Raw genomic sequence first — 115,343 nt, 5'->3', positions numbered from 1 at the left:
CTCCACGCGGTTTTCTCGATCGCCATTTTGACAATGAGAAGCTGAAGGTAACCATGGCGACCTGGGGCCTGCATCTCGATTTCCCCCCGGACGCTTCCGGCGGCGCGCTCTTTCCCTATCTGGAGACCATGGCTGATCAGGCCTTCGGAATGGTGATCGGTGAAGGTGGCGCCGATACCATCATCAAGGCGATGGTGAGCCTGTTGGAGAGCAAAGGCGGCGAGGTTTTCCTCAATTCTCCCGCCACCTCCTTAGACGTTTTCAGTGGCACTAAGAAAATCGTGACGCTGGCAGACGGACGCAGACTGACGGCAAAGCGCGCCATCATCTCCAACATTCACCCCAAGCTTCTCTTCGACGGTATCGTGAAGAACAGCCAGCTGCCTCCGAAATTTGCCGAAGGCATCAAGTCCTACCGCTCCGGGCCAGGCGCAATGATGATCCATCTGACGCTGGACCGCTTGCCGGATTGGATAGCCTCTCCGGACCTGAAATCCTATGCCTATATCCACATCGCGCCCACTCTCTCGATGATGACGAAAGTCTATGACGAAGCGATCTCCGGTCTCCTGCCTCAAGAGCCGGCGCTTGTCGTCGGTCAGCCAACAGCGCTTGATCCAACCCGTGCACCCGATGGCAAGCATGTCCTCTGGGTGCAGGTGCGTGTGCTGCCGGCCGAGATTAAGGGCGATGCTGCAGGCGAGATCGCTGCTAAAGACTGGGCGTCGGTAAAAGACGCCTATGCCGAGCGTGTCATCTCGATCATAGAGAATTACGCACCGGGTTTCCGTTCAAAAATCCGCGGGAAGTCTGTCTGGTCGCCACTCGATCTGCAGGCGGAAAATCCCAATCTCATCGGTGGTGATAGCCTGTCCGGGTCGCATCATCTCGACCAGAACTTCCTGTTTCGCCCCGTTGCAGGCTATTCGCGTTACAAGACCCCCGTAGACGGCCTCTACATGTGCGGCGCCGCGACCTGGCCGGGTGCGGGAACGGGTGCCGGCTCTGGCTTTATGCTGGCGAAGATGCTTGCCGGATAACTAATGACGCCGGCTGAAGCAGCGGTTCAAGTCCGCAAAACGCTCAACACTGGCGCCAATTTGCTGGACGAAAAGCTTATTGCGGGCATCCCGGTTGACACGGGATGCTGATCCTCGTCAATTCTTGAGGAGGCCACCCGCTGACCGAACGGCGTCTGGTGTGTCAACATCGATGAGCGCGGCATGAGCAAGATCGACCAACCGTGTCTCCACTCCCGCATCCTGTAAAATCACCTTTGCCCCCTCATCGCCTTCCAGCTGCTTCAATCTTTCGAAGAGAGTAGCCGGGATCACTACCGGGTGCCCGGCTTTGCCTTTGCTTGCTCCGCGGACGACTTGACGACCGTCCAACGCACGGAAGGTGGCTATGAGCTGATCAATATGCTGTTCGGTGATCCTCGGCATATCGGCAAGCATGATGAGTGCGCCCGCGCAGCCGTTCAAACTTTCATGTCTGAAACCGCAGCCAAGCGATGTTCCCATGCCGGATGAGAAACGGTCATTGAACACGACCGACAGAGGAAGGTCGTCAATCGCGCGTTCGATTTCGGTCGATCGGTGTCCCGTCACGACAAGTACGGACGACAGCCCCGAGCGAAGCATTGACTCGGCGGACCTGCGAACCAGCGGCACCCCATCGAACTCCGCCAGAAGCTTGTGATGGCCGCTCGTTATCCTGCTCGACTGACCCGCCGCGAGGAGTACTCCAGCAATCCTCATCACGCGTGAACTCTCCGATCCAATAATACCATCGCGAGGGCACCGGTCCCTGTCCCCCACGATAGAGATGCATGGTTTCGGCTCCTCACGAAGGGAAAACTTCCAATCTTGCGGCAGCTACATCCGCCAACACAGAGAGTGCCAGCGACGCTGCATCGCGTGTCGGGCCGAAGAGACCGATCGGCGCGCGGATACGATCAATGTTCTCTGAGGAAACGCCTGCTCCGCGCAACAACTCAGTGCGCCGTCTATGCGTGCGGGTGCTGCCGAGCGCACCGATGTAGAAGGCAGGAGACGTCAAGGCGCGGTCCAGGACAGCCGCCTCTAGATCAAGATCGTGATGAAGAAGCACCACAGCCGTGAATCTGTCGATTTCAATCGCGTTGGGGTCCTTTGAAGAGGACAGCAGCTGCACTTGGTAGCCGGAGGCGTGTGCCAGACGCGAAACTGCATCGGCTTCCGCCGTCTGACCGGAAATCACCACACATGTCTGAGGACGATAGACCGATACAAATGTCCCTTCGTACCAGCCGGAACGGGGTGGAACAGTTTTACTGTGTGTCAGCGCCTGTGATTTTGGGTCTTGGGTTAAGGCGACGGTTTGACGGTCCGCAAGTTGATCGAGAACTATCTCTAGTGCTTCCGTTGCGCGAAGCACGTGGATCGCGATCGTTACGCCGCCCCCACACGGAAGAACAATGTCAAAAAACGGCGAGCCTTCGCCGTACTTTACAACGCGGTCGCGCCCCTCCTCCATGGCTTTCAAGGCTTCGGCCGCAACCGCAGCCTCAATGCAGCCACCAGACAGGTATCCGCAATAATGCCCGTCAGATGAAACGGCGAGATGCGCACCAAGGGAGCGTGCTGCTCCGCCTCGGATTTCAACCAGCGTCGCGAGAGCGGCTCCACCGCCACCCAGGGCGTTCAAAGCAAAGCGAAGTATCTCCGCTGGATCGTCGGAGTTGTTCACCCTTACGGGCACTGGCAGTGCAGTGGAAACTGAATTGCTCACGTCATTCCCTCAAAATGGACCGGTGGCCAAAAGGCCACCGGTGTTCGATCATGCAAGTTCAGGCAACTTGTCGATGAGCTTGTCCAAGGTGACCGGGTAATTGCGAACTCGGATCCCTGTCGCGTTATAGACAGCGTTGGCGATAGCCGCGGAGACCCCGCAAAGACCGAGTTCGCCAATACCCTTTGCTTTCATCGGCGATGAATACGGGTCGGTTTCATCCATGAAGATCACCTCCTGATGCGGAATGTCGGCATGGACCGGCACCTCGTAACCGGCGAGATCGTGATTGACGAAGAAACCGTGCCGCGTGTCGACCGCAAGCTCCTCGGAAAGAGCGCCGCCAGCACCCATCGTCATCGCGCCTATCACCTGGCTGCGTGCGGTGATGGGGTTCAAGATTCGCCCGGCGGCACAGACCGCCAACATGCGCCGAATCCGCGTCTCGCCAGTTGCAACATCAACGCCGACCTCGACGAAGTGGCCGCCGAATGTAGACTGTTGATGTGTCTTTGTCAGGTCGCCCCACTCCATCAAGTCTTCACCGACAAGCCCACCTTCGCCAGCGGCTTCTGCAAGCGCGACGGTGCGATTACCTGAACGCACCTTACCGTCCTCAAAGACGACATCAGACGAGTTGAATCCAAGCTTGCTGGCGACAGCGTCGCGGAGTTTGACGCAGGCAGCATAAACACCAGACGTAGCGGAATTCGCACCGAACTGTCCACCTGAGCCGGCCGAGATAGGGAAATTCGAATCCCCCAATCGGACGACTACATCGTCTATCGAAACACCCATCATCTCCGCCGCAGTTTGAGCGATGATCGTGTAGCTGCCAGTGCCGATATCGGTCATATCGGTCTCGACGGTTACCACGCCATCGCTGCCGAGTTTCACCTTTGCACCGGACGGCATGACGAGATTGTTGCGGAAGGCTGCGGCAACGCCCATCCCAACCATCCAGTTGCCTTCCCGGCGCTCTGCAGGACCGGTGCGCTTGTCCCACCCGAACGTCTCCGCGCCACGCCTCAGACACCCGATAAGGTCGCGGTAAGAGAAGGGTCGGTCAGGATTCTCCGGATCGACTTGGGTGTCGTTCTTGATCCGAAACTCTATCGGATCCATCCCCAGCTTTTCTGCCATCTCATCGACCGCGATCTCCAACGCCATCAGGCCGGGGGCCTCGCCGGGCGCCCGCATAGCATTGCCTTCTGGTAGGTCGAGCGTTGCCAGCTTCATCGCGGTCATCCGGTTTGCCCCACCATAGAGCAACCGCGTTTGCATGACTGCCACTTCCGGCTGGCCATCAGGCAGATCGCCGGACCAACTTTCATGCGCGATCGCGGTAATCTTGCCGTCTCGTTCAGTGCCGATCCGGATACGCTGAATGGTGGCGGGCCGATGGGTGGTGTTGTTCGGCATCATCGGTCGAGGAAGCGTGACCTTTACCGGACGCCCCACGGACTTTGCCGCAATGGCTGCGAGGACGGCATCCGCTCTGAGGAAGAGCTTTCCGCCAAAACCACCACCAATATAGGGCGAAACGACGCGAACGTTCTCCTTGTCGACGCCAAGCGTCGTCGCAAGGTCGCCACGCCACCAGTCGATCATCTGGCTCGAGGTCCATACCGTGACCTTATCTCCTTCCCACGCACCGATCGAAGCATGGGGCTCCATCATCGCATGAGACTGGTCAGGAGTTGTATATTCGGCATCCAGCGTCACGGGCGCGTCTGCAAAAGCAGCGTCGAAGTCACCAGCCGCGCTTTCCGGCTCTGTCTTCGGATCGGGGGTCTCGGCATTACCCATTTCTTCCCGCAGATCGAAGCGGCCCTTCGCGGGCGCGTAATCGACGCGAACGAGCGACGCAGCCGCGCGCGCCTGCTCGAATGTCTCGGCCACAACGATCGCGATCGCCTGGTGATAGTGCTGGATCTCGCTTCCGCCGAAAAGTTTCGCGGTGTTGTACTCGCCTTTCTCGAGCTCCCCGACGTCGAGCGTGGTGATGACATCCAGAACACCCGGTGCGCTTTTCGCAAATGATGTGTCGATGGAGGTCACATGTCCTTTGGCGATCGCTGAACCAACCGGATATCCATAGGCATAAGCAACACCTGGTTCATGCCACTCATAGGCATAGGTCGCTTGGCCCGTCGTCTTCAACTGGCCGTCGATACGGTGGATCGGCTTACCGACGACTTTCAATTGATCGATCGGGTTTGTGGTCGCTGGCTTTTCAAACTTCATCGCTTAAACCCTCGCCTCTTCAAGAACTGTGCCGATTGTTCTTTCGACGAGGTCAATTTTGAATGCATTCTCACTCGTCGGACGTGCGCCCTCCATCAGTGCCGCGGACATGGCCCGCGCACCATTTGGCAGTTCACTTTCAGCCTCTTCAACGCGCCATGGCTTGTGAGCCACACCGCCAACAGCAACTTTTCCAGAGCCATCGGGCTTAATGACAGCCGCGACCGATACGAGCGCGAAAGCGTAGGACGCGCGGTCGCGCACCTTGCGATAGATTTGCTTGCCGCCCTCAGGCTTCGGCAGGACAACGCCGGTGATGAGTTCGCCCGGGCGAAGTTCCGTTTCGATGTGCGGGGTGTCGCCGGGCAGTCGATAGAACTCTCCAAGCGGTATCGAGCGCTCCGTTCCATCCGCTGCAACCGTCTCGACCTTTGCGTCCAGAGCTCGCAGCGCAACAGACATGTCGCTCGGATGCGTGGCGATGCAGGCATCGCTAACCCCGATCACGCCAAGCTGGCGGGTGTATCCTCCAATGGCGGAACAGCCACTGCCCGGCTGTCGCTTGTTGCACGCCTGGTTCGGATCGTAGAAGTAGGGACAGCGCGTGCGCTGCAGAAGATTGCCTGCCGTCGTCGCCTTGTTTCTTAGCTGACCAGAGGCACCGGCTACAAGCGCGCGTGACAGGAGTGGATAGTCACGACGCACCGTTTCATCCGCAGCAAGATCCGTGTTTCTGACGAGAGCACCGATTCTCAAGCCACCATCGGATGTTGCCTCTACTTGGTCGAGGCCGAGTCCATTGACGTCGATAAGGTGGGATGGCCGCTCGATTTCAAGCTTCATCAAGTCCAGGAGATTGGTGCCACCGGCAATAAATTTTGCGCCGTCATGCTGAGCAGCAGCCTCCGCTGCGCTTTTGATCGACGTGGCTCGCTCGTAGGAAAACTCTCTCATGCGCTTACTCCCGCAACATCTTCAATGGCCTCGAGAATGTTGGAGTACGCGCCGCACCGACAGAGATTTCCGCTCATGCGCTCGCGTACTTCCGAGGGAGAGAGCGCGGCAGGCTTTGTCAGATCACCTGTTACATGGCTAGGAATATTCGCCTTTATTTCTTCCAGAACGGCGACGGCGGAACAGATCTGTCCCGGCGTGCAGTAGCCACACTGGAAACCATCGTGCTTGATGAACGCCGCCTGCATGGGGTGCAGATTGTCCGGCTCACCCAGACCTTCGATGGTGGTGATTTCATCATCCTCATGCATGACCGCAAGCGTCAAACAGGCGTTGATGCGACGACCATTGACCATGACAGTGCATGCACCGCACTGGCCATGGTCGCATCCCTTTTTGGTTCCGGTGAGATGCAGATGCTCCCGTAGAGCGTCAAGGAGGGTGGTACGGTTGTCGAGTGTCAAGCTTTCCGCTTTACCGTTGACCTCGAACGATACTTCAGTTGTGATGTGCAAGGCTCTATCCTTCATGTCTGCGGCACAACAAGGTTGCGCCTCCCACCGCAATCGGTGCAGCCAACGGGACAAGCCATTGTCGACGTTAAAGTTCCAAATTGAAGAACGTTTTCCTACAGACCTCTTCTTCGGAGCGCATGTCCTAAGATATTTTCTGCAATAAAGGGCAAGAACGTTTTGAAGTCCGCTCCGTCATGAAAAGGCAACAGCGCGGAAAATCAGACACATACTGACGTTTGGTAAACGTGTTTGGACCGTTTTGTCCCAACACGTACCAAACTCTTCGCGCCTCGATCAAGCGCGAGCGTCACTTGCCCTGTTGCGCCTTACCAAGTCCTAGCAGGTGGTAAAAGGCAATTGCTCCGATTGTCGCCGTCCCGATACCATCAAGTGTAAAGCCACCGATGTTGAGTTTGAAATTGCCGGCGCCCAGGACCAGGGCAATACCGACGGTGATCAGGTTTCGCGGTTCGGAGAAATCCACCTTGTTTTCCACCCAGATGCGGCCCGCCGTCGCGGCAATAAGACCGAAGACAACCACGGAAAGACCGCCGATGACAGGCCCAGGGATTGTCTGGATGAGTGCACCGAACTTCGGCGAAAAGCCGAGGATGATGGCGACAAATGCAGCGAAGACAAAAACGAGCGTCGAGAAAATACGCGTGATCGCCATGACGCCCATGTTTTCGGCATAGGTCGTCATACCGGTTCCACCGAAGGCGCCGGAGAAGATGGTTGCAATCCCGTCACCGATAAAGGCGCGACCGAGATAGGGGTCGAGATCGCGCCCGGTCATGGCGCCGATTGCCTTTATATGTCCGAGGTTCTCGGCCACCAGGATAACGACAACCGGCGCAATAAGGGCGATGGCCGAGGCGGAGAAGACCGGTATTGTGAATGTTGGCATGCCAAACCAGGAGGCCGCTTGAACGCCGGAGAAGTCAACCGCCTTGCCAAGGCCAAGCCCATTTGCGAGCATAAGGTATACGAGATAGGCAAACGCACCACCGAGCAGAATAGGCAAACGCCTAGCCATACCGGGAGCGTAGACAGCGATCGCACCGACGGATGTGACAGTCAGGATCGCAATCCAACGCGAAATCTGGTCGCCGTCCGGGTTACCGGGGCTCGTACCTGATGCACTTGCGATCGCAATTGGCGCAAGGACCAGACCGATTGCAGCGACGATCGCGCCGGTCAATACCGGCGGCATCAGTTTTTCGATCCAGTTGTGACCGGCAATCATGACGATGACGCCGATCAGAGCATAAAGTACCCCAGCGGCAATGATACCGCCCAGAGCGAGCGCGATATTAGGGCTCGCGGCGCCCGCGGCCGCACCCGTTGCGACCAGAACCGGGCCAATGAAGGCGAAGGACGAACCGAGATAGCTCGGCACACGACCACCGACGGCTATGAAGAAGATCAGCGTCGAAATGCCCGAAAACAAGATCGAGACGTTGGGATCGAAGCCCATGATCAGGGGCGCGAGAACCGTGGAGCCAAACATGGCCACGACATGCTGCAGGCCAAGAACCGCCGTTTGTCCGGCGGGCAACCGCTCATCCGGCATGATCCGCCCTTCGGTCTTCAGCCGCCAGCGCGGAAAGTAACCACCCGTATCGCTCATCAATGCCCCCCGACACTCGCGGCTATCCGTCGACACACGTCAGTGAAAGCCATAGCCGCAAAAAGTTCGTCTTTTGGTGAATTACACCCACCGACTGGTACCGAATCGTCGGCAGCGTATCTGCTCTTGGGGTAGCGCGATTAACGTCGCCTGTCATTGAAGATGCATCACTTCCCACCGTTCTCTTCGGTGGTAACGGTGACCATAAGTGCGATAAGCGCGAGGACGGTGCTTATGATGGGCGCTTCCCTTTCACCGTCCCCGTCCAAAAGTGTTTAGTCCCCGGCCGCTCCTGCAATGAGGAGCCGTTTAGAACTCATCCCAGCCGGCTTCTGCCGCTTTCCCGTGGCCGCCGACAGCCACTGCTACCTTCGTCACCATTCTGCGAGCAGGGGAAACCACCGGCCGATCATTTGGTGTGGCGAGAGCGACCTGCTTTTGGCTTTTGGAGGCGGAACGATTTCCAAGTTGGAAGCCCTCGATGAGACCACGTAGGCGAGCAGTTTCTTGCGCAAGCGTCGCGCCCGCGGCATTCGTCTCCTCCACCATCGCGGCGTTCTGCTGCGTTACCTGATCCATCTGATTGACGGCGGAATTGACTTCAGAAAGTCCGACGGCCTGCTCTTTTGCGGAGCTTGCGATCGCTTCCATGTGCTGGTTCACCGACGTGATGTTCTCGTGGATTGTTCGCAAGGACTCTCCTGTCTCGCTGACAAGCTTGACGCCGGTGCTCACCTCTTCGCTGGAATTTCGGATCAGGCCCTTGATCTCCTTGGCAGCCTGGGCAGACCGTTGTGCAAGCTCACGGACTTCCTGTGCAACCACCGCAAATCCCTTGCCAGCTTCACCTGCGCGGGCTGCCTCGACGCCGGCATTCAGTGCCAGAAGGTTCGTCTGAAATGCGATTTCATCAATCACACCGATGATGTTCGATATCTGGTTGGAGGAACTTTCGATGCGCGACATGGCAGCCACCGCATCCGCAACCACGTGGCCGGAGCGCGTGGCATTGTCACTGGCCGTGATCGCAGCCTGTCTCGCGTCATCTGCACGCCGTGAAGCGTTGTTCACATTGACTGTAATTTCGTCCAGTGCCGCAGCCGTCTCTTCGAGTGACGCGGCCTGCTGCTCCGTACGACGGGAGAGGTCTTCTGCGCTTTGGCTAATTTCGCGCGTGCCCATGTCGATCTGGTCTGTTGAATGGGCGACGGCGCTCAAGGTATTGCGCATCTGGCTGAGCGCGTCGTTCATCGTGCGCCGCAATTCCTCGAAGTCTGGCGCGAAGGGTTCATCAATGCTGAAGGAAAGGTCGCCTTGTGCCAGTTTCGTCAGCGCTGCACCAATGGTGTTGACGGCGTGCACGCGCTGCGTGACATCGGTCGCGAATTTGACCACCTTGACCACCTTGCCCTTGGCATCAAGAATCGGATTATAGGCGGCATTGATCACGACCAGCTTGCCGTTCTTGCCGTAGCGCATAAATTCCGCGGATTGAACCTCGCCTCGACGCAGCGCCGCCCAGAATTCCGAATATTCGGGGGACTGAGCATAGGTCGGCTCCACCAACATTTTATGGTTACGACCCTTGATCTCGTCCAATCGGTAACCGAGTGCGTTCAGAAAGTTCCCATTGGCGGTCACGATTTCGCCGTCGGTGGAAAACTCGATAATCGCCTGGGAACGACTGACGGCCTCCATTTGCGCCGTGTAGTCCATGTTTTGGAGCCGCTCTTTGGCATTTGCCCATTCGACAGCAAAGCCAGTGATCTTTCCGTTCGCGCGCAATGGCGTCACGATCAGATCGAAGGCACGATGTCCAACCCAGATCGTCGCCCGATGCTGGCCTTGAAGCTGAGCCAGCATGTTGCGCTGGTGGGAGGGATTCTTGTGAAAAATGTCGATATTGCTGCCGATGAGCTTTTCGAAATCAAACCGCGGCAATTCTTTTTTCAGGTCGGTCTCAGCTTCTTTCAGAAGCTCCTGCACAGCCTTGTTCATGTAGCGAATGTTGAGACCGGCATCGGCGATCATGATGTTCGCCGTGATATGATCCAAGGAATTGGTCTGCATATGGGTGGTGTTGGAGTAACCGAACATGCTGTCATGCCTTCTAGCGGTTGTCAGAGCAAGGCGTAAAGCCGCCTATGCTCTGGTGTTATTACTTGTCTGAAAATTCGGGGTATGCGTGCGCAGGTGCTAGCCCGTGGTCTTCCCAAGACGGCACGCGCTGTCGATGACAGTATAAGACCCTGTCTCTCAAACGTTTTGCGATTGGTTGCTCAGTTTGCTTCCGACTTTATTCGGAGCACGTTCTTCAAGCCGTCAACGTGCCACGCTGAGGAGGCCCGGTTTTACTGGCAGAGGCAGCGCATAGGCGGAAGGTTGCCAATCGGTCTTGCCCCCGCGAGAACGTGAGCGGAATGCCCATCAAGAAGAGATGAAGCACCTGACGGATCGACAAGCTCGTAAGGGCATCATGGAACTGTAACCAGTGGGGTTTCGCTTGATGGCAGTCTGGCCGACGTGCACCATTCGAAAAATCGGCGACCAACAACAATGACGAGCCAAGGGCGAGCACGCCCGCAAGGCTTAGAGCCAGAAATAGCTCATCGATATGGTAGCCGTCATTTGCCCTGATAAGGGTGTCGAGCGCCTCACCGCCGAAGACGACGGCGCATCCAGAAATCGTCAACATGACGATCACCCGGAGAACAGACATTACATGGCATCGAACATGAACAGACCGCATGACACCCCCCGACACGGCTCGGCTTCATGCCGCTGCAGGCTCCTAGATTTAGGCCCCTTGAATGCGACGAGGTAACCGGCCTTGATCCATCGCAGCCCTGTGAAGCGCGATCCGGGCGATGAGCAAGAAGAGCACGGAGTTGCAGCTAAAGCAGATGGTTACCTCTCGGGGCGGGCGTAACTCCAGCCCCTTCATACGATTCCAAATTTAGGGGTGAAAGGTGAAAAAAACGTTAAATTGAATATCTGCCCCACATCATTTGCTCGCTAATAGAGCAATAGATACGCAATTTAGACTATCGTGTGAATTTTTAGGCAATCTTTACGCGAATAAATAGTAATTCCACAAGTAAAGGATGGGAAATAAGTGATATTACTCTATGAGACCACGTCGGATCGCCTCAGCGATCGCATGACTGCGGTTCTTGGCGCTAAGTTTACGGGTTGCCGCCTTGATGTAACTATTCACCGTATCCGTCGTGAAGAGACATACTTTAGCAATCTCTTCACTGGTCTTGCCGCGACTTGCCCATCTTAGGCAATCAAGCTCACCGTCCGTCAGCTTCATCTCCTGAGCCGCAAACCTCTCCATGATCGGCCTTGTGATAATACTATGAAGCGTCCCGACAATTTCCTGTAAGAACTCAATTTCCTCGGTGGTGAATGGGGTCGCGCGGGAGAAGGTCACGGCTCCAAACACCTTTGTGCCTCGCCTCATCGGAAAGAGGGTGCGGTTAAACACACCAAAGCTTTGCGCAAGATAGAGGACGCGTGGCGGCGGCGGATTTTCCGCATAGATCTCTTCTTCGATGACAACACGCGCCGCCGTTGAAGAAGCCTTGACGAATGGGTCTATGGCCAGCAACCCGTCACCATAATATGCGTCCAAATATGCAGGAGGCACGTCCGTATCGATGGAATGACCGGTTCCAAATCGATAGCCATCAAGATCCAAACCGGACACTGCAAAGAAATCGAAGGGCACGGCTTGTCGGAGCCGCTCAACAAATGGGTGGTAGGGCAAATGCCGACGCACCGGGAGAGAGCTCAGGTCAACGGCCTCGTCGAACGACAATGTCAGGGCAAGCGTTCGAGAAAAGGGCATAAGGTGCTCCGGCTTTGATCCCAAATTTCGAGACCAAAATCAATTAGACGTAAATCGACCACCTCACTCTACAAGTGATCAGGCCGACTATGCACAGCAGTGGGTGCCGCCTCAACCGATAAATGACGGCACGATTTCAATACGATACTCATGACGACACCGATGCGAGCTCTTGCACTGCTTTATACAACCAGTGCGGTGGGAACCAGGGCATCTTCCAATCGCAGTGGCGATCGGCGTGTCGCTGACAGGGTGGGTCACAGCGTGATTGCTCCGCTTGAACTTCCTGCAGCCATCGATGCAATCATGAGAGCACCAGCGTTTACATTTTTGCTTAAAATGGTCACGTCGATCCCCTCAAAGCCCTTGCACTCTGAAAGATCGCTACGGTCCTCAGGACTGCTTCAAAGAGCCAACCCGCTTGCCCTGTCAAAAACATGAACCCGTTCGTGATTGATATTGGCCGCAAACATCGAATTCGTTCTGACCAGTTGTTCGCCATCAACCACCGCCGTCACCTGATGTCCGGCAAGATCGAAAACCACATGGGTCTGTGCACCCGTCGGTTCGACCAGCAATGTCTTGCCGGAGACCATGACGTCGCCTTCGCCGCCCATGGCAAAGTGCTCGGGGCGCAGCCCGATCGTCACCGATTGCCCGCGCTTGACGTTACGATCGCTTGCAATGCGAATGGCCGTGCCGTCATCCAGTCGCGCTGCTGGCGCGCCGTCCTCACCATCGACGATGCATTCGATCAGGTTCATAGCAGGGGAGCCAATGAAGGCGGCGACAAAGAGATTGGCGGGCTTCTTGTAAAGCTCGAGCGGCGTTCCCTGCTGCTCAATGCGCCCCTGATTGAGGACGACGACGCGGTCTGCGAGCGTCATGGCTTCGATCTGATCATGCGTCACATAGATCGACGTCGTGCCGACCTTCTGGTGCAGCGTCTTGATTTCGCTGCGCATCTGCACGCGCAGCTTCGCGTCAAGGTTGGACAACGGTTCGTCGAAAAGAAAGACCGCCGGGTTGCGCACGACAGCGCGCCCCATCGCCACGCGCTGGCGCTGACCACCGGAAAGCTGCGAGGGTTTGCGATCCAGAAGGTTGGCAAGGTCCAGCATCCGCGCGGCCTCGGTGACGCGCTCCTCGATCACCGCTTTGGGCTGACCGGCAATCTTCAGATTGAAACCCATATTTTCGGCGACCGTCATATGCGGATAAAGTGCATAGGACTGAAACACCATGGCGATGTTGCGCTCCCTCGGCGTCATCTCGTTGACGATCTTGCCGCCAATCAGGACGTCGCCATCGGTAACTTCCTCAAGCCCGGCAATCATGCGCAACAGCGTGGACTTGCCGCATCCGGAAGGACCAACGAGCGCAATGAATTCGCCATCGGATATCTCCAGCGAAATGCCGTGAATGACGCCAAGCGAGCCGTAGGATTTGCGAATATCTTTCAGTTCTACAGATGCCATTGTCTTCTCCCCTCAGGACTTGACGGCGCCGGCCGTCAGGCCCGCGATGATGTGTTTTTGCGCTAAGAAGAACACGATGATGGTCGGCAGGATCGTCATGGTGATGAAGGCCAGCACCAGCTGCCACTCGGTACCGAACTCGCCGCGATAGACCATGATGCCGAGCGGCCATGGGTATTTGGATTCGGAATTGAGCATGATGAGCGGCAGGATGTAGCTGTTCCAGCTGCCGACGAAGGAGACGATCCCGACTGTTGCGATGATCGGCCGCGAAAGCGGCATGGAGATATGCCAGAAAAATTTCAGGTAGCCGCAGCCATCGACGAAGGCTGCCTGGAAAAGTTCGTCCGGCAAGTTCTTGAAATAGTTGCGGAAGAGCAGGATGCTCATTCCGAGGCCAAAGGCCACCTGCGGCAGTACCACGCCCCAATAGGTGTCTAGCAGCCCCAGATCGCGGATGCGAATGAACAGCGGAAGAATTGCGGTCGCAGCCGGAAACATCAGTCCCAACAGGAAATAATTGAGCAGAAAGTTGGACCCGAAAAACTTGACATGCGCGAAGGTGAAGGCCGCCATCGCCGAGACGACGAGCGTCAGGAAGACGGTGAGAACGGCGATGACAAGCGAGTTGAAAATCTGCAGCCAGTAGCGTTTTCCAAACAGGATATCGCCATAGTTTGCCCACTGCCACTCGGCTGGCAAACCGAAAGGATTGACGCGCAGATCGCCGAGCGTCTTGAAGCCTCCAAGCGCCGTCGTTAGCAGCGGTATCAGTACTATGGCGGCAATCAGGGTCAGCGACACATAGAGGTAGATCCTCGTCTGCACGCTGACGCGAACGGATGTGGATGTGTCAGTCATGGCGCATGAAAATCCTTTTGTAACCGAAGGCTAGCGTGACGCAGATGATGAACAGCACCACCCCGACAGCGCTTCCAAGCCCGACTTGCATGCGCATGACGCCGTATGTGTAAAGGAACGTCACCATGGTCTGGGTGGAATTGGAGGGACCACCGCCCGTCAGCGGCATGATCATGTCGAAGAGCTGCAACGACCCGATCACGGCAAAGAAGATCGAAAGCCGGACCGTCGAGCCGAGCATCGGCAGCGTGACGTAGCGAAACTTCTGCCAGCCTGAGGCCCCATCGATTTCGGCCGCCTCCAGCACGTTCTTGTCCACAGACTGCAGGCCGGCGATGAACAGCATCATGTGGAAGCCGAAATACTTCCAGACGATGACGGCAAGCACGGCATAGATCGCAACATCCTTATCCGCCAGCACATAGGGGTTGGCAAACCCGAAGAAGTTCGAAATGGCGGCAAAGAGACCGTAGTCGCCGTCATAGACAAAGCGCCAGATAAGACCGGCTGCGACATCTGCCAGAACATAGGGCAGGAAGAAGACGAGACGAAACGCCACAACACCTGGAATGCGATGGGCCAACATCGTCGCAAGCCAGATTGCCAGCGGGATCTGTATGCAGATCGAAATGACGATGATGAGCGCATTGTTGATCAGCGCCTGCGAGAACGCAGCATTGCCAAACAGAACCTGAAAATTCTTGAGCCCGATAAACTCGCTCGGCGTGCCGTAGCCGTTCCAACGGTAGAGGCTGTACCAGGCCGCCTCCCCCATCGGCAGGATCACGAAGAGGGTGAACAACAACAGCGCCGGTGGCAGGAAAATCAGCAAAGTCAGCGCGCGGTCATGTGCAACGGAGCTCTGCTTCCGCTTCGACTTTACGACCGGGCTTGCCAGCGCGGGCGTAGCGTTCATGGAAATATTGGTCATCTTATCCGCTTTCGTATTCACGCAATGGCGATGGGCGCCGCACCAGGCGGCACCCACCGTTCAGGCGGGATCAGCGAAGCTCGAAAGCATCCTGGATCTGCTGCGCGCCTTCTTCAGGCGTCATTTGACCGGAGACGATTTCGACGGAGATGTCGTTGACGACGCGGCCAACAGCGGCACCGAGCGTCTGGTCGAAGAAGTTTTGATGCCACGTGGACGCCGCAAGTTGCTTGGCGGAATCGGCCATCAGCGGATCTTTCACCGCTTCACTCGCACCGACTGCGACGGGTAAGATCATGCCGGCTGCCGCGAGCTTCTTCTCGTTGTCGGCATTGGTGAGGAAGGTGGCGAAATCGATTGCTTCCTTCGAAGCATTCTTCGTCACCGCCCATCCATTCAGACCGCCAAGCGTGTCAGTGGCTTTGCCCGCACCGCCCTCGACCATCGGAAAAGCGAAGCGACCGAGATTGTCGGAGGAAAGACCCTTGCCGTCACCTGCATTCTTGCGCTGGTTGGCTTCGGTATTGTCGAAACCAAGGATCATCGCCGCCTTGCCGTCGCCAAAAACACCGAGCGCCTGCGGCCAGGTGGCCCCGAGATAGCCTGGCTGGAACGGTTCGAGTTTTCCGAATTCTGCAAGCTGCTCGCCAGCCTTGATGATCGTCGGGTCCATGAAGCCTTCGCCCTCGCCCTTGCTTGCGGCATCGAAGACCGCCTGGCCTCCATTGCGCATGACGAGATAGCTCCAGTAGAAATGGATCGGCCACTTCTCCCCGCCACCACCGGCAATCGGAACAATCCCGGCGTCCTTGATCTTCTTTACCGCGGCGCCAAGATCGTCCCATGTCTTGATGTCTTCCGCCTTGACGCCGGCCTTGGAAAACAGCTGCTTGTTGTAGAAGAAGCTGACGAGGCTGACGCGGTAAGGCACAGCCCACACTTTGCCGTCGAAGGACAAGCCATCAATGGCAGCCGGGTTATAGGCGTTTCGAATCTTGCCACCATCAGCATCGAAGATTTCGGTCAGATCCTTCAGAGTGCCTGTCTTGGACTGCTCCTCAAGCACGCCGCCGCCCCAGCTGTAAAAGAAGTCAGGAACGTCATTCGACTGCAAAAGGGTGGGAAGCTTGGCCTTGAAGGCTTCGTTTTCCAGAAACTGCAGCTGAATGTCGACATCGGGGTGTTTCGTCTCGTAATCCTTGGCAATCTCTTCCCAAACGGCCACGGATTTCGGATCGAGTTCGACGTGCATCCACTTGACGACAGTTGTGGCAGAAGCGCTTGCTGCGCCGAGCATGAATGTAATAGCTGTGGTGGAGGCAAGCGTGATCAGCTTGCCGCCCAGGCTTGCGCCCGCGTGCATAAACGTCATGATGATGATCCTCCCGGGGACTTCCTCACATTTATTCCCCAATCCGAATTAATTCATATAAGAATCCACTAACTGTCAAGGCGAAACTACTATTTTCCGCAACGCAGCTTGACATGGCGACGCATATTCGGGCTATTTAATCCGTGATCCGATATTAATCGGACATCCTGAATTGCTCTGCTCAAGCTCGTTGCGACTGGACCCATGAAGACTGCCGACCCCGAACTGATGCGTGCAATCAATCGCTTGAACGTCCTCGACACGATCCGTCGTCACGGCCCAATTTCGCGTGTGGAGATCAGTGAAAGGACGCAGCTTTCCACCACCACAGTTTCCGCGATAACGGCATCGTTACTGGATGATGGCCTCATTCTGTCGCGCCACTTGGGCGATATACGAACAGAGGGCGCGCGCGGCCGTCCCCGCGTAATGCTGGAACTCAATCCGGATGCTGCCAGGGTGGTTGGGGCCAAAATCGCGGCCAACCGTATGGTCTTCGTCGTCACCGATTTCTGCGGCAACGTCCTGTCGTCCCTCTCGCTGCCAATTCGGATCGATCGCCAGCCGATCGGTGTGATTGCAGATCTGATCGAAGACGGTGTGCGTCGATGCGTCGTCGATGCAGGGCTTTCACTCGAAGATGTCGACAGGGTCTGCCTCGGTCTACCGGGAGTGATTGAACACCGCACCGGCAAGATCCGCTCCAGCCCAGTGCTACGCGAAGTCAACATCGATTTTGCCGGCGAGATGACGGCCCGCTTTGGAACGCCCACCATTATTGAAAGCGATGCGCATGCCGTGACGCTTGGCCACCACTGGTTCGGCAAGGCGCGCGATCTTGAGGACATGGTGCTGATCTCGCTGGAGCAGACACTTGGCTTAGGCGTGTTGCATAGAAACGACCTCTTCCGCGGCGCCGGTGGTCTCAGCCATAATCTCGGTGATCTCGTGCTTGTCGCGAGCCCCGAAGGCACCGTTCGGCTGGCGAGCCAGGCCGGCGAAAATGCAATCCTTGCGTCACGGCCCGCTGACGGACGTTTCGCCGAGGCGATCCGGCTTGGCCGAGGCATTCAACATGCCCAAGCGCTGGTGCTGGCGCAGGACAATGATCTCATCGCCGCTGCCCAACGGGCGGGTGCCGCAATAGGTCTGACGCTTGCCAATATCGTGACCCTGTTTGCTCCGCCGCGCGTCATCTTCGTTGGCTCCAGCCTCGATCTCGGCGCCCCGTTCATCGATAGCATCAGGAGCGCCTACGAAATTTCCGTGCCGCCATCCCTACAAGGCGTGGCGGAACTGGTCTTCGACAACTCCAGCGACGAGCTCTGGGCACAGGGTGCTGCGGCTGTCGCGCTCTACGAACTTTACGAATCGCCTTGGAACACCACAGGCCCAGCTCTCTGAGGAGTGAGCGGGCGCAAGCATGATGGGAGAGTAGAATATGCAAAAGGTCGGCATCGGCATCATTGGATGCGGCAATATCTCGGGCGCTTACTTGAAGGCGATGGCATCCTTCCCGATCCTCGACATCAAGGGTGTCGCGGATATGAACGCGGAGATGGCCAAAGCAAAGGCCGAGGAATTTAACGTCGCCGCGCGAAGCGTCGACGATTTGCTGGGGGATCCGGAGATCGAGATCATCGTCAACCTGACGATCCCCAAGGCGCATGTCGAGGTGGGCTTGAGGGCACTGGATGCCGGCAAGCACACCTATTCGGAGAAACCGCTTGGCATTAACTTTGCCGAGGGCAAACGGCTTGCTGAAGCGGCGAAAGCGAAGAAGCTGCGCATCGGTGCGGCACCGGACACGTTCCTGGGCGGCGGTCATCAAACCGCGCGGACCCTCATCGATCAAGGCGTTCTTGGCACGCCAGTCGGCGGAACGGCGACATTCATGTGCCCGGGACACGAACGCTGGCACCCTAACCCCGCCTTCTACTACGAAGTCGGCGGCGGACCGATGCTGGACATGGGACCCTATTACATTACCGACCTCGTCAACCTCTTTGGACCCGTCGCCAAGGTGGCAGGCTTTGCCTTTTCGCCACGTACCGAGCGCCTGATCACCAGCGAGCCCCGCAACGGCGAGAAGATCCCGGTCCATGTGGCGACCCATGTCGCAGGCGCGCTTGCATTCCAGAACGGCGCGATTGTTCAGGTCGGAATGAGTTTTGACGTGGCTGGACACAGGCATGTCCCGCTCGAACTCTATGGCACGGACGGGACCCTGCTGGTACCCGATCCCAACCACTTTGGTGGCGAGGTCCAGCTTCTGGAAAAAGGGGGCGAGTTCGAAATCCAGGAACTGTCGTCGCCCTACGCGGATGGCAACTACCGATCGATCGGCGTCGCGGACATGGCCCATGCTATCCGCTCTAATCGCCAGCACCGAGCCAATGGCGATCTGGCGCTGCACGTTCTTGAAGTTATGGAAGCGTTTCAAACCGCATCGGACACGGGCACAACTGTGTCCATCACCACCGTCGTCGACCGCCCGGCCCCGCTGGCCGAGTCACTCGTAGATGACCGGATCGGTCAATAATTCTGAGGAGGAATAAAATGCGTGAAGCACTGATAGTATGGGGCGGCTGGAGCGGCCACGAGCCAGAGGAATGCTCGGTCATCATCAAGGACCTGCTCGAAGAGGAAGGTTTCAAGGTCTATGTCGAACATAGCACCGAAGCCTTCGCCGACCCTTCGGTCCATGATCTCAGCCTCGTCGTACCGATCGTCACCATGTCCAAGATCGAAAAGGAAGAGATCAAGAATCTCGCGACCGCAGTCGAGAACGGTGTCGGCATCGCCGGATATCACGGCGGCGCCGGCGACAGCTTTCGCGAGTGCGTCGAGTACCAGTTCATGATCGGCGGACAATGGGTTGCCCACCCCGGCAACATCATCGACTACACCGTCAACATCACCAAGCCGGAAGACCCGATCATGGCCGGGATCACCGATTTCCCCTACACGTCCGAGCAGTACTACATGCATGTCGACCCTTCAAACGAGGTTCTCGCGACGACAACCTTTACCGGCGATCACGCCTGGTGGATCGACGGAGTCGTCATGCCGGTCGCCTGGAAGCGCAACTACGGGAAAGGCCGCGTCTTCTATTCATCACTCGGTCACCAGGCTAAGGAATTTGCCGTTCCGCAGATGCGGGAGATTTTCCGCCGCGGCGCCAACTGGGCCGCGCGCTGAAGGCGTTAGAATCCTAACCTGATGCAAAGCCGCGTGTATCTGCACGCGGCTTTGCATAATGGCTACCGAAATGGGATTCAACTGACAGCGACCGGCCCAACAGCTTGTTTGGCTGTGAGCGTTTCAACCAAATGGTCTGCCAGTCGCATACTGAGTGCGACTGCGGGCATGGTCGGGTTTGCGTGCCCGCCCGTGGGGAAAACGCAACTTCCCGCAACGAAAAGATTGCTGACGCCGTGAACTTTGCAGTCACGATCGACAACGCCCTCTTCGGGCGAAGCGCTCATCCGCGTCAAGCCGATCTGGTGAAAGCCGTCATAGGCCTGATCACGGAGTGCTTGCAGGCGGGCGGATGCCGGGTGCAGGTAATCGAGCCTTCCCATGCCTCTTTCTTTCAGCCACCGATCGAGAACAGCATGCGACCTTTCTATCGATATGAGGTCCTCATTACGCACGCGATAATCGATAGCAACCGCTGCCACTTGATCCTGCTGCGTCGACGGCGATGGCATGACGGTGCTGGACATGTCGGGAGCCTGTTCGGCATGGTAGCGCAGCAAATAGCGTCGAGCGGGGTTGACGATCGGCACTCTCCGATCGCGGCGCCGCAGCAATTGGCCGATGGTGCGGCGAATATCCTTCAAGACCGACGCAGAGGGGACGAGATTGCGAAGATGATCCCGGTATCGACGACCTCTTCGAAGCCGCGAGCCAGCAGCTTTACCATTGGCAAAAAAACGGTAGAGACCCGTCAGTTGAAGGGCGAGAAACACCGCGGAAAGTCCAGCCGAATGGTGGAGGGCATTCGAGATGGAGATCGTGTCGAGCCAGAAGACGCAATTGAGTAAGCCGAGGCGCTTTTGCGCATCACCTGAAAGCTGGAAACGGCGCCGAAAAATGCCTCCCCCTTTGGTCGCTTGAAATGACAGCGCATCGACGCCGACGTCGTCTTCTAGTTCCACAATGGCAATGTAACCCGTCAGATGTCCTTGGTAGTAGCGCCCAAGTGCAGGGGAAAGAACCCCGGGATGCGCCGTGGGCAATTGGTGGAGCAATCGCACGTTCCCGATGCCGCCGGCGGCAAGCACCAGCCTTTGAGCGGGAATTCGCAAAGTCCCCGCCTTGCCTTGAAGGTGCAGATGAGTGACGGCGTGGTCAGAATTGAGCTCGATCGAGCTGAGAACCGTGTCTGGGAGAAAATGGATCAGCTTGGACTGATCGATACGGTCGCGGTACTGCAGGCCGAGGTTGGACTGAGAACTCCACCACTCTATGGCGTCGAGGTGAACCTCATCGGAATCGCCGTTTATTTGCTCATCACCTAAATCGATGTCGGCGACATTCAAAAACTTTAGCGCGTCTCCGTAGTAGCGACTTACCTCCTTATGGGAGATCGGCCATCCGGAGTTTGGAACATGTGGGCGCCGAAGAAAATCGATGTCGTCAAAGGCGACACATCGCCCTCCCCATAGCGATGATGTACCGCCCAGCCCACTCGCCGTTGCAGACATCAATGGAGCATGATGTTGATTTGCGAGACTGACGTGGCGTCCTGCATCGCCGTTCTCACCCGCTTCTACCAGGAGAACGCAGACACCCTGCTCCTCCAACCTGCACGCAAGAGCAAGGCCAACCGGACCAGCCCCGACGACGCAGACCTGAAACGGTATCGATGTCGCGTTGAGCGCGTCGTGAATCATGGCTTCTCATTTCTGCAAACCATGAACACTAAAAGGCGATCCTGCAGTCGTTACAACGACCAGATCTTGTCCTTCACTTTATATTCGGGAACTGCCTAAAAACGGGTGACCGATCCGTCGCCTGAGGTTGATGGAACCGGCAAGCAAACGCCCAAATCCGTCTCAACGCAAAGTCCCTCCCAAACCTGTTAAGCGCGCCGCCTATAAAAAAGTCCTGGTAAAAAAACGCACCTTCCAGCTGCACCGCAAAGGAGTACCAAGGCGGCAGGATCCACGGGGAAGCATCTGATAAAGGAGAGAAATTTGACAAAACTGATGAGATTTTTTGTTTGTCTGGCGTTCACCATGGTCCTCGCCCCAGCTGCTTGGGCGCAATCTGGAGAAGAGGATCACGGTGCTGCGGTGGAGAAAATGAATGCCTATGTCGGCTTCATGAACCGCGCCATCCGTGCGTCGGACTCACTTTCCCGATACGAAAGCTGGGTAAACATGAAGAAGGGTCCGACCGGTAAGGAACGCATCATTTACGGGCTTTACGCACCTTATGACGTTCGCACCGAAATTGCCAAAGCGGAAGAGGCAATAGGCGCAGAGCCAAAGATGCCTGATCTCGACGCAGCCATGACGCGGTTCATCGCCGTCTATAAGGAGCTTGCGCCGGTTCTGGAAAAGGCCAGCAAGTATTACGACCGCTCAGACTACAAGAGCGACAAGATGCAGGGTGGCAAGGAATTTCACACTCAGATCATCAAGTTTGCGGATGAATTTTCAACGGCAAGAACCGAGGCAGACACGCTTCTGGCCAAGGAGAAGCGTCTAATCGACTTGCAGGAACTGGCAGCGCTGGAGAAGGCCGAGGGCAAGAAATCACGCTGGCAGGTGCGTAACATCATGATCAAGGCGCAGGCCGTCATGGAGACATTGCCGAGCGGCGATGAGACAAAAGTCGACCTCGGCGCTTATGATACTTCGCTCAAGGACTATGCCGAGGCGGTGAAGGTGTTCGATGACTACGCGACTGAACATCCCGGCTCGTTCCACGTCTTCGAATCCAGCCCAGGAACGCTTCTCAGCAAGCTGCGGGACTTTCAGGAAAAACTGCAGAAGGCCAAGGGCGATGCTCGTAAAGCCGCCAACGATCTGGAGTGGATCTATAACGACTACAATATGATGGTTTCAACATCTCAGAGCGCAACGACGTTTTCAAATGATTGATCTATCCTATTGTGCAAATAGGATTTTCGGCGCGGCGGCCTTAGAACGCCGCGCGTCATCTTAGACGCATCAGAACCGTACGACGTCCTTTTTGCCCACACAGCGTATAATTCAAGATCAGTCCAGATTTCGGGTCCGATGAGGCGTGGCTGCCAAGATCAGAGGAAGCTGCATCCACCGGAGGGCTCGAGCCTATTGATCTGTATTCACGCGGTCACCGTTGCTGTCAAAGACGTGGAGCCTGGCTTCCGGCAGACCAACGCTGATCGAAGCCCCGGGCTGCAACAGTGCACGGTCGGACGAAAACAGCTTGAAGGGAAGCCCGTGTACCGTGAGGTGCAGGATAATACCGAGGCCTGTCGGCTCGACAAGCTCCACCTTGGCATCGACACCACCCGTCTCTGGTGAGACAACGACGTGCTCGGGACGGATACCGAGGGTCATGGCCTCGCCATCTCTAAGCGGAATCGTTCGGCCCAGGGGAAGCTGGCTACCGTCTGGCAAGGACATTGCGCTTCCATAGGGCTTTTGAACACAGCGGCCTTCAAGAAAGTTCATTCCTGGCGAACCGATAAACCCGGCGACAAAGAGATTGGCCGGACGATCGTAAAGATCGAGCGGCGCACCGATCTGCTGCACATAGCCGGCATTCATGGCGACGATGCGCGAGGCGAGCGTCATCGCCTCGATCTGGTCATGGGTGACGTAGACGGAGGTAGCACGTAGATCGGCATGCATCCGCTTGATTTCGGCGCGCATCTGCTCACGCAGACGCGCGTCGAGGTTGGACAAGGGTTCGTCAAAAAGGAAGGCTTTGGGTTGGCGCACAATGGCGCGCCCCATGGCAACGCGTTGACGCTGGCCGCCGGACAGCGCCTTCGGGCGCCTTGCAAGATAGGGATCGAGACCGAGCTTACTCGATGCTGACGAAACGGCCGCAGCAATCGCCTCCTTGGGGCTGCGGCGAAGCCGCAGGCTGTAGCTCATATTGTCGGCGACGCTCATATGCGGGTAGAGCGCATAGGACTGAAACACCATGGCAATGTCACGGTCCTTGGGCTTGAGATTGTTGACGAGTTGCCCATCGATGGAGAGCGTGCCCGAGGTGATTTCCTCCAGACCGGCGATCATACGCAGCAGGGTGGATTTGCCGCAACCGGAGGGGCCGACGAGAACGACGAACTCGCCATCGGCAATGGAAAGATCGACACCATGCAGGACAGGATGATCCCCATAGGACTTGGCGACGCGGTTCAGCTCGATGGAAGCCATGGATTTATCCTTTCACTGCACCGGCCGTCAGGCCCTGTACGAGGTATCTTTGGATCAGCAGGAAGAAGAGGCATGCGGGAATGAGCGCCAGGACGCCCGCTGCCATCATCTGCCCGAAATCGACGGAGAATTTCGACACGAATGTCAGGAGGCCGACCGGGAACGTCGCGCTCTGATTTCCAGAGATCAGCATCAGCGCAAAGAGAAGCTCGCTCCAGGCCGCGGTGAAGACGAAGCCAAGCGTCGCGGCAATTCCCGGAAGCGTCAGAGGCAGGATGATCTGGCGGAAGGCGGTAAAGCGGCTTGCGCCGTCGATCATGGCGGCCTCCTCCAGATCCTTCGGAACGCCGTCGAAGAAAGACTGCATGAGGAACGTCGCGAAAGGCACGTTGAACGCGGTGTAGACGATGACGAGGCCGGTCAGGCTGTTGGTCAGGCCGAGCGGCGACAGCATCTTGAAGATCGGTGCCACCAGCATGACCAGCGGGAACATCTGGGTGATGAGCATCAGGGCGATGATCCAGTATTTCCCGCGGAACTGGAAGCGTGAAAGCGCATAGCCGGAGAGTGACGACAGCACCGTAACGGCAAAAGCCGTTGATCCCGCCACGATGACGCTGTTCTTGAAGAACGTCGGAAAAGCGCTGTTTTCAATGACGAAGCGATAGTGGTCGAAGGTTGCGCGCGACGGCCATAGCCGCACACCCTCGCTATAGAGCAAGTCGTTCGGCGTCACCGAAACCTTGAGCAGCCAGAACAAGGGAAAGAGCGCGAATGCGATGTAGACGAGGATCGCCAGGCGATGCGCGACTGTCAGAAAAATTCGGCCGGTCACGGATCAATCCTTCTCGATGAGGCGCTGGCGCATGATGACGATCAGCATGGAATAAGCGAGCAGAAGCACGAGCAGAACCAGCGCGATCGCCGAGGCATAGCCAAAGTCCAGCCGCTTGAAGGCCTGGGTGAAAATATAGCTTGCAACGATTTGCGTGCGGTCAGCCGGACCACCATTCGTCATGACGATGATGAGATCGGCGAAGTTGGCAATCCAGACGGTACGCAGTAGAACGGTGATGGCGATCGTCGGCGCCAGGAACGGCAGGGTGATTGAGGTGAAGCGCTGAAGCGGGCTCGCTCCATCGATAGAGGCCGCCTCGTAAAGATCGCGCGGAATGGCCTGCAAGGCGGCCAATAGAGTGATGGCGAAGAAGGGTATGCCCCACCAGACATTGGCAATGATCGGTCCCCACATGGCAAGATGCGGATCGGCCAGAATGTTGTTCGGTGCCGAGAGCATGCCAAGCGATGTCATCCAGTATGGCAGCGGCCCGATCACCGGGTTGAACAACCAAGCCCAGTTGAGGCCGGCCAGAAAGGTTGGAACAGCCCATGGAAGAAAGACCAAGGCCTGGGCGATACCGCGACCGGCAAAGGGCTTGTCGAGCAGCAGGGCAAGCACAAGGCCGAAGAAGAATTGCAGGAACACCGACGCGCCCGTCCACCACAGCGTGTTCTTGAGAGCGCGGTAGAAGGCGGCATCCTGAGACAGTGTCTTGAAATGCTCGAGGCCGATGAAGCCCCCGGAAAACGGATTGAGCAACTGGACGTCGCGGAATGCGTAGGAAAGCCCGAGCACCAGCGGCACCATCATGACGGTGACGATGAGAACGAGGACGGGCGCGCTATAAAGCCATGGCTCAGCCGAGGTGGCCAGCCTTCGCAACATAGGTTTGCGCGACATCGCAGGTGCGGCGCTTGAAAATGACGACATCAATTGCTCCTCAGCGTAACGAAGTGTGGGCCGGAGGCCACGCGCTGATCTCAACTTCACGGCACGTCGCACAAAGGTGTTCGAGAACTTTGCGGTAACGACATGCGACAAAACAACGGCTTAAAGCGCGCTGATCAACAAGCTCGCTAAGCGCTTCAAAGCTCGTGGCAGCAGGAAGGTGGCGCATCTGGAAAGATACGCCACCGATTTCCATCACTTGGACTGAAGGAACTTCTGCTGCGCCTTCGTCATGTAGTCCGCCCACTGCTTGGCCAGGTCTTCGGGTGTGATGTCACCCAGAAGAGCTTCCTGGGACGTCTTGATCACGAGCGAATCCTTGAAGAACGCAAACTCCTGAAGGTAGGTCGGCATGGTTGTCGGCACGGCATTCTTGTCGGCCAGTTCCTCGAACCATCCCTTGAACTGCTCGCTTGCATAGAAGGGGTCCTTCTCGGCGGAGGTGTGAACTGGAAGAGCACCGGTCTTCTTGTTCCACTCGATATTGCCTTCAGGTCCTTCCAGCGTTTCGATCAACTTCCATGAGAGATCCTTGTCCTTCGAAGACGCCATCATCGACCAGCCGGCGAAGCCGATTGTCGGGAAGGTCTTTCCATCCGGTCCCTTCGGCATGGTCATGACGCCGAAATCTTCGCTTTTCATGCGCTGGGCGATGGCGATCAAAGCGTCCGGATCCTGATCGAGGAAGGCGCACGTGCCGGAATAGAAGCCAGCGACGATTTCGTTGAAGCTCCAGTTGACGCTGTCCTTCGGCGCGTAGCCGTTCTTGTAGAGATCAACGACGTAGGTGAGGCCCTTGACCCAGCCGGGGCTGTCGAATGTCGACTTGCCGTCCTTGGTGAAGAACTCATTGGAGCCGGCCATGGATGCGCCGAACATCACCCAGCCGTTCAGACCTCCGGCGCCGCCACGAAGGCAATAGCCATACTTGCCGGGAATGGCGGAAATCTTCTTCGACGCGTCGGCGAATTCGTCCAGCGTCTTTGGCAGTTCTTTCACGCCGGCCTGCTCAAGCAGCTTTTTGTTGTAGAACATCGCGCGCAGGTAGAAGCCGTAGGGCAGCATGTAGGCGGTGTTCTTCACATCGCGGCCAAGCTCCAATGCGCGCGGCGTCAGATCCGACGTGTACTGCCACTTTGCCAGATAGGGCTCCAGGCTCTCGAGCATGCCGTTATTGGCATAAAGCGACAGCCAGGTGTCAGGCATTTCCATTACGTCTGGAACATCGCCAGCCGATACCATGGTGGCAAACTTCTGGAAGGCCTCGTTCCACGGAAGCGATATGATTTCCACCTTCGTACCGGGATTGGCGGCCTCGAATTTGCCGACGAGGCTTTTTAGCGTCTCGGTACGCTCGGGGCTGGTGATGACCTCCACCAGTTTCAGGGTCGTGTCGGCAAGTGCCGTCCCGGTCATCATGGCGGTAAAGAATGCTGCTGCTACCAGTTTTTTCATGTCGTTCTCCCTTTTTGTTGTCGTCACAATGCGTCAGGCTGCGGCAGATGCCGCTCTGATGGCTGGTTCAAGATCATTCCAGAGAGCTTCAGTACCCTCCAGGCCCACATGCAGGCGCACGGAGCGCGGGCTGATGCCGAATGTGTGGGCGGAATTCGGTTGCGCCTTCTGCTCAAGCACCACCTCCCCTGGGACGATGAGGCTTTCATGTCCTCCCCAGGAAACGCCTAGTTTGAAAAGCTGAAGCTGGTCGGCGAAGGCCCGTACATCCACACCTTCTCGGAAGATGAAGGAGAAAAGACCGGACGTGCCGTTCAGCCCAGGCGGAAGACGGTTTGCAAGTCCCGGATGGCAAACAGCCTCCACGACGTCTAGCGCCTGCAAACGCGATGCGATCGCAAGCGCCGATTCCTGATGCGCCTTCATGCGGATGGGAAGCGTGCGCAGCCCGCGGATCAACAGCCATGCGTCGAAGGGCGACATCTTGCCGCCAAGATAGGGGTAAGCTTCTGCGCGGATACGGTCGATCATCGCCTTGGAACCGGCAACGACGCCCGAAACAACGTCGCTGTGACCACCGAGATATTTCGAAGCCGAATGCACCACCATATCGACGCCAAGCGCCAGGGGCGTCTGGAAAATCGGGCTGGCCCAGGAATTGTCGATGACTGAAATTGCACCGTGTCGCTTGGCAATGGCCGCCAAAGCACCGACATCATGCGCCTCCATCACCCAGCTTGTCGGGCTCTCCATGTAAAACAGCTTGGCGCCGGGCATCGCCTTCTCAACTCCGGCCTCATCGCGACCGTCGACATAGGTCACCTCAATCTTCATCCGCTTCATCAGGGTACCAAACAGACGGAAGGCATCTGGGTAGACGTGGCGCACCGCGACGATACGATCGCCGGGAGAAACGAAGGACAGTACGGTGGACGAAATCGCTGCCATGCCACTGGCAAAACCGAGTGCGTCTTCAGCACCTTCGAGCTTCGCCAGCATCTCTTCAAACATGCGAACGGTTGGGTTTAGCCCGCGTGTGTAAACAGGACGGCTCTTTTCGCCACGATAGGTCGCGACCATTTCGTCATAGCTTGAGAAGGTGAAGAGCGATGTCTGCACCAGCGGTGGTACCACGGCTTCGAAAGCGTGCGTTTCGTCATGCGCGACAATGAGCGATGCTGCATCAAAAAAATCAGAGCCTTGGCTCATTTGGACATGTCCTTGATATCTTCCTCGACGATCGCGAGGATTTTCAATGTTTCCTGCCGCGCCGCCGACGTGTCGCCGGCCACAATCGCGTTGAACAGGGTGCGGTGAAATGGAAAGGAGCGAGAGGCGAAATCGGGCCTGTCGAACGGCTTGGACCAGAAGCGCTCGAAGCCTTCGCGCATCTGCTCGAGCAATTGCTTGAACAGCGAATTGTGAGTGGCGTCGTAAATCGAAAGGTGAAAGGCAAGGTCCGCTTTGCCGGACGTACCCTCAGCCAGATGAACGCGCTCCATCTCTTCCAGCCGAAGACGCATCGTTTTGATATCGTCCTCGGTGCGGCGGCGAGCCGCCGCCATCGACGCCTCAACCTCGATCCCACGGCGCACTTCCAGCGTCATCAAAAGCGCGTCTCGCAAGCTCTGCGCCTCAATGGAAATCGGCATATGGACGGTCGCGGTGGAAATCGGCTTCAAGAGATAATTGCCGCTGCCCTTTCGGGAATCGATAATGCCAAGCGCCTGAAACTTTCGGATGACCTCACGAATGGTGGAACGCCCCACACCAAGAGCTGACATCAACTCACGCTCGGCAGGTAGTCGGCTCCCCGGTTTCAGATCAGCCCGTTCAACAAACTCGACAAGCGCGCCTTCGACCTGCCGTGCCCGGTCTATGACCGGTAGTGGCGTTATCGCATGCTTTTCGAGTGTCTGATCCATTTAGCCCCGCAACGTCAGCACTCATAAATTGGTCTGACATCTTACCGATTAACATAATCTTCATTTTTCGGAGGCGTCAAGCCAGACGTGCTGCAGATTTCCTATCAGAGTGGATTCTTTTTCGTTGCTTTGACCGCCTCTTACAATTTCGGGAGGGCCATTCTCAAAGCTGCAGAGTTCTGCGACCGCTGTCGTTGTGGGCGCCCAAATCGTCTGCAAGAAGCGTCTGCCCAGACGCGCGGTCGCCGCTTATCTAACTCGCAAGCTACGCTGCTTCTCATCAGCTTCGGAGATTTGGAACGTCAAACACGGGGGGTAAGCCGCAGCCGTTCGGTACCCGGCGGTGCGTCGAGTTTTTAGGGTGTCTGCTAAGTTTTGAATGTTGCAGATATTCATCCCGAGGAAGTTGCTGCCTCCGTTCACGATGAATGAGCGTCACACCCAACGCCGTGAGGAAGGAATGGCGGTGTCGAGCACTTTCTCAACTAGCTCGGCAGCGACACCTGGTAACTCATCGTCAAGATACGCCACCTTATGGTCCGCTTCTGGCAGCAACCACCATCTCACTCAGAAATTTGACCTATCACGAGCTTAGTTTCTGGAAGCTTGAAAGTAATCAATTCCGGCTTGAGCACATTCAACATCCTGCGCCGGCGTACCCGAACTCAGGCCAATTCCTCCGACGACCTCGCCATCAACGATCACTGGCAAGCCACCGCCGACAACCATAAGGCGCCCACCGATCGCAGAGTTGATGCCGTAGGCGGGATTACCTGGCAGGCTTGCCGTGCCGTAACTCTCGGTCGTTCGCTTTGCGCCCGCAGCCGTGTACGCTTTGTCTTGCGCAATGATGGTGCTGGTTATCTTACCTCCATCCATCCGTTCAAACGCGATCAACTGACCGGATTCATCGACAACAGCGATACACATTGGCACGCCAATTTCCGTCGCTTTGGCTCGCGCGCCTGCAATCAAGCTACGCGCATCCTCTATATCCAAGCGCTTGATGACCAACACTTGCTGTATCCTCCCTGTTTTTATGAACTCAAGCAAAGCACCACATTCGAAAGATCAACTGCGCGCAATAGCCTGTTACTCGACGTAATGATTACGATTAAACGAGATCGCCCCGATCTTCGGGGCGATCTCGTTTGGGCATCAAAGCGCAAGTTCACGGCGGAGCGTTTCCAGACGCTCCATCGCAATGACTCCCTCGGCGATCGTTGGCGCAGGAGTACTTGCTCCAGCGAGGGCGGGGACCACATCTGCAAGCAGAGAATGGTACCCTTTGGGATCCTCATTGGCCGCTGCCGTAAAATTCGGTTTCCATGTCAGCGTGTCGCAATCATCGTTCAGTGTTGCGCCGAGATCATCGATCTTGAATGGCGGGTTACGATGCCATTTGATGTCGATGACGTCGTCCACTTCGATCCGCTGGTGATCGCCCATGAGCTCGATGCGCTCGACCGGCGTGCCGCGCGATTGGATGGTGCCCATCGCAACATTCCCGATGGCCCCGCATTCGAATTCGAAGCCGACGTGGAAGAGTACGCGCCCCGGCGTCTTCTCGACTTTACGGGCAGTAATCGAGCGGACGGGCGAAACCAGGAAGGACACGAGATCCATGTAATGAACGCAATGGTGGAGAAAGAAGCCGGTATAATCGACGTTACCTACGAAATATCCTGGTGCAGTCATATAATAACCGGTCAATCCCAGGACATCGCCGAAACGACCGGACTTGACGATATTGGCCGCCATGCGATTACCGATTGAGTAACGTTTCATAAAGCCCAGAAGGAGCGGTTTCTTGGCCTTTTCCGACGCGGCCAGAAGTTCACGAGCACCTGCCGCACTACCCGACGGCGGCTTTTCCATGAAAACAGGCAGGCCCCGCTCAAGAGCCATCTTTCCGAAGGCCAAGTGCTGGTCAGGGCCAACCGCCATTCCAACCGCATCGAGGCCCGGCGTCTTCAACAGATCCCCAACGTCACTGACAAGATTGGTCACTCCGAACTGACGTCCAGCATCTCTCAGTCGCGCGCCATCTATATCGCAAAGCGCGACGAGTTCGACGTCATGGCGAACAAGCTGCGGAAGCAGCATCTGAGTTGCGTGAATGCCGCAACCGATCCAACCGATTTTCATAGTCATCGACGATATTCCGTAAGCAGGAGGTGAGATTTCATGAATGCACTCGATGCCGACAGGCGATCGCTCTCGTCTTCGTGGGGCGCCCGCCACTGGGCGAAAGGAACACCGAAACGGTCATCGGTACGACGAAAAGGTTCGAGCGAGACCGGCCCCTTGTAGCCAACTTCATGGAGGGCGCGGCAGACTTCGACCCAGTCCGTCAAGCCAGTGCCGGGGAAGCCACGATGGTTCTCGTTCGCCTGAAAATGGACAAGGCGATCCCCTGCGAGCCGGATGGCCTCTGAAAGAGAACTTTCTTCCATGTGCATGTGGAAGGTGTCGAGCATGAGCTTCACAGCCGGATGATCAACGGCATCGAGCAGTTCCATCGCCTGCTGCGTCGTACAAAGGACGTCGCTCTCGAAACGGTTGAGGGGCTCGACCGCCAGAACAATGCCAGCATTCTGCGCGTAATCTCCCGCTTCCTTCAGCCCTTTGACACACCGGTCTTTTCGAGCAAGGCGCTCAGACTCTTCCACGGGCTGCGGTGGACGACCCGCAAATACGAGAGGGTTTCCCGTCAGGGGCCCCCCGACGACCGTCGCGCCAAGACCGGCGGCGCAATCCACCGTGTATTTCAGGTAATCTATGCCTGCGCGGTGGGCGTCGGCGTCTGCAGAGGACAAGTTCCTCTGCAGATTCACACGTGCGGCGAGAACGACGCCCAGCCCGGCATCATCGAGAGCGCTTTTGGTGGCCTTGATGTCGAGTTCGCCGAGCTCTGGAACAAGAAGTTCAACAAAGTCATAGCCATGCTCGCGCATCTTTAAGAATAATGGGAAGTGCTCGGCCGTGAACGGGCGGGCATATTGCATTGAAATCAGCCCGATAGGGTTCATGTTTGCGTCCTTTTTACTGCGTAGATATTGAGTTTCTTGCGAGGGTTTGGGGTCAACATCAGCCCTTCACGGCGCCCTGAGTCAGACCGCCCACCAATCGACGCTGAACGAGCAGGAAGAGGATAGTTGCAGGCATGGCACCGACCACAGCACCTGCAGCAAGCAATCCCCATTCGATCTGATACTCGCCAATCAACGTCTGGATCGCGACCGTCACAGGACGGACATTTCTGCCCCCCAGCGTCAACGCGTAGAGATATTCATTCCAGGCGGTGATGAAAATGTAGATCCCGGTCGAGATAATTCCCGGCATCGTCAGTGGCAGCACGACCTTTCGGAGAGCCGTTAATCGCGAACAGCCATCAGTCATTGCCGCTTCATCTAGACTTTTCGGAATTGCAGCGATGTAGCTTGTCAGCATCCAAACGGCGAATGGAATAGCGACTGTTGCGTTGGCAAGAATGAGCCCGATATGAGTGTCGAGAATTCCAATCCGGCGCATCAGAATGAAGAGCGGCAGGATTAGCAGTACCATCGGGAACATGTTGATCAGCAAGAACTGCATCATCAGGAGTTTCCGTCCAGGGAAGCGGAAACGCGAGAACGCATAGGCAGCAGTAACCGAGACAATCAAGCCGATCACCACCGTACCGCCAGCAATGATAAGGCTGTCCAGCATGTTTTTCAAAAACGAAGTCTGCTCGATCAATCGGACATAGTTGTCAATCCGCCAACCCGTGGGCGAGAGGGAGACGCCAGTGGCGGAGAGGGTGGCAGTCGGCGTGAGTGACGTCAGTATCATCCACACGAACGGTGCCATGGCGAACAGGACGATCGCGAGAACAGGCAAATCTGTTGTGACGATCCGGCGAAGCGTGTTTTTCTGCGTCATCTTTCAACCTCGCGCATGGTACGGGCGAGGTAGAGAACCACGAACGCTCCGAGAAGGATGGTGAATGTAACGGCGATCGAGGTGCCGTATCCGAAGTCGAGGTTCTGGCGCGCTTTTATGAACGCATAGAGCGGCAGCGTATAAGTCGCATAGCCGGGTCCACCTCCTGTCATCACGAAGATGACGTCCATCGAATTGGCGACCCAGATCACGCGCAGTAGTCCTGCGGTCGCAAGAACTGGTGCAATGCCCGGCAACGTTATGTGAAGGAACTGCCTCCAGGATGACGCCCCGTCGATGGACGCAGCCTCGTACTGGCTCTTCGGAATGCCCTGCAGCCCTGCCAAAATCATCACCGCGAAGAAGGGGAAGCCTTGCCATGTCAACGTCGCTATGATCGCATAGATCGCAACCTTTGGATCGGCGAGCCATGGCACTGCCGCTTGCACGACCGACAGATAGATAAGGATGTCGTTCAGCACACCTGTATTGGGATCATAAATCCAACGCCACATCAGAGCGATCACCACGCTGGGCAGAGCCCAGGGAATAATGATCAGCGCTCGCGCTAGACCACGCCAGGGAAACTCCCTGTTCAACAGCAAAGCCGTGAGAAGGCCGAGCCCCATCTGAAGTGGCACGGTCAGGCCGATCCATAACAGGGTGTTCCAGAGTGCGGCCCAGAAGACGGGATCGTTGAAGAGCTTCACATAGTTTCCGAAACCGACGAACTTGCTGGCGTTCGGTTTAAAAAGGATGAGATCGTAGAAACTCGTCCACACCGCCTGCACCATCGGCATGAAGACAATGACCAGCGTCACGACAAATGCAGGCGCAAGCAGGACATATGGAAGAAGCCGTTCCGAGCGCCAGTCGAAAGTTGCGCGGCGCCTAGGGGAAGATGTTGCTGACAAAGACATACTGCGTCCGTTTCAAGCCTTGAGGAAAGCCCCGACGCAAACGTCGGGGCACACAGATGGCAAGTGTTACTGAGTAAACAGCGTTTGAAGCTGCTCCATCATCTGCTGCGAATCGATCTGCCCTGTGAGCGCCTGCTGCATATTCGTCTGCCAAGCGCTGTTGACGAATTCGGAGACAGCCGACGTTTGCGGCAGCACTTTAGCGAAAGGAAGGGATTGGATCGTCGCGTCGACGAAACGGCGTTCATGAAGCTTCCAATTCGCCGAACCGCTCTTGGTGACCGTCATTTGGCCGGTTGCACCATTGAAAGCGACGTTATTCTCACCCTCGGCGAGAAACGAAATCCACTTCCATGCAGCGTCCTTCACCGATGAATTCGAGAAGATCGCGAGGGACTCGTCTCCGTAGGATGTCCACTGACCGTTACCACACTTTGGTACCGGCACTGCTGAAACCTTGTCACCAAGCGCCGCGACCAGATCCTTGGAGGAGCCAATGTGATGGATCGTCATCGCCGTCTTGCCGGATTTAAACGCAGCAATGATTTCCTGAAACCCGTCATTCGGGGCGGACGGTGGTATCACCTTGTCCTTCTGGAACAGGTCGATTACCCACTGATTGGCAGCGATGGCTTCTGGCTTAACAAGACCGTCAGGCTTCAGTTCTGCTCCTTGAGAAAATACAAACGCGCCCCACTGATCCCAGCCTCCTTTGCCGCCCCGTAGGCCAAACCCATAGGTGTCGGGCGCCTTTGTCAGTTTGATAGCGGCATTCCTGAACTCCTCGCAGGTCTTGGGCGGCTGCAGGCCTGCGGCTTGGAAGAGATCCGCGCGATAATACAGATAGAGAACGACATATTGGACCGGCAGGTAATATTGAGTACCGTCAGGCCCCTTGTTCAGTTCGAGTACGTTATCGAGTAGATCGGCCTTCCCTTTCCAGGCGTCAATCATAGTGCCGAGCGGCTCGAGCGCACCCATTTCAACGAGGCGTGGTTGAGCGAAAAGCTTCACCATCGCAGCGTCCGGTGCATTACCTCCCACGAGTGAGGTGTAGAGGTTGTCGTAATAGCTGTTCCACGGAACGTTCTCGGCTTGAATTGTGATGCCCGGATTAGCTGCTTCGAATTTCTTTACCAAGTCAGCCATCGGGTTGGCTGGATTATCGAAGTGGTACCAAAACCGGACCGTTTCTGCTTTTGCCTGGGACAGCGCGGCCGACGCCGCCAGTGCGACGCTGAGCGCCATTGTTTTCAGAAATTTCATGCTTTCCTCCTCCAGATTGATTTGTTTTCAGCGGCCAGCCTGCCGCCTCGCTGCATTCCCCGCTGCTGCCAACGCCTCCCGCGCGGCAGACAGTTCGGATGTATTTTGTAAGAAGCCGTGCATCACGCCTGGGATAACGGACAACTCGTCGCTGCGACCGAGCGCCTTGAGACGTTGACTCAGCAGAAGCGTGTCCGACAGCAGAGGATCGACCTCAGCCGCCATCAAATACAGCGGCGGCATTGCCGCCAGTTGCTCTTCAGTTGCGACAAGCGGACATGCCAAAGGGTCACCTTCGATGTTCTGCCCCCCGGCATAGAAGTCCCAATAACGCTGCATCTTACCGCGCGTCAGTCCAGGCCCTTCGCTGAATTGGACGTAGGATGGCGTGTCGAAAGACCATGCATAGTTTCCGTAAAAGAGCAGTCCGCCGTCCGGCAGGGGTCGTCCAGCCGCCTCTTCATGCAACATGGCTGCCAATGCAAGATTGGCACCGGCGGAGTCGCCAGCCACCAGCAACGGGCCACGCGTGACACCCGAGGCGGCCGTTGCGCTAAAGACGTGCCGGAGTGCCGACACCACGTCCTTTAGACCTGCGGGGAACGGACATTCGGGCGCCAGCCGGTAGTCCGGCAACACGACTGGCATTCCGCTTTCAATCGCAAGGGTTCGCGCACAACGCTCGTGCGTTTCCGGAGAGCAGAACGCAAAGCCTCCGCCATGTATAAACAGGATCGCGCCGTGCCCAGCACCTTTCGGCACTAGGATTTTCAAGCGACAGCGGTCAGAACCAAGCTCGAGATCCGCATCGATCCAGACTTCCGAAACACTATGCATCGGCGGCAAATTGAGATTGCAACGCGCGCTCGCGAACGCCGACTGAGCCCTCCCCTGTTCGGGCGTCAACGTCGTTGGATCTGGCAACTGACCAAGTTCGGCCAGCGTCCTTGCCATCAGAGCAACGCTCTCTGCCGACAATGCACCAGAGACTGTGTGAGCGGCGCTCACTGAACGCTCTCCGGAAATACCTCAGGACCGAAATCGACAATCGTAGCAATGTGATGATGCATCGAGGCGGTCGCCCTCCGCCCATCACCGCTTTCGATGGACTCGATGATGCTGCGGTGGCGCAGCGCTGTCGCCTTCAAATCCCGTGACATCGGACTACGCGAAATCTTGAAACGATGATTATGAACCAGGCAGCGATGAAGAATTGGATCAAGGGCCGGCAGATCGGCATCTTCGAAAATGCGACGATGAAAATCCCGGTCGATGGCTGCAAGCTCGAGTTCGTCGGCAGCGTCGGCCGCAGCCAACATTTTGCTCAACAAGTCCTCTAGGTCTTTGATCAGAGTCCGGCTCGGCGCACGCATCATCCGCGCAATACCACTCCCCTCGATCTGCTGCCGTAGCCTAAACATTTCGATCGCTTCGTCCGCGGTGCATTCGGAAACCTGAGTTCCTCGGCGGCCCTTTCGAAGCACAAGACCCTCTTCCTGCAACTGCAATAGAGCTTCGCGCACAGTGCCTTGGCTACATTGGAAGTGGGTCGCAAGATCCAGCTCGGTCAGACCCGTTCCCGGTTCCAGCACGCCGAGCATGATGTCGCGCTTTAGCGAAGCAAACGCTGCGCTGGATTTCAGGGATTTCGTGGCGGTTTGCCGGGGTGGAAAATATGTCATCCAAATGTGCCTGAGCTGTTGCGTCTCGATGAACTTATCATTATCGATATTGACATCGATAATGATCGTCAAGCACGAAGTTGCTACCTGGGAGGAAAACGTGGCCGAAATTGCGCTGAGGGGAATCCAGAAGTCTTATGGCAGTCTAAAAGTCATCCACGACATCGATATTGACATCGAGAGCAGCGAATTTCTTGTCTTGGTTGGCCCGTCCGGATGCGGAAAATCCACTCTTCTTCGAATGATTGCCGGACTGGAGGAGATTTCCGGCGGGGAGTTGCACATTGAAGGACGCACAGTGAATCTGCTCCCGCCTGCAGAACGCAATATTGCAATGGTTTTCCAGGACTACGCGCTTTATCCCCATATGAGCGTGAGAGACAACATGTCTTTCGGCCTGAAGATGCGTGGCAGTAAAGATGAGGAAATCCAGAGCCGCGTTTCCCACGCGGCTGACATCCTCAAGATCACGGAATATCTTGACCGTAGACCAGCTCAGCTTTCCGGTGGCCAACGTCAACGCGTCGCCATGGGTCGAGCAATAGTGCGTGAACCTGCCGCATTTCTCTTCGACGAGCCTTTGTCCAATCTCGACGCCGCCCTCCGTGTCGAGATGCGGCTTGAGATTGCTAAGCTCCATCATCGCATGAGGGCGACCACCATTTACGTTACCCACGATCAGGTGGAGGCGATGACATTGGCGGACCGCATCGTTGTGATGAACGCCGGCGTCATCGAACAAATCGGCAGGCCTCTAGATTTGTATCATAGACCAGCAAGCCTATTCGTCGCACGCTTCATCGGTAGCCCAACTATGAACACCCTTCCCGCAAGCCTTACTCATGGCCGACTCACGTTACTCAAAAAGTCGATCCACCTTGATGAGACGTTTGGTTACGGCGGGCTTGACAGTCAAGTCGTGGTCGGCATTCGGCCGGAAGATCTTATACAGTGTTCTGAGGAAGACGCCTGGGTGACAGGAGAGTTGCTTGTTGCAGAGCGCTTGGGCAGTCAGACGTATGGCTATGTGGAGATCGGTCACTCAAAGATGCTCTGCGCGGAGTTTCCTCGAACGAGCGACTTGAACGTTGGTGAGACGTTACATTTTCGAGCGCAAACCGAAAGCCTCCATCTTTTCGATCCGACGACGGGCCGGAGAATTACACCGGTGTGAAAGCGCCAACCAACGAAACCACATGCGGAGCTTACGTCGTAGTCAAAGCTTTCCACAATTGCTCGCATTTTAGCGATCCGATTACCGGCGTTGAAGGGTCCGATGTCGCGTGGACGTCCCAACTAGGGACAGTCAGTAGGCAGAAATCGATCCAAAGGCGCAGGCGCTTTCACCGGCGGTTCAGCAGACTACCGACCTGCAGCAGCAGACGACCTGCCGTCTTTTAGCGATGGCGGTTGAGATAGAGAAGCTGACCGAAATCCTACTTGGAGCGGAAGCGAAAACCTCCCTTAAGGCTCGGTGCAGTCTGCCTGACACCGAGCCATCGGCCTAGATGGGATTCTCGAAGACCCTGAAAGGTTCGGAGGACGTGCTTCGCGGCGCGGGCATCTTTCCCCGTGGTCAAGGCCCTGGTCGCTGCAGAGGCCAAGAAATCCTCGAGAGGATGGAGATCGACGCCCGTATCGATACAAAAGACGTCACTCTCATCAAAAAGCGCTTGGCGTCCGCGAAATTGACGCTGGCCGAAGTGTTGACTGCAGCGAACAAGAGAGCCGTCGCAGCGGCCAGCGGACGTTGTTGCTGCCCCACTCTTCGATCCGGCTTGCATGTTCTCCCATGAGCCAGACGTGGCGGACGACAACAAACCGCAGAGCAGCTTCGAAATCATCTGAAGTGACTGGTCTAATCAACCGATAGCCGTCCAAAAACGATGTCCAAGCTCGTGTTGTTTCCCTACCGAAAGAAACCTGCGCCCATAGAAAGACAGCTAGGTCGTAAGCCAAATACCCTGGACCACCGTCATCGAAATCAAAGAAAACAGCTTCTCCAGCTTCAGTGATTTTCGAATTGAAGCCGTGACAGTCTCCATGGCAATAGGTCCACGAGAGATTAGCGGAGAGCTTAATCGCAGCGCCGGTCCGTTCGGCGATCTGTTCAAGTTCGTCAAGCACAGAGGGGTCTTCTATGACGCCGCTGCTACGAATGCGCGCAAGCGGTCGATACAACAGATGTTCTAAGTCGAGCTTGTACAGCGGCGCGTTCGGAATGTATGTCTCAGCCGCGTTGTGCAGAAGAGCGAGGGTTCTTCCATTTGCATGAGCATCGCCGACGTCGCCTGCGTGAGGTTCCCGCCCATCTACAGCCTGAAAAAGCACGCCTTCTCGTCGCCCCTCCGGCGCATGGACTTGTAGGAAGAGTTCGCACCCGATGGTTGGGATTGGCGTTGCGACCGGCACGCCAAGCTTGGAGACGTGGATCAGAAAATCCGTTTCACTCTTTACATCTGCTGGCCCTCGTACGCGGTGGTGGGACAGCCGAAACACATAACGCTCACCGCTAGTCGAGCTGACTAAGTACACATCGTTCAGGCCGCGCTGGAGCAAGCGACAAGATGCTAAGCCCGCCAAGGCGTAGTTGCTTTCAATCAAGCCCTTAATGGCTTTAGCGCTCACCATCGAATAGATCGGATCAAAGTCAGTCATCTAGGTGGCGCCGTCAGATTGTAAAACCTATTGCTTTCATGACCTGTTCCAATTGCCCAAGTCCGTTGCTCAGCGGCGTCCATAATCAAATCACACGCTGGGTCCTTTGTTGCCCAGTTTGCGCCCTTATCTTCGGGATGCCTTGCCGCCATCTCCTCTGATCGGGGCTGGAAATGGATTTTCATTTGGAAAATGCGACCATGCAAGGAGTGCCTCCCCAGTTCCGTCCAACGGGCGAACGCATGCCAGCATCCTCCATATATCCGTACGCAGATAGTGCCTCTAATGCACTCTCCCCAGCGGACATGGCATAATTATCTATCATGCCGTCAGGTCGTTTCTCGAGATATTGATCTACCATACGAGCAAGCGCCGCCAGCGCTACTTCCTCTCTGTTGTCCACCCTCTAGCTTTCCACTCACTCAAATCGGCAAATCAAACACAATCGGTAGCATGATTGGAACTCCCTATCAGTGAAACGGCCTGTGAAATTCTCACGACTGCAAATTTTACGGTTGGGAGATATGAGGTGCGCCGGTGCAGTCATACGCCTGCGAGCCGGGCCTGATTTGAAGATCGGAACAGTCGATTACACGCGTGTCGTAAACGCACAGACGTTTCCGGGACTATGTGAGTTGCTCGGGAACGAAACCGCCCGTCTGGCGTCTCCATAGGCTAGCAAACAGCCCCTCGCCCTCGATCAACTCCTCTGGTTTGCCTTCTTCCACAATACGTCCCTGGTCGAGCACAACGATCCGGTCCATCCGCGCAATCGTAGAGAGGCGATGTGCGATGGCAATGACCGTTTTACCCTCCATGGCGAGGTTCAGCTTTTCCTGAATCGCGGCCTCGGATTCACTATCGAGCGCTGATGTCGCTTCGTCCAACACCAAAATCGGCGCATCCTTCAGAAGCACACGGGCAATGGCCACACGCTGGCGCTGGCCTCCCGACAGCTTGATGCCGCGATCGCCGACGAAGGCCTCGTACCCCCTCCGGCCCTCGCCGTCGGTAAGATCGGCGATGAAACCATCCGCACTTGCCATCTTCGCCACTCTCTCGATCTCCTCCTGCGTCGCATCCGGCCGGCCATACCGGATGTTGTCGCCGATAGAGCGGTGGAGCAGAGCGACATCCTGGGCTATGACGCCGATCACACCCCGAAGGCTCGTCTGCGTGACGGCGCGGATATCCTGCCCGTCCACAAGGATTGCGCCGTCCCTCACATCGTAGAAGCGCAGGAGAAGGCTTGCGAGTGTCGTCTTGCCCGCCCCCGAAAGTCCAACGAGGCCTACCTTCTCGCCGGGCCTGACCGTAAGTGACAACGAGTTTATCACCGATTTACCGGACTTGTAGGCGAAGCTGACATTCTCGAACCGTATCTCGCCTGCTTCCACCTGGAGATCGGTGGCATCCGACTGATCTGTGATGGTCGGCGGCGTCGTCATGACGGGCATGGCGTCCTTGATGGTGCCGATCGCCTGGAAGACCTGCTGGCCCACTTGCAGAAAGGTGAAGATTTGTGCCGACAGGCGCTGGAGAATGTAGACCGCGCCGACGAATTCGCCAACTGTAAGAAAGCCCTTGAGGAGACCAGAAAAACCGATCGTCAGCATGCTCACCCAGAGCAGCGTGTTGAGAATGACCACCGTCGCTTCCGAGGTGCGGTATATGCGTTGTTCTCTCTGCTGTGTCTTCACAGTCTTCAGAATGGCACGGCGGATCGCGCCGGCCTCGCTATCTTCAGCGGCGAACTGCTTGATCATCTGCATATTGGTGTAGAGGTCGGTAATAGCACCTGCCAGCAGGCTCCGCTGCTTGGCAGTCCGACGAGCGCTTTCGGCAAAGATGGGGACGATCCTCACCGCGTATGCGATATTGAGAGCTATCCAGATGACAACCGGCAGCGCGAGTTGCCATGACAGCGAACTGAGGAGGATCACAGAGCCAACCATCTGCAGCATGAAACGAGGGATGGTCTGGAATGCAGCTATGATCTGCTGTTGGACCGCGGATGCCACCTGCTGCAGTCGTGAAGCGACCTGACCGGCAAAAAGGTCGTGGAAGAACGCGAGATCCTGACGCTCAACCGCCTTGTGGCCCTGCCATTGGATAGCGGCAGGCATGCCGATGCCAAGCGTATGCGACTGGAGCGTGTTGAGCAGAAACGACGCGATCGGCATTGCCGGAAATATCAGGAAAGCAAGAAAGGCGAGAAGTGGCCACTCGCTCTGGAGGAATGCACTTGCACCATGTTGACTAACACCATCAACGACGACCGTAAGTCCCCAGACGATTGACAGATTGATGGCCTCCATGGCCATGGCTGAAAGCGCCAGGCCGATCAATACCGCACGGAACATGGATATGAAATGCAAGAGGACCGCCACTGGTCCGCTGGACGGCAGCGGCCGATAAGGAATCTCCAGTGGCTGGATCAGCTTTTCAAATGGGCGGTAGATTGCATCTGAAATTGACATGGTCGCTCGAACTCTGGTTGGAACGGAGGGCGAGGATTCAACTTCTAGAACAAAACATCTTAAGGCAGCGATCTCAACCGGAAATCAAGCCAGGGAGGACGAATAGGGCTGCTTCGCGCCATTAGCGGTCATTGAAGCTGATGCTCTTGAAGTCGGCGGTCTTGCCGTCCCAGGTGCCGGACGTAAAGGCGGTTACCGAATGCCCTGTGGGCGGACCTTCATCCAGGCGACCCGCCGTTAAGCCGAGCTTGTCGAACAGTATGATCCCAGCAGAAATCGCAGCTCCCCCATTTAGCTGCTCCAATGCGCGGAGTACCTTTAATCCGTTCGTTTCGAAAATAGATATTCCTCGAAACATAACTACCCCAATGTCGTAGAAGGCTTCGATCTCGCGAACGCGATTTCCTAGATAACGCACGATTGGCGCTTTGGTACCGCGATGTTCACTAAACGTATCAGACCGAAGGCCTCGTCTCGACCGGTCTGGTGCTCCGATATGTGTGGCGACATTCTCTGGAGTCATGCCGAATTTTATGGGCCCAATTCCCGAGAAAGAGTCGATAAGCCATGTCATATCAGTCTTCTCCATAATCAATTGAGAAATTAGAGGATTCGCAAAGTTGAGCAACCTCACTGACCGCTTCGGGCCAAAAACGACCGTTGAAATGTGGGCCGGACGGGCGCTTGATCCACTAGATCGGCCACTGATCTAAGGCAAAGATGTTCGCCTACAACGTTGAGAACTTGAACGGTAAAGTTAGAGGGGCTCTGCTTTCCAGCGCTGCACACAGCAAGACGGGGGTGATTGTTCTAGGCGGCTCCAGTGGGAGAGTTGACATCCCCAGGGCTGGATTATTTGCACAAGCCGGGGCACATGCGTTGGCGCTGCAATGGTTCGGAGGAGCCGGTCAGTCGCCAGGAATTTGCGAAATCCCGCTTGAGACTTTCATTGATGCGGCGGACCTTCTGGTGTCGAGGGGATGTGACCGTATCATTGTTGTCGGAACGTCAAAGGGCGCTGAAGCGGCCCTACTCGCATCAACCATTGATCAGCGCATCAAAGCCGTGGTTGCGATTAGTCCAACGTCGGTGGTTTGGGGCAACATCGGTGAGGGTGTTCACGGTATAGCCTGGCCCGAACGATCATCTTGGTCGTTAAAAGGTACTCCAGTAGACTTCATTCCGTCCGACCTGAGTTGGCAGAAAAACTACAGAGATGGCCTGATCTCCTATCGTTCATTTTTCGAGAAATGTCTCGCCAACGACGTCCAAACAAACAAGCGCCCAAGAATTCCAGTCGAACTGTCCGTCGCAGAGCTGATCCTTGTGGCGGGTGGCGACGATGCGCTCTGGCCATCCGACGATTTCGCTCGTGAGATCGTTCAATCGCGACAGGCGCACGGAAAGTCGGCGACACTCATTTTCGATCTAGATGCTGGTCACCGGATACTATTCCCCGGTGAGTCGACTCGACGATCCAGCCTACATTCACACGGCGGGACTGACGAAGCCGATGCGGAACTCGGGGTGAGAGCGTGGCAGATAATGGAAAAACTGTTGTAAGCTAATCGGCGTAGATGACCACGTCGGTCCAGAAGCGGTCGTTTGCAGTGGCGAAAATTGACCGCGAACTCTGTGGGCGACCGCGTAATTACCTGCGATCGCGTAAGGCAATCGCCAAGGGCAATCGCGTAGACGAAAATGCAGGCAAAGCGCCGCCGACAACACCGATTGCCATGCCCAGTAGACCTGCTGTCAGCATGACATGGCCATCCATTGTAAGCCGGAACGACAAGCTCGTATTGTTGGCGCCGATGGTACTGGCTTGCCAGCCGTTGAACACTAGCCAGGATGCGATCAGACCGATGGTGACTCCCATTGCCGCAAGCGCAACAGCCTCAACCCATGTGGCTATGAAAGCAGACAGGCGGCTGAAGCCGAGGGCACGCACAGTTGCGATTTCGACCGTCCGGTCAGACACCGAACTCATCATCGTATTGAGCGCCCCGGCCGTTGCGCCGAGCGCCATCAGCAGAGCCAGCGGCCATCCGAACAACCGAATGAGATTAGCCGTTCCGGCTGATTGCGCGGCGTAGAGATCGGCTTCGGTCACGACATTCAAAGGCGTATCGGAGATGGTTGCGAGAGCGGCTCTCAGTGTACCGATCGCATCAATCCCCTCAAGCCGCAAGCGAAGGCCCTGCACTTCGCCCTGCCGGTCGAAGGCCGCGCGAACCGCGTCGAGGTCACCCCATATTTCGGATTCGAACGCACTGCCACCGGAGGAGAATTGACCGACCACCGTCCAGTTGACGGAGCCAAGCCGCACCGATTGCCCGATCGCAAGCGCTGGAAACTCGGCGGCGATCTGCTTTCCGACGACGATCTCGCGCGCACCCAGTCCCGCAAAGCGCCCTGATGTCAATGTGATCCCATCCCTCAAGGCGGGGCCGGTCGGGTCCATGCCCCGCAGCGCCAGCATCTTTGTCTGGCCAGTCTTGTCGTCGGTCTTTTCGACGGGCACGACGATTTCCCGTGACACAATGAGGTTACCCGCTGAATCCCGTTCAGCGCCTATGTCGCCCCGCATGGCCTCAATGATGCGGATGACGCCGGCCGGCACATCGGAGCCGGCCTCCTGGTTCGTGCCGCCTCCAAGGATCACCGCCACGGTTGGTGAACCGGCGCTTTTCAACGCCGTCTCGAAGCCGGCGGCCATTGAGAGAAAGCCAGCCAGCACGCAGACGACGAGCGCAACGGAAAAGGCCATGGATGCTGCGATCGCTGAGCGACGCGGCAGGCTCAGAAGATTTGCTCTGGTCATGACGAGCACTTGCTTGAATTGCGATGACATCTTCTTATCTCGCTCTGAAGGCAGCCGTGATCGGCGTGCGCATGGCGTTTATGGCGGGTATCAGACCGGTGACGAGCCCAAGTGCGGCGACGAGTAAGGCAGCCTTGGCCAGCACCGTCGTCGAGAAGACAAGGCCGAGCGCCGGTCCGGTCATCACAGTGGCAAGCTTTGCCATGACGAGGCCGAGCGTGCCGCCGAGTGCAAACAGAAATAGTGTCTCGCCGAGGACAAGAATGAGAATGCGCTTGCGTGAGAAGCCCAGGGTTTTAAGGACACCGATTTCGAAGGTACGTTCGCGCACCGCAAACATCATTGTATTGATGACGATCATCAGCAAGGTCACGAAGGCCGCGCCAACGACCAGATTGATGATCAGCCCGACATCGGCATATTGGCGCAGGAAGCCTTCCAGAAACTGCTTTTCCGATTGTGTGCGGGTCGGTGCCGCCGAGTTGGCGAAGAGGGCATCGATACGTGCTGCTAGCGCGCCGGCGGAGGTGCCCGGCAGCGGCCGCACGATGAAGGCATCGACGGTATCGGTGCCGCGCGCACGCGCTGTATTGATGTAATCGTAATGCACCAGCATGAAATAGGTGTCGGTGCTGGCGGTCTCGCCTTCGAAAATCCCGGCGATGTCGAAACGCCAATCGCGGCTTCCGTCTTTGCGCGCGGTCTGGAAAGATGTGACCGTAATGCGCTGACCAACCGACCATCCCTGTGCCTGTGCGAGCGCACGGCCCACCAACACCCTGTCGCGCGCTGCTCCAAGAGCCGAAACCAGTTCCGGCGTCAGGCCAAGTTCCTTGCCGTTCACCTTGGCGATCAATGCCGGATTGATGGCGCTTACAGCCACCACGTTTTTTTCGACAGTCACGAAGCCGCGCATGCGCGTCATGTAAGCGACAGAAGCAACCCCGGGTTCGGAGGCGATGCGCGTCATGGCAGCCATCGGCAAGGCTTGCGTTCGCCCTGCCGCGCTCATGACACCCAAGAGATCATCACTGGCACCGGTCGTTCCCTGTGTGCCATTCAGGAAGCTTGCGGTCAGCCCGTAGATGAGGAAGGCGACTGTCACGCAAAAGATCAACAAAAGCGTTCGCAATGGCTTGCGCCACGCATTACGTCTGGCAAGGCAAAAGAAGCTCATCAAGCGGCCTCCCTCTCTTCGACGAACCGTCCCTTGTCGAGATGCAAGGTCCGGCGCGCATGACGTGCGGCCTGCGGGTCGTGGGTCACCATCACGATAGTCTTTCCCAGTTCCCGATTGAGAAAACGCAGTATCGCAAGAACGTCGTCTGCTGACTTGCGGTCGAGATCACCAGTCGGCTCGTCGCATAGCAGTAGATCGGGATCGGCCGCGATGGCGCGGGCAATGCCGACCCGTTGTTGCTGGCCGCCGGACATCAGGCCCGGATACTGTCGCTCACGCCCCGCAAGGCCGACGAGATCGAGAACCTTGCCGACGCAGATGCGACGCTCTTTTGCCGAGACAGGCTTGAGCAGGAGCGGCAGTTCGACATTCTCCGCAGCAGTTAGCATCGGTAGAAGGTTGTAGAACTGGAAGACGATGCCCATGTTGTGCGCGCGCCATGCCGAACGGGCGCTTTCGCCCATCAGGTCCAGTCTGGCGGCGCCAATAGCAATCTCGCCCGCGTCTGGGCTTTCGACGCCCGCCAGCATATTGAGCAGCGTCGATTTGCCCGATCCCGACGGTCCCATGACGGCGACGAAATCGCCTCGCGGAATATCCAGATCGAGATTGTCAAAGATCGAGATTGCCTCCCCGCCGATACGGTATCCTTTTCTGACATTGCGAAAACGAATGTAGGTAGCTTCGGCTGGCCAATCGTTCATGGCTGGGTTTCTCCGACGTAAGGTTGAGATTGTGCTTGGGGATCTGGGACAAAGAGACGGATCCGTGCGGCCATGTTGGGCCTGATGCCGGTAGGTGGACTGAGGAGTGAGAACCGGATCCCGATCGTGCCCTTTTCGGCGGACGCGACCGGCGCGATCTGCCGCATCTCCACGGCGAACGGTTGATCGGGAAAGCCGTCCAGGACAGCCTCACCGTGCAAGCCAGGTCGAAGTAGGGAGATATTGCTTTCGGCAACATCGGCGTCGATAACAATGCTGTTCAGATCCGTAAGTGTCAGAAGGCTCTGGCTTTCCCGGACGCTGTCTGCACGCGCAAGGACCGTGTCGCCCACATGGGCGTTTAGTTTCGTCACCGTTCCGGCAAAGGGCGCGCGCACTGTGAGTGAATCCACTTGCTCTTGTGCAATACGGATTGCCAGTTCAGCCCTGATGATATCGTGGCGACCCTGCTCGACGAGGTTTGCAGCGCTCTTCCAGGCTGCTTCCGCATCATCAAAATCCTTTCTGGACGTCGCACTCCGCTGATAGAGCGTCTCTACGCGATGAAAAGCCGCCGTCGTCTGTGTAAGCCTTATTTCCGTCGCGGCCAGAGCCAGATCGGCAGAGACCTTGGCCGCCTTTCCCTGTTCAAGAGCAAGCATTGCGCTCGGATCCTTCAGGATTATGAGCGGCTGGCCCAATTGGACCCGGTCCCCGAGGTCGATAACAATGTCGGTGATCTCGCCCTGATATTTAGCGTAAACAGAGGTCGATTGCGGTGCGACCACATAGCCAGAGCCGGTAATCTCGCGTGCGGCTGATGGCGACGGATCTGCACCGGCAGGCGGTTTATCACCCTCAATCGCATTTTCTTGGAGTGAGATGGAGTTGACCGTTGTGGCAGGTTCAAGCGCTCCGAAAAGAGCGGTCTTGATGTCGATCGCAGAGTTCAGGAAGATGAGGGTGACGACCGCAGGAACCATTGCGGCAGTCAGGACGCCTGCGACCCAAAGGTTCGCTTTGCGGCGTGGTTTCGGCGGATCGGTCATTGTCTCCAGGGACAGAGACTTGAGCGTTTCGGAGAGCTTTCGGTCGTGTTCGTTGAGCGTGTTCATGCCGCAAACAATGCTGGCTCCTTGGGCGCCGCTCGACCTCGAACACGTTTCAGACCGTCCTGAATCACGATTTCGGACGTGATGAAGGCGAACTTAGCCAGGATTTGCGCGGCGTGATCGCCATTGGACAGGCGTCATGTCGGTAACCCTGCGGAACTCTCGATTAAAATTGGATTTGGTCTGGAAGCCCACATCGAACATGATTTCGGTCACCGATTTTTCTGTTTCGGCCAAAAGCTGGCAAGCTGCCGCGATCCGGAACTCGTTGACATATTGCGAGACGTTCTTGCCGGTTGCCCGATTGATTGCACTCGATATTTGCCGTGCAGGGATAATGGCTTTGCGTGCCAGCCTATCAAGGTTGAGGTCAGGGTCTCGATACGAATGTTTCGTTTCCATAAGCGATTGGATCGCAGCAAGCGTCTCCTTGTCGCTCGGCTCGTCAGCGGCAGGAGCCTCGATTTCGACCTCCGAGGAATTCCGCCCCTGGACCGCGACAGCAGCCGCAATCGACAGAACGACCAGCGCAATGAGGTTGCCGATCGCCACCATGCCGGCCGCATGGCTTCCGTGCGTCCAGGAGAAATCGAGGAATACGAGCAAGTCGAGCGCCGCCGACATCAGCAAGGCCAGAGCGGCAAAGACGAGAGCCCGATAGACAGGAAGCGCACTTTCGAAAGGTGTCTTCCTCAATGCATCGGGTCCTCGGCGCATGAGATTGAGGATCGCTCCTGCGTATCCGATAAAGATTGCCGGCAGAACCACATCGATGGCATTTCGCCATCCCGCCACCGTCAACAAGGTGACGATGCCAACCGCCGGAAGGGCGTGCACGACAGTCGACCAATCAAAGGCGCGATCGTCTTTATGGACGAGTCGCACGACACCACAATAGACAAGAGGGGGAACAAAAGCGGCGCCCACGGGCGCTACATACATCACTTCGACAATATCGTACCCCCACCGTAGACCCGACAGAAATGCCTGGAAGGCGCTCAGCAGGATAAGTGCAAGGAACGGGATGTTTCGCGAACCACCGTCATTGTCTGCCCTGACCAAGCCGACGAACAGGATCACGAGGAGTATGGCGACAAAAAACGATAGCGGAAGGAAGGGCATGCGAGCCAAACGTTGAGTGTGGAAGCGAAGAGCTTTTCTTTTGCACTTTGTTGAGCCTTTGGCGACCTGAAACGCGTTTTAGGTCGCATTTCGCACCTGACTCTCAATTGAAGTGACGCAAGTTTCCCGGACTTTCGCGACGTCGCAGAATAGGCAGTTTGGCGGCGGCCGCAATGTTAAGGTGATGGCGGATAGCAGAAGTTTGATGTTGTCATAAGCAACGCAGGACAGGCGCTGTTCGGATAATGCCGGTCTCTGAAGTGATCGCTGGCGGCCCATTTTGCGCTGTTATGCCATTGCACCTGAATGATCATAACATTGAAGGCCAGCAAGCGTCACAGCCACATTGTCGCTTCCGTTTTAGGCTGCCCTTAACCTTGGCGCAGGTCTCTATCTTGTGGGACTACCTTGATTACGGTAACTTCAGGTTGTCGTTTTTGATTGACGATGTCATCAGTGAAAGACAGAGAACTCATGCAATTTCGCGGAATGAGAGCAATTTATCCAAGTGAGGATCTAGAAATCATCTTATTTCGCGGTTTCAGATGTGTATCTTACTTCTGATGACCCATGATTAAGCGATTCGCGGGATTAGTCCGCACCTAAATATACTACTTATACGCTTCTATGATCAGATGAACTGATCTAATTATCCGGTACGGATCAACAGCAAGGATAGCTGCAAAGTGAAGCATGAGCGGCCAAGCCGCGGTAAACTTCATTCAATGCAGGTTCCTACTCATGCTGTCTATTGCTGTTCCATTTGATTTTAAACGATTACGCATCCGCAGTTTTTCTCAGGTCAAAGCCCATAGTGTCGATGGTTTCACGGCAACCATACACGTCTTGCGGGTTACCGGCGCAGCCTCAATACTGACGGGCATCCTTTCGGTGCTGCCTGCAACGGCCCAATCACCATCAGAAGATTTTTTTCGTCGCCGGGAGCAGCAACAGCAGTTCCAGCGTATTGAGGAGCTGAAGCAGTCGACACCGAGCGGCAACAGCGGGCAAAGCCGTGCAGCGGGCGCAGAGCCAAACGCTGGGGGTGCATGCTTCAATATCTCTGCGGTGAAGATCGAAGGAGCGATGAAACTCTCCGCATTTTCGCTTCAACAGATCACGCGTGGCTATGAACACCGGTGCATTGGCGTTGGAGATATCACGGCACTCCTGAAAGCCGTCACTGACCTTTATCTCGACAAGGGGTTCGTCACGTCGCGGGCCTACGTTCCCCCGCAAGACATCGCCGGAACACGGCTGCTCCGCCTCGTCGTCGTCGAAGGCACGATCTCGGACATCTACATCAACGGCAAGAGGACTGAGGGAAGCGCGTCTCTCGCCACGGCCTTTCCGGGTGTAAAGGGAGACGTCGCCAACATTCGCGACATCGAGCAGGGATTGGAGCAGATCAACCGCCTGCACTCCAACGACGCCAAGACGTCGATGCTGCCAGGCAATGACGATGGCACATCCATTCTCAACGTCGAGAACAAGCCTGGGAGGCGGTGGAATGTCAGCCTGTCCAACAGCAACTTGGGCCAGGAGACAACTGGCTATTCGCAAACCAACGTCACGCTCGGCTTCGATGACGTAGTGGGCCTCAACGACCTCTGGGGCTTCTCTTACGGACGAACGGGTCCGGACTATCCGTGGGGTGGCGATGGTCTCGGACACAGTAGCAGCTATTCCGTAAATGCGAGCGTTCCCTACGGCTATTGGACCTACTCGGCGAATGGCTCCTGGTACACATATGACAGTTCGATCCCTGGCAACTTCGGGGCAATCAACACGTCCGGCGACTCCGGACAGATCGGCTTCAACGTCGATCGTGTGGTCCTTCGCGACAAGGATTCGATCACGACGCTGAGGGGTGGCTTCAGCTACAAGCAGACCAATAACTTTCTGTTGGGCAGTCGCATCGAGGTCGGAAGTCGCCGATACACGATCGGCACTTTAGGCCTGTCCCGATCACAAAGGGCGCTTGGCGGCGTCATCGCTCTCGATTTTGCCGTCGATCAAGGCCTGGATGTCTTCGGCGCAGTGGATGCGGGAGCGCCCGCAGCCGGCACGGCCGATCCCCGCTTCACGCGCTTCACCACCACCAGCAGCATAAGCAGGCCCTTTGAAGCGGCCGGTCACCAATTCGAGGTTACTACGCTGCTGAATGCCCAATACTCGCCGGACAACATGTTCGGAGGCGAGCAGATGGGGCTTGGTGGCTCCAGCAATGTCCGAGGCCTACGCGAAGGCGTCATCTTCGGCAACAATGGCTTCTTCAACCGCAATGAACTGGTCTGGCGAACGACGCCTTGGGAAGGCACAAGCGCAGCGCCGATACTGGGAGAACTGCGCCCCTATGTCGGTCTGGATTACGGCCACGTCTTTTCGCAGCAGCGCTTTGATATCTCCGCCGGCGATCTCGCGAGTTGGACTGTAGGCGCCAGGCTTGTTGGTGGAACCCTCAGCGCCGACGTCGGCTACTCGCAGGTATTTTCAAGCAGCGTCAGCAACGGGCGCGGACATCTCTTTTTCGCCAGCGTGACAGCACGCTGGTAACACTCAGAGGCCAATTTCATGAACATATCTCTTTTCCAAACCGCCAGATTGATATCGGTTTCAGTGGTGATCGCAGCAGCCGTCGTCATTTCAGGTTGCGGTGGCCGCGCCGCTCATCCTGTCGCTTCGACCAATCCCACCGACAGCGCATTCGATTGCGCGGGCATCAAGCGCGAGTTCGAGGCCAATGAACGGCAGATACTCGCGACGGTGAAAGAACGCGCCGACGCACAGGGCAAGAACGTGATCCTCGGCGCCACCGGCGTTCTCCTTTTCTTCCCGGCCCTGTTCTTCATGGATCCGAAATCGCCTGAGAAGTTGGAGATCGATGCTCTGCGAAACCGCAATCAGGTCCTGGCAGAGATCGCCAAAACCAAGCGCTGCCCAGTGCCACAGTCTAAGCTGACCGAAGTCTACAAGAAGCTCGACAGCAAGCCATCCCGTTCCGAGACAGGCAGAAACGACCGTTAATCCATCCACCTCCTGAGTAAGAGGCGAATAGTAATGCGACCACAGTTCATGCGTATGGCGCAACAAGTAGCTGAAAGAAATCTCCGCGGTAGCCGAGTGCTCATCAGGAAAGCAGTTGCTACCCTTCTGAGCTCGGTTCTGGTTCTTCAACCTGTTCTCCTGCACGCGCAGAGCATCACGCCGGAAGCTGGTGGGTCACCATCCTATCGTCCTAACATAGGGGCTGCGCCAAACGGCGTACCGCTCATCGATATCGTTGGCCCGAACAGCCAAGGTCTGTCGCACAACAAATACGGCAACTTCAACGTCGGAACGCCCGGCGTTATCCTGAACAACTTCGACGGCGAGGTAGGCACGTCAAAGCTCGGAGGTGCTACTCCCGGCAACCCCAATCTGACGGGCAAGGGTTCGGCGACCGTCATCCTTAACGAAGTGACATCCCAGAATCGCACCGCGTTGAACGGACCGACGGAAGTCTTTGGTGGTCGGGCCGATGTTATAATCGCCAATCCCAACGGGATTACCTGCGATGGCTGCGGTTTCATCAACACCCCTCGCGCGACACTGACGACCGGTGCGCCTGATATTGGAGCCGATGGCAGCCTCAACGGCTTCCGCGTCAGCAATGGAGACGTCACCTTTGGACGCAACGGGGCGAACTTCGCCTCGGGCGATGGCTCTGTCGATCTGTTCGACGTGGTGTCACGCACGATCCAGATCGACGGCACGGTATACGGCCACGAACTTCGCCTGACCGCAGGTCAGAGCAAATTCGACTACGCTACCGGCGAAGCGACTGCGCTTGATCCTAATGCCGGAGGTCCGGAATTTGCGATCGACGGTTCGGCCCTCGGCGCCATGCAGGCCGGCCGGATCAAGATGGTTGTCACAGACAAGGGCGCTGGCGTGCGCATGCGCGGCGACATGGCTGCGAACACCGGCGAACTGACCCTTTCGGCTGACGGGAAGATTTCGATCGGCAAGGCCTCCGGCAAGGGCGTCAACGTATCGTCAGGCCAAAAGGTGTCTGTCGCTCGGGTCACCTCCGGCAAGGCAGCTTCGCTGAAGGGAAAGAAGGGCGTAGCGGTTGATACGATAGATGCAGACGAAGGCATTCTTATCGATGGTGGCATCGGTTTTGTCGATGCGACTGGCATGTTGTCCTCCGGCTCTGATATCGAGATTCGCGCTGACGGAACGCTCCAGATCCAAAAAGCGGCCGCCTCCGGACCGATGACGTTTCTGTCGCGTGCCGGGGCCATCAGCGTCTCGGACACGATCACCTCTGGTGCGGCGCTTTCATTGAGTGCATCGTCAGGCTCCGTCAGCGGCACCAACCTTCTCTCCAAAGGCGACATCGCCCTCCTTTCCGGCCTTGACCTCGGCTTCTCTGGCCTCGTTCGCTCCGAAGGTAACGTTCAAGCGACGGCTGGCACTAGCATCCAGTATAACGGACTGGAAGCAAACGGAAACGTAGCGCTATCAACGCTCGCAGGTGTCATCAGCCTGGACAAGCGAACCGCTGCTGGCGGCGATCTTCGAATCCAGCAGAAGAACATCGATCTTTCAGCAAACCGAGCCGATCTTGCCGCCTCGGGTACGCTCTTCCTCGGGGCCGACACCATCAACCTCGCCAATAGTACCATGACATTTGGCGGGTTTGATCTGGCATCGACTTACGCAACCGACTTGACAGGCACCCAGCTTAACGCAGTCGTCTCGGGTGGCTCAGGTACTGGAAACGTTTCTGTATCGGCCAACAGCGTCGTGATGAATTCAGCGACCAAACTGCTGGCGGCAAACGATCTGACACTGACCGTCCCGGAAATCCAGAACAGCGGGCAACTGGCAGCGGGTGGCGGTATCAGGATCAATGCGAGCGGCAACCTGACGAACAGAGCTACGGGTTTAATTTACGCTGGTGACGATGCGGCACTGTATATTGGCGGTGTTCTCGCGAATGAAGAAGGGGCGATCATCTCGCGAGGCGACCTTACAATCGCTGGCGACAGTAACGGCACTCGCACTACCAAGGTCATCAACCGCTCCGGCTTGATATCGGCAGAGAATGACTTTGCGATTCTTACTTCAAATCTCATCAATGAGAGGGCCACTGCTCCTACCTATAGCACGATCAGAATATCGAGTGCGGTGGATTCTGCCTACAATACGTATTCTGTCGGAGCCTACGGAGGATCCGGACCCTTTATACAGCACAACCAAACGAAGTATGGTATCGGCTTCGCGTCGCCACACGTCTATCGCGAGGTCTCGGAGGACCGTCTCACTTCAGCGGGAAGCGCCGAGTCGCTTATAAAGGCTGGAGGTAATCTTGCGATCGATACGATCGATTTGAGCAACTCCTACAGCAGTATCGAGGCAGGTACAGGGATAAAACTGACCGGCCTTGGCACGATGACAAATGCGGGTGTGCAGTTACAGCGAACTTCAACAGTCACTTGCAACGACGGCGGAGGATGCGGTCACTATACACCGATCTACTACCGCTGGGAAGAAACGCGCCCGCGTGGAGGGGACAGTAGCGACGTTAAGACCGTCGGTCACAGCTTTGCTACAAATCCATTCGGAATTCGCGACCCATCCAAAGACATCGGGCCTGGCCGTACAATACAGAGCGCCGAATCTATAGGCGGTGTCCCTGCTACAATCCGTTCGGGCGGCGCACTCGATATTGAGGGATTTGCGACCGTCAACAATTCCGCTATGGCGGGCTCTATAGCCGACCATATCGTCGTTGGCGTGTTTACTCCGTCGACAGATCCCACTTCGGTGCTGAACAACCTAACCGCGGCGGGCGCCCTCTTCACACTCGGTACAATTCCAACACCGCAGTCAGGCGGGTTTGGCGGAACCATACCTGAACAGAGTTTCCTCTATGAGACACGCGCCGCCTTCGTCGACGTCTCGAAATTCTATGGCTCCAGCTACTTCCTCAACCGTATAGGCTATCAGCCGGATCGCAAAGTTACCTTCCTTGGCGATGCCTACTTCGAGAACCAGTACATCGAGCAGCAGCACAGGCTGGCGACTGGCTCCGGCTTCACAGGCCGTGACTCCGTCTCCGAAATCAAACAGCTTCTCGACAATGGCGCCTCTTATCTCAGCAATCGCCCCCGCACCTTCGGCGAGCCGTTGACGGCAGAAGAGATCGCTCAGTTGACGCAGCCGATCGTGATCTACGTCCGGCAGACGGTAAACGGCGCGGAGGTTCTGGCTCCCGTCCTTTATCTTGCCTCGAACGCTGACCGGCAGTCTACCGCAGCAGGCGCCTCGATCGCTGGCAATCAAGTTTCGGTAGACGCCGGGCTGTTCGCCAACTCCGGAATGGTCGCATCGAACCAGAACCTCGCAGTCGCCGCTTCATCCGTCTCATCGGTCAGCGGCACATTTGCGTCCGGCGGCAACATGTCGATCAGAGGCACGGACTCCGTCCTGCTTGCCAACGCCAAGGTGAACGCCAGCGGCAACCTTGGCCTCACGTCGAATGGCGACATCAACATCTCCGCGGCCGAACGCACGACGACGACAGTGTTCGGCGGTAAGCGCAGCAGCACGACGGTGGTGAGAAAAACCAGCCTCGGATCCGAGGTCTCGGCTGGCGGCTCGGTGATGGCGCAGGCGGGTGGAAACTTGAATGTTCTCGGCAGCGACATCAATGCGGGCGGAACAGTTGGTTTGAAGGCGGCGGGTGACATCACCATCGCCGAGGCTCAAAACTTGACGACCATCGATTCCGTATCGAGGAAGAAAGGTGGCCTGTTCGGGGGGAAGAAGGAGAGCAAGAGCCATTCTGAAACCTCCACCACCGTTAGCTCATCTATCATGGGCGACAAGGGTATCTCAATTGAATCCGGCTCTGATACCTCCATTTCCGCATCAAACCTTGTCGCCGGCACAGACAAGGAGAAGGCCGACATCAACGTCAAAGCAGGTGGCGACATCGTCGTTGCCTCGGGCAAGGACACGGCTTACTATAACGAGAGCTCTTCGAGCAAGGGCCTCTTCTCGAAGAAGAGTTCCAGCCAGCAGCGTTACGATGAAGACACCGCTGCATCGCAGCTCATTGCCTCCGGCAACATCAATCTAAAGGCGGATGGCAACGCCGTTATCTCTGGATCCGATGTCAGCGCCGGGGAGAAGGTCAGCATCGAGGGCGATAGCGTTGCGTTGCTCGGTTCGCAGGAGCAGCACGCGTCTGCGAGCAGCAGGAAGAAGTCGGGCCTATTCGGCGGCTCGGGTGGCGGGTTCTTCTCGCTCTGGGGCAAGAACGAAAAGGAACAAAGTCAGGCGTCCGAACTCAACAGTGGGACCTGGGTGTCAGGCGGAACCGATGTAACACTCAAAGCTAGGAACACCGACGTCAACGTGATCGGCTCTTCGATTATGACGGGTCGCGACTTGACGCTCGAAGCTGCACGCGATGTCAATGTGACGCGGGGTGCTGAAAGCAGCGCATCGTTTGAAAAAGAACGGCGCTCCGGGTTTGGTATCCAGGTGAAGTCCGGTAGCGGCAGCGCGACTGTTGGAATTGGATACGGCAAATCTTTAGATCAGACCCAGCAATCGTCCGAAACCAACGCTCAGTCCGTCCTGCTCGCCGGGCGGGATCTGACCATATCGTCTGGCAGAGACGCCAACCTGCAGGCTGCTCACGTTTCGGGTGACCGAGACGTGTCCATCATTGCCCAGCGCGACGTCAATTTGCTGTCGGCGCAGGACAAGTCGAACTATGAGCATCTCCACGAAGAGCTCTTCGCCGGTATCAGTGTTTCTGTTTCAACATCGATAGTAAATGCAGCGACAAGCGTGCGCGGCGCAGCTCAGAAACTCACCACCATCAATGACGGGTACTCAGCCGCCAACGCTGCTTTCGCTTCGCTTAAAGCGTACGACGCGCTCAATAACATTGCCAAAGGCGGCAATCTCGCTTCGGCGTCGCTAACGGTCGGATTCAGCTACGAGAAACAAAAGGAAGCTCTGAGTACCTCCGTCCCCGTTCCGACTGAAGTACGCGCTGGCCAATCGATCATGATCGCGGCTTCCGAAAACTTGACGGGTCATGCCGCCCAGATATCGGCCGGCTACGACGCAAACGGAAACGTTGCGCTATCCAGTGACGAGAAGGCAGGCGACATTACGCTGAAGGCTGGCAAGAACATTGTGCTCGAGAGTGCTCAAGCAAATAACAGCTCCTTCAGCAGCACCACCTCGGTCGGGGCCAGTTTCGGTCTTTCCGCCGGCGTAGGAATCCAGGGCGTTACCGCGGGACTGACAGGAGGAGCGAACATATCCGCGGGTAGGTCCAACGCCAACGGAACGAGCCAGTTTAACAGTCATGTAAACGGAACGGGCGACATAACACTCACGTCGGGCGAGGATACCCGCCTCGCAGGTGCTGTAGTCTCGGGCGATACCGTTACCGCAAGGGTCGGTGGCGATCTCACGATTGCCTCCGTTCCAGACACTGGAGAAAGTGCAAACAGTTCCGCTTCCGCGGGCTTCAGTCTTGGCGGTGGCCAGCTTCTGTCTGGCATACAGATTGGTGGCGGAAAAGGATCGGGTAAAACCAACTGGATTGGAGAGCAGTCTGGCCTCGTCGCGAGCGGGAAGATGGACGTGACAGTCGGGGACAACACCGATCTGGTCGCTGGAAAGATCATTTCTGAGAGCGGTGAGCTAACTCTAAATACCAGCACTCTCACTCACGACGACTTTGAAGGCAGTAAGAAGTTTGAAGGCTTCAACATCGACCTCGGGGTTGATCTGTCGGGTGCCAGAGACGCCAAGGGCAACTCCACTGCTAACCACACATTGGAAGGCTCCTATAAACTCGACGACACCCGCCAAACGGTACGCGCGACCGTAGGACTAGGAGACGTTGTGGTCCGCGATCAGGAGGAGCAGGCGTCACTTGAGCAGGACGGCAATTCTACCCGAGCGCTGAACGACCTCAACCGTGATCCTGGCAAGGCCTACGAAATCACGAAAGATAAGCATGTCGATCTCGATGTCTATCTGTCGACCAATAGTCTGAAGGCCGCGCTTGAGGCGGGCAAGACCATCACTGAAGCGTTGGGTGATGCTTTGGATCGCATGGTTCTGGACGGAAGACGGACACCCGGACAGGCAGCGCTCTCAAAAGAAATATTCCCCTTTCTAGATGATCCTAAGGTTCAGGCGCAACTCGAGGCGTGCGGCCGGCAAGGAGCTGCTGATTTCAGCATATTCGACTGGCTAGTGACGCCCGCACACGCTCAATCTGTCTGTGCAGTGACGCTTCCAAGCGGTGAGGTGAAATACTTCACGGCAACACAAGCCTTGGACTGCCTCACGGATTATCGGCAGATGACTGGCATAGTGCGCGCCATCATAGGTTCCACTGGAGCAGCAGTTGCAGGTTTGGCTGGTGTCTTCCTGCTGGCTTCAACAACCCGTACCGGTGAAGAGATTAATCAAAAGCTCACAGGGAGAGACGGAACTACAGTTCTCGTTACAGGTAACGGCGATCAGCCAGGGCGGCAGATACTAGTCACCTATCCCGACGGGATGAAAGCAAGCCTCACTGTCGAAGTCTATGACGACGGCGGCGCTGTTTTCCTAATCGGTGGTAAGATTGGCAATCAGACCATGACGCCAAGCATGCTTAGTGATATGCGGAAGATGCTTTTAAGTGCGGGCATGCCGAACGTTGTTTTAAGTAAAAGCGAAGAGCCACCATCTCAACCGGCGCAACTTCCCGGTGATTTGCTGGGGAGTAACGGCAAACCAGCCGGAAAGCGGATTAACACGGATCTCCCCGGAATCAACCCGACGCCGGATGAATTGTTCGACAAGCTAACTGGGGGAAAGAGTAAGACCTTGCCCGATGGCACGAAAGTCGGGGATAACGGCGTTCGAATCCGTTTTCCGAAAGGAACGGGGCCACGAATTGATATTCCGGAAAACGGTAGTAAGCCACATGAGACTATTCACTTTCCGAGCAGGTCTTAGCTATGACAGCCACCATCCTTTCAGGCGATTTTATATCGTCGATGTATCTAGATGTTCTATTTCAGGATAAATACCAGACGGTAGATATTGAACACGGCTCGTCACAGTTTTTGAGGATTTCCTCGAGTGAGGAGATTATCGAAGGTGGCGAAGTCTACGACTTGCAATTTTTGCCGTTAGACGCAGTCGATTGTTCGTTTGAGGAGAAATTGCAGATTAATTCAAGGGTAAAAGGATCTTACGTTTTTCATAGAATAGAGTGGTACTCTCCAATTGAGCCAATGAAAGATATTATAGGAAATAGTCCCCGCATTCTGAATTTGAGTAAAATTACGAATATTCCTCCCGATGTTAACGAATACAAAATCACAACATGCGGCTATCTTCTAGAATTTCAGGATAATAACCTTCTCGTCTTTACGTCGGATTACCCTGGGTGCATAGAAATTACGATGGACGGCCAATTCATTTCTCAATTTTGCAGCGATTACACAAAGACGACATTAACAGCTTAACTCGATGGAGTTGCATATGAGAACCGCTGCGACACTCAGCATCGCCACGAATCGATGCCTACCAGAATGCCGACGAAAGTAACGAGTCTACGTTTTCAGATAGCGCTGTCTATCGCCGCGCTCACATCGTTTTTTAGTTCGCGGCCATCGAATTTGGGGGCCTATGGGGTGTTCGGTCCAGTGCCTTTTGAAGCGCGATGGACTTCTCGCAGACACTCTCGATGCTCGTCACGTGGTTGAGGACGAGAAGCGCGAGAGGAGGAATGAACTTCGCCGGGAGGACGTTGCCAACGCCTATTTTAAAGCTTGCCAGCAAGGCGAACATGATGAGTCCGAAATATACTCATCGACAAGGAAAGGCGTAAGCGCGGCCGCTATAGATTTCAGCCACGTGGATTTATCCCCAAAGGCATTCTTAGAGTGCATTCGCAGTGCATGTGTTTTTGCGAGTTCAAACCGAAAAACAGCGGGCGTGTAGGTGACGTGGATTGGTGATGAAGATGCGCGTTAACCGCTTACTCCTTCAACTCTATCCAGACCGGTGCGTGGTCGCTGCTGTGATCCCACGCTCGAACGTGCTTGTCGACATCAGCTGCGATAAGGTCGCAAGCGGCTTCCGGACTGAGAAGGAAATGGTCGATCCTGAGCCCGGCATTTCGGCCAAAAGCGTTTCTGAAATAGTCCCAGAATGTGTAGATCTGCTCATCGGGATGAAGATGCCTCAAAGCATCCGTCCACCCCTGCTCAACAAGCGTTTTGAAGGCGTTTCGCGCTTCGATGCGGAAGAGTGCGTCGTCTTTCCACCGCTCCGGTTTGTAAACGTCGAGTTCTGTCGGCATGACATTGTAATCGCCGATAAGGATCGATGATACGTTCAGTTCGAGAAGCTCGGCTGCGTAGGCGCGCAACCGTTTAAGCCATCTGAGTTTGTAGTTGAATTTCGGTCCTGGATAGGGGTTGCCGTTCGGGGCATAAAGACAGCCGATGAGTATTCCATCGACAATTGCTTCGATGTAGCGGCTCTGGTCGTCTTTGCTGTCGCCTGGCAGTGCCTGTCTGGTGAGATGAGGTTGCTGCGCCTTAGCCAGGATCGCCACACCATTCCAGGATTTCTGCCCGAGCCAGACAGCGCCGTAGCCAGCCGCTTCTATTGCTTTGATAGGAAACTTGTTCTGCGGGGCTTTCAGTTCCTGAAGACAAACAATGTCGGGCGACGCTTCATCCAGCCACCGGATGAGGTTTGGCAGCCGCCCGTTTACGCCGTTGACATTGTAGGTCGCAATTTTCAAGCGTTTACCCCGTGGATGACGCACGGATGCGGAACGGCGCATCCGATCTAAACTGTTCGCAGGCTGATCGTGAGGCGCTGCGGACTTGAACGAGCCGACGGCGAAAGACCAAGCGTAAGAAGCTCGGTCTTGTCATCTCAAATTTAGCGATCAGCGGCCGAACTGAGCGCGCGGTGTGGGGCTATTTCTGAACGTCCGGCGTCTCAGGCGCGATCGGTATCGCCGTTCTGGAACGTGCGGCGACCGTCACCTTTTGGCGGATCGAATTCTTCCACCGGAGACGGTACCGGTTCAACCGGATCATGTTCGATACCCTCCGCAGCAGGCCAGTCATTGGATGGTTCGTGTACCTGCTCTTCATCGACGGTTCCGGTCGATGTCGGCGGCGAGACACCCCCGCCATGATCAGCCGACCATGTTTGCGGTGTCGCCTTTTTGTCGTCATTGGATGTGTTGGTCATGGCTGATCTCCCAAGTTGCCAAAGCTAACACAGTGGGACGGTTGTTGTTCCAGAGCAGGAAAAATGCGCTGCCCGTCACTTTCCGCTGCTGGATGCCACCACGACAGACATCAATTCTCGGCCACGAGGTGGCCTTTAGACACTTCACGAAAACGAGCAGGCATCACCTTGTACTCGACCGGGCGTATGGGACTTTTCAGTTCCTCGACAACAGCTGCGCTTTTTACGCGTCTGCGTTCCGGGTCTGGCACCGGCACGGCAGACATAAGCCGCTTGGTGTAAGGATGCTGCGGGTTCCCGAAGACAGCAGCGCGAGGGCCGATCTCGACAATCTCCCCCAGATACATGACGGCGACGCGGTGGCTGACACGTTCCACCACGGCCATGTCGTGGGAGATGAACAGGAAGGCGAGGCCAAGGCTTTGCTGAAGGTCGAGCATCAGATTGATCACCTGCGCCTTGATCGACACATCCAGTGCCGAGACGCTTTCGTCGGCAACGATGACCTTTGGCTGGAGCGCCAGTGCACGCGCGATACAGACACGCTGTCTCTGCCCGCCGGAAAACTCGTGCGGGTATCGACCCGCCATATCGGGTGTCAGGCCCACTTTCGTCAGCATGTCGGCCACGACATCTTTCGCCTCTTTGGCACTTCCCATTTTGTGCTCGAGAAACGGCTCGGCGATGGCCGCGCCAACTGTCATGCGCGGATTGAGCGAGGCAAATGGATCCTGGAAGATCATCTGCACGGATTTGCGCATCTCGCGCATATCCTGCTTGCTCAGTGCCAGCACATCGCGGCCCTCAACGATAACGGAGCCGCTATCGGGTTCGATGAGCCGCATGATGGCGCGGCCTGTCGTCGACTTTCCACATCCGGACTCGCCGACAAGGGAGAGCGTCTCCCCAGCCTGGAGATCGAAGGACACGTCTTCCACGGCATGCACGCGGCCGGTGAGCGTGCCAAAGAGGCCGGAATGAATATCGAAGCGCTTGGTGAGATTGCGAACTTCCAGCACCGGCCGGCCTTCGACGACCGTGTCCTTCACTTCAACAGGCACATCGGACTGACCTGTCGTGACATCCACCACCGGAAAGCGCAAAGGTCTCTGGTGGTTTTGCATCGAGCCAAGCACTGGGACAGCGGACAAGAGCGCGCGGGTATAGGGATGTTGGCCACGATGGAAAATGTCGGCGGTCGGGCCCGTTTCCACCTGCTCGCCCCGATACATGACGACCGTCCGGTCGGCGATCTCGGCGACGACCCCCATGTCGTGGGTGATGAAGAGGACGGACGTTCCTTCCTCTTCCTGCAGCATTTTGATCAGGTCGAGGATCTGTCCCTGAATGGTCACGTCGAGTGCCGTGGTCGGCTCATCGGCGATCAGCAATGAAGGCTTGGTTGCAAGCGCCATCGCAATCATGACGCGTTGGCGCATGCCGCCGGAAAATCGGTGCGGATACTCATCGAAACGAGAGGCGGCGGAAGGAATGCGCACCTTCTCCAGAATGCGGATGGTTTCCGCCCGCGCATCAGCCCTGCTTATCGGCAAGTGTGAAAGCAGTGCCTCGGAGATCTGATCGCCGATGGTGAGCAAGGGGTTCAGGCTCGTCATCGGCTCCTGAAAGATCATCGCGACATCATTGCCGCGCACCTTGCGCATCTCGTGCTCCGGAAGCGCAAGAAGATCACGCCCTCCCAGCATGACCTTGCCTTCGATCTTGCTCATATCAGGTTGGAGCAAGCGCATGATGGAGAGCGAGGTGACCGACTTGCCGGAGCCGCTTTCGCCGACAATCGCGACCGTTTCGCCAGGCATGACCGTAAAGGAGATATCGCGAACCACCGGCTTCCAGGCACCATCGACAAGGAAGGATGTTCTGAGATTTTCAACGGCAAGAACCGGGCCGGTGGCCGGTGCAGTCGCGGTCTTGTTCAGGGCGTTGGACATCATCATCGTCGATCCTCGTCAATTCGTTGGAGTGGCAGGCTATGCGGCCGCTCCGGGCCGCACGCTTGCTCAGTCGGGCCAGCGCAACGCACCATCGAAACGATGGCGGCTCAGATCTTCGAACGGCGTCGCGATGACTTCGTTCGAGGCACGCGCCTTATCCAGTTCTTCCGCCAGCCGCGCCGCGACGATGCGCTCCTGACCGGGGTGAAGATTGCAGGGATCGAGGTAGAAGTAGTGGTGCTCTACCTCATGGTCGCGCACGATGATCGGTGTCGGGCCGCTGCGAAGGCGTGCGGCAAGATCCCAGGCAGTGATGTGAGCCTCCTGGGGAGAGACAATCACCCGCATACGATCCAATGGGTTGTTCGTCGGGTCTGGCTCGATCAATGCGGTGATGCCGGGCCGATCGGAAAGCGTCTCCTTCCACAGGTTCAGATAACCCGTCTCGCGCTCGCGTATCCCCACATGGTCACGCTTTTCCCAAGCTTCCAAGGCCGCCATCACACCGAAGATGCTCTCTTTGCCCACCTTCATGCCGCGACCAATTCCCATGTTCTGGAGAAAGGCATTGCGCACGAGTTCCTTCTTGCCGGCCACGATGCCGGAGGTAGGGCCGCCCAGAAACTTGTGGCCGGAATAAAGCGCGATATCGGCCCCCTGTTCCAGGAAAAGTCGCAGGTCGTATTCGGATGCAGCATCAACGATAACCGGCACGCCCCTGGCATGCGCGATCTCGACAAATTCCTTGAGATTGAGGAGACCATAATCGACAACGTGGTGGGAAACGACATAGACAGCCGCTGCAGTTCTGTCGGTAATCGCGTTTTCCATGTGATAGCGATGGGTGGACGTTGCCTGGCCAATCATCACCACCTTGCCGCCCGCAAGCCGGATCGACTGATCGACAGGCGCGCCATAGCTGACCATATGCCCCATTTGCACCAGAACCTCGTTTTTCGGGGTCGAGGTCTCCGGCAGTTTTTCGATCGCCAGAAGGTCGGGGCCAGTGATGGTGGCGGCCACCGCGAGGCTAATACCAGCGGAGCAGGAGGCAGTAACAAAGCCGGCTTCACCGCCCGTCAGCCGAGCAATGACTGCACTTGCCTTGCGCTGCAGATCATTGATCTCCACGAATTGCGGGAGGATCGCCGCCATAGCCTCGATCGCTTCGGGAACCACGATGGACGCGCCAAGGCTCGTCATCGTGCCGGAAACGTTGATGACTGGCCGAAGGCCCATCTTCGTGCGGATATCGTCTGACATTCTCATCTCTCCAGTTTGCCAGCCTGTCTGGCGCATGATTTCTGTTGCCCCGCGTCAGGCTATGCCATAATAACGCAATAGGTTCTTTGATGTGCGGGAGCGTGAATTGGATATGACGTCTTCATCTGGTGATGCCCTCGAGCTTTCGTCTTCCGAGGAAGGCGGCAAGGCGCGGCGCTCGCGCGTCAGCGGCATCGACCGCGCCATTCAGATCATTGACCATCTGTACGAAACGGGGGCGCCGGCCGGTGCCTACGCCATTGCTAAGGCGGTGAAGGCACCGCTCTCGACGATTTATGCGATCATTGACGACCTTGTGGAAAAGAACATGCTGGCCCGTAACGACGATGGCAGCATCTGGCTTGGTGCGCGCCTCTATCATTACGGCCTCGCCTATGCTCGCTCGCTGGATTTCATGAGCGTCGCGATGCATGAAATGCATGATCTTTGCCGCGCGGCCGGTGAAACGGTGCAGGTTTGCGGACGCGACGACGAGCATATGCTGGTCCTCGCCATGGCCGATGGCCCCAGCCATTTTCAGGTTGCCTCGCGGGTTGGTACCCGCGTACCCCTGAACTGGACCGCGTCTGGACGCCTTCTTGTGGGCCATATGCCGGAAGAGCAGCGCATCGATTTGTTCAAGCGCGGAGCCCGCATCTCGCCGACGGGCCGCGCAACCATTGATGCCAAGAGCCTTTCGGACGCTGCGCGCAAGGCTTTCGAAGAACGTCTGTCGATCCAGGCGGGTGAATCCGACTACTCGGTAGCCTGCATCGCCTCGCCCATTGTCGACAACCGCGGAGACTGCGTTGCGACGATTTCCATCGTCCTTCCCGAGCAGAAAGTCATGGCCGACAAGACCGGCTACACAGACCGCGTGAAAGCGTCGGCCGCAAGGATCGAACAGCTGATGGGATGGCGCAACCACTAATCGTCTCCTTGCCGGTTAATCCTGCAATGCAATGATCGCTTCGATTTCGACGGTGATGTTTCCCGGAAGCGAGCCGAAGCCGACAGCCGAGCGGGCATGCCGACCAGCCTCGCCGAAGACGTCGTTGAACAGGTCCGAGCAGCCGTTGATCACCTGCGGGTGGTCCTTGAAGTCCGGTGAGGCATTGACCATCCCCAGCAGCTTCACGACCCGCTTGACGCGGGAAAGATCGCCGAGCGCCTCATTCATCACCGCCAGAAGATTGACGCCAGTCAGCCTTGCATCCTCATAGGCCTGCTCGACCGAGACATCCACGCCCACCTTGCCGGTGTGCATGAAACCATTCGCCTCGCGCGGCCCCTGCCCCGAAAGATACAACATGTTGCCTTCGACGACGTGGGTGACGAAATTGGCGATGGGCGGTGGCGCCGGTGGGAGATCTATGCCGAGTGCGGCAAGCCGATCGCGCGGCGTCTCTGCTTTCGCTTCGATCTTGATCGGGGACTGTGTCACGCAAACTCCTGTCATCTTTTCATTCATTCCAGCGGCGACCCGCCATCTTATCGGTACGAGTAGCCGTGGCTGTGGCGCACAAGCTTGCGAGCGCGTGGTATGTAACGGCTCGCGGTAATGGCTTCCCCGCCGATGACGGCATAGCGCGGCTCAAAGAGCTGCTTCAGCACCGAGACGTCGCCATTGGAGTCGGTTGCCTCCAGATCGGAATCGACCAGATCGAAAATGGTGAAATCGGCGCGCGCTCCGACGGACAGCCGGTTTAGCATGTCGAGCTTGATGACCTCTGCCGGCGCATGCGTCACAGCATTCACCACCTTGTCGAAAGGCATTCCGACCGACAGAAGCTTCGACATGGTCGTTGCGAGATCCCAAACCGGGAAGTTCATCGAATGGCCGTGGAGGTCAGTCGAGATGGAATGGGGCAGAAGTCCACGTGCAATCGCCGCCTCTGCCACCTTAAAGGAGAAGGACGCGCCGCCATGGCCGATATCAAGCCGGACCCCTTCGGATGCGCAGCGTTCGGCGAGGTTGAACAAATCCTCGTCTTCCATGATCGACGAACCGGATTTGCCGTTAAAGCAATGAGTGACGACGTCGCCGGGGCCTAGGATTTCCAGCACTTCATCATAAAGTGCCGGTGGCTCGCCGACATGAACCATCATCGGAACTTTGAGGATCTTGGCGATCTTCTTGCCGAGCTTGACCGGTGTCACACCCCAGGATCCGGTGATGACATGGCTGGCACGAACCTTGATGCCGACAATATGCTCGCTGTTTTCCGCGTAGCATTCGAGGATGCGGTCGAGATCGATGTCTCTGATGTCGCGCAGTTCCGCAACGCGGTTGCAGGCGACGAGACCGATCGAACCGAGATTGAGGAAGGCCTTGATCCGCTCTCGGGACGGCTCGATGATATACTCGCGGAAGCCATGAAAGTTCGCTTCACCCGCAGATCCTGCATCGACAAGCGTCGTGACACCGCGCTCGGCACCGCATTCGGACGGACGGATCGAGATGTCTGTGCCGCCGTGCCAGATATGGACGTGCAGATCCACCCAGCCCGGCGAGATCCAGGCACCTTTACCATCGATCACCGTTGCCTCACCGGGCGCAAGCGCTTGTCCGATGGCGGCAATGTTGCCGTCGCTGTTCACCAGAATGTCGGTGACGGCATCTTTTCCGCTTCCGCCGAAAGCCATGGGCTTGACGTTCTTGATGAGCAGCGGCTTTGCCTGTTGGCCGGTCATATTACAAATCCCTTCGCAGTCTTGGATCGAGCATGTCCCGCAACCCGTCGCCGACCATTTGCAGCGAGAGAACGGAAAGAATGATGGCGAAGCCGGGGAAATAGGTCATCCAGTCGGCTTGCCCGATATATTGGCGGCCTGCGGCAATCATCGTGCCCCAGGTCGGTATTTCAGGGCTGACACCTAGCCCAAGGAAAGAGAGGCCCGCTTCCGCCAGCATGGCACTGGCAAACAGGAAGGAGGCCTGCACCAGGATCGGCGACAACAGGTTGCGCAGCACATGGCGTGTCATGATGTGGAAGGTCGATATCCCAAGCGCCTGGGCCGCCTCGACATAGGGAAGCTCCCTGATGACAAGGGTCGAGGCGCGCACGATGCGGGCGAGGCGCGGCGAATAGACGATGGAAAGCGCGACGATCACGGTGGTGAGCGATGGTCCAAGGGCTGCAACGAGCGCAATTGCGAGAAGAATATCCGGGAACGCCATCATCGCATCGATGAGGCGTGCAATCGGTGTGTCCAACCGCTTGAAGAAACCGGCCAGCAGACCAAGCGTCACACCAATGATCGCGGACAAAGAAACAACGGACGCGCCCACAAGCAGCGACAATCGGCCTGCGTAAATGGTGCGCGAAAAGACGTCGCGGCCAAATTCATCCGTGCCGAACCAGAAGGTTTCGCTGGGCGGCTTGAGGCGATTGACGATGGACAGCTTGGATGGCGAGTAAGGTGCAATCCAGGGCGCGAGCGCGGCCAGAAGTACGAAGATGACAAGCACGATCAGGCCAAAGGCCACCGTCTTTCGTTTCAGAAACCGTTTGAAAAACTTCATTCCTTCACTGCTAGAAGGGGTCGGTGTAGTGGTAGCAATATCCGTCATCGGTTCCCGCCCCCTCTAGTAGCGCACGCGCGGATCGATCAGCAGGTAGAGCATGTCGATCGCGAAATTGATGAGGACGTAGAGCGCTGCAATGACGAGAAGCGCACCTTGAATGACCGGATAGTCTCGTCGCAGAACCGCGGAAACCACGAGACTGCCGACGCCTGGAAGCCCGAAGACCGTCTCGGTGACGACAGCGCCTGAAATGAGTACCGCAGCCGTCAACCCGAGAACGGTGAGGATGGGAATGAGCGCGTTCTTCAACGCGTGTTTCATCACCACCCGCCGTTCGACCACACCCTTCGCCCGAGCGGTGCGAATATAATCGTCACCAAGCACATCGAGCATTGATGCGCGGGTGAAGCGGAGGATCAATGCCGACGACACCAATCCAAGTGCGAAAGCCGGAAGAGTGAGGTGATACATTCGATCGAGGAAGCTTGAACCAGGCCCCCCATAGCCCGACACCGGGAAAAGATTGAGCCGCACCGCAAAGAACTGCATGAGGATAAGGCCAAGCCAGAAGCTCGGAATGCTGGCCGCAAGCATCGCAACGGTCGTTGCAGCCTGGTCCACGAAAGATCCGCGGCGATAAGCGGCGTAAATGCCAATGGGCAAGGCGATGACACTGGCAATCAGCAACGAAAACAGTGTGAGAAAGAAGGTCGGTTCAGCGCGATCAAGCAGCGCCGTCGTGACGGGCATATTCAGGAAGATCGACTGCCCAAGATCACCTTTCAGCATCTGGCCGATGTAGTAGAAATATTGCACGGCCAGCGACTGATCGAGCCCCAAACGCGTTCTCAAATCAGCAATGTCTTGCGCTGATGCATCCGGGCCGAGCATGACGGCTGCCGGGTCACCCGGGGTAACGCGCACGATGATGAAGACGATCGTGACGACGAGAAACATCACGACGATCATGCCTGCGAGGCGCTGGAGAATATATCGTATCATGTGCTTGGCGTTCCCTTGCCGCAGGGTAAAGGAGTCTGCTTGGGTATGCGTTGCTGGACTGAGTATCAGGGTCGCGCCAACTCTCTCTGCGTCCCGTTGGACATGAGATGAACAATGGCGCGACGACGCTCGCTCGATGGACTACTTCTTGATGGAAGCGTTCCAGAAGTATGGCCAAGGTGCCGCCTGGATACCCTCGATCTTCTTCGACTTGGCAGCGACCGCATTGAAGTCACCGATCTTCATGTAGGGGATCTCCTCATACATGGCCTTTTGAACATCAGCCCAGAGAGCGATACGCTTTTCAGGATCGGATTCGGCCGAAAATGCTTCAACCGTCTGCTTACGCAGCGGCGTATCCCACCAGCCTGGCGATGTCGGCGCGAGAGAGCCGATCAGAGCTGGCTCTGGCAGGAATGGGCTGTGGGTAATGTAGATGTCCCATAGCGCCTTGTCTGCGCGGCGTTGGGTCAGCGTTGCCCAGTCCACTACCTGCATGTCCACCTTGAAGCCTGCAAGCTTCAGGTACTCGGCAGCGACCTGCGCCATCTTGTAATGAAACTCATACTGCCGGCTTGTGAGGATGCGGATGGGCTTTTCGCCGTCATAGCCTGCGGCCTCAGCGGCTTTTGCAGCGCCTTCCGGATCGGCAATATTGTAATTGCCCTCGACACCTGCATTTGTGTTCCAGATAAAGTTCTTCGGATAGATATCACCGTCAAGCGCATAAAAATCCGTGCTGCCAAAGGCGGCTGCCAGCATGTCTTCCATGCTGAGCGCCTGGCGGATTGCCTTGCGCATCGCGACATCCTTGGCAAGCCCCTCCGCCGTATTGAAGACGAAGACCGGGTAGCCGAACGGCTTCAGGACAACCGGCTCTGTCGCGGAAGAGGACTTGATCTTGTCGAAGGATTCGACCGGGATCGAGTCGATGTAATCATATTGACCGGAAACCGCCGCCTCGACGCGGGTGTTGGCGTCAGGCACGGGGACGAAGCGGATCTCGTCGAGATACTGATGCCGCGCGCCACCATACCCATTGCCGTCGCCTTCACGGGACTTATATCCATCGAAGCGGACGAGCTGGATATATTGGTCGGCCTTGCGCTCCTTCAGCATATACGGGCCGGTACCGATGAACTCTTTCATCGGCTCTTCCTGCTTTTCCTTCGGAAGAATGATCGCCGCGGAGTTGTTGAAGGCAAGAAGCGAAACGAGCGGCGCATAAGGCTGCTTCAGCGTGATCGTGACGGTCAACGGGTCGGTGGCTTCGATCTTGTCGATAAAGGAGGCGGCCTGCTTGCCGCGCGATGCAACTTTGATCCAGCGATCGAGGGAAGCAACGACATCATCCGACGCCATGTCGGAACCGTCGTGGAACTTGATGCCGGCGCGCAGCTTGATCGTGTAGGTTTTTCCGTCTGCGCTGATCTCCGGAAGACTTTCCGCCAAAAGCGGTGTCGTCTTCCACTCCTTGTCGAAGGTGTAGAGCGTCTCGAAGATGTGCTGCGTGACGATGCCGACGAGATCCGCGGTTGATGCCATTGGATCGAGCGTTGGCGGCTCACCGATGGTTGCGACATTGATCACACCGCCACGATCCTGCGCGAAGAGAACCGACGGGCTGACGATCAGTGCCGTGGCGAGAAGGAATGCGAGCTTCAGTTTCATATCATACTCCCAGCTTTATTGTTCCGTTATTATGTTATATAAGCTTTTATAAGAGAATATCGGAAAGGGAGTTGCTGTCAATCACGTTCTTGATGGTGAGTTAGGACGTTCCGAAACGCGGGCGGTTCAGCGTCAAATTCCACTCGAGGGGAGTGGCACGCTGGGCTGAAGTTGGATGGGGTGAGACAACGGGTCATAGAGTTTGACGGGGTCGGATTTCTCGCTGGTGCGCGAATGCGATCTTTAATGATCGGCAACCTCGCCAAAGGACAGCGGGATTCCGCCACTGTCGAGATGGTGTCGATCAGAGATTTAAGCAGCTATGTCACATGTGGCGGGCGCTTTTAGACTTTTACCGTCGAGTTCAGCTGGCCTGGAGCGCCTGATAAACTCCGGCTAGCCTGGTCGAGGCCTCATCCGAGAGACGCCTATTTATCGCGCTTCAGTTGATATCGGTCGTCATCTGTGACGAACCCGTCGACTGTTGGAATCAGCGAGTAAGCGTAGTCTTCGCCACCGATGAACACGAGCTTGATCTCATCGATCTGCCATCCGTCCATTTTTTTCTTTGTGACATTGGCAGCGCAGTCGCCACTGATCTGCAGGCTCTTGGTGTCGTCACCCCTGGTGGAAGCGGTATCCAGCAAAGACAGGTGGCAGAGCGCTTTTCCCTTCTTGTCGGTCAAAACCCATTTACCGATAGCGTCCTTCTCCGTTGCGGCACGGTCCATCTTTCCAGGCTCAGGAACGAAATAAATACGGGGCGACCGCTCGATGTCCGTTACCCATGGACCAACCTCCCGTTCGCCAAAACCGATGATCTCTTTTCTGGTCGCGTCGCGCAGGACGATCCCTGGGCCGGCGAAATCCCAGGCAGCGATCTGATCATGCCAGGGTGCGCCGCACGTCTTTCCTTCCGCCACGGCCCGCCCGCCGATCGTCTTGTCTTTCTTCAGCGTGATGTGACAGCCAAGGCTCCCATCCTCCGACACGATCAGCCAGTCACCCACCGTCGCGTCCACAATGTCCTCACTGACCTCCTGAGCCCGACCGACACCGCTCAATGCCAGCATGATAGCAAAGCTTGTCAGCACGCTCCGAACTACTCGCATCATCCACCCCCCAGATACGATCTCGTCCCTATTGGGCTCCGCTTCCGGTTTTTTATCAAGACCTATTTGTGGGGTGGCGTCGGGCTGCCATTCGCCCGCAACGACGGCTGGCGGTGATAACGTCCTGATTTGCTTCGTCACGATGATGAATTGTATGTTCCCGTGTTGACCATATCCGCCATCGCCACCACTTCAGTATCTATGGCGAAAAAGAAATCCAACACCGTGCCGCTTCTGAAGGAGTCCTGGACGCTGCCGCCCGCGGCAACGCTCGGCTCGTCCGTCCGCGCCAAGGGCATCTTGATGGAGTTGCGTGCCAAATTGCCCTTTACCGTCCGCAGGGATCTGGATATCGCAGGCATGGTTTTGACCCTCGCGGTTTCAGAAGACGACGAGGACGAATTCAAGGCGGCACGCGCCAAGGTCTCCAAATTGCTGGAAACCATGGAAAGCCTGCCGGTGCTGCCGCGCGAGATCGAGGATATCCTGACCATCTCCACCACCGAGCGCCGACGCTGGCTTGAAGATGGTCGCCTGCCGAGCGGCGGCATCAGGACGGTAAGACTGCGTGGCCGGGCGAAACGGATCACCTTCCACGTCTTCGAGCCGAAGGTCGTCGAGGAGCTTCTCAACAATGGCGCCATCGACGAATGGCGAGAACATGATCTCGCCGCGAAGGCAGAGAACAGACGGCGCGCGGCGCATCAAGCCAAGCTGACACGTTCGCTGAAAAAGGCAAAGTCGGCGCGTCCGCCTGAGCGCAGTTCGGCCGAACTCTCCGGTTGGGAAGAGTTCGACCGCGATGGCCTTCTTCGATAGCGCGGAGCTACGCTGTGGCGCGGGCGCCGAGCGGGCCTTGATGGACGACAATCCGAGCGTGGTATGGCACGCGCTGGTAAAGATCGATCACGTCCTGATTGACCAAGCGAACGCAGCCCGAAGAGGTTGCCTTGCCGATCGACTGCCACTCCGGCGAACCATGGAGACGGTAGAGCGTGTCCTTGCCGTCCTTGAAGATATAGAGCGCGCGGGCACCAAGCGGGTTCTTGATCCCCGGATCCATGCCGCCATTCTCGACGGAGAAGCGTGCCAGTTTTGGTTGACGAGCAACCATTTCAGCCGGAACCTTCCAGCGCGGCCAAGGCTGGCGCCAATGAACGATCCCCTCACCTTCCCAGGCAAAGCCGTCGCGTCCGAGGCCAACGCCGTAGCGCATCGCCGTTCCGCCAGGCTCGACCACATAGAGGAAGCGGTTTGGCGTATCGACGACCACCGTGCCGGGCTTCTCGCCTGTCGGGTCTAGCACGCGCTGACGGTAGTATTTCGGATCGATCTGCTGGTAGGGAATTGCAGGGAGGCTGTGTCCGCCATCCTCCAACGCCGCGTAGCGCTGCTGCAACTCCGCCTCATCCGGCGGCACGATAGGCCGCCGAGCGGCTTGCGGCACCACTGCGGGTGTGGAGTTTGTCTGGCAGCCCGCAAGCGCTGCCGTTGCCGAAAGCGTTCCGAAGATAAAGCTGCGACGAGATACGCGCTGAAGAAGTGTCATGTGGGAAAATCCATAGAAATTGCGCCTCCTTCTTGCCCATCGAAAAACGCATGGCAAGCCGGAGAAGATCACATCCATGGCATCGAACTAATATACACTGAGGGCTGCGCCAAAAGTGTCACGGTCATCGCGAATGCGCGTTGATGACCTCAAGAAAGGCGTCGCCAAAACGCTCCAGCTTGGAAGGCCCGACGCCGGAAATATCCAGCATCTCGTCTTCGTCGGATGGCCGTTCGGTCGCAAACGCAACCAGTGTCGTGTCGGGAAAAACGACATAGGGTGGCACGCCGAGATCCTTGGATATGTCCATGCGGACAGCGCGTAGCGCCTGAAAGAGCTCGAGATCGGCGCCTTCCAATCCAGACTTTGCATTTGCTGAACTTGCCGAGGACGATCGGGATGCCTTGCCCGTCGTCGGCCGATCCTTGCGAAAACGTACCTCGCGTTCCTTTTTGAAGACGGCGCGCGAATCCGGCTCCAGCTTGAGAGCTCCATAGGCGCCATGATCGACGCTGATCAGTCCCGCGGCAAGAAGCTGGCGATAGACCGATTGCCAGGTTTTGGCCGGCAGGTCCTTGCCAGCTCCGAAAACCGGCATATCGACGTGGCCGAAGCGGGTTGTCTTGTCGTTCTCGTTGCCGAGCAGAACATCGACGAGGTGGCCGGTACCGAAGCGCTCTCCCGTTCGGTAGATCGCCGCCATCGCCTTGATCGCGGCATCCGTCCCATCCCAGGTTTCCACGGGTTTCAGGCAGGTATCGCAGTTGCCGCAATTTCCACCATGGGCTTCGCCGAAGTGCTTGAGGATCGCCTGCCTGCGGCAGCCGGCCGTTTCGCAGATGCCAAGCAGCGCATTGAGCTTGGCGCGCTCGACACGCTTGATCTCCGGGCTTGAATTCCCCTCATCGATCATGCGACCGCGCTGGATGACGTCAGCCATGCCATAGGCCATCCAGACGTCGGACGGCAGCCCATCGCGTCCCGCACGCCCGGTTTCCTGATAATAGGCCTCAACCGATCCTGGCAAATCCAGATGGGCGACGTAGCGCACATTCGGCTTGTCGATGCCCATGCCGAAGGCGACCGTCGCCACGAGGCAAAGTTCTTCCTCCTTCAGGAACGCGTCCTGATGGCGGTCGCGCATCTCCCGCTCCATGCCGGCATGATAGCCAAGTGCCCTGATGCCCTGCGTGTTCAGCCACTCCGCCGTCTCGTCCACCTTGGCGCGGGAAAGGCAATAGACGATGCCGCTCGATCCTTTGTGACGCGACAGGAAGCGGAGCAATTGCTGCTTCGGTTGATCCCGCTCGACAATTTCATAGCCGATATTGGGCCGGTCGAAGGAGGTGGTGAAAACACCAGCAGACTGAAGTTGCAGCCGTTCAATGATGTCGTCACGGGTATGAGGATCGGCAGTCGCCGTCAGCGCCATGCGCGGAACGCCGGGATACTCTTCTGCCAGACGGCCAAGTTCGCGATATTCAGGCCTGAAATCATGGCCCCACTGCGAAACACAATGTGCTTCGTCAATCGCAAACAGCGCGATTTTCGTGCGCCCCACGAGATCCTTGAAGCCTGGCGTGACGATGCGCTCAGGTGTCACATAGAGTAGATCGAGCTCACCGCTATGGACCGCGTTGCGCACATCCATGAACTCTTCGCGCGACAGCGACGAGTTGAGCGCCGCGGCGCGAACCCCGAGTTGCTTCAGCGCTTCCACCTGATCGCGCATCAGCGCGATCAACGGCGAGACCACAATTCCAAGCCCATTCCTGCAAAGCGCTGGAACCTGGAAACACAGCGATTTGCCCGCGCCGGTTGGAAACAGCACAACGGCATCGCCACCCGCCATCACATGGTCGACAACCTCTTCCTGTCGGCCTCTAAAGGAGGCGTAGCCATAGACGCGTTTCAACAGCGAAAGCGGCGTTTCGCTTCCGCTCTCGGCAAAAAGACTTTTGGTAGGACTGTGGGACTGCGGCATGGAATCGCTCGTTAGGCTAAAGGCACTCTATGCCATAGAGCGCCGACAAGCGCGAGCTTTGTACGAAATCGGATAGCGAGTTCGCGCAATTGCGGGCAGACCAAGCGATTGTCGATGCAGCCCAGCGCACCCAGACAGCTTCCATGACGGAGTTGTTGTTGAGGAACCTTAGTTCACGGGACGGCGTTTCTCGTTTTTGCTTAGGAGCGCAACTTTGACAGCCCAGCCCATCCGCTATTCCGCCGATCTGGAAACCATGAGAGACAAGGAGCCGGAAACCATCTCAGGCCTCATCGAACAGTTCGATACCATCCTCGAAACCACGGCCAAGAATTACGGGCACGCGGTTCGCTCCGTCCACGCGAAAGCGCATGGCATCATCGAAGCGGAGATGGTGGTAAAACCCGGTCTGCCGCCGGAACTGGCACAGGGCCTCTTCGCCACGCCCGGCACTCACAAGGCCTTCATGCGCCTCTCCACAAATGCAGGCGATATCCTTCCCGATGCCGTGTCGCTCCCTCGGGGAATGGCGTTGAAGGTGCTGGATGTCCAAGGGCAGCGCTTGCCCGACGCGGAAGGTTCGACGCAGGACTTCGTCATGGTCAACGGTCCAGTCTTCCAGGCACCGAATGCGGAGAAATTTCTCTCCAGCCTCAAGCTGCTTGCCAAGACGACCGACAAGATGGAAGGCACCAAGGTGGTGATGTCGAGCGTGCTTCAGACCGTCAATAAGGGTCTTGAAGCGGTGGGGGTCTCTAGTCCCGCCATCCAGTCGCTCGGTGGCGCACCCGATGTCGATCCGCTGGGCGAAACCTACTTTAGCGTGACGCCTTTCCGCTATGGCGACTATGTCGCCAAGTTCCGGCTGAAACCCGTTTCGCCCGATCTGACGAAACGCACCGGAACAGAGATCGACGTCAGTGTGCGAGAAGACGCCATTCGCGAAACGGTCCAGGCAGAAATGCAGGAAACCCATGGTGTTTGGGAGTTTCAGGTCCAGCTCTGTCGCGATCTCGAAAAACAGCCAATCGAAGACCCTACGGTCGAGTGGAAAGAAGACGATGCACCATTCGTCACCGTCGCGACCATCACGGCACATCCACAGGATAGCTGGAGTGATGAGAAGGTGCAGAAGGTGGACGAAGAGATGCGGTTCAGCATCTGGACAGGTCTTACCGATCACCAGCCGCTCGGCAATATCAACCGTGCGCGGAAGGACACCTACCGCCACTCAGCCGAGTTCCGGGCGAAATTTAACGGCTGTCCGTTCCATGAGCCTGCCGCATAAGCGCGCCCAATGATTGCTGAAGGCGCTCCGCTCCCGCGGGGCGCTTGCCCCTTTTTTGAATGGAAGACATCATGACCGACACCATCCCGAACCCTGAATCTGAAGGTCCCTCTGGCGGTTGGGGATCGGTAAAATCGATTGCGCGAATTCTGGGTGACGACAAACCCTCGCCCATGGTGCTCGAGGAATTGGCACGGCAAAACAAGCCCGGGGGCGTGATGTGCGTCTCCTGTGCCTGGCCAAAACCGGCCAACTATCATCCCTTCGAATTCTGCGAGAACGGCGCGAAGGCAACAATCTCCGACCTGACCAGCGCGCGATGCACGCCGGGTTTCTGGTCCGATCACACGGTCCAATCACTTCGCGGCTGGAAAGACTACGATCTCGAACAGACGGGTCGGCTGACGCATCCACTTCGTTATGACGAAGCCAGCGATCGCTACGTCGAAGTCTCGTGGGATCAGGCTTTCGACGATATCGGCCAAACCCTGAAGTCCCTTCCACGCGAGAGTGTCGTCTTTTATTCCTCCGGACATGCGGGCCTGGAGGCTTCCTATCTCTACGCGTTGCTTGCCAGAACCTACGGCAACAATAACCTGCCCCAAAGCTCGAACATGTGTCATGAGACGACGTCAGTTGGCCTGCAGAAGGTAATCGGCTCGCCTGTCGGCACCGTCGTCTGGGAAGACCTCGAGAAAGCCGATGCTTTCTTCTTCTTCGGCCAAAACCCCGGGTCGAACAGCCCCCGCTTTCTTCATCCTCTGCAGGAGGCGAAAAAGCGCGGCGCAAAGATTGTCACCTTCAATCCCGTGGTCGAGCAAGGGCTCGTCTCCTTCGTCAATCCCCAAAGCCCGGTCGACATGCTGACGGGACGTGAAACGCAGATCTCGGATGAATATCTTCAGGTGAAGGCCGGAGGTGACATCGCCGCCATCCTCGGCCTCTGCAAGGTGGTCGTCGAAGCGGATGATGCGGCCGTCAGCACGGGGGCAGCGAGGGTCCTCGATATTGCATTTATCGAAGAGCACACGATCGGCCTGGAAAGTTTCATCGATCTCGTGCGCAGCACCGACTGGTCGGTCATCGAGAAAGAAAGCGGCCTGAGCGAAACGGCAATCCGCCGCGCGGGCGAACTCTACATCCAGGCGGAACGCGTCATCGGTGTCTATGGCATGGGCCTGACCCAGCATTCGCAAGGGGCGCTCAACGTTTCAATGGTGGTGAACCTGCTGCTGCTGCGCGGCAATATCGGTCGCGAGGGAGCCGGATGCTGTCCTGTACGCGGTCACTCCAATGTGCAGGGCCAGCGCACCGTGGGCATTGCTGAAAAGGCAAAGCTGATCCCGATGGACAAGCTGAAGGCCCTCTTCGACTTCGATCCGCCGACGAAAGATGGGGTGACCATTGTCGACGCCGTCAAAGGCATGATGTCGGGCCAGATCAAAGCGACGATCTCGCTTGGCGGCAACCTTGTGCGCGCTGTTCCAGATCAGAAGGCCATGGAAGAGGCATGGGCGAGCCAGGATCTCACAGTCGTCGTTTCCACCAAGCTGAACCGAAGCCATCTCTTTCCGGGAAAGAAAGCTTACATTCTGCCCTGCCTCTCGCGACTGGAACGAGACGAGCAGGCATCCGGTCCGCAATCGGTGACGACCGAAGATAGCTTCTCGCATATCTCGGGCTCCGTCGGTAAACGCACGCCAGCATCGAAGCATCTGAAAAGCGAACTGGCGATTGTGACGAGCATCGCCAAGGCGGCTGTCGCGTCCAACCCGAAACTAAAATGGGACGAATGGACCGCCGACTACAGCCTCGTCCGAGACCTCATCGAGGCCACGTATCCAGATCAGTTCAGGGCTTACAACGATCGTATGTTCGAACCGAGCGGCTTTTATCGTGGCAATTCGGCCCATAACCGGGTCTGGAAGACGGAGGAAAAGAAAGCGGTCTTCACCACGCCGAAGCAGCTCAATGCTCTTTCGTTCGATGATGCGGAAGGCCGCTTCCGCCTGATCACCATGCGCTCCAACGACCAGTTCAACACGACGATCTACGGCTATTCGGACCGCTTCCGCGGCATCGAAGGAACGCGCGACGTGCTGTTGATGTGCCGTGAGGACATCCACTCGGCTGGTCTTTCGGAAGGCCAGGAGGTTAAGCTCGTCAGCGACTTCAACGACGGCGTGCGACGTGAACTCGCTGGACTGAAGGTCAGGGAACACAATCTCCCGCGGGGAACGATCGGCGCCTATTACCCGGAAGCCAACGTTCTCATTGCCATCGACCATCACGACGAACTGTCGAAAACGCCAGCTTCGAAGGCCGTACCCGTTCGCATCGAGGCTTGAGACCTGTGAAGTGCACTGGGTCTTAATAAGCCGCGAAATCGAAGATATGGCGTTGGCCGGCCCGGGCTTTATGATGTCCGGCCAGCGAACTGTGGGGTTTTGCCATAGGAGAGGCAAGGCTCTGACATGAACAGGCGTTCGGCAAGAAAATCGACGAGAACGCGCACCTTCGGCGACAAATGCCGACTGGATGGCCAGAGCAGGTTGAACTGACCGGGCGCGTCGAGATGATCGAGAAGCAGGGGAACGAGATCGCCGGAACGGAACGGACCCTCCGCCAGAAAATCCGGCATGCAGCCGATCCCCAAATCGCGCATCACTGCGCCACGCAATGCTTCCATATTGTTGCAGGTCAGCACGTAGCGAAGCCTCGGTTCCGGTTCACCTTCTGGCCGGCGCAGCGGCCACGGCTGTATCTTGCCGCTATTGGGGTAGCGGAAGCCGATGCTGGCATGATCGGCAAGATCACGCGGACAGCCAGGTGTGCCGTGGCGGGCAAGATAGGCAGGCGTCGCCGCCAGCAACAGGCGGAAAGGCCGGAGTGCGCGCACCATCAACCGGCTGTCCGGCAACTGGCCGCTGCGAATAGCGACATCCACCCCTTCCTCGATCAAGTCAACGATGCGGTCATTGAAATCGAGATCGAGCGTGATGTCGGGATAGAGGGCCATGAAGTCGGGGATCACCGGCAACAGCAGATGATAGGCGATGATCGGGCAGGACATACGGATGACGCCGCGCGGCGCTTCGCGGGTGCGCATCAGGCTTTCATGCGCATCGTCGAGGTCGTCGAGAATATGCCGACATCGTTCGTGAAAGGTCCGTCCCTCCTCCGTCAGCCGAAGACTGCGGGTGGTCCTTTGGAAAAGCCGTACCTGGAGTTGAGCTTCCAGCTTACTCACAGCCTTCCCGACGGCTGAGGGCGACAGGCCCAGTACCCGACCGGCTGCGGCAAAGCTGCCAAGATCGGCAGTTCGAACAAAGGCCGAGAGGCCCGCGAGACGGTCCATCAAACACTCCTATTCAAGACTTTTATTCCTGATTGATCGGATATGATTGGAGCTTATCGCACATTCGAGCGCAAGTATATTGGTTGGCGACGGTTTCACCCGTGATCAATGACGCCTGTTTTTCAGGAGGATAGTTTATGCAACCCCGTATCTCTGCGCGCCCCCACACGCATCCCTACCTTGCTTTGCTTGCCGTCTGCCTGGCAGCCGCAGCCATGCCACTCACTTTCACCGGCACGGCAGTCGCGCTTCCATCGATCGCGCAAGCGCTTGATGCCTCGCCCGTGGCAACCGCGTGGGCCACCAATGCCTTCATGCTGACCTTCGGTTCAACCCTGATGGTGGCAGGCGCACTGGCCGATAGTCTCGGCCGCCGCCGCGTCTTCTTGTTGGGTGCGGCAAGCTTCGCGCTCTTCTCGCTGGCGCTCACCGTGGTGCCTGATATCTTGCTCTTCGATCTGCTTCGCGGTGGCCAGGGTCTTGCGGCCGCGGCCGCCTATGCCGGCGGCGCCGCAGCACTTGCACAGGAATTCAATGGAGCAAGCCGCATGCGGGCCTTCAGCGTCCTCGGTACAAGCTTCGGCGTCGGTCTTTCCCTTGGTCCGGTGGTTTCGGGTGCGATGATTGAAAGCTTCGGCTGGCGCAGTATCTTCCTCGCTGTGGTGCTCCTCACCTCGCTTTCCTTCCTGATCGGTTACAGGGTCCTGAAAGAGAGCCGCGACCCCGCTGCGGGAAGATTGGACTGGCGGGGTGCGCTTGGCTTCACCACCATGCTCACCCTGTTTACCTACGGCATGCTGCTGGTTCCCGAACGCGGCTGGAGCGACGGCCTGGTCGTCGGCGCCTTGATTGGCTCTGCGGTCTGCCTCGTCCTGTTCATCCAGATCGAAAGAACGGTAGCGCGGCCAATGCTCGATCTCTCGCTCTTCCGCTATCGCCGTTTCGTCGGTGTCCAACTGCTCGCGGCAGCGCCTGCCTATGGTTTTGTGGTTCTTTTGGTTCTGCTGCCGCTGCGCTTCGTCGGCATCGAAGGAATGGGAGCCATTGCGGGCGGTGGATTGATGATCGCTCTCTCCGCGCCGCTTCTGATACTGCCGATCGTCGCTGGTTGGCTAACACGCTGGCTGCGTCCCGCCACTTTATGCGGCACCGGACTGATCTTGACAGCCTGCGGCCTGGGCTGGCTTTCCACCTTGCCATCCGGCACCCCGGCGGCTCTGCTCCTATTGCCGATGTTGATGATCGGCACGGGGATCAGCCTGCCATGGGGTTTGATGGACGGTCTTGCCGTTGACGTGGTTCCCAGCGAGCGTGCGGGTATGGCGATGGGCATCTTCTCCACCGTCCGGGTTGCCGGGGAAGGAGTGGCCCTTGCCGTCATCGGCGCCATTCTCTCGTTGTTGATCGCCGGACGCCTCAGTGCTGCAGGTCTCCAAGGTTCGGCACAAACGGCAGGCCAAAACCTTGCCATCGGCAATCTCGAAGGCGCGCTTGCCGCACTGCCCGGCTCCACGGTCAGCCAACTCCAGTCGCTTTATAGCCAGGCTTTCTCGTCCGTGCTGATCCTGTTGTCGGCCATCACCACCATCACTGCCATCGTCGTTTTTCTGTCCCTGAACCAGGCGAAAGACGAGGCAGTCGCGGCAAAGGCGTTATAGTACCTCTACCGGACAACGCCCCACGGCCAATGACGGCGCGCAACTTCGCACTTGCGCGCCTTCTTCTATCTTGGGAGAACACCATCGACACCCCGTTAGAGGGCACCACAGGTCGAGTACATCATGGCAATATCCCATCATCAGTTCCCTGCGCCGGAAAATCCCTGGGACAACGGCCCAGCCATTCGTAAGGAACGCATGACCATTCTCGGCAGCCTGGACACGAAAAGCTTTCTGCCCTGGATCGACCGCCATGCCGCCAAGCTCGGCCTGAAGCAGCGCATCTCCCATGCCGACCAGGCACGCATCGAACTGCTCCTCGCAGGGCCTATAGAGCTGATCGACGCTATGGAAATGGGCTGCTCCTTGGGACCCATTACCGTCTGGGTGGAGGATATTCAGCGCGCTGAAGCTGTAGACGATACCGTCTAAACAGCCGGTGATGGAAAAGCAGAGATAGGCATCAAAAAGAGTGTTTGCGTAAATATCAGCCACAGTTGCAAGTGCGAAAATTTTATGCAAACGTGCCCAACATGTCGCGCGGCTTTGCCCGCTGACGCCTTCTCTGTGCAGGGGCCAAGCCTCTCAAATCACTCGGAACTTTGAAATGCCTCAGAATATTGCCCCCGCCTGGATACCGGTCGCGTTGTCGACGGATTTGCCGGTGGCATCGGTCATTCCCGCTCGTCTTACATCTGCATCCCTCGCGATTTGGCGCGCTCAAAGCGGCGCTGTCTCTGCGGTCGCCGACCGCTGTCCACATCGCGGCATGCGGCTCTCGCACGGTTTCGTTCGTGGCGAAGCCTTGTCTTGTATCTATCACGGCTGGCGTTACGGAAAATCCGGCAACTGTCTTGCCATTCCGGCCCATCCCAGCCTGACGCCGCCTGAGGCAATCCGCGTCGCGACCTATCGGGCTGGCGAGCGGGACGGCGTGATTTGGGTATCGGCAGAAGAGGTCGCGGCCGACATGCCGTCGAATGAGGGCTTCGTCGGGCTGCGCAGTATCACGCTGTCAGCGACAGCCGAAACGCTTGCCGCCTGTATCGGCGCCGACCTTATAGAGGACGCCATCGATTGGGCGATCGACGGAATGAAGGCACGCCTGCTGACTGCGCCTTCGGGAGAGGATGGCGCGCTGCTTGCTCATCTATTGGTCGACAGCAGCGCGACGAAAGTACAGAAAATTGCCGCATCGACCGCATTGGAAACACTGCGCCGTCAGGCCGAGGCCGCTGCCAACCGGGGAGAAGCCGCATGAGCCGCGACGCGATGATCGACCAATGGTATCCTGTCGGCTTGATCAGCCGGCTCTTGTCCGACGGGCAAGAGACGCTGCTGATGGGCGAAACGATCCGTGTCTCCCGCAACGGCGAAGGTAAGGCCGAGGTCGCGACGGCCGATGGCCGCGCTCTTCCCGTAACAGAACGATATGGTCACGTCTGGTCTTCTCTAGGCGTGCCTGAAAAACCGCTTTTCGATATTCCGGAAGCCGAACAGCCCGGCCGTCGTCTGGTCGATGTCGGTGTCGTCCGCGTTCGCTGCTCGCCGCTGCGCGCCGTCGAGAACTTTCTCGACATTGCCCATTTCCCCTTTGTCCACACTGACATTCTTGGCTCCGAACCCCATACGGAAGTGGAAAACTACAAAGTCGAAATCCGCGAGGACGCGGACGAGGTTTGGGCAACGCAGGTGCAATTCTATCAGCCGCAGGCAGCAAAGTCGGCCAGCGGTGGCATCACGACGGAATATATGTACCGCGTGCCCGCGCCCACCTGCTCCGTGCTCTACAAGACCTGCCCACCGAAGCCTGGCGAATGGGACGTGATCACGCTTTTCGTCCAGCCGCTGACGGAAGAACTCTGTGATGTGTGGCCGTGGATGGCGCTTTACGACGATGAGACGCCAATGACCGATCTCATTCACTTCCAGCAGATGATCTTCCTGCAGGATCGCTCGATCCTCGAAAACCAGATCCCGCGCCGCCTGCCGCTCGATCCCGGCATGGAAATTCCCACCCGCGCGGACCTCACCTCCGTCGCTTACCGCCGCTGGCTGAAGCGCCACGACTTCACCTATGGCGCACAGCTGGTAGCCCAATGATCCTTTACGACTACATCCTCTCGCCAAGCTGTTACAAAGCGCGCCTCATGGCAGCACTCACCGGCCTCAAACTGACGCTGCGCGCCGTCGATTTTCATCCGGGCGCGGAACATCGCGGCCCGGAATTGCTGGCGCTGAACCCGGCAGGCTCGATCCCGATCCTGGTGGATGGCGATCTGGTTCTGACCGAATCCTCTGCGATCCTCGTCTATATCGCGGGCAACGCTGCCCCCGCATGGCTTGGTACCGGCGAGCCTTCCACAGCCGCCCGTATCCAACAATGGCTCGCCTTCTCAGCCCGGCTGACGGCCAGCCTTGGTGGGGCGCGCTTGCATGAGATGCTGCATCGTCCGGGCGATATCGACACCTTGCGCGCCTCGGGCGTGATTGCGCTTCGGGAACTGGAAGCCGCCCTCTTCGAGCAAAGGCTGAAAGGAGAGGCTTTACTCGTCGGCAACACGGCAACCGTCGCCGACATCGCCTGCTTCCCCTATGTGGCGCTCGCACCCGATGGCGGGGTATCGCTCGATTCCTACCCCTCCATCCGCCTGTGGATGCGTGCCATCCGATCGCTGGAAGGCTTTATCGAGATGCCAGGCATCCACCGTCTGCATGAGCTGAAGCCGGACCCGCATGAGACGCCAGCGTTGACCGAAACGGCAGAGGCGTAAAGCGTATGGCCGGACATCTTTTAAAAAACTGTGCTGCTGTGATCGTCAATGACGGCACCGGCATGTCCGTACGCCGCAATGTCGATCTCCTGACGGACGGTCCCGCAATCAAGGCCATCGGCGAGAATCTTGCGAGCGGACCGATCCCAGAGGGCACGGAAATCACCGATGCCAGCGGCTGGTTCGTTTATCCGGGGCTCGTCAACACGCATCACCATTTCTTCCAGTGCTTCGTGCGCAACCGCGCCGATCTCGACTGGACGAAGCTTTCGGTCATCGAGTGGCTCGATCGCATCTATCCGATCTTCTCGCGGCTGACAGAGGACTGCTTTTATCACTCCTCCGTCACCGCCATGGCCGAGATGATCAAGCACGGCTGCACCACTGCCTTCGATCATCAGTATAATTTTCCTCGTCATGCCGGTAAGAGGCTGATCGACCGGCAATTCGAGGCCGCCGATTTGTTTGGCATGCGCTTCCACGCCGGTCGCGGCGGCAACTCGCTGCCCAAGTCGGAAGGGTCGACCATACCCGACGAGATGCGCGAGACGACGGACGAATTCATCGCCGACTGCGCCCGGTTGATCGAGACCTATCATGAGGCCTCGCCCTTCAGCATGCGCCAGGTGGTGGTCGCACCCTGCCAGCCCGTCAACAGCTATCGCGAGACCTTCGTGGAGTCTGTTCGTCTTGCGCGTGACAAGGGCGTCCGGCTCCATACCCATGTCGGTGAGGGTGAGAGCGACGTGATCCTTGCCCGCCACGGGCTGCGCACTGTCGATTATCTACACGAGATGGGTTTTGCCGGACCGGACACCTTCTACGCCCATTGCTGGGAACTGACCCACGACGAGTTGCGCACCATGGCGGCGTCGGGAACGGGCGTGGCCCATTGCCCCGAGCCGGTCTATCTCGTCGGCGCGGAAGTGACTGACATCCCGGCCATGAGCGCCTTCGGCGTGCCGGTGGGTCTCGGTTGCGATGGCGCTGCCTCCAACGATAATTCCAACCTCATGCACTGCATCCATTCCGCCTATATGCTGCAATGCCTGGCGGCCTCGACACGCGCTCATCCTGTGCCAGCACCAGCAGACTTCCTCGGCTATGCGACCACAGGCGGGGCGCAGCTTCTCGGCCGCACCGACATCGGTCGGCTTGCACCGGGCATGGCCGCCGATCTTTTTGCCATCGATACCCGCCGCATGGATTATGTCGGCACCCGACATGATCCCTTGAGCCTGATCGCCAAGGTCGGCATCGGCGCGCCGACGGATATGACCATGATCGATGGCCGTGTGGTGTGGGCAAAGGGCGAATTTAGCGGTCTGGATGAAGGAAAACTTTTTGCCGACGCAGAAGCGGCGCTTGCCACCATTAATTTCTGAAACAACACAACCGACAAGGGGAACCATCATGATCAACGCACTCAATCGCCGCACGCTGCTGAAGGGCGTCGCACTCACAGGTCTTGCCAGCGCCGTTGGCGCGCGTGCCACACTTGCAGCGGATAAGCCGCTCGGCATCGCACTTGTCGTGCCCTCGCCCATTGGCGACGTGGGCTGGGGCCATGCGCTCGCCGCCGGTCTTGAGCCGGTCAAAGCGGCCTATGGCGACAAGGTGAAAGTCACCATTCTGGAAAACATTCCCGAAGGTCCCGATGCCGACCGTATCATGACCAAGACCGTTGCCGATGGAAACAAGTTCCTGATTGCCGGCTCCTTCGGCTATCAGAACGGTGCGCTGCAGATCGCCCGTCGCAACAAGGACGTCAGCGTGTTGCACGCGTCGGGCTTTCAGGTCGCACCGAACTTCTCGCCCTTCGCCGCCAAGTATTTCCAAGGCACCTATCTGATGGGCATGGCGGCTGCCGCGCTGACGAAATCCGGCAAGCTCGGCTCGGTCTCGGCCTTTGCCATCCCCGAACTCATCACCTCCATCAATGCGTTTACGCTGGGTGCCCAGGCCGTCAAACCAGATATCGAAGTTTCCGTTGTCTGGGTGAACTCCTGGTTCGATCCAGCAAAGGAACAGGAAGCCGCCAAGGCGCTGATGTCGCAAGGTTGCGATGTGATCTTCTCCAACGCGCAGGACACACCATCCGTCATCTCCGCCTGCGAGGAAGCCGGCGTCTACGCCTTCAACCTCAATTCCTCGATGAAGAGCTACGCGCAGAAGACCTATCTCGGTTGCGTTGCGACCGACTGGTCCCCCTACTTTCTGGCGCAGGTTAAGGCGCACATGGACGGCACGTTCAAGGGCGCGAATGCCTTCCTCGGCATGTCGGCCAAAGTGGTCAAGGTCGTGGACTGGAACCCCAGCGTTCCGGCCGACACCATGACGAAAATCAACGAGACCGAAGCGAAGATTGCCGATGGCAGCTTCTCGCCCTTTACCGGCCCCATCACCAAGGCGGATGGCTCGGAAGGCGTCGCAGCCGGCAAGACGCTGACGGATAAGGAGATCATGGCCATGGATTGGCACGTCAAGGGCGTCACCACGCCTCTGCCGAAGTGATCGCTCATGGCTGAGACGACCCTGCCCGCATCGGCAGACAGTGAACGGGCAAAGGCACCCCTGCTTTCGCTGCGTGGCCTGTCGAAAAGCTACGGCCAGATCCGCGCCAATCAGGCGATCGATCTGGACGTGGCGGACCATTCGATCCACGCCATTCTCGGCGAAAACGGCGCGGGCAAATCCACGCTGATGAAGCTGATCTATGGTGTGGAAACGCCGGATGAGGGCACTGTGACATGGCGAGGCGAGCCGATCCGGCTTGCTTCGCCCGCCGAGGCCCGCCGCCAGGGCATCGGCATGGTCTTTCAGCATTTCTCCCTCTTTGAGACGCTGACGGTGGTCGAGAACATCTCGCTCGTCGTGCCAGGAAAGAAGAGCGATCTCGTCGAGCGGGTGCGCTCATTGGGACGCGACTTCGGCCTGGAGGTCGATCCGCTGGCCCATGTGCATGCGCTCTCGGTCGGCGAGCGACAGCGGGTCGAGATCATCCGCTGCCTGATGACCGACCCCAAGCTCATCATCCTCGACGAACCGACCTCGGTGCTGCCGCCGCAATCGGTCGAGAAGCTTTTCGAGACGTTGAAGCGCCTGCGAGATCGCGGCGTCTCCATCCTCTTCATTTCCCACAAGCTTGAAGAAATTCGGGCGATCTGCGACCGCGCCACCATCTTGCGCGGCGGAAAAGTGACCGGCCACGTGGATCCGCGTGAGCACGATGCCCATGATCTTGCCCGTATGATGATCGGGCGCGACATGCCGGAGATCAAGGCTCCGACGGTCGTGGCGACCGGCGAAAAGCGCCTCGAACTGATCGGCCTCGACTACGAGCCGGACGATCCCTTTGCTGTGCCGCTAAAGCGCGTCACGCTGGAGGTGAAGGCAGGAGAAATTCTCGGGCTTGCCGGCATTTCTGGGAACGGACAAGCGGAACTCTCGTCTATCATTTCGGGCGAAACGCGTCTTGGCCGTGAAGCGAAGGACCGCATCTTCATGATGGGCGAGGATGTCGGTGGCCTCGATGCCGCTGCCCGTCGCAGGCTCGGCTTTGCCTTCGTGCCGGAAGACCGCCTCGGCCGTGGTGCGGTGCCAGAGCTTTCGCTCACCTTGAACGGTCTCCTGACCGCCCATCCGCTCGGCCTGCTGAAGCACGGTCTGATCGACCACACCGGTGCCAAGACGTTCGCCGAGACCTGCATTCGCGATTTCGATGTGCGGACACCTGGACCAGACGCAGAGGCCGGCGCGCTTTCAGGCGGCAATCTGCAGAAATTTATCGTGGGCCGGGAGATCATGCTGGGGCCGAAGCTCCTTTTCGTCGCTCAGCCGACGTGGGGCGTGGATATCGGCGCCGCCATGGCGATCCGGCAAAGACTGATCGCGTTGCGCAATGCCGGCATGGCGATCCTCGTTATCTCCGAGGAAATCGAAGAGCTCTTCGAAATCTGCGACCGCATTCAGGTGCTGAATGCCGGTACGCTCAGCCCGTCCCTCGTGACGTCCGAAACGCGTATCGAAGATGTCGGCCGCTTTATGATTGGCGCCGACGCTGCCACTCCTTCCGAAAACCCCGCTGCTGGAAAGCTGTCCGCATGAGCGCCTTCCCTCATTTCGTTCGGCGCGAACGTGCCTCGCTGAAGGCGACCATACTGGCGCCGCTTGCGGCGCTCGCGATTGCCACGCTCATCAATCTCGCGCTTTACGCCGTCATGGGTAAAAGCCCTGGTGCCGTGTTCCATGCCATGCTGCTGGAGCCGTTCCTCTCCTGGGCAGCCTTCTCCGAAGTGCTTTTGAAAATGGGACCGCTGCTCGTGATCGCGCAGGGGCTTGCCATCGGCTTTCGCGCCAAGGTATTCAATATCGGCGCCGAAGGACAGTTCATTCTCGGCGCAATCTTCGCCTCCGCAATCCCAATCTATTACCCGGAAGCAACCGGCGGCTGGATCTGGCCAGCCATGCTTCTCTGCGGCGCCATCGGCGGCGCGCTCTGGGCCGCGGTTACCGCTTTCTGGCGGGTGCGGCTCAACGCCAACGAAATTCTCGTGTCCTTGATGCTGAGCCTGGTTGCCGCACAGGTACTCAACTATCTGCTGCTTGGCCCCTGGAAGGATCCAAACGGCTTCAACTTCCCGCAATCGGTGATGTTTCAATACGACGCCATGGTCCCGACCCTGATCGAGGGCACGCGCGTCAACTGGTCGTTTCCGCTCACCATCCTCTTTTCGCTGGCCGCTTATGTCTTCATGCAGAAGAGCTTTCTGGGCTACAAGCTGCAGGTCGGCGGCCTTGCCCCGCGCGCGGCCGACTATGCAGGCTTCAGTCAGGGCCGCGCCATCTGGCTCTCGCTCCTGATTGGCGGCTTTGCAGCGGGTCTTGCGGGAGCGGCAGAAGTGGCGGGCCCGATCGGCCAGTTGCAACGCTCGATTTCCACCGGCTACGGCTATGCGGCCATCATCGTCGCCTATCTCGGCGGACTGCATCCGATCGGCATCATCCTGTCGTCGCTCGTCATGGCGGTGATCTATATTGGCGGTGACAACGCCATGGTCTCCGCCGAACTGCCTATTGCCGCAGTGCGCGTCTTTCAGGGAAGCCTGCTCGTCACCTATCTCATCGCGGTCGCCTTCGTCCGCTACCGCCTCGAATGGCCGAAAACTGCAGATCGGAAACCGGCATGAACGCGGTCGATTTTATCCTCTCCGGCATGCTGGCGGCGGCGACGCCCTTTCTGCTGGCGGCGCTGGGCGAACTCGTTGTCGAACGCGCAGGCGTCCTCAATTTGGGTGTCGAGGGGTTGATGGCACTTGGCGCCGTCATCGCCTTTATCGTCGTCTATCACGGCGGCGGTCACATGCTGGCTTTCATGGCGGCGGGCTTTGCCAGCGTGGTGCTATCCCTCATCTTCGCACTGGTTGCGCTTGGCTTCCGCGCCAACCAGGTCGCAACCGGCCTTGCCATCGGCATTCTGGGCCAGGGCCTCTCGGCGCTCTTTGGCAAGACCTATGAAAGCCTGACGGTCAGGGGACTGCCGAAACTTGCCATTCCCGGCCTCTCCGATCTTCCCGTCATTGGCGGCCTTTTCGTTCAGGATGTCGTCGTCTGGCTGTCGCTTCTCCTGACACTTGCCATCTGGGCGGGATTTGCCTTCAGCAAGACAGGACTGGTGATCCGCGCGGTTGGGGAAAATCCGAAAGCGGCACATGCGATCGGCTATTCGATCATTGGCGTGCGTGTCGCGGCGATCGCTTTCGGCGGTCTTCTGGCAGGCTTCGCCGGCGCCTATGCCTCTGTGGTCTATACGCCGCTTTGGGCGGATGGCATGATTGCCGGACGTGGCTGGATCGCGATCGCGCTCGTTGTCTTCGGCACATGGCTGACGGGACGCATCTTCCTCGGAGCATGCCTGTTCGGCGCAGTGTCGCTGATGAGCCTTGCGGCACAGGCAACCGGTGTGGAACTGCCGTCGCAGTTCCTCTCCAGCCTGCCCTATCTCGTCACCATCATCGTGCTCGGCATCATTTCCGCCAACAAGCGGTTGTTGAAGCTGAACGGTGTTGCCTCGCTTGGGGAGCCTTTCGAGCGATAGTCTGAGCGCCCAGCTCAGACACTGCCTTTGGCAAGATCGCGCAGACCTCTCGGCAGGTTGTTCATGCATTGCGTGCCGTTCGGCGTGACCAGAAACTGATCCTCGATCATCAGCGCTCCAAAGTTTTGGCCGTAAAAGGGCGCTTCCAATGCGACAACCATATCCGCCTCGATGATCTCCGGATTGCCTGAGGAAAAGAAAGGCCATTCTTCAATACCCACACCGCCACCGACGGAGTGCCCGAAGTGTCCGCGATAATATTCGCCGAAGCCATCGCGCCGCATTGAGCGGAGCATGGCGTCATGCACCGCGCCGAAAGTGTTGCCGGGGGTGATCTCATCCAGCCCCGTGTGAAATGCGGTCTCAAGCGCCTTGAAGATATCCTGCGCCAAAGGCAATGCCGGACCATAGGTTACGGTGCGCGCGCCATCGGACGAATATCCATCAACGAGGGTGCCGACATCGGCCTTGATCAACGCGCCCGGCGTCACCTTCGCAGCGCCATTCGACAGGTCCGGTCCGACAGAGAAGTAATCCCAATGTCCACTCAGCGAGAAGCCACCTGAGGCCGCCGCTTCCTGCGCGCCCGCTTTCCATGCCGCAGAGAGGCTTGCCACCGAAGCTCCAAGCGAGACGGCTTCCATCATGCGCGTGAGACCAGCCTCCGCCGCAATGGCCGCGCGCCGGAGTCGTTCGATTTCACGGGGCGTCTTTATGGCGCGTAGGCGCCTCAAAACCAGGGAGCCATCGACCCAGCGGATTGAGGGAATAGACGTTTTCAAAGCCTCGAAATCGGCAGCGGGCATGAATTCGAGATCGACCCCGATCCTCGCATCGCGGAGACCCTTCTCCTGCAACAGATCGGCCAAGAGATGGAAGCATGCAGACCGATCGAAGGTTTCCGGTCTCGGCCCCCCAACGCCTGAACCTCGATACGCGCCATCGATGCCGGAAATCGTGTCTACGCCCGACAGATCGACCCCATCGATCCAGATGCGATGTGTGCGGACGTCAATGTCTGGAGCCTGCTGCAGTACCACTGGTGCCGCATGATCGCTGACGATCGCCGCAAGCGAATGCTGTGCATCACTTGGAACCAGCGCGATCGCAGCACCTGCCCTGCCCCACATGGTGGCGACACCCGCGGGCGCCCCGATCGCATATTGAAACGCTTCCGGCTGGAAGAGGACCAGCGCATCAAGGCCAGCTTCGCGCATCAACCGCTCCGCCCGTTTCCTGTCCAAATCGCTCAACGCTGCCTCCACGAAAATTCAATTCGGTTTAGCCAAGGCCAGTGGATGGCGCCAGTTGGATTTACGATTGCTCGGCTTATGCCGGGTCGAAAATGATGGGCTGTGGACGAACGAAGGTTCTTCGCCCGGCCTTCCAACCCGCAATCGCAGGTGCCGACGAGCGGACGGCATGACGAGGATCGTCAGCGTCCAGAATGACGATATCGGCGGGCTCCCCAATCCGTAATTGATGATCGATGCCCATGATGGAAGCCGCGCGCGTGCTTACCATGGCGAAGACCTGATCGACATCATCATCCCGCGAAAGCTGCATCACATTGGCATAGAGGTTGGCCATCCGCCCAAGCGAGGCATCGCCGAAAGGCGTGAATGGGTTGAGCACATTATTGGTGGCTACCGCGGTGCGGACGCCATCTGCCGAAAGGAGATGAGCCGGGGTGATACCACGCGGAATATTTGTCGTTTGCCCCCGCCCCATGAGAAAAAGATCCGTCGCCGGCAGGACGACCAGCGCGATGCCGGCCTCGGCAATTTGTCGAGCTATATGTGACCGATCCTCAGGAGCAAGAGCGGAGAGATTAGTGACATGCCCGATCGTGACGCGGCCTCCATAGGCGTTGGCCTTGGTTGCGGCAATCACCGCCGGAAGATCCGTCTTGGCGGGGTTGAGGCTGAAATCCAGATGGAAATCGACATCGACGTCGTGCTTCCTTGCGAGATCGAAGATGCGTCGCACATGCTCTTCCGGGCGGGGATCGGTGTAGGGGCATCCGCCAACGAGGTCCGCGCCGGTACGAAGTGCTTCATCGAGCATGGCTTCCGTCTCCGGCTCCTGCGTCAATCCTTCCTGCGCGAAAGCGCAAATGTGGATATCGATGGCGTAGGCATAATGTTCGCGTACCCGCTTGATCGCCTCGAATGACCGCATGCCCGCACGTGGGTCGATCTCGACAAAAGTTCGCATGCGGTTCGTGCCATGCATGATGGCTTGGCGCACGACGGAGCTTGCCCGCTCGAATACATCCTCCTCCGTGAAACGAGACTTAGCTTCCGCCGTTTCCCGCACGGCCTCCTCCAAAGTGCCTTCACAGATCGTGCAGCGCTCCAGAATGCAGGCCTTGTCCAGATGGACGTGACTATCGGCGAAGCCTGCAAAAGCAAATCGGCCGCCGAAATCCTCCTCCTCGACGGCGTCGCAACGAATGCCATGGCGCATGTCGACGATCAGCCCGTCGCGAATGGCGATATCGATGACGCCGGGCTGGTTGGCCGTCTGAACGTTTCGCAGAAGGAAATCGGCCCGCATGTCTTGATTATACTCCGACTGCGCAACCGTCGCTGCGCGGATCATGCGCACCATCGATCCACCCATCCTCACCGATCTTGATGACCCCTGCCTGACCGGCAAGCGCACTGAGTTCTGGAATGGCGACGACACCATGGCCGTAGCTTGAAAGCGTATCGATCACGTCGGAGCCGACGGATTGCTCGATCTTGAGATTGTCCCGGCTGTCTGAAAAGGTGCGCCCAAGAAGAAAGCGCGGCGCCGACAATGCCGAAAGCGGATCAAGGCCGTGGTCAATCAATCGGCTGAGGAGCAATGTCAGCGTTTGCGGCTGACCATCGGCACCTTGCGTGCCGTAGAGGAACGCCGGTTTGCCATGGCGCAACGCGATACCGGGATTGAGCGTGTAAAAAGGCCGCTTGCCCGGCGCGATCACATTGGGGCTCTTGGGGTCTGTGCTGAATGCCGCGCCGCGGTTCTGCCAGAGGATGCCGGTATCCTCCAGCAGCACGCCGCTGCCCCAATCGTAATAGGTGCTTTGAAGCACGCTGGCAGAACGGCCTTGCGCATCCGTCGCCGCAAGAAAGACCGTGTCGCCGGTGCGGAAGGGTGCAGGCCAAGGCAGGGCGACATTGCGATCGATCTTCCGGGCCTTGGTGGCGAGAAAATCCTGCCCAAGCCAGGCGGCGCAATCCTGCTCGATAAACGCCGGATCGGCGATACCGCCCCGCTCCAAAAAGGCTTGTTTGATGGCTTCTGCGCAGAGATGATAGAACTGCGACGTATCCGGAGCGATGTCCTGCATTGCGAAGTTCGACAGGATGCCCATGATCGATAGGGTCGTGACGCCCTGGCTGGGCGGCGGTGGGGCCAGAAGCTCGACATCGCGATAGGCGAGCGACAGGGGCGCGGCCAGTGTCGCGAATGTCTTTTCCAGATCGCGCTTTCTGATCGGGCTTCCGGCGGCCTCAAGCCCGCTCGCAATCCGGTCAGCCACGTCGCCCTCGTAAAATGTCCTGTAGCCATGAAGGGCGATCTCTTCCAGAACAGCGGCCAATTGCCGCTGATACTGGACACCTTCCTTCACGAAGAACCGGGAAACGCCCGGCCATCCATCGATTTCGTCTTTGCGAAACGCATGCCAATGCGCCTGCGACTGGCTGACGGGAAAGCCGCCCGCCGCAAATTCTATGGCATCTCCGAGCAGGCTGGCAAAGCTCTCGCTGCCACCCCAATGGGTACGAGAATAGTCAAGCGCCTTACCCCAACTGTCGACCAATGCCGCGGTCGTCAAGGTGGAGAGCGGCCCACGAGTGGGGATAACATCGAGCTTCGGCAGCGCCTCAGCCGCTTGCCCGATACCCATGATCGCGTCGCGTCGCCCTTCGCTATCGGCCACGATCCAGATGGCATCTCCGCCCAGTCCGCAAAAATGCGGATACAGAACCGTCAGTGCCGCCCCTGCCGCAATCACGGCCTCAATCGCCGTGCCGCCCCGCCGCAACACCTTGGCACCCGCTTCGCTTGCAGCGCGATGTGGCGTCGTGACCATGCCATGACGCGACCTCGCGGCATGCGTGCTCTGCGGCAAAAGAGTGTTCTCGTTCGTCGCCATTCCGTACGGCCCTTACTCGCAGGCCGAAATGTAACGGCTAAGGATCTCGCTGATATCCGGGCCGTCATCCTCGTCATCCGCCTTGGCGCGATCTTCGACCGCATGCAGATGATGGTCCATGATGTCGGTCGCAGCTTTCACGTCGAGGTTTTTCAGCGCCTCGATCAGTTGAATGTGCTCGTCGATACCGCATTCGGCCGAGTGCGGCCTGCCGAAACGCGCAAGGATGAGAGAAGACCGTGAGACGACCTGGATGATGAATTCGATCAAGAGCTTCGAGCCGGTGAGCTCCGCCAGCAGAATGTGAAACTCGCCGGCCAATCGGATGGACCGCGGCGAGGATGCCCGCAAGGCTCGCTCTTCTTCACGCACATGGCTGACCAAGGCATCGATGCCGTCCTTCGGCATCCGCTTGCAGAGCCTGTCGATCACCTCTCGCTCCAGGCACCGTCGAAGCGCAAAGACTTCCACCGCCTCCTCCAGCGTCGGCATGGCGACGGCAGCGCCGCGGTTCGGTTTGATCTCGACAAGCCCATCCGAAGACAGCCGGACAAGCGCGTTGCGCGCGCTCGTGCGGCTGACGCCGAAGGTATCGCCAATCGAATCTTCCGGCAGCTTGGTGCCTGGCTTCAACGCCTGCTCGAGAATGGCGCGACGGAGCGAGGCGTAGATCGCGTCGCTTCTGGTCAGATTGGTGGACATCGCTGCGAGATCCTGTTCGTATACATTTTAGAGGCATATTGCACAGAATTTGTATTTTCACCAGTCGATTTTATTGCATACAATTTTTGACTTGATATTGCATACGAAGTTTCCTAGGCTCCCTCAAAGGCCGCACAGAACGGCCTCTCGACATGCTTGATGTCGCCAAATTTGGCCGTACTTGAGAAAATCGTATGCAATAATAAGCGTAATTTTGCGCGGATTGCATTCAATAAAAGGGGATCATAATGATAAGCAAACGCATACTATTCGGGACTGGATTAGCGCTTCTTTCGCTCACCATGCCCGCCATGGCCAACACGCTGAAATGGGGCGCTTCGCGAGACATCAGCTCCCTCGACCCATACTCCTATGGAGACAGTTTCGCGCTCGGCGTGCTCAATCACGCCTATGAAGGCTTGATGCGCTACAACCGCGATCTTAAGCTGGAACCGGCGCTTTCCACCTCATACGAAATCATCTCGCCCACCACATGGCGTTTCAAGCTTCGTGAGGGCGTCAAATTCCACAACGGCGCCGAGTTCACCGCTGACGATGTCCAGGCTTCGCTTTTGCGCGCCACCGACCCGAAGTCGCCACTTCGCGGCAACATTCCGGCCTACAAAGGGTCGCGCGTCATTGATCCACACACCATCGAGATCGATGTCACGGCCAACTACCCGCTGCTCCTGAACGACCTGACAACCATCTACATCTTCAACGCCAAATGGCTGAAGGACAACAAGGCGGAAGCGCCGACGGATGTCGGCTCCGGCACCGAAGGTTACGCGACCTACAATGAAAACGGCACAGGCCCATTCAAGGTCGAAAGCCGGCAGCCCGACGCCAAGACGGTCTTCGTGAAGTATGATGGCTGGTGGGACAAGCCTGAGCACAATATCGACCGGATCGAATTGACGCCGATTGCCTCCAGCGCAACCCGTGTCGCAGCACTGCTCTCGGGCGATATCGATTTTACCGATCAGGCGCCGGTCCAGGATCTGCCACGCTTGGAAGCAGCCGCATCGCAGGTGAAGCTTCTGGAAGGAACCGATCTTCGCACCGTGATGATCGGCTTCAGCCAGCGCGACACTCTGCTGTCCGGCGCGCCGAACCCGATGAAGGATCTGCGCGTCCGCCAGGCCATGCAGCTTGCGATCGATCTGGACCTCATCCAAAAACGCGTCATGCGCGGCAAGTCGCGCAATGCCGGCACATTGGTCGCGCCGCAGATCCCCGGCTATGACGCGGCACTCGACACGCCGGTCAAGGCCGATCCAGAAAAGGCCAAGTCCCTTCTCAAGGAAGCCGGTGCAGAAGGCTTCGAATTCGATTTCAACTGCTCCGACACGCTGGTGAATGAAGAGCAGGTCTGTCAGGCGGTTGCCTCCATGTGGTCACGCGTCGGCCTCAAGCCGAAGCTCGACCAGGGGCCTCGCGCCGTGCAGACACCGAAGCGCTCGTCCGGCAAGGTCGATGTCTACACGCTCGGTTGGGCAACACTGCCGATGCTCGATGCCTACAGCCTCACCTCTCAGGTTCTCCACACCAAGGAAGGTTCATTCGGCATATTCAACTGGGGTGGATGGTCGGACAAGGAGTTCGACAAAGTGACGGAAGCCTCGGCTGTTGAACTGGACCGGACGAAGCGCCTGGCCCTTTCGGCCGACGCTCTGAAGATTGCCAAGGACCATGCGTTGATGATCCCGTTGCACCAGCAGCCACTGGCCTGGGCAACCAGCGCGAAAGTCAAGGATTTCCCGCTCTTCTCGGACAATCTTCCCCGCCTCTGGCTGGTGAAAATGTAATAGCGGACGGCCCTCGCCGCGCAAAGCCGTCGCGGGGGCCAGCTTTCTTTCTTCCGACAAAGGACAGGGTGTCATGCTCGCCTTCCTCATCAAGCGGATCGGCAATGCCGTTCTCGTGATGCTCACGGTTGCTTTCTTCGCCTTCCTCATCTTCCGTTTCCTTGGCGATCCGGTGGAGATCATGGTCAATGAAAGCGCCACCCAGGTCGAACGCGACGAGCTGCGCGCCAGGCTCGGTCTCAATGACGGATTTCTCGTTCAATATGTCCGCTTCGTCACCAACGCAGCGCAGGGCGAATTCGGCCTGTCCTGGCGCAACCAGCAATCCGTGCTGACGCTGATCGCAGAGCGTTTCCCGGCGACGTTCGAACTGGTGCTCATCGCCACCTTCCTGTCGCTTGCCATCGGCATACCGCTTGGCGTCTTTACCGCCATCGGTCGCGGGCGCTGGTGGGCCGAAGCATTGCAGTTCTCATCGATCGTCGGCGTTTCCCTGCCAAGCTTTCTGGTGGGCATCCTGCTGATCCTCACCTTTTCCGTTACGCTTGGCTGGTTGCCGGGTTATGGTCGCGGCGATGTGGTGCGCATCGGCTGGTGGTCCACCGGGCTCCTGACCCCCTCGGGGCGGGCGGCCATCGTCTTGCCGGCGCTATCGCTGTCGCTCTTCCAGATCACATTGGTGATGCGTCTGGTGCGTGCCGAAATGCTGGAAACGCTGCGGACCGATTTCATCAAGTTCGCCCGGGCCCGCGGCGTCAAAAGACGCGCACTCTGGTTTCGCCATGCGTTGAAGAACTGTCTGATGCCCGTGGTCACGCTGACGGCCATGCAGGTCGGCAATCTCATTGCCTTTGCGCTCGTCACCGAAACTGTCTTTCAATGGCCGGGAATGGGCATGCTCTTCATGCAGGCCGTGACCTTCGTCGATATCCCCGTCATGGCGGCCTATCTCTGCATCGTATCCTTCATTTTCGTCACGCTGAACACGTTCGTGGACATCGCCTACGCGGTCATCGATCCACGTCTGCGTGCAGCATGACCGGGAGACCATCATGACCGCCATCGAACAGACCGCCACCGTTTCCCGTCCATCTCGCCTGTCGAGAGCTCTCCAATCCGATCTGTGGTGGAGCTTCAAGCGACATCCTTCTGCGATTGCTGCAGCCATCCTGCTTCTGATCCTCATCTGCACGGCGTTCTTCTCTCCGCTGATCACGGTACAGAACCCCTATGATCTCGCGTCGCTCGATCTGCTGAATGCAGAGATCCCACCGATCTGGATGCCGGAGGGACAATGGCCCTTCATTCTGGGCACCGACGTGCAGGGCCGTGATGTGCTCTCGGCCATTCTCTATGGCTCGCGTGCCTCGATCATCATCGGCGCAAGCTCGGTTCTCGTGTCGCTCGTCATCGGCACGATGCTTGGCCTCGTCGCCGGCTATCACGGCAAATGGGCCGACGGTCTGCTGATGCGCACGGGCGATGTTCTCCTTTCCATGCCGACGATGCTGATCGCCATCCTCGTCTCCGCGCTCGCCAGACAGGCGCTCCCGCCGTCGCTGCGGGAAGCTGGCGCCTCCGGCGTCATCGTACTTGCGATCTCGCTATCGGCTTGGGTCCAATATGCCCGTACCGTGCGCGCGCAAACCATGGTGGAGCGCAACAAGGAATATGTTCAGGCCGCCCGGCTGATCCGCCTGTCGAAATGGAAGATCATGCTGAAGCATATTCTTCCCAACACCACGACGCCGCTGCTCGTCACGGCAACATTGAACTTCGGCCTCGGCATCCTCATCGAGGCGACGCTCTCCTTCCTCGGTGTCGGCATGCCGCCCGAGCAACCGTCGCTCGGCACGCTGATCCGTATCGGCAACCAGTATCTCTTCTCTGGGCTCTGGTGGATCGTGCTCTTTCCTGGACTGCAGCTCTGTCTGCTCGTTGTTTCGATCAACGTGCTCGGCGACTGGCTGCGCGACGCCCTTAATCCCAAACTGCGCTGAAACCGTGCGGAGACATTTCACATGAGCGATCTTCTGATTACCAACGCAAGGCCGATGGGCGGCGACACCGCCGATATCCTGATCCGCGACGGTCGTATTGCCGAGATCGGTAAGGGTCTGGAAGCAGCGGGCCTGCCTGTCGAGGATGCCGGCGGACGCATCGCCATTCCGGGCCTCGTCGATGCCCATACTCATCTCGACAAATCTTTGCTGGGCTACCCCTGGTACGTCAACGAAGTCGGTCCGCGTCTGATCGACAAGATCGACAATGAGCGCAAGGTCAAGCGCGACTATGGGTTGGACGCCCATGTCCAGTCCATGCGCCAGGCGCTGCAATCGGCCGGCTACGGCACGACCCTCATCCGCAGCCATGTGGATATCGACACGGACCAAGGACTGATCGCCCTGGAAGGCGTAATGGAGACCCGCCGCCAGCTGGCCGGCATTGTCGAAATCGAGATCGTCGCCTTCCCGCAATCGGGACTGATGCGCCGCCCCGGCACCGCGGAATTGATCGATGCCGGCATGGCGATGGGGGCTGATCTCGTCGGCGGTCTCGACCCCTGCGGCATGGATCGCGATCCGAAGGCTCATCTCGATACGATCTTCGCCATTGCCGAGAAATACGCCAAGGGCATCGATATCCATCTGCATGAAAGCGGAGAACTCGGTGCTTTCTCGATGGAACTGATCTTCGAGCGGATCCGTGCGCTCGGCATGCAAGGCAAGGTCGCCGTCAGCCACGCCTTCTGCCTTGGCGATCCGGATTGGAACATGACGCAAGGGTTGATCGACACCTGCGCGGAACTCGACGTGCCGATCCTGACGACAGCCCCGCCCTCGCGCGAAGTCCCGTCTCTGCGCCGCCTGCGCTCCGCCGGAGTGCGCTTTGGTGCAGGTGTCGATGGCTTCCGCGATACCTGGGGTCCTTATGGCAATGGCGACATGCTTGAGCGGTCCATGTTGCTCGGCATGAAGAATAACCTGCGCCGCGATGATGAGCTCCTCTGGGCGCTCGATGTCTGCACCACTGGCGGTGCTCAAGCCATGGATCGTGCAGAACATTCGCTGACGATTGGCGGTCGTGGGGATGTCGTCATCGTCGAAGGCGAGACCGTCGGCGAAGCGATCGTCACGCATCAACCTCGCAAGCTTGTGGTGACCGCTGGCAATGTTGTCGCGCGAGATGGCAAGAGCTTGAAGGAGCGTCCATGAACACGCCGTCATCCTGGTCGATGCTTCCCCTTAGCAAGAGGCCGTCAGGGCGCTGGGCGCTCAAAGCGCGGTTCGTCGTTGCCGATCTGCCGGAAGGACGACGCCTTATTCCGGATGGCGAAATCGTCATCGAGAACGACACAATTCTCTGGGTTGGGCGCGATTTCGAGGGCGACGTTTCGGCGCGCTACCACATGGGCGACGCCCTTATCGGTCCTGGCTTTGTCGATCTCGACGCGCTCTCCGATCTCGATACGACCGTTCTTGCCATGGACAACCAGCCCGGCTGGAAGAAGGGCCGCGTCTGGGCCGCGGACTACGCACCCCGCGCCTATGAAATGTATAGCCAGGCCGAACTTGCCTTCCAGAAGCGCTACGCCTTTGCGCAGCTTCTCTTGAACGGCATTACCTCGGCACTTCCGATCGCCTCACTGTTTTACCGTGCCTGGGGCGAGACGGTCGCAGAGTTCGAAGCAGCAGCAGATGCAGCCGAAGACCTCGGCGTCCGCGTGTGGCTCGGTCCCGCCTATCGCAGCGGTGGGGTCATCCTTGATGAAAACGGCGCCATGAAACCTGTCTTCCATGAAGAGCGGGGATTGGCCGATTTGGCTGAAGCAGCGTCTTTTGCCAAACGCATTCACGGCAGAGCCAATGGCCTTATTTCCGGCATGTTCGCGCCGGACCGCGTGGAAACCTGTACTGAAACGCTGCTCCGCCAGACCTTCGCCCATGCCGATGATATGGATATGCTTGTTCGCCTGCATATGGCGCAGGGCGAGATGGAATTGCAGACCATGCGCCGCCTGCATGGTGTCACGGCACCGGAATGGCTGGACCGCCTTGGCCTTCTTTCGCCTCGCCTGATCGCGCCGCATGCGACTGTCGCGACGGAAGACGATCTCGCACGATATGCCGCCCATGGCGTGACCGTTGCTCACTGTCCACTCGTTTCGGCTCGCCACGGCTCAGCGCTCAAATCCTTCTCCCGCTTGAAGGCGATGGGGATCCGCATCGGCATGGGCACCGATACCGCCCCTCCCGATATGGTTCTCAACATGTCGGTCGGTCTGATGATGAACCGGCTTGCCGAGGGCCGCGGGGATGCCGGTTCCGCCGCCGATTTCTACGATGCCGCCACCATTGCCGGCGCCGATGCGCTGAAACGCTCTGATCTCGGCCGCATCTTTCCGGGGGCGAAGGCAGACATCGCCGTCTTCGACATGGCCGACAGCATGATCGCGCCACGGATCGACCCGATCCAGACCCTTGTCTACGGCGCTACCGGTCGTGTCACCCGTGCAACCATCGTCGATGGCCGGATTTCGATGCGAGACGGCGCGGTTGCGGGTATCGACATCGCCGCCGCACGAGAGCAGGCACAGCGCCAATTCGATGGTCTAGTCGCCAAATATCCGGAACGAACCTTCCAACACCCCCCAGTCGAAGACATTTTCCCGCCGAGCTATCCGCTCTCGCATCATATCAGCGAGGTCTCGCGATGATCACCCCCAACCAGACATCAGCCGCAATCCCGGCCCTGGAGGTCAAAGGACTGTCCGTCGAATTCCCGACACGCAAGGGCATCCTCACCGCACTGTCCGATGTGTCGCTCACTGTCGAGCGTGGCGAAATCCTGGGCGTCGTCGGTGAATCCGGCGCTGGCAAGTCGATGACCGGCATGGCGGTGCTGGGCCTGCTTGAACCGCCGGGCCGGGTTGCGGCGGGCGAGATTCGTATCGGCGGAACGCGTACCGACACTCTCAGCGAGCTTGAGATGAGTATGGTACGCGGACGCATGGTCGGCGCCATATTTCAAGACCCTCTCACATCGCTCAACCCGCTCTTTTCGGTTGGGCAGCAATTGACCGAGACGATCCGCCTGCACTCCGATCGCAGCCGCGCAGAAGCACGCGCCCACGCGATCGACCTGTTGAAACAGGTTGGTATTCCGGGCGCAGACGAGCGTATCGACCATTATCCGCATCAGTTTTCCGGCGGCATGCGCCAGCGCGTCGTCATAGCGCTCGCACTGGCTGGCGATCCGCAATTGATCATTGCCGACGAGCCGACGACAGCGCTCGACGTGTCCATTCAGGCACAGATCACCACCTTGCTGCGCAAGCTTTGCCGCGAGAAAGGCGCCGGCGTCATGCTCGTCACCCACGACATGGGCGTGATCGCCGAAACAGCCGACCGCGTGGCTGTCATGTATGCCGGGCGGGTGATCGAGGTTGGCCCGGTGGACGAGGTGCTGCGCAACCCCAAGCACCCTTATACACGTGGCTTGATGGGCTCCATCCCGGCCCTTGGCGCCCGCGTCGAGCGATTGACACAGATCGATGGTGCCATGCCAAGGCTCAATGCCATTCCACAAGGCTGCGCCTTCAATCCGCGCTGCCCGGATGTCGGCTCCCGCTGCCGAGAGGTCAAACCGGCGCTGGTACGCAATGATCACGGCAGCGTCGCCTGCCTCATTCACGATGGAGGCGTCGCATGAGAAGCCCTGACAACGCGCTCGAAGTGGATCAATTGACGCGCGTCTTCGACGTTTCCGCGCCATGGCTAAACCGCGTCATCGACCGCAAGCCGAAGCGCTATCTTCGCGCCGTGCAGGATGTGACATTCACGGTGCAGAAGGGAAAATGCCTCGCGCTCGTCGGCGAATCCGGTTGCGGCAAGTCAACAGTCGCACGGCTGGTGACGGGACTTTACGATCCCAGCGAAGGTGCCATCGTCTTTGCACCAGCCGATAAGGGCGCGAACCGCGGCAAGCCACTCGAAGCCCAGATGATCTTTCAGGATCCGCATGCCAGCCTCAACCCACGCTGGCGCGTCGGCAATATCATTGCCGAGCCGATCGAGGTGTTCGGATTGCGAGATGGCAGACAAGCGATCGACGCACGCGTGGCCGACCTGTTGCGCACCGTCGGTCTGTCGCCGGACGACGCCAATCGTTTCCCGCATGAATTTTCCGGCGGCCAAAGACAGCGCATATCGATTGCACGAGCGCTGGCCAGCGAGCCCGAATTTCTCGTCTGCGACGAGCCGACCTCGGCACTCGATGTCTCCGTCCAGGCGCAGATCCTCAATCTCATGCGCGGGTTACAGGATGAGCTTGGCCTGACCTATCTCTTCATCAGCCACAATCTCGCAGTCGTCCGCCACATGGCCGACCGCATCGCGGTGATGTATCTCGGCCGTATCGTGGAGGAGGCAGAGACCGAGGCGCTCTTCGCCAATCCGCAACACCCATACACACGGCTTCTGCTGCAAACGATCCCCGATGTCGCGGCGCCTGACCGGGACCGCGCATTGATGGGCGGAGAACCACCAAGCCCGCTCGACCCGCCGAAGGGGTGCGCTTTCCATCCGCGCTGTCCCATCGCAACAGAACTCTGCAGCAAGGTGGCCCCCGAGGTTCGCAACCGGGATGGCGGCGGCAAGATCGCCTGCCATCTCGCGCCGCTATAACCAACAACGTGATGCGTCCGCACAAGCGCTGACGCCCGACGAAAAAAATACGGAAAGGAAACCCCGATGACCATAACCGTTTTCGCGAACGCCAAGCTGGCGGATGGATCGCTGCGAGACATTCATGTGGAAAAGGGCCGGATCATAGCCATTGAGACGGCAGGAGAAGCGGCGCCTTCGGCGACCGCCATTGACCTTTCCGGCGATCTCCTGCTTCCAGGCTTCGTCGAGGGCCATATCCATCTCGACACCAGCTTTTATGGCGGCAAGTGGGTGCCACATCGCCCCTGCACCAACGGCTTTGATGTGCACGAGCGCGTCGCCTTCCAGGCCGAGAACATGGCGAAAGCCGAGCCGATGGCGGAACGCGCGCGCAATCAACTCGATCTTTGCATTTCCAAAGGCACGACCCAGATGCGCAGCCACGTCATGGTCGATGGCTCGGTTGGGCTAAGGTCTTTGGAAACCATCCTCGCTGTGCGCGAGGAATATCAGGACATGATCGACATCCAGCTTGTCGCCTTTCCCCAAAGCGGCATCCTGAAAAGTCCAGGCACGCCTCAGCTTCTTGATGAGGCGATCGGTCTAGGCGCAGACCTCGTGGGTGGTCTCGATCCCGCAAGCTTCGACCGCGACGTCAATGGCCATCTCGACGTCGTGTTTGGCGTGGCCGAAAAGCACGGTGTCGATATCGACATCCATCTTCATGACGCAGGTTCGATGGGTGCTTTCACCATCGAGGAAATTTGCGACCGCACCGTCGCACTCGGCATGCAAGGACATGTCGCCGTCAGTCATGCCTATGGTCTCGGCGACCTCGCACCCGACGCGGCGAAGAAGATCGCGGCTAGGATCGCACGAAGCGGCGTCTCGATCATGACCAATGCCCCCGGCAACCACAATTTCCCACCGGTCGCCCTGCTGCGCCGCGAGGGCGTCACCGTTTTCAGCGGCAGCGACAATATCCGCGATTCCTGGTGGCCCTATGGTGATGGCGATATGCTGCACCGGGCCGAGATCATTGGCTACAGATCAGGCTTCTACACCGACGATGAACTGGCAGCCGCATTCGACATCGTGACAGCAGCAGGTGCGAAAGCCTTGCGGCTTGAGGGATATGGCATCGAAGTGGGCGCGAAGGCGGACTTCGTTTCTCTGGCGGCGGACCATGTACCGGAGGCCGTGATTGCCTTCCCAACGCGGCACAAGGTCTTCAAGCAAGGGCGTCTGGTTTCCGAGAACGGTCGCGTGAAGCGCTGATCGTTGATCTCGCATTTCAACAATCGTGGCTGGGACGACCTGACAACTCGCCCTCGCCACGCTTGGGTGCTTTCACCGTCGTGAAAAGCGGGGACGCCAGCAGATAAAGTCCGGCACCCACCTGCCATGTGGTGCCGATCCAGCTCGCCTTGGTCGAAAAGAACAAGGCAGTGGTCAGAACAGGTCCGACGATACCGGCGAGGCTCATCAGGCTCGCCAGTACACCTTGCAACTGGCCCTGTTGCTCATCGCTCACCCGGCTTGTTGCAAGCGACTGGAGCGCTGGCATCGCGACACCGCCGAGTGCGAAGAGCGGCGCGACGGCATAACCCATCCAGCTTTGAGTGGCGAAGGCCATCAGCGTATAGGCGAGCATGTCGAAGGCGACGCCGATCATCAACGTGCCAAGATCGCCGAAGCGGCGCGACAACGGCCCAACGAGAAAGGCTTGAGCGAGCGCGCCACTGACACCGAAGACCGACAATGACAGCCCGAGATGAACGGAATCCCAACCGAACCGCTCGGCCCCGTAGAGAACCCAGATCGTCCCGGGTATTGCCGCGACCAGGCCAAAGACCACGAAGACTGTGACAAGCGGCAGCAGGTCTTTGAAAGTCCACAGCCAGAGCAGAGGTCGCAACGGGTTGAGTTCTTTCAGCTCGAACTTGTCTTGGCTCGTCGACCGGCTTTCCGGCAATGCGAAAAGCGCAACAAGAAGATTGAGACCATTGAACAGCGCCGCCGCCAGGAAAGGCGAGCGAAGCCACCAGGCACCCATGACACCGCCGATCACCGGGCCGATGATGAAGCCCGTGCTCATCACCGCGCCGATTGTGCCAAACCGCTGCGCACGCTGAGCGGCTGGCGTGATATCGGTGATGTAGGCGCTCGCGACGGCCATATTGGCGCTGGTTATTCCCGCAACCGCTCTTCCCACAACAAGCACCCAGCCCAGCGGCGAAAGGCCCATGACAAGATAATCGATGAGTGTGCCCGCAAGAGAGAGCAGCAAAACGGGACGCCGCCCGAACCGATCGCTGAGCGCGCCGAGAACGGGTGAAAAGACGAATTGCATGATCGCAAACACAGACAGCATGAGCCCGTATAGGAAGCCGAAATCGTCTCCGCCCGTCACCTCGCGCAACAGATCCGGCAGGATCGGAAAGATCAGACCGGCGCCAATCGCGTCGAGCGCGACGGTGGAGAGAATGAGGATGAGGGCCTTGTTCATGGAGAGATATCCTCATAGACTTTATCAACGATAAATTTATCAGTGATAAGCTCCCTTATCGCTGATAAGTCAAGAGGTGTTTTCCATGGCGATAGGACGCGAGCGCATCATCGATGAGGCCTTGCTGCTGTTGAATGAAGTGGGGATAGACAAGCTATCCACCCGGAAGCTTGCAGAACGGCTTGGCGTTCAGCAGCCGGCGCTCTACTGGCATTTCCGCAACAAGTCTCAGCTGCTGGATGCGATCAATTCAGAAATGCTGCTGCGCTATCACGACGACCGCGTGCCAAAACCTGGACAGGACTGGGTATCGTTCACGCTTTCCAACGCCCGCAGCGTCCGCAAGGCGCTGCTCAGCATGCGTGATGGCGCGCGATTGACCGCAGGCACGCGGCCATCGGTCACCGATTTTGCCGATACGGAAAAGGTGTTGCAGCTCTATGTCGATGCGGGCTTTTCAACCAAGGAGGCGTTTGGCATCGCCATCTGCGTGACGCGCTATGTGGTGGGGTATGTTCTTGAAGAACAGGGCGAGCAAGAGCGAGACCGGATCGATCAAAACGGCACCAAAGTCGACTTCGACGCAGAACTTGCTCCCCTCCCTCTGTTGACCGAAGCCCTGGAAACCTTTCGGCAGGTTGGAACAGTCAACACGGAAGACGTCTTCGAGAGCGGTCTTGGATATCTCGTTTCGGGCCTGCAAGACGCATTGCGGCGAAAGCAGTCGAATTAGCCGCTGCTCTCATCCACCAGCGATGCCTCGCTCAAACATGACGACACGGCCGCGTCGTATCCGAGCGGCCGTGTGTTTTTGAGCTATGGTTCGAACCTCAAATATCAAGGCTTGTGAGGACCGCCCTCCGGTCCACGGGGACCACCTTCCGGGCCGCGCGGCGGCTTGCCGGCCGGGCCAAGCGGGTTGGTCTTTCCATCTTCATGAACGATGTAGCTACCGTGAAGGAAGCCGTCATCGAAGCGGCCCTGAACGGTAACGACTTCGTCCTTGTTGACGAGGTTGCCGCCCCTGCCTTCCCGTCCCGTTTCTACGAGAGCACGGCCACTTTCATCCTGAATGATGAACTTGTTGCCAAAGATCTCAACCACCTTGCCCTTGATGCTGGTCAGGCTGTCATCTGGCATGGCGGAAATGGCGACGGGGACTATCGGCGCAAGCTCTGCCTTGGGCTGCGTCAGCTTCATGGCGCCGGCACCACCGGCAACGCCGACGGCCAGAATGGCAATGGCACCGACCGCGAAGGCCGCCACAGACCGCTTCTTCGGATGCGGGTGGACGTGGTTGACGTCGTCGTGGTGCTTGGTTTCGGTTTCAGGTGTAATAGACATGTCTGGTCTCCTTTGTGAATGGAATGACGCCTTTCTATCAAAGCACCACCACCGCCAGCCTGAACCATCCCGTTCAGCTTGAGTTAAGCGTCCACCACCATAAGAAAGCCCGATCCCACGGAGTAGAATTCCCTCATGCGTGTCCTTCTTGTCGAAGACGATACCGACCTTGCAGGCCGGATTGCAGGCAGTCTCAGAGACGAAAACTTCGTTGTCGATGTCGCACGCAATGGTGAAGACGGTCAGCATGCAGGCCTGACGGAAGCCTTCGATGTCGCGGTTCTTGATCTCGGCCTCCCCAAGATCGATGGCGTTTCGGTGCTCGCCTCCTGGCGAGATGCAGGCAAGACGTTCCCTGTACTTGTACTGACGGCAAGAGACGGCTGGCCAGACAAGGTGGCGAGCTTCAAAGCGGGAGCCGATGACTTTCTCACCAAACCTTTCAAGGTCGAGGAACTGGTCTTGCGGCTGCGCGCTCTGGTTCGGCGCGCCAACAACCATGCCAGCGCGACTGTGACCTGTGGATCGATTACCTTCAACGCCCAGCTTGGAACATTCGAGAAGGACGGCGTTCCCTTGAAGCTCACGGCTCTGGAGTGGCGTGTGCTCTCCTGCCTGATCTTGCGCAAGGAGATCATCGTGGACCGGAGCGAGTTGATGGAGCGCGTCTATGATGGCGACGCCGAAGTGGATTCCAACTCCATCGAAGTCATCGTCGCAAGGCTGCGCCGGAAGATCGGCGCCGAATATATCGAAACCGTGCGTGGCAGGGGTTACATGATGACGGCCGCATCATGAGATGGCCGCGCCTTTCCCGTCCCGCCTCGATTGCCGGACGCCTGACGGCGTTCTCCGCCGCCTTCGTGGCGGGTGCTATTCTCGTCGCGTCCGTTATTCTCTGGTTCATCGTTGCCGGGGTCGTCCGCGAGCAGATTGATCAGCGACTGGATACCCAGATAGAAGGTGTGCGCAGCAGCTTGACCGTCAGTGAAAACGGCCAGTTGACGATGTCTTCTCAACTGGACGGACCGCCCTTTGATCGACCGAATTCCGGATGGTACTGGCAGGTCAGATCAGAGACATCGACGCTCTCATCCCGTTCTCTGGAGCGTCGCGCCCTCAAACCCGGCGGTCGCCAGGCGGACTGGCGCGATCTTGCGTCGGCACGACCGCGGCCAGGTGAGATGGAAGACGGCAATGGACGCGGGCTTTACACGCGTACCCTGTCGACACGCATCGACGGCCAGTTGGTGCAGATCACGGCGTCTGCGCCTGAGGCCGCGTTGACCGATCCGGCGTTCCGGTCCCTCATGTGGCTCGTGCCGGCCATGGCGCTGCTCGGTGTAACTCTCCTCATCGGAACGTATTTACAGGTGCGGTTCGGCCTCAAGCCGCTCAAGCGCCTGACGACCGATATCGCAGAGGTATCAGCCGGCAATCGCTCAACTCTGCCCAATGGAGAAGTCGAAGAGTTGAAACCCGTCGCGACGGAGATCAACCGCCTGATCGCATTGAACGAAAGGCGACTTGAGGAGGCGCGGATCCATTTTGCCAATATGGCCCACGGGCTGAAAACACCCGTCGCCAGCCTGACGCTTGGATTGAACGACGACAACGACGCGAGTGGCGGCTTGAGAGATCTTGTCCTGCGTATCGATCGTCGAATCCGGCATCATCTTGCCGACGCGCGAAAGTCCACGGCCGGGCAGCCTTCCGATCGGCACGTCTTGCTTCGCCCCCGTCTCGACGACCTCATCCTCGTTCTCTCGAACATTTATCGCGACAAGGCTTTGTCGGTTCGTTGCGAAGTCGAGGACCGCGCCGGCATTCGCTGCGATCCGGAGGACGTGGACGAAATTCTTGGCAACCTGCTGGACAATGCGTTCAAATGGGCTTCTACCGCCGTAACAGTCACTTCCACGCGGACAGGCGGCCTTGTCGCAATCACGATTACCGACGACGGCCCTGGCATTGCCGAAGACAGGATCAACGTGGCTTTCCAGCCGGGTATGCGGCTGGATGAGAGTGTGCAGGGCAGTGGCTTCGGTTTGGGGATATCGAAGGAAATTGTCGAACTCTATGGCGGTACCGTTACGCTCCAGAACAGCAAAAACGGTTTTCATGCCATTGTAACGCTTCCGGTCTCCCGAACTGGATCGTCATAAGAAATTTTTCACTGGTGCAACCGAAAGCCGGTCAATCTCGTTGTTCGCATGGATTTGAAAGGCTTCGACGACAACGGCGCTGGATAAGGCGACAGAAGCATCGAAGTTCGTTTAAGAATTACGAAAATGTAAGTTGCCAAGTACCATTGTGGTATCTGAGTATGAACTGAAATATTCCGGGTGGGGTGACAGCCGATCCTCTCTTGTTTTGAACTTAAGCTATTCATTTTGCAGCGCATCAAGGCATTCTTGAAATGACGAGTTCCCTTCCTGAACCTTCCATCCCGACAACGAAAAGCGAGTCAGATACCGGCACACCTCATTTGAGCAAAATGGTGGACGCTGCTCCTGGAGCGCCCGGCATCGACGCGCGCTGGACATCAAGTGCTAAAAACGGCATTGGCACCGCACTCTCCAAACATTCGCGTGTCTGGTTCACCTTGAGCCACGGCGTTCTCAACGAAATTTACTATCCCCGCGTCGACAGCGCCTGCACACGCGATTTAGGTTTCGTCGTAACCGGCAATGACGGTTACTTCTCTGAGGAAAAGCGCGACTGCGAAACGGAAACCAGGACAATCGCCCCTGGAATTCCTGCCTTCTCCATCATCAACACCGCGCGAGATGGGCGCTATAGGATCGAGAAGCAGGTGGTGACAGATCCGTCTCGTGCCTGCGTGCTGCAGCGTGTCCGCTTCACGGCACTCAAGGGCGAGGTGGGTGACTATAGGGTCACCGCCCTGCTCGCTCCCCATCTGGTCAATGCGGGACAACTGAACTCGGCCTGGATTAGTGAGTTCGAGGACAAGACCGTGCTGTTCGCCACCGGCCGCTCGCGTTATCTGGCGCTCATCTCCGACACACCATGGCGCTCTGTCAGCGCGGGTTTTGTCGGCGTTTCGGATGGTTGGCGGCAGTTGAAACAACATGGTCGCATTGCCGAACAATACCAGCGTGCCGATGATGGCAACGTGGCACTGGCAGGTGAGTTCGATTTCACCGGTGCGTGCCAGGAAGCGACAATGGCCATCGGTTTCGGTCAAACGGAATTCGAGGCAGCCGCCGCCGCAGCGGGCAGCCTCAAGGACGGGTTTGAAAAGGCACAACAACATTATGTCGCCAACTGGCAGGCCTGGCAGCAAAAGCTCGTCCCGCTGGATCGCCAGGAGCAGGCCGGCGTGAACGCCTACCGGGTGTCAACCGCCGTTCTCGCCTCGCACGGGGCAGCGGATCGGGCGGGTGCCGTGGTTGCCAGCCTCTCCATTCCGTGGGGCTTCTCCAAAGGCGATGACGACCTTGGCGGCTACCACCTCGTCTGGCCCCGCGACCTAGTGGAGACGGCTGGCGGATTTCTGGCCGCAGGCGATACGGAGGAAGCGATCGCCATCCTCGACTATCTGCGCCATGTTCAACAGCCTTCCGGTCGCTGGCCGCAGAATCTCTGGCTTGATGGGAAACCCTATTGGCCCGGCATCCAGATGGATGAGTGCGCCTTTCCTATCCTGCTCACCGACATGCTGCGACGGCTGGGTCATCTTGATGGGAAGGCACAGAAGCGCTTCATGCCAATGGTGCGAAACGCGGCGAACTACATCCTGACAAACGGTCCCACAACCTGCGAGGATCGTTGGGAAGAGGATGCAGGCTATAGTCCCTTCACGCTTGCCGTTGAAATCGCCGCGCTGCTTGCAGCGGCCGATTTGCTCTCGCTCGACGGCGACGATGTGGCTGCCAATCACCTGCGCGAAACCGCGGACTGCTGGAACGAACAGATCGAACAATGGACCTTTGCCGGCGAGAAGAATTTCTGCGAAGCGCTTCGAATCTCAGGTCATTATGTCCGCATCGCGCCGCTTGGCACGACGGATGAGGCGAGAGCCTCAGGCAACACGGAAATCCGCAATCAGACGCCAGACCGGGCACTGTTGCCGACCGCCGACGTGCTAAGCCCGGATGCTTTGGCTCTCGTCCGTTTCGGCCTGCGCGCGCCCGACGATCCGCATATTCTCGACACCATCCAAGCCATCGATCACAGCCTGCGCGCCGATCTGCCACAAGGATCGCTCTGGTATCGCTACACCGGCGATGGCTATGGCGAGCATGAAGATGGCGCCCCCTTCGATGGTACGGGCAAGGGCCGGCCTTGGCCGCTATTGGCTGGCGAACGCGCGCATTACGAACTTGCTGCAGGCCGGCGTGAAGCCGCCGAAGCGCTTCTGGGAACGCTCGAGAAATCGGCGGGCTATGGCGGCCTTTTCCCGGAACAGGTTTGGGATGGACCGGATCTGCCCGAGAAGGAGCTCTTTCTCGGTCGCCCGTCGGGCAGTGCCATGCCACTCGTCTGGGCCCATTCCGAGCATATCAAGCTTCTGCGATCGCTGAAGGACGGCACCGTGTTCGATATGCCGCCGCAGGGCGTCGAGCGCTACATCAAGAACAAGACAGGGTCGCAGTTGCGCATCTGGCGTTTCAACAACCGCCTGTCATCGATCCCCGTTGGCAAGATGCTTCGACTGGAAACCGAGACGAACGCGGTGGTGCATTGGAGCGCGGACGGCTGGGTCAGCGCTTCCGATACGCCAATGGCACCATCGGGACTTGGTACCTATTACGCCGACCTGCCTGTCCAGCATAAAGACGCAGGAAAAACGATCGTCTTCACCTTGTATTGGCCAGACAGTGGAACGTGGGAAAACACCAACTTTACCGTTCACGTCGTGGATGAATCAGGTGATTCAGCCCGCATCGAAAATGGAGAATGAGATGCAAATTGCAATGGTCGGCCTCGGCCGTATGGGCGCCAACATGGTTCGCCGCCTCCTCAAACAGGGTCATGACTGCGTCGTCTTCGACGTCAATGCCGACAATGTCGCGGCGCTCGTCAAAGAAGGCGCGAAGGGCGCTTCCTCGGCTGAGGATCTCATCTCCAAACTCGAAAAGCCGCGCGCCGTCTGGCTGATGCTGCCGGCAGCCATCACCCCGAAGATCGCGCGGGAGTTTGCCTCTCAGCTAGACAATGGCGACGCCATCATCGATGGCGGCAACTCGCTTTATCATGAGGCGATCAATCTCTCCGCGGAGTTCGCACCGTTGGGCATCGACTTCATCGACGTCGGGACATCGGGTGGCGTCTGGGGCCTGGAGCGTGGTTACTCGCTGATGATCGGGGGCCCGAAGGCCGCCGTACAGCGTCTCGATCCGATCTTTGCTTCTCTCGCACCGGGTGCCGGGCAGAACATTGCGGAGGATCCGGAAACCGGCACAGCTCCAAGAGGCTATCTCCATTGCGGTCCGGCCGGCGCCGGCCACTTCGTCAAGATGGTGCATAACGGCATCGAATATGGAGTCATGGCAGCTTATGCCGAAGGCTTAAACATCCTGAAAGCCGCCAACGCCGGGAATAGCGAGCGCGAGGTCGATGCAGAAACGGCGCCGCTCGCCAATCCACAATATTATCGTTTCGATGTCGATCTGCCCGCTGTGACAGAAGTTTGGAGACACGGTTCGGTCATTGGTTCATGGCTGCTGGATCTGACGGCTGAGGCTCTGAAACAAGACCCGCACCTTGAACACTATGACGGCCGCGTGTCCGATTCCGGCGAAGGCCGTTGGACGTTGCAGGCCGCCGTGGAAACGGGTGTGCCGGCCCCCGTTCTCGCCTCGGCGCTCTTCGAACGCTTTTCCTCGCGCGGTGAGGCACAGTTTGCTGGCAAGGTGCTGTCGGCCATGCGCCACGCCTTTGGCGGCCATCTGGAAAAAGCCAAGTAAAGGCGGGAGAAGAGAGCCATGGCACAGGAACAGTCCGACGTATTGGTGGTGTTCGGTGCCACCGGTGATCTCGCGCACAAGATGATTTTTCCCTCGCTCTATGCGATGGTGAAGCGTGGCGCGCTCAACACGCCCATCATCGGCGTGGCCTTTGACGACTGGACGCGCGATCAGCTGATCGCGCGTGCCAAAGACGCCGTGTCGAAACACGTTGACACCATCGACGAAGCTGCTTTCTCAAAGATGGCGGAGAAGTTGTCCTACGTCTCCGGCGATTACCGCAGCCAGTCGACATTCGACAAACTGAAGCTGGCGCTGGCAGGACATCAAAACCCGCTCTACTATCTCGCAATTCCACCGTCCCTGTTCGAGACAGTCGCCGATGGTCTTGATCAGGCCGGCATCGCCAAGAACGCCCGGCTGATGGTGGAAAAGCCGTTTGGGCGGGACCTTGCTTCGGCCAAGAAGCTGAACGACGTGCTGCACAAGGTGTTCGAGGAAGATGCGATCTTTCGCATCGACCACTTCCTTGGCAAGGAAGCCATTCAGAACCTTCTGTATTTTCGCTTTGCCAACAGCTTCCTTGAGCCCGTCTGGAACCGAGATCATGTGGAGAGCGTGCAGATCACCATGGCCGAGGATTTCGGCATCAAGGGGCGCGGCAAATTTTACGACGAAGTGGGCTGCATCCGCGATGTGATCCAGAACCATCTCGTCAACGTCCTCCTGCTCCTCACCATGGAGCCGCCGGCGTCCGGTGCCTCCGACGATCTTGTAGACGAGAAGGTGCAGGTGCTGAAAGCCATGCCGCCGCTGTCCAAAGAAGACGTGGTGCGCGGCCAGTTCGAAGGCTACACCGACGAACCCGGCGTGGCTCCATCATCGCCGACGGAAACCTTCGCTGCCGTTCGCTTCCGGGTTGCGACCTGGCGCTGGAATGGGGTGCCGTTCTTCATCCGCGCCGGCAAGAACCTGCCCGCCCACGCCACCGAAGTGGTCGTCCGCTTCAAGCGCCCTCCCGCGGCGCTCTTCGATGACGTTACTGATACACCGGCCAACTACATCCGCTTCCGCCTTGGTCCGGATATCTCCATCGGCGTCGGCGCGCGCCGCAAGGCGGCCGGCGAAAAAATGAAGGGTGAGGCAGTCGAACTCACGGCGCTTGATGACGGCATCGGCGATATGGCCCCATATGAGCGGTTGATCGGCGACGCCATGGCCGGTGATCGGCAACTGTTCACCCGGCAGGATGCCGCGGAATTGGCGTGGAAGATTGTCGAGCCGATCCTGGACGACAAGACCATTCCACCGACCTACAAGCCGGGGACATGGGGACCAACCGAGATGGACAATTTCGCGCCGCCAGGAGGCTGGGTGGACCCCGCCTGACCATTGGAGAAAATATATATGTCACAAGATATTTCAGAGACCAAAGATAGCGTTGTCCTGTCCATCGATATCGGCGGCAGCCACGTCAAAATCCTTTCCAGCGCAGGTGGTGAGGAAAAGAAGGCGGAAAGCGGAAAGACCATGACCGCCTCCGACATGGTCGAGGCCGTGAAGGCCATGGCAAAGGGCATGAAATACGACGTGATCTCGATGGGTTATCCCGGCCCCGTTGTTCATAACAAGCCGCTTCGC

At 57.9% G+C, this 115,343-nt stretch carries 95 protein-coding genes (2 of these 95 cut by a window edge); 40 read left to right on the top strand and 55 right to left on the bottom strand.

All coding sequences use genetic code 11. The annotated features are described in order from the left end of the window. Nucleotides 1–1,040 carry the 3' portion of a phytoene desaturase family protein gene (locus ACTJK5_RS18080; RefSeq protein ID WP_440612938.1) on the top strand. It extends 571 nt beyond the left edge of the window, so the window shows 1,040 of its 1,611 coding nt (coding positions 572–1,611); its start codon lies beyond the left edge, outside the window; it ends in the stop codon at nt 1,038–1,040. 117 nt (nt 1,041–1,157) lie between these two features. On the opposite strand, the gene ACTJK5_RS18075 is transcribed toward ACTJK5_RS18080, so the two are convergent. The 13 genes from ACTJK5_RS18075 to ACTJK5_RS18015 all read right to left on the bottom strand — a co-directional run bounded on the left by ACTJK5_RS18075 (nt 1,158) and on the right by ACTJK5_RS18015 (nt 16,613). After that, nucleotides 1,158–1,760 carry a nucleotidyltransferase family protein gene (locus tag ACTJK5_RS18075; RefSeq protein WP_112956386.1) on the bottom strand — a complete coding sequence of 201 codons (603 nt, stop codon included), beginning with the start codon at nt 1,758–1,760 and terminating at the stop codon, nt 1,158–1,160. 85 nt (nt 1,761–1,845) lie between these two features. Further along, nucleotides 1,846–2,772, bottom strand: coding sequence for an XdhC family protein (locus ACTJK5_RS18070; protein ID WP_112956387.1), 927 nt, complete (start codon nt 2,770–2,772; stop codon nt 1,846–1,848). 48 nt (nt 2,773–2,820) lie between these two features. Further along, nucleotides 2,821–5,019, bottom strand: a complete 2,199-nt coding sequence (gene paoC, locus ACTJK5_RS18065; RefSeq protein WP_440612937.1) for an aldehyde oxidoreductase molybdenum-binding subunit PaoC — start codon at nt 5,017–5,019, stop codon at nt 2,821–2,823. Between the two features lie 3 nt (nt 5,020–5,022). After that, nucleotides 5,023–5,973: an FAD binding domain-containing protein gene (locus ACTJK5_RS18060; RefSeq protein WP_144622243.1), complete on the bottom strand. Its 951-nt coding sequence runs from the start codon at nt 5,971–5,973 to the stop codon at nt 5,023–5,025. Beyond that, nucleotides 5,970–6,503 (bottom strand): aldehyde dehydrogenase iron-sulfur subunit PaoA, encoded by a 534-nt coding sequence (paoA, locus tag ACTJK5_RS18055; RefSeq protein WP_113261212.1) that lies wholly within the window; start codon nt 6,501–6,503, stop codon nt 5,970–5,972. Before paoA ends, ACTJK5_RS18060 begins: the two co-directional genes overlap by 4 nt. A 292-nt stretch (nt 6,504–6,795) precedes the next feature. Then, nucleotides 6,796–8,118 carry a solute carrier family 23 protein gene (locus ACTJK5_RS18050; protein WP_113225742.1) on the bottom strand — a complete coding sequence of 441 codons (1,323 nt, stop codon included), beginning with the start codon at nt 8,116–8,118 and terminating at the stop codon, nt 6,796–6,798. A gap of 309 nt (nt 8,119–8,427) precedes the next feature. Then, nucleotides 8,428–10,215 (bottom strand): methyl-accepting chemotaxis protein, encoded by a 1,788-nt coding sequence (locus tag ACTJK5_RS18045; protein WP_113225741.1) that lies wholly within the window; start codon nt 10,213–10,215, stop codon nt 8,428–8,430. A 217-nt stretch (nt 10,216–10,432) separates the two neighbouring features. After that, on the bottom strand, nt 10,433–10,813 hold the full coding sequence (locus tag ACTJK5_RS18040) for a hypothetical protein (RefSeq protein ID WP_440612936.1): 381 nt from the start codon (nt 10,811–10,813) through the stop codon (nt 10,433–10,435). Between the two features lie 426 nt (nt 10,814–11,239). Next, nucleotides 11,240–11,971: a LuxR C-terminal-related transcriptional regulator gene (locus ACTJK5_RS18035; RefSeq protein ID WP_113178981.1), complete on the bottom strand. Its 732-nt coding sequence runs from the start codon at nt 11,969–11,971 to the stop codon at nt 11,240–11,242. Nucleotides 11,972–12,375: 404 nt separating this feature from the next. Next, nucleotides 12,376–13,449 carry an ABC transporter ATP-binding protein gene (locus ACTJK5_RS18030; RefSeq protein ID WP_113178982.1) on the bottom strand — a complete coding sequence of 358 codons (1,074 nt, stop codon included), beginning with the start codon at nt 13,447–13,449 and terminating at the stop codon, nt 12,376–12,378. A 12-nt stretch (nt 13,450–13,461) separates the two neighbouring features. Continuing rightward, complete coding sequence (locus ACTJK5_RS18025; protein WP_062597890.1) at nt 13,462–14,310, bottom strand: carbohydrate ABC transporter permease; 849 nt, start codon at nt 14,308–14,310, stop codon at nt 13,462–13,464. Then, entirely contained in the window at nt 14,303–15,226 is a 924-nt protein-coding gene (locus ACTJK5_RS18020) for a carbohydrate ABC transporter permease (protein ID WP_440612996.1), read from the bottom strand. Before ACTJK5_RS18020 ends, ACTJK5_RS18025 begins: the two co-directional genes overlap by 8 nt. Nucleotides 15,227–15,311: 85 nt before the next feature. Continuing rightward, entirely contained in the window at nt 15,312–16,613 is a 1,302-nt protein-coding gene (locus ACTJK5_RS18015) for an extracellular solute-binding protein (protein ID WP_113178984.1), read from the bottom strand. Nucleotides 16,614–16,817: 204 nt separating this feature from the next. On the opposite strand from ACTJK5_RS18015, the gene ACTJK5_RS18010 reads away from it, so the two are divergent. Genes ACTJK5_RS18010 through ACTJK5_RS18000 form a run of 3 tightly spaced genes read left to right on the top strand, consistent with a single transcriptional unit; the run spans nt 16,818 to nt 19,814 of the window. Then, a complete protein-coding gene (locus ACTJK5_RS18010) occupies nt 16,818–18,017 on the top strand; it encodes an ROK family transcriptional regulator (protein WP_062442432.1) in 1,200 nt (399 codons plus the stop codon). A 37-nt stretch (nt 18,018–18,054) separates the two neighbouring features. Beyond that, entirely contained in the window at nt 18,055–19,155 is a 1,101-nt protein-coding gene (locus tag ACTJK5_RS18005) for a Gfo/Idh/MocA family protein (protein WP_113178985.1), read from the top strand. Between the two features lie 17 nt (nt 19,156–19,172). After that, nucleotides 19,173–19,814: a ThuA domain-containing protein gene (locus ACTJK5_RS18000; protein WP_062442427.1), complete on the top strand. Its 642-nt coding sequence runs from the start codon at nt 19,173–19,175 to the stop codon at nt 19,812–19,814. A 77-nt stretch (nt 19,815–19,891) separates the two neighbouring features. Here the strand turns inward: ACTJK5_RS18000 and ACTJK5_RS17995 are convergent, their stop codons facing one another. Continuing rightward, nucleotides 19,892–21,514, bottom strand: coding sequence for a GMC family oxidoreductase (locus tag ACTJK5_RS17995; protein WP_113178986.1), 1,623 nt, complete (start codon nt 21,512–21,514; stop codon nt 19,892–19,894). Between the two features lie 345 nt (nt 21,515–21,859). Between ACTJK5_RS17995 and ACTJK5_RS17990 the strand changes: the two genes are divergently transcribed. Continuing rightward, on the top strand, nt 21,860–22,729 hold the full coding sequence (locus ACTJK5_RS17990) for a YiiG family protein (protein ID WP_440612935.1): 870 nt from the start codon (nt 21,860–21,862) through the stop codon (nt 22,727–22,729). 192 nt (nt 22,730–22,921) lie between these two features. Here ACTJK5_RS17990 and ACTJK5_RS17985 read toward each other — a convergent pair whose 3' ends face one another. The 14 genes from ACTJK5_RS17985 to ACTJK5_RS17920 all read right to left on the bottom strand — a co-directional run bounded on the left by ACTJK5_RS17985 (nt 22,922) and on the right by ACTJK5_RS17920 (nt 37,034). Next, the gene (locus ACTJK5_RS17985) at nt 22,922–24,001 is read right to left on the bottom strand and encodes a sn-glycerol-3-phosphate ABC transporter ATP-binding protein UgpC (protein ID WP_113178988.1); all 1,080 of its coding nucleotides are present in this window, start codon (nt 23,999–24,001) and stop codon (nt 22,922–22,924) included. A gap of 4 nt (nt 24,002–24,005) precedes the next feature. Continuing rightward, nucleotides 24,006–24,836, bottom strand: a complete 831-nt coding sequence (locus tag ACTJK5_RS17980) for a carbohydrate ABC transporter permease (protein ID WP_113178989.1) — start codon at nt 24,834–24,836, stop codon at nt 24,006–24,008. Nucleotides 24,837–24,839: 3 nt separating this feature from the next. Further along, nucleotides 24,840–25,742 carry a carbohydrate ABC transporter permease gene (locus ACTJK5_RS17975; protein ID WP_376784964.1) on the bottom strand — a complete coding sequence of 301 codons (903 nt, stop codon included), beginning with the start codon at nt 25,740–25,742 and terminating at the stop codon, nt 24,840–24,842. Nucleotides 25,743–25,985: 243 nt separating this feature from the next. Continuing rightward, complete coding sequence (locus tag ACTJK5_RS17970; protein WP_113178990.1) at nt 25,986–27,245, bottom strand: ABC transporter substrate-binding protein; 1,260 nt, start codon at nt 27,243–27,245, stop codon at nt 25,986–25,988. 33 nt (nt 27,246–27,278) lie between these two features. Continuing rightward, the gene (locus ACTJK5_RS17965) at nt 27,279–28,454 is read right to left on the bottom strand and encodes a PLP-dependent transferase (RefSeq protein ID WP_113178991.1); all 1,176 of its coding nucleotides are present in this window, start codon (nt 28,452–28,454) and stop codon (nt 27,279–27,281) included. Further along, nucleotides 28,451–29,170: a FadR/GntR family transcriptional regulator gene (locus tag ACTJK5_RS17960; protein WP_062597899.1), complete on the bottom strand. Its 720-nt coding sequence runs from the start codon at nt 29,168–29,170 to the stop codon at nt 28,451–28,453. Before ACTJK5_RS17960 ends, ACTJK5_RS17965 begins: the two co-directional genes overlap by 4 nt. Nucleotides 29,171–29,761: 591 nt before the next feature. Further along, the gene (locus tag ACTJK5_RS17955; protein ID WP_062597900.1) at nt 29,762–30,187 is read right to left on the bottom strand and encodes a GlcG/HbpS family heme-binding protein; all 426 of its coding nucleotides are present in this window, start codon (nt 30,185–30,187) and stop codon (nt 29,762–29,764) included. A gap of 141 nt (nt 30,188–30,328) precedes the next feature. Further along, nucleotides 30,329–31,324, bottom strand: a complete 996-nt coding sequence (locus ACTJK5_RS17950; RefSeq protein WP_112956404.1) for a Gfo/Idh/MocA family protein — start codon at nt 31,322–31,324, stop codon at nt 30,329–30,331. Beyond that, complete coding sequence (locus tag ACTJK5_RS17945) at nt 31,321–32,202, bottom strand: sugar phosphate isomerase/epimerase family protein (protein WP_113178992.1); 882 nt, start codon at nt 32,200–32,202, stop codon at nt 31,321–31,323. Before ACTJK5_RS17945 ends, ACTJK5_RS17950 begins: the two co-directional genes overlap by 4 nt. Before the next feature lie 58 nt (nt 32,203–32,260). Next, nucleotides 32,261–33,094 carry a carbohydrate ABC transporter permease gene (locus ACTJK5_RS17940; protein WP_112956406.1) on the bottom strand — a complete coding sequence of 278 codons (834 nt, stop codon included), beginning with the start codon at nt 33,092–33,094 and terminating at the stop codon, nt 32,261–32,263. Beyond that, nucleotides 33,091–34,014, bottom strand: a complete 924-nt coding sequence (locus tag ACTJK5_RS17935) for a carbohydrate ABC transporter permease (protein WP_111851089.1) — start codon at nt 34,012–34,014, stop codon at nt 33,091–33,093. The genes ACTJK5_RS17940 and ACTJK5_RS17935 overlap by 4 nt, the downstream gene beginning before the upstream one ends. A 66-nt stretch (nt 34,015–34,080) precedes the next feature. Continuing rightward, nucleotides 34,081–35,280 carry an ABC transporter substrate-binding protein gene (locus tag ACTJK5_RS17930; RefSeq protein WP_162723162.1) on the bottom strand — a complete coding sequence of 400 codons (1,200 nt, stop codon included), beginning with the start codon at nt 35,278–35,280 and terminating at the stop codon, nt 34,081–34,083. Between the two features lie 27 nt (nt 35,281–35,307). Beyond that, nucleotides 35,308–36,288 carry an alpha/beta hydrolase gene (locus ACTJK5_RS17925; protein WP_113178993.1) on the bottom strand — a complete coding sequence of 327 codons (981 nt, stop codon included), beginning with the start codon at nt 36,286–36,288 and terminating at the stop codon, nt 35,308–35,310. Further along, nucleotides 36,285–37,034, bottom strand: a complete 750-nt coding sequence (locus ACTJK5_RS17920; RefSeq protein ID WP_440612934.1) for a GntR family transcriptional regulator — start codon at nt 37,032–37,034, stop codon at nt 36,285–36,287. Before ACTJK5_RS17920 ends, ACTJK5_RS17925 begins: the two co-directional genes overlap by 4 nt. Here ACTJK5_RS17920 and ACTJK5_RS17915 point away from each other — a divergent pair. Further along, nucleotides 37,024–38,136: an ABC transporter ATP-binding protein gene (locus ACTJK5_RS17915; protein WP_440612933.1), complete on the top strand. Its 1,113-nt coding sequence runs from the start codon at nt 37,024–37,026 to the stop codon at nt 38,134–38,136. The two genes, ACTJK5_RS17920 and ACTJK5_RS17915, sit on opposite strands and share 11 nt — an antisense overlap. A gap of 488 nt (nt 38,137–38,624) precedes the next feature. Here the strand turns inward: ACTJK5_RS17915 and ACTJK5_RS17910 are convergent, their stop codons facing one another. The 3 genes from ACTJK5_RS17910 to ACTJK5_RS17900 form a co-directional block, all read right to left on the bottom strand. Beyond that, complete coding sequence (locus ACTJK5_RS17910) at nt 38,625–39,620, bottom strand: phosphotransferase (protein WP_113178995.1); 996 nt, start codon at nt 39,618–39,620, stop codon at nt 38,625–38,627. Nucleotides 39,621–40,246: 626 nt separating this feature from the next. Continuing rightward, nucleotides 40,247–42,100, bottom strand: a complete 1,854-nt coding sequence (locus tag ACTJK5_RS17905) for an ABC transporter ATP-binding protein (protein ID WP_440612932.1) — start codon at nt 42,098–42,100, stop codon at nt 40,247–40,249. A gap of 121 nt (nt 42,101–42,221) precedes the next feature. Beyond that, nucleotides 42,222–42,674, bottom strand: a complete 453-nt coding sequence (locus ACTJK5_RS17900; RefSeq protein ID WP_440612931.1) for a hypothetical protein — start codon at nt 42,672–42,674, stop codon at nt 42,222–42,224. A 146-nt stretch (nt 42,675–42,820) separates the two neighbouring features. Here ACTJK5_RS17900 and ACTJK5_RS17895 point away from each other — a divergent pair, with 146 nt between their 5' ends. After that, nucleotides 42,821–43,663 (top strand): acyl-CoA thioester hydrolase/BAAT C-terminal domain-containing protein, encoded by an 843-nt coding sequence (locus ACTJK5_RS17895; RefSeq protein WP_440612930.1) that lies wholly within the window; start codon nt 42,821–42,823, stop codon nt 43,661–43,663. 88 nt (nt 43,664–43,751) lie between these two features. Here ACTJK5_RS17895 and ACTJK5_RS17890 read toward each other — a convergent pair whose 3' ends face one another. From ACTJK5_RS17890 to ACTJK5_RS17870, 5 genes are all read right to left on the bottom strand, one after another. After that, the gene (locus ACTJK5_RS17890) at nt 43,752–44,954 is read right to left on the bottom strand and encodes an ABC transporter permease (RefSeq protein WP_113179000.1); all 1,203 of its coding nucleotides are present in this window, start codon (nt 44,952–44,954) and stop codon (nt 43,752–43,754) included. Between the two features lie 4 nt (nt 44,955–44,958). Next, on the bottom strand, nt 44,959–46,101 hold the full coding sequence (locus ACTJK5_RS17885) for an ABC transporter permease (protein WP_440612929.1): 1,143 nt from the start codon (nt 46,099–46,101) through the stop codon (nt 44,959–44,961). Continuing rightward, on the bottom strand, nt 46,101–46,808 hold the full coding sequence (locus tag ACTJK5_RS17880) for an ABC transporter ATP-binding protein (protein WP_440612928.1): 708 nt from the start codon (nt 46,806–46,808) through the stop codon (nt 46,101–46,103). Before ACTJK5_RS17880 ends, ACTJK5_RS17885 begins: the two co-directional genes overlap by 1 nt. After that, a complete protein-coding gene (locus ACTJK5_RS17875; RefSeq protein ID WP_113179003.1) occupies nt 46,805–47,923 on the bottom strand; it encodes an efflux RND transporter periplasmic adaptor subunit in 1,119 nt (372 codons plus the stop codon). Before ACTJK5_RS17875 ends, ACTJK5_RS17880 begins: the two co-directional genes overlap by 4 nt. Before the next feature lie 93 nt (nt 47,924–48,016). Next, on the bottom strand, nt 48,017–49,042 hold the full coding sequence (locus ACTJK5_RS17870) for a helix-turn-helix domain-containing protein (protein ID WP_113179004.1): 1,026 nt from the start codon (nt 49,040–49,042) through the stop codon (nt 48,017–48,019). A gap of 741 nt (nt 49,043–49,783) precedes the next feature. Between ACTJK5_RS17870 and ACTJK5_RS17865 the strand changes: the two genes are divergently transcribed. The 4 genes from ACTJK5_RS17865 to ACTJK5_RS17850 are packed head-to-tail and all read left to right on the top strand — an operon-like array spanning nt 49,784 to nt 59,595. Beyond that, the gene (locus tag ACTJK5_RS17865; RefSeq protein ID WP_440612927.1) at nt 49,784–51,598 is read left to right on the top strand and encodes a ShlB/FhaC/HecB family hemolysin secretion/activation protein; all 1,815 of its coding nucleotides are present in this window, start codon (nt 49,784–49,786) and stop codon (nt 51,596–51,598) included. Between the two features lie 18 nt (nt 51,599–51,616). Next, the gene (locus ACTJK5_RS17860) at nt 51,617–52,069 is read left to right on the top strand and encodes a hypothetical protein (RefSeq protein WP_113179006.1); all 453 of its coding nucleotides are present in this window, start codon (nt 51,617–51,619) and stop codon (nt 52,067–52,069) included. A 33-nt stretch (nt 52,070–52,102) separates the two neighbouring features. Next, a complete protein-coding gene (locus ACTJK5_RS17855) occupies nt 52,103–59,080 on the top strand; it encodes a hemagglutinin repeat-containing protein (RefSeq protein ID WP_113179007.1) in 6,978 nt (2,325 codons plus the stop codon). 2 nt (nt 59,081–59,082) lie between these two features. Continuing rightward, nucleotides 59,083–59,595 (top strand): hypothetical protein, encoded by a 513-nt coding sequence (locus ACTJK5_RS17850; protein WP_112956426.1) that lies wholly within the window; start codon nt 59,083–59,085, stop codon nt 59,593–59,595. Between the two features lie 515 nt (nt 59,596–60,110). Here the strand turns inward: ACTJK5_RS17850 and xth are convergent. The 4 genes from xth to ACTJK5_RS17830 all read right to left on the bottom strand — a co-directional run bounded on the left by xth (nt 60,111) and on the right by ACTJK5_RS17830 (nt 64,563). Further along, complete coding sequence (gene xth / locus ACTJK5_RS17845; RefSeq protein WP_112956460.1) at nt 60,111–60,884, bottom strand: exodeoxyribonuclease III; 774 nt, start codon at nt 60,882–60,884, stop codon at nt 60,111–60,113. A 203-nt stretch (nt 60,885–61,087) separates the two neighbouring features. Continuing rightward, nucleotides 61,088–61,345 (bottom strand): hypothetical protein, encoded by a 258-nt coding sequence (locus ACTJK5_RS17840; RefSeq protein WP_440612926.1) that lies wholly within the window; start codon nt 61,343–61,345, stop codon nt 61,088–61,090. A 110-nt stretch (nt 61,346–61,455) separates the two neighbouring features. Next, nucleotides 61,456–63,303 (bottom strand): ABC transporter ATP-binding protein, encoded by a 1,848-nt coding sequence (locus ACTJK5_RS17835; RefSeq protein WP_440612925.1) that lies wholly within the window; start codon nt 63,301–63,303, stop codon nt 61,456–61,458. A 63-nt stretch (nt 63,304–63,366) separates the two neighbouring features. Next, nucleotides 63,367–64,563, bottom strand: coding sequence for an aminotransferase class V-fold PLP-dependent enzyme (locus tag ACTJK5_RS17830; RefSeq protein ID WP_113179009.1), 1,197 nt, complete (start codon nt 64,561–64,563; stop codon nt 63,367–63,369). 112 nt (nt 64,564–64,675) lie between these two features. Between ACTJK5_RS17830 and ACTJK5_RS17825 the strand changes: the two genes are divergently transcribed. Further along, nucleotides 64,676–65,494: an IclR family transcriptional regulator gene (locus tag ACTJK5_RS17825; RefSeq protein ID WP_440612924.1), complete on the top strand. Its 819-nt coding sequence runs from the start codon at nt 64,676–64,678 to the stop codon at nt 65,492–65,494. A gap of 15 nt (nt 65,495–65,509) precedes the next feature. Here ACTJK5_RS17825 and ACTJK5_RS17820 read toward each other — a convergent pair whose 3' ends face one another. From ACTJK5_RS17820 to ACTJK5_RS17795, 6 genes are all read right to left on the bottom strand, one after another. Continuing rightward, nucleotides 65,510–66,022: a RidA family protein gene (locus tag ACTJK5_RS17820; RefSeq protein ID WP_440612923.1), complete on the bottom strand. Its 513-nt coding sequence runs from the start codon at nt 66,020–66,022 to the stop codon at nt 65,510–65,512. Nucleotides 66,023–66,054: 32 nt separating this feature from the next. Next, nucleotides 66,055–67,257 carry an amidohydrolase/deacetylase family metallohydrolase gene (locus tag ACTJK5_RS17815; RefSeq protein ID WP_111846456.1) on the bottom strand — a complete coding sequence of 401 codons (1,203 nt, stop codon included), beginning with the start codon at nt 67,255–67,257 and terminating at the stop codon, nt 66,055–66,057. 1 nt (nt 67,258) lies between these two features. Continuing rightward, nucleotides 67,259–68,137 (bottom strand): ABC transporter permease, encoded by an 879-nt coding sequence (locus tag ACTJK5_RS17810; RefSeq protein WP_112359766.1) that lies wholly within the window; start codon nt 68,135–68,137, stop codon nt 67,259–67,261. 15 nt (nt 68,138–68,152) lie between these two features. Next, the gene (locus ACTJK5_RS17805; RefSeq protein WP_062442384.1) at nt 68,153–69,094 is read right to left on the bottom strand and encodes an ABC transporter permease; all 942 of its coding nucleotides are present in this window, start codon (nt 69,092–69,094) and stop codon (nt 68,153–68,155) included. 141 nt (nt 69,095–69,235) lie between these two features. Further along, entirely contained in the window at nt 69,236–70,765 is a 1,530-nt protein-coding gene (locus ACTJK5_RS17800; RefSeq protein ID WP_112956430.1) for an ABC transporter substrate-binding protein, read from the bottom strand. A gap of 428 nt (nt 70,766–71,193) precedes the next feature. Continuing rightward, nucleotides 71,194–72,018, bottom strand: coding sequence for an AprI/Inh family metalloprotease inhibitor (locus ACTJK5_RS17795; RefSeq protein ID WP_112359768.1), 825 nt, complete (start codon nt 72,016–72,018; stop codon nt 71,194–71,196). 60 nt (nt 72,019–72,078) lie between these two features. On the opposite strand from ACTJK5_RS17795, the gene ACTJK5_RS17790 reads away from it, so the two are divergent. After that, entirely contained in the window at nt 72,079–72,696 is a 618-nt protein-coding gene (locus ACTJK5_RS17790; protein ID WP_112359769.1) for a hypothetical protein, read from the top strand. A 7-nt stretch (nt 72,697–72,703) separates the two neighbouring features. Here ACTJK5_RS17790 and ACTJK5_RS17785 read toward each other — a convergent pair whose 3' ends face one another. After that, nucleotides 72,704–73,426: a L,D-transpeptidase gene (locus ACTJK5_RS17785; RefSeq protein WP_062426970.1), complete on the bottom strand. Its 723-nt coding sequence runs from the start codon at nt 73,424–73,426 to the stop codon at nt 72,704–72,706. 124 nt (nt 73,427–73,550) lie between these two features. Further along, a complete protein-coding gene (recQ, locus tag ACTJK5_RS17780; protein ID WP_113179012.1) occupies nt 73,551–75,410 on the bottom strand; it encodes a DNA helicase RecQ in 1,860 nt (619 codons plus the stop codon). A gap of 256 nt (nt 75,411–75,666) precedes the next feature. On the opposite strand from recQ, the gene ACTJK5_RS17775 reads away from it, so the two are divergent. Both ACTJK5_RS17775 and ACTJK5_RS17770 read left to right on the top strand, forming a co-directional pair. Beyond that, nucleotides 75,667–76,698, top strand: coding sequence for a catalase family protein (locus ACTJK5_RS17775; RefSeq protein WP_113179120.1), 1,032 nt, complete (start codon nt 75,667–75,669; stop codon nt 76,696–76,698). Nucleotides 76,699–76,769: 71 nt separating this feature from the next. After that, nucleotides 76,770–79,046: an FdhF/YdeP family oxidoreductase gene (locus ACTJK5_RS17770; RefSeq protein ID WP_440612922.1), complete on the top strand. Its 2,277-nt coding sequence runs from the start codon at nt 76,770–76,772 to the stop codon at nt 79,044–79,046. A gap of 68 nt (nt 79,047–79,114) precedes the next feature. Here ACTJK5_RS17770 and ACTJK5_RS17765 read toward each other — a convergent pair whose 3' ends face one another. Next, on the bottom strand, nt 79,115–80,056 hold the full coding sequence (locus ACTJK5_RS17765) for a LysR family transcriptional regulator (RefSeq protein ID WP_112520351.1): 942 nt from the start codon (nt 80,054–80,056) through the stop codon (nt 79,115–79,117). Between the two features lie 137 nt (nt 80,057–80,193). Here ACTJK5_RS17765 and ACTJK5_RS17760 point away from each other — a divergent pair, with 137 nt between their 5' ends. The 10 genes from ACTJK5_RS17760 (at nt 80,194) to ACTJK5_RS17715 (ending at nt 90,585) form a co-directional block, all read left to right on the top strand. Next, nucleotides 80,194–81,714, top strand: a complete 1,521-nt coding sequence (locus tag ACTJK5_RS17760) for an MFS transporter (protein WP_112520352.1) — start codon at nt 80,194–80,196, stop codon at nt 81,712–81,714. Between the two features lie 123 nt (nt 81,715–81,837). Then, nucleotides 81,838–82,146 carry an acylphosphatase gene (locus ACTJK5_RS17755; RefSeq protein ID WP_440612921.1) on the top strand — a complete coding sequence of 103 codons (309 nt, stop codon included), beginning with the start codon at nt 81,838–81,840 and terminating at the stop codon, nt 82,144–82,146. A gap of 175 nt (nt 82,147–82,321) precedes the next feature. Then, on the top strand, nt 82,322–82,975 hold the full coding sequence (locus tag ACTJK5_RS17750; RefSeq protein WP_112520353.1) for a Rieske (2Fe-2S) protein: 654 nt from the start codon (nt 82,322–82,324) through the stop codon (nt 82,973–82,975). Then, on the top strand, nt 82,972–83,817 hold the full coding sequence (locus tag ACTJK5_RS17745) for an aromatic ring-hydroxylating oxygenase subunit alpha (RefSeq protein WP_062597941.1): 846 nt from the start codon (nt 82,972–82,974) through the stop codon (nt 83,815–83,817). The genes ACTJK5_RS17750 and ACTJK5_RS17745 overlap by 4 nt, the downstream gene beginning before the upstream one ends. After that, nucleotides 83,814–84,488 carry a glutathione S-transferase family protein gene (locus tag ACTJK5_RS17740; RefSeq protein WP_112520354.1) on the top strand — a complete coding sequence of 225 codons (675 nt, stop codon included), beginning with the start codon at nt 83,814–83,816 and terminating at the stop codon, nt 84,486–84,488. Before ACTJK5_RS17745 ends, ACTJK5_RS17740 begins: the two co-directional genes overlap by 4 nt. 5 nt (nt 84,489–84,493) lie before the next feature. Then, the gene (locus ACTJK5_RS17735) at nt 84,494–85,873 is read left to right on the top strand and encodes an amidohydrolase (protein WP_112520355.1); all 1,380 of its coding nucleotides are present in this window, start codon (nt 84,494–84,496) and stop codon (nt 85,871–85,873) included. Between the two features lie 31 nt (nt 85,874–85,904). Beyond that, entirely contained in the window at nt 85,905–87,002 is a 1,098-nt protein-coding gene (locus ACTJK5_RS17730; RefSeq protein ID WP_440612995.1) for a BMP family ABC transporter substrate-binding protein, read from the top strand. Nucleotides 87,003–87,008: 6 nt separating this feature from the next. After that, the gene (locus ACTJK5_RS17725; protein ID WP_112520356.1) at nt 87,009–88,595 is read left to right on the top strand and encodes an ABC transporter ATP-binding protein; all 1,587 of its coding nucleotides are present in this window, start codon (nt 87,009–87,011) and stop codon (nt 88,593–88,595) included. Continuing rightward, nucleotides 88,592–89,677, top strand: a complete 1,086-nt coding sequence (locus ACTJK5_RS17720) for an ABC transporter permease (protein WP_440612920.1) — start codon at nt 88,592–88,594, stop codon at nt 89,675–89,677. The genes ACTJK5_RS17725 and ACTJK5_RS17720 overlap by 4 nt, the downstream gene beginning before the upstream one ends. Continuing rightward, a complete protein-coding gene (locus ACTJK5_RS17715) occupies nt 89,674–90,585 on the top strand; it encodes an ABC transporter permease (RefSeq protein ID WP_113179023.1) in 912 nt (303 codons plus the stop codon). Before ACTJK5_RS17720 ends, ACTJK5_RS17715 begins: the two co-directional genes overlap by 4 nt. Before the next feature lie 14 nt (nt 90,586–90,599). On the opposite strand, the gene ACTJK5_RS17710 is transcribed toward ACTJK5_RS17715, so the two are convergent. The 4 genes from ACTJK5_RS17710 to ACTJK5_RS17695 form a co-directional block, all read right to left on the bottom strand. Continuing rightward, on the bottom strand, nt 90,600–91,838 hold the full coding sequence (locus ACTJK5_RS17710; protein WP_113179024.1) for a M24 family metallopeptidase: 1,239 nt from the start codon (nt 91,836–91,838) through the stop codon (nt 90,600–90,602). A gap of 76 nt (nt 91,839–91,914) precedes the next feature. Continuing rightward, entirely contained in the window at nt 91,915–93,144 is a 1,230-nt protein-coding gene (locus ACTJK5_RS17705; RefSeq protein ID WP_440612994.1) for an amidohydrolase family protein, read from the bottom strand. A 7-nt stretch (nt 93,145–93,151) separates the two neighbouring features. Beyond that, the gene (locus ACTJK5_RS17700; protein ID WP_440612919.1) at nt 93,152–94,675 is read right to left on the bottom strand and encodes a gamma-glutamyltransferase family protein; all 1,524 of its coding nucleotides are present in this window, start codon (nt 94,673–94,675) and stop codon (nt 93,152–93,154) included. A 75-nt stretch (nt 94,676–94,750) separates the two neighbouring features. After that, on the bottom strand, nt 94,751–95,440 hold the full coding sequence (locus tag ACTJK5_RS17695) for a GntR family transcriptional regulator (protein ID WP_113179025.1): 690 nt from the start codon (nt 95,438–95,440) through the stop codon (nt 94,751–94,753). 248 nt (nt 95,441–95,688) lie between these two features. Between ACTJK5_RS17695 and ACTJK5_RS17690 the strand changes: the two genes are divergently transcribed. The 8 genes from ACTJK5_RS17690 (at nt 95,689) to ACTJK5_RS17655 (ending at nt 105,194) form a co-directional block, all read left to right on the top strand. Continuing rightward, the gene (locus tag ACTJK5_RS17690; protein WP_113179026.1) at nt 95,689–97,248 is read left to right on the top strand and encodes an ABC transporter substrate-binding protein; all 1,560 of its coding nucleotides are present in this window, start codon (nt 95,689–95,691) and stop codon (nt 97,246–97,248) included. A 73-nt stretch (nt 97,249–97,321) separates the two neighbouring features. Further along, nucleotides 97,322–98,287, top strand: a complete 966-nt coding sequence (locus ACTJK5_RS17685; RefSeq protein ID WP_062426746.1) for an ABC transporter permease — start codon at nt 97,322–97,324, stop codon at nt 98,285–98,287. Between the two features lie 13 nt (nt 98,288–98,300). Further along, the gene (locus ACTJK5_RS17680) at nt 98,301–99,248 is read left to right on the top strand and encodes an ABC transporter permease (RefSeq protein ID WP_062442335.1); all 948 of its coding nucleotides are present in this window, start codon (nt 98,301–98,303) and stop codon (nt 99,246–99,248) included. 21 nt (nt 99,249–99,269) lie between these two features. Beyond that, a complete protein-coding gene (locus tag ACTJK5_RS17675; RefSeq protein WP_113179028.1) occupies nt 99,270–100,463 on the top strand; it encodes an amidohydrolase family protein in 1,194 nt (397 codons plus the stop codon). After that, complete coding sequence (locus ACTJK5_RS17670; RefSeq protein ID WP_440612918.1) at nt 100,460–101,965, top strand: amidohydrolase family protein; 1,506 nt, start codon at nt 100,460–100,462, stop codon at nt 101,963–101,965. The genes ACTJK5_RS17675 and ACTJK5_RS17670 overlap by 4 nt, the downstream gene beginning before the upstream one ends. Next, complete coding sequence (locus ACTJK5_RS17665) at nt 101,962–102,960, top strand: ABC transporter ATP-binding protein (protein WP_112359783.1); 999 nt, start codon at nt 101,962–101,964, stop codon at nt 102,958–102,960. The genes ACTJK5_RS17670 and ACTJK5_RS17665 overlap by 4 nt, the downstream gene beginning before the upstream one ends. Further along, nucleotides 102,957–103,934, top strand: coding sequence for an ABC transporter ATP-binding protein (locus tag ACTJK5_RS17660; protein ID WP_113179030.1), 978 nt, complete (start codon nt 102,957–102,959; stop codon nt 103,932–103,934). The genes ACTJK5_RS17665 and ACTJK5_RS17660 overlap by 4 nt, the downstream gene beginning before the upstream one ends. Before the next feature lie 66 nt (nt 103,935–104,000). After that, nucleotides 104,001–105,194, top strand: a complete 1,194-nt coding sequence (locus tag ACTJK5_RS17655; RefSeq protein ID WP_440612917.1) for an amidohydrolase family protein — start codon at nt 104,001–104,003, stop codon at nt 105,192–105,194. Nucleotides 105,195–105,210: 16 nt separating this feature from the next. Here ACTJK5_RS17655 and tet(30) read toward each other — a convergent pair whose 3' ends face one another. Next, a complete protein-coding gene (gene tet(30) / locus ACTJK5_RS17650) occupies nt 105,211–106,425 on the bottom strand; it encodes a tetracycline efflux MFS transporter Tet(30) (RefSeq protein ID WP_113179032.1) in 1,215 nt (404 codons plus the stop codon). Between the two features lie 85 nt (nt 106,426–106,510). Between tet(30) and ACTJK5_RS17645 the strand changes: the two genes are divergently transcribed. Continuing rightward, nucleotides 106,511–107,158: a TetR/AcrR family transcriptional regulator C-terminal domain-containing protein gene (locus tag ACTJK5_RS17645; protein ID WP_113179033.1), complete on the top strand. Its 648-nt coding sequence runs from the start codon at nt 106,511–106,513 to the stop codon at nt 107,156–107,158. Nucleotides 107,159–107,262: 104 nt separating this feature from the next. Here ACTJK5_RS17645 and ACTJK5_RS17640 read toward each other — a convergent pair whose 3' ends face one another. Beyond that, nucleotides 107,263–107,769, bottom strand: coding sequence for a hypothetical protein (locus tag ACTJK5_RS17640; RefSeq protein ID WP_113179034.1), 507 nt, complete (start codon nt 107,767–107,769; stop codon nt 107,263–107,265). A 135-nt stretch (nt 107,770–107,904) separates the two neighbouring features. On the opposite strand from ACTJK5_RS17640, the gene ACTJK5_RS17635 reads away from it, so the two are divergent. The 6 genes from ACTJK5_RS17635 to ACTJK5_RS17610 all read left to right on the top strand — a co-directional run. Continuing rightward, complete coding sequence (locus ACTJK5_RS17635) at nt 107,905–108,567, top strand: response regulator transcription factor (protein ID WP_113179035.1); 663 nt, start codon at nt 107,905–107,907, stop codon at nt 108,565–108,567. Beyond that, nucleotides 108,564–109,934: a sensor histidine kinase gene (locus ACTJK5_RS17630; protein ID WP_113179036.1), complete on the top strand. Its 1,371-nt coding sequence runs from the start codon at nt 108,564–108,566 to the stop codon at nt 109,932–109,934. The genes ACTJK5_RS17635 and ACTJK5_RS17630 overlap by 4 nt, the downstream gene beginning before the upstream one ends. Before the next feature lie 332 nt (nt 109,935–110,266). Further along, on the top strand, nt 110,267–112,696 hold the full coding sequence (locus tag ACTJK5_RS17625) for a glucan 1,4-alpha-glucosidase (protein WP_440612993.1): 2,430 nt from the start codon (nt 110,267–110,269) through the stop codon (nt 112,694–112,696). A 1-nt stretch (nt 112,697) separates the two neighbouring features. Further along, on the top strand, nt 112,698–113,702 hold the full coding sequence (gene gnd, locus ACTJK5_RS17620; RefSeq protein ID WP_113179038.1) for a phosphogluconate dehydrogenase (NAD(+)-dependent, decarboxylating): 1,005 nt from the start codon (nt 112,698–112,700) through the stop codon (nt 113,700–113,702). Between the two features lie 18 nt (nt 113,703–113,720). Beyond that, entirely contained in the window at nt 113,721–115,091 is a 1,371-nt protein-coding gene (gene zwf / locus ACTJK5_RS17615) for a glucose-6-phosphate dehydrogenase (RefSeq protein WP_440612916.1), read from the top strand. 18 nt (nt 115,092–115,109) lie between these two features. Next, nucleotides 115,110–115,343: the beginning of an ROK family protein gene (locus ACTJK5_RS17610; RefSeq protein ID WP_113179040.1), read on the top strand. Its footprint extends 462 nt past the window's final position; the window shows 234 of its 696 coding nt (coding positions 1–234); its start codon is at nt 115,110–115,112; its stop codon lies off the right edge, out of view.

The sequence above is a fragment of the Agrobacterium sp. 22094 genome (assembly GCF_052046015.1).
GTDB classification, from domain to species: Bacteria; Pseudomonadota; Alphaproteobacteria; order Rhizobiales; family Rhizobiaceae; genus Agrobacterium; species Agrobacterium cavarae.
The sequence above is the reverse complement of the archived record's forward strand: the minus strand, read 5'-3'. Positions and strand labels throughout refer to the sequence as shown.

Excerpts from the sequence above, each read along its gene's own strand:
- ACTJK5_RS18075 (WP_112956386.1), bottom strand. The coding sequence starts at position 1,760 with ATGAGGATTGCTGGAGTACTCCTCGCGGCGGGTCAGTCGAGCAGGATA.
- paoC (WP_440612937.1), bottom strand. The coding sequence starts at position 5,019 with ATGAAGTTTGAAAAGCCAGCGACCACAAACCCGATCGATCAATTGAAA.
- ACTJK5_RS18060 (WP_144622243.1), bottom strand. The coding sequence starts at position 5,973 with ATGAGAGAGTTTTCCTACGAGCGAGCCACGTCGATCAAAAGCGCAGCG.
- paoA (WP_113261212.1), bottom strand. The coding sequence starts at position 6,503 with ATGAAGGATAGAGCCTTGCACATCACAACTGAAGTATCGTTCGAGGTC.
- ACTJK5_RS18050 (WP_113225742.1), bottom strand. The coding sequence starts at position 8,118 with ATGAGCGATACGGGTGGTTACTTTCCGCGCTGGCGGCTGAAGACCGAA.
- ACTJK5_RS18045 (WP_113225741.1), bottom strand. The coding sequence starts at position 10,215 with ATGTTCGGTTACTCCAACACCACCCATATGCAGACCAATTCCTTGGAT.
- ACTJK5_RS18040 (WP_440612936.1), bottom strand. The coding sequence starts at position 10,813 with ATGTTGACGATTTCTGGATGCGCCGTCGTCTTCGGCGGTGAGGCGCTC.
- ACTJK5_RS18035 (WP_113178981.1), bottom strand. The coding sequence starts at position 11,971 with ATGCCCTTTTCTCGAACGCTTGCCCTGACATTGTCGTTCGACGAGGCC.
- ACTJK5_RS18030 (WP_113178982.1), bottom strand. The coding sequence starts at position 13,449 with ATGGCATCTGTAGAACTGAAAGATATTCGCAAATCCTACGGCTCGCTT.
- ACTJK5_RS18025 (WP_062597890.1), bottom strand. The coding sequence starts at position 14,310 with ATGACTGACACATCCACATCCGTTCGCGTCAGCGTGCAGACGAGGATC.
- ACTJK5_RS18020 (WP_440612996.1), bottom strand. The coding sequence starts at position 15,226 with ATGAACGCTACGCCCGCGCTGGCAAGCCCGGTCGTAAAGTCGAAGCGG.
- ACTJK5_RS18015 (WP_113178984.1), bottom strand. The coding sequence starts at position 16,613 with ATGACGTTTATGCACGCGGGCGCAAGCCTGGGCGGCAAGCTGATCACG.
- ACTJK5_RS18010 (WP_062442432.1), top strand. The coding sequence starts at position 16,818 with ATGAAGACTGCCGACCCCGAACTGATGCGTGCAATCAATCGCTTGAAC.
- ACTJK5_RS18005 (WP_113178985.1), top strand. The coding sequence starts at position 18,055 with ATGCAAAAGGTCGGCATCGGCATCATTGGATGCGGCAATATCTCGGGC.
- ACTJK5_RS18000 (WP_062442427.1), top strand. The coding sequence starts at position 19,173 with ATGCGTGAAGCACTGATAGTATGGGGCGGCTGGAGCGGCCACGAGCCA.
- ACTJK5_RS17995 (WP_113178986.1), bottom strand. The coding sequence starts at position 21,514 with ATGATTCACGACGCGCTCAACGCGACATCGATACCGTTTCAGGTCTGC.
- ACTJK5_RS17990 (WP_440612935.1), top strand. The coding sequence starts at position 21,860 with ATGGTCCTCGCCCCAGCTGCTTGGGCGCAATCTGGAGAAGAGGATCAC.
- ACTJK5_RS17985 (WP_113178988.1), bottom strand. The coding sequence starts at position 24,001 with ATGGCTTCCATCGAGCTGAACCGCGTCGCCAAGTCCTATGGGGATCAT.
- ACTJK5_RS17975 (WP_376784964.1), bottom strand. The coding sequence starts at position 25,742 with ATGTCGCGCAAACCTATGTTGCGAAGGCTGGCCACCTCGGCTGAGCCA.
- ACTJK5_RS17970 (WP_113178990.1), bottom strand. The coding sequence starts at position 27,245 with ATGAAAAAACTGGTAGCAGCAGCATTCTTTACCGCCATGATGACCGGG.
- ACTJK5_RS17965 (WP_113178991.1), bottom strand. The coding sequence starts at position 28,454 with ATGAGCCAAGGCTCTGATTTTTTTGATGCAGCATCGCTCATTGTCGCG.
- ACTJK5_RS17960 (WP_062597899.1), bottom strand. The coding sequence starts at position 29,170 with ATGGATCAGACACTCGAAAAGCATGCGATAACGCCACTACCGGTCATA.
- ACTJK5_RS17950 (WP_112956404.1), bottom strand. The coding sequence starts at position 31,324 with ATGACTATGAAAATCGGTTGGATCGGTTGCGGCATTCACGCAACTCAG.
- ACTJK5_RS17945 (WP_113178992.1), bottom strand. The coding sequence starts at position 32,202 with ATGAACCCTATCGGGCTGATTTCAATGCAATATGCCCGCCCGTTCACG.
- ACTJK5_RS17940 (WP_112956406.1), bottom strand. The coding sequence starts at position 33,094 with ATGACGCAGAAAAACACGCTTCGCCGGATCGTCACAACAGATTTGCCT.
- ACTJK5_RS17935 (WP_111851089.1), bottom strand. The coding sequence starts at position 34,014 with ATGTCTTTGTCAGCAACATCTTCCCCTAGGCGCCGCGCAACTTTCGAC.
- ACTJK5_RS17930 (WP_162723162.1), bottom strand. The coding sequence starts at position 35,280 with ATGAAATTTCTGAAAACAATGGCGCTCAGCGTCGCACTGGCGGCGTCG.
- ACTJK5_RS17915 (WP_440612933.1), top strand. The coding sequence starts at position 37,024 with ATGATCGTCAAGCACGAAGTTGCTACCTGGGAGGAAAACGTGGCCGAA.
- ACTJK5_RS17910 (WP_113178995.1), bottom strand. The coding sequence starts at position 39,620 with ATGACTGACTTTGATCCGATCTATTCGATGGTGAGCGCTAAAGCCATT.
- ACTJK5_RS17905 (WP_440612932.1), bottom strand. The coding sequence starts at position 42,100 with ATGTCAATTTCAGATGCAATCTACCGCCCATTTGAAAAGCTGATCCAG.
- ACTJK5_RS17900 (WP_440612931.1), bottom strand. The coding sequence starts at position 42,674 with ATGACATGGCTTATCGACTCTTTCTCGGGAATTGGGCCCATAAAATTC.
- ACTJK5_RS17895 (WP_440612930.1), top strand. The coding sequence starts at position 42,821 with ATGTTCGCCTACAACGTTGAGAACTTGAACGGTAAAGTTAGAGGGGCT.
- ACTJK5_RS17890 (WP_113179000.1), bottom strand. The coding sequence starts at position 44,954 with ATGTCATCGCAATTCAAGCAAGTGCTCGTCATGACCAGAGCAAATCTT.
- ACTJK5_RS17885 (WP_440612929.1), bottom strand. The coding sequence starts at position 46,101 with ATGAGCTTCTTTTGCCTTGCCAGACGTAATGCGTGGCGCAAGCCATTG.
- ACTJK5_RS17880 (WP_440612928.1), bottom strand. The coding sequence starts at position 46,808 with ATGAACGATTGGCCAGCCGAAGCTACCTACATTCGTTTTCGCAATGTC.
- ACTJK5_RS17875 (WP_113179003.1), bottom strand. The coding sequence starts at position 47,923 with ATGAACACGCTCAACGAACACGACCGAAAGCTCTCCGAAACGCTCAAG.
- ACTJK5_RS17870 (WP_113179004.1), bottom strand. The coding sequence starts at position 49,042 with ATGCCCTTCCTTCCGCTATCGTTTTTTGTCGCCATACTCCTCGTGATC.
- ACTJK5_RS17865 (WP_440612927.1), top strand. The coding sequence starts at position 49,784 with ATGCTGTCTATTGCTGTTCCATTTGATTTTAAACGATTACGCATCCGC.
- ACTJK5_RS17860 (WP_113179006.1), top strand. The coding sequence starts at position 51,617 with ATGAACATATCTCTTTTCCAAACCGCCAGATTGATATCGGTTTCAGTG.
- ACTJK5_RS17855 (WP_113179007.1), top strand. The coding sequence starts at position 52,103 with ATGCGACCACAGTTCATGCGTATGGCGCAACAAGTAGCTGAAAGAAAT.
- ACTJK5_RS17850 (WP_112956426.1), top strand. The coding sequence starts at position 59,083 with ATGACAGCCACCATCCTTTCAGGCGATTTTATATCGTCGATGTATCTA.
- ACTJK5_RS17840 (WP_440612926.1), bottom strand. The coding sequence starts at position 61,345 with ATGACCAACACATCCAATGACGACAAAAAGGCGACACCGCAAACATGG.
- ACTJK5_RS17835 (WP_440612925.1), bottom strand. The coding sequence starts at position 63,303 with ATGATGATGTCCAACGCCCTGAACAAGACCGCGACTGCACCGGCCACC.
- ACTJK5_RS17830 (WP_113179009.1), bottom strand. The coding sequence starts at position 64,563 with ATGTCAGACGATATCCGCACGAAGATGGGCCTTCGGCCAGTCATCAAC.
- ACTJK5_RS17825 (WP_440612924.1), top strand. The coding sequence starts at position 64,676 with ATGACGTCTTCATCTGGTGATGCCCTCGAGCTTTCGTCTTCCGAGGAA.
- ACTJK5_RS17820 (WP_440612923.1), bottom strand. The coding sequence starts at position 66,022 with ATGACAGGAGTTTGCGTGACACAGTCCCCGATCAAGATCGAAGCGAAA.
- ACTJK5_RS17815 (WP_111846456.1), bottom strand. The coding sequence starts at position 67,257 with ATGACCGGCCAACAGGCAAAGCCGCTGCTCATCAAGAACGTCAAGCCC.
- ACTJK5_RS17810 (WP_112359766.1), bottom strand. The coding sequence starts at position 68,137 with ATGACGGATATTGCTACCACTACACCGACCCCTTCTAGCAGTGAAGGA.
- ACTJK5_RS17805 (WP_062442384.1), bottom strand. The coding sequence starts at position 69,094 with ATGATACGATATATTCTCCAGCGCCTCGCAGGCATGATCGTCGTGATG.
- ACTJK5_RS17800 (WP_112956430.1), bottom strand. The coding sequence starts at position 70,765 with ATGAAACTGAAGCTCGCATTCCTTCTCGCCACGGCACTGATCGTCAGC.
- ACTJK5_RS17790 (WP_112359769.1), top strand. The coding sequence starts at position 72,079 with ATGGCGAAAAAGAAATCCAACACCGTGCCGCTTCTGAAGGAGTCCTGG.
- ACTJK5_RS17785 (WP_062426970.1), bottom strand. The coding sequence starts at position 73,426 with ATGACACTTCTTCAGCGCGTATCTCGTCGCAGCTTTATCTTCGGAACG.
- recQ (WP_113179012.1), bottom strand. The coding sequence starts at position 75,410 with ATGCCGCAGTCCCACAGTCCTACCAAAAGTCTTTTTGCCGAGAGCGGA.
- ACTJK5_RS17775 (WP_113179120.1), top strand. The coding sequence starts at position 75,667 with ATGAGAGACAAGGAGCCGGAAACCATCTCAGGCCTCATCGAACAGTTC.
- ACTJK5_RS17770 (WP_440612922.1), top strand. The coding sequence starts at position 76,770 with ATGACCGACACCATCCCGAACCCTGAATCTGAAGGTCCCTCTGGCGGT.
- ACTJK5_RS17765 (WP_112520351.1), bottom strand. The coding sequence starts at position 80,056 with ATGGACCGTCTCGCGGGCCTCTCGGCCTTTGTTCGAACTGCCGATCTT.
- ACTJK5_RS17760 (WP_112520352.1), top strand. The coding sequence starts at position 80,194 with ATGCAACCCCGTATCTCTGCGCGCCCCCACACGCATCCCTACCTTGCT.
- ACTJK5_RS17755 (WP_440612921.1), top strand. The coding sequence starts at position 81,838 with ATGGCAATATCCCATCATCAGTTCCCTGCGCCGGAAAATCCCTGGGAC.
- ACTJK5_RS17750 (WP_112520353.1), top strand. The coding sequence starts at position 82,322 with ATGCCTCAGAATATTGCCCCCGCCTGGATACCGGTCGCGTTGTCGACG.
- ACTJK5_RS17745 (WP_062597941.1), top strand. The coding sequence starts at position 82,972 with ATGAGCCGCGACGCGATGATCGACCAATGGTATCCTGTCGGCTTGATC.
- ACTJK5_RS17740 (WP_112520354.1), top strand. The coding sequence starts at position 83,814 with ATGATCCTTTACGACTACATCCTCTCGCCAAGCTGTTACAAAGCGCGC.
- ACTJK5_RS17735 (WP_112520355.1), top strand. The coding sequence starts at position 84,494 with ATGGCCGGACATCTTTTAAAAAACTGTGCTGCTGTGATCGTCAATGAC.
- ACTJK5_RS17725 (WP_112520356.1), top strand. The coding sequence starts at position 87,009 with ATGGCTGAGACGACCCTGCCCGCATCGGCAGACAGTGAACGGGCAAAG.
- ACTJK5_RS17720 (WP_440612920.1), top strand. The coding sequence starts at position 88,592 with ATGAGCGCCTTCCCTCATTTCGTTCGGCGCGAACGTGCCTCGCTGAAG.
- ACTJK5_RS17715 (WP_113179023.1), top strand. The coding sequence starts at position 89,674 with ATGAACGCGGTCGATTTTATCCTCTCCGGCATGCTGGCGGCGGCGACG.
- ACTJK5_RS17705 (WP_440612994.1), bottom strand. The coding sequence starts at position 93,144 with ATGCGGGCCGATTTCCTTCTGCGAAACGTTCAGACGGCCAACCAGCCC.
- ACTJK5_RS17700 (WP_440612919.1), bottom strand. The coding sequence starts at position 94,675 with ATGGTCACGACGCCACATCGCGCTGCAAGCGAAGCGGGTGCCAAGGTG.
- ACTJK5_RS17695 (WP_113179025.1), bottom strand. The coding sequence starts at position 95,440 with ATGTCCACCAATCTGACCAGAAGCGACGCGATCTACGCCTCGCTCCGT.
- ACTJK5_RS17690 (WP_113179026.1), top strand. The coding sequence starts at position 95,689 with ATGATAAGCAAACGCATACTATTCGGGACTGGATTAGCGCTTCTTTCG.
- ACTJK5_RS17685 (WP_062426746.1), top strand. The coding sequence starts at position 97,322 with ATGCTCGCCTTCCTCATCAAGCGGATCGGCAATGCCGTTCTCGTGATG.
- ACTJK5_RS17680 (WP_062442335.1), top strand. The coding sequence starts at position 98,301 with ATGACCGCCATCGAACAGACCGCCACCGTTTCCCGTCCATCTCGCCTG.
- ACTJK5_RS17675 (WP_113179028.1), top strand. The coding sequence starts at position 99,270 with ATGAGCGATCTTCTGATTACCAACGCAAGGCCGATGGGCGGCGACACC.
- ACTJK5_RS17670 (WP_440612918.1), top strand. The coding sequence starts at position 100,460 with ATGAACACGCCGTCATCCTGGTCGATGCTTCCCCTTAGCAAGAGGCCG.
- ACTJK5_RS17665 (WP_112359783.1), top strand. The coding sequence starts at position 101,962 with ATGATCACCCCCAACCAGACATCAGCCGCAATCCCGGCCCTGGAGGTC.
- ACTJK5_RS17660 (WP_113179030.1), top strand. The coding sequence starts at position 102,957 with ATGAGAAGCCCTGACAACGCGCTCGAAGTGGATCAATTGACGCGCGTC.
- ACTJK5_RS17655 (WP_440612917.1), top strand. The coding sequence starts at position 104,001 with ATGACCATAACCGTTTTCGCGAACGCCAAGCTGGCGGATGGATCGCTG.
- ACTJK5_RS17645 (WP_113179033.1), top strand. The coding sequence starts at position 106,511 with ATGGCGATAGGACGCGAGCGCATCATCGATGAGGCCTTGCTGCTGTTG.
- ACTJK5_RS17640 (WP_113179034.1), bottom strand. The coding sequence starts at position 107,769 with ATGTCTATTACACCTGAAACCGAAACCAAGCACCACGACGACGTCAAC.
- ACTJK5_RS17635 (WP_113179035.1), top strand. The coding sequence starts at position 107,905 with ATGCGTGTCCTTCTTGTCGAAGACGATACCGACCTTGCAGGCCGGATT.
- ACTJK5_RS17630 (WP_113179036.1), top strand. The coding sequence starts at position 108,564 with ATGAGATGGCCGCGCCTTTCCCGTCCCGCCTCGATTGCCGGACGCCTG.
- ACTJK5_RS17625 (WP_440612993.1), top strand. The coding sequence starts at position 110,267 with ATGGTGGACGCTGCTCCTGGAGCGCCCGGCATCGACGCGCGCTGGACA.
- gnd (WP_113179038.1), top strand. The coding sequence starts at position 112,698 with ATGCAAATTGCAATGGTCGGCCTCGGCCGTATGGGCGCCAACATGGTT.
- zwf (WP_440612916.1), top strand. The coding sequence starts at position 113,721 with ATGGCACAGGAACAGTCCGACGTATTGGTGGTGTTCGGTGCCACCGGT.